This window comes from Pseudomonas sp. TWRC1-2 (assembly GCF_049896685.1).
GTDB lineage: Bacteria > Pseudomonadota > Gammaproteobacteria > Pseudomonadales > Pseudomonadaceae > Aquipseudomonas.
Map to the genome: position 1 here is coordinate 782,381 of NZ_JAFCUU010000002.1, position 111,518 is coordinate 893,898.

111 protein-coding genes, 4 tRNA genes, 1 pseudogene and 1 riboswitch (2 of these 117 running past the window's edge) are annotated in these 111,518 nt (G+C 60.4%); of the genes and pseudogenes, 55 read left to right on the forward strand and 61 right to left on the reverse strand.

What is annotated here, in order from left to right; all coding sequences use genetic code 11:
• A protein-coding gene (locus ACP7B3_RS08075; protein WP_242196171.1) for a chemotaxis protein CheV crosses the window boundary here: on the reverse strand, positions 1-62 show its 5' end (the start). It extends 871 nt beyond the left edge of the window; 62 of the gene's 933 nt are visible here — the first part of the coding sequence; it begins with the start codon at positions 60-62; its stop codon lies off the left edge, out of view.
• Positions 63-143: 81 nt separating this feature from the next.
• Here ACP7B3_RS08075 and flgA point away from each other — a divergent pair, with 81 nt between their 5' ends.
• The 4 genes from flgA (at position 144) to ACP7B3_RS08095 (ending at position 2,733) form a co-directional block, all read left to right on the forward strand.
• Positions 144-902, forward strand: a complete 759-nt coding sequence (gene flgA / locus ACP7B3_RS08080; RefSeq protein WP_262208539.1) for a flagellar basal body P-ring formation chaperone FlgA — start codon at positions 144-146, stop codon at positions 900-902.
• Positions 903-1,044: 142 nt separating this feature from the next.
• A complete protein-coding gene (gene flgM, locus ACP7B3_RS08085; RefSeq protein ID WP_145159357.1) occupies positions 1,045-1,368 on the forward strand; it encodes a flagellar biosynthesis anti-sigma factor FlgM in 324 nt (107 codons plus the stop codon).
• A gap of 48 nt (positions 1,369-1,416) precedes the next feature.
• Positions 1,417-1,887, forward strand: coding sequence for a flagella synthesis protein FlgN (locus tag ACP7B3_RS08090; RefSeq protein WP_145159358.1), 471 nt, complete (start codon positions 1,417-1,419; stop codon positions 1,885-1,887).
• Positions 1,888-1,983: 96 nt separating this feature from the next.
• Positions 1,984-2,733, forward strand: a complete 750-nt coding sequence (locus ACP7B3_RS08095; protein ID WP_369301454.1) for a flagellar brake protein — start codon at positions 1,984-1,986, stop codon at positions 2,731-2,733.
• Positions 2,734-2,793: 60 nt separating this feature from the next.
• Here the strand turns inward: ACP7B3_RS08095 and ACP7B3_RS08100 are convergent, their stop codons facing one another.
• Both ACP7B3_RS08100 and ACP7B3_RS08105 read right to left on the reverse strand, forming a co-directional pair.
• Positions 2,794-4,179: an MFS transporter gene (locus ACP7B3_RS08100; protein ID WP_242196175.1), complete on the reverse strand. Its 1,386-nt coding sequence runs from the start codon at positions 4,177-4,179 to the stop codon at positions 2,794-2,796.
• A 280-nt stretch (positions 4,180-4,459) separates the two neighbouring features.
• A tRNA-Arg gene (locus ACP7B3_RS08105) sits at positions 4,460-4,536 on the reverse strand.
• A 328-nt stretch (positions 4,537-4,864) separates the two neighbouring features.
• Between ACP7B3_RS08105 and ACP7B3_RS08110 the strand changes: the two genes are divergently transcribed.
• From ACP7B3_RS08110 to ACP7B3_RS08120, 3 genes are all read left to right on the forward strand, one after another.
• Positions 4,865-5,092, forward strand: a complete 228-nt coding sequence (locus tag ACP7B3_RS08110) for a hypothetical protein (protein ID WP_145159360.1) — start codon at positions 4,865-4,867, stop codon at positions 5,090-5,092.
• Between the two features lie 10 nt (positions 5,093-5,102).
• Positions 5,103-5,282, forward strand: a complete 180-nt coding sequence (locus tag ACP7B3_RS08115; RefSeq protein ID WP_369301477.1) for a PA3371 family protein — start codon at positions 5,103-5,105, stop codon at positions 5,280-5,282.
• A 392-nt stretch (positions 5,283-5,674) separates the two neighbouring features.
• Complete coding sequence (locus ACP7B3_RS08120; RefSeq protein ID WP_003193592.1) at positions 5,675-6,001, forward strand: Arc family DNA-binding protein; 327 nt, start codon at positions 5,675-5,677, stop codon at positions 5,999-6,001.
• 116 nt (positions 6,002-6,117) lie between these two features.
• Here ACP7B3_RS08120 and mgtE read toward each other — a convergent pair whose 3' ends face one another.
• From mgtE to ltaE, 8 genes are all read right to left on the reverse strand, one after another.
• Complete coding sequence (mgtE, locus tag ACP7B3_RS08125; protein ID WP_145159361.1) at positions 6,118-7,560, reverse strand: magnesium transporter; 1,443 nt, start codon at positions 7,558-7,560, stop codon at positions 6,118-6,120.
• 339 nt (positions 7,561-7,899) lie between these two features.
• Positions 7,900-7,976 (reverse strand) — tRNA-Arg (locus ACP7B3_RS08130).
• A 72-nt stretch (positions 7,977-8,048) separates the two neighbouring features.
• A tRNA-Arg gene (locus tag ACP7B3_RS08135) sits at positions 8,049-8,125 on the reverse strand.
• 108 nt (positions 8,126-8,233) lie between these two features.
• Positions 8,234-8,324: transfer RNA gene (locus tag ACP7B3_RS08140), tRNA-Ser, on the reverse strand.
• 62 nt (positions 8,325-8,386) lie between these two features.
• On the reverse strand, positions 8,387-8,575 hold the full coding sequence (gene csrA / locus ACP7B3_RS08145) for a carbon storage regulator CsrA (RefSeq protein WP_003175645.1): 189 nt from the start codon (positions 8,573-8,575) through the stop codon (positions 8,387-8,389).
• A gap of 175 nt (positions 8,576-8,750) precedes the next feature.
• Entirely contained in the window at positions 8,751-9,992 is a 1,242-nt protein-coding gene (locus ACP7B3_RS08150) for an aspartate kinase (protein ID WP_056861669.1), read from the reverse strand.
• Positions 9,993-10,089: 97 nt separating this feature from the next.
• On the reverse strand, positions 10,090-12,708 hold the full coding sequence (alaS, locus tag ACP7B3_RS08155) for an alanine--tRNA ligase (protein WP_426178597.1): 2,619 nt from the start codon (positions 12,706-12,708) through the stop codon (positions 10,090-10,092).
• A gap of 146 nt (positions 12,709-12,854) precedes the next feature.
• Complete coding sequence (gene ltaE, locus ACP7B3_RS08160; RefSeq protein ID WP_426178598.1) at positions 12,855-13,859, reverse strand: low-specificity L-threonine aldolase; 1,005 nt, start codon at positions 13,857-13,859, stop codon at positions 12,855-12,857.
• 192 nt (positions 13,860-14,051) lie between these two features.
• Positions 14,052-14,221: riboswitch (FMN riboswitch) on the forward strand.
• Between the two features lie 113 nt (positions 14,222-14,334).
• Between ltaE and ACP7B3_RS08165 the strand changes: the two genes are divergently transcribed.
• Both ACP7B3_RS08165 and ACP7B3_RS08170 read left to right on the forward strand, forming a co-directional pair.
• Complete coding sequence (locus ACP7B3_RS08165; RefSeq protein WP_145159367.1) at positions 14,335-14,841, forward strand: 6,7-dimethyl-8-ribityllumazine synthase; 507 nt, start codon at positions 14,335-14,337, stop codon at positions 14,839-14,841.
• A gap of 147 nt (positions 14,842-14,988) precedes the next feature.
• Entirely contained in the window at positions 14,989-16,512 is a 1,524-nt protein-coding gene (locus ACP7B3_RS08170; RefSeq protein WP_426178599.1) for a M91 family zinc metallopeptidase, read from the forward strand.
• On the opposite strand, the gene astE is transcribed toward ACP7B3_RS08170, so the two are convergent.
• From astE to ACP7B3_RS08205, 7 genes are all read right to left on the reverse strand, one after another.
• On the reverse strand, positions 16,509-17,513 hold the full coding sequence (gene astE / locus ACP7B3_RS08175) for a succinylglutamate desuccinylase (protein WP_369301482.1): 1,005 nt from the start codon (positions 17,511-17,513) through the stop codon (positions 16,509-16,511). The genes ACP7B3_RS08170 and astE overlap by 4 nt on opposite strands.
• Positions 17,514-17,524: 11 nt before the next feature.
• A complete protein-coding gene (locus ACP7B3_RS08180) occupies positions 17,525-17,815 on the reverse strand; it encodes a hypothetical protein (RefSeq protein ID WP_003214319.1) in 291 nt (96 codons plus the stop codon).
• A gap of 37 nt (positions 17,816-17,852) precedes the next feature.
• Complete coding sequence (astB, locus tag ACP7B3_RS08185) at positions 17,853-19,199, reverse strand: N-succinylarginine dihydrolase (protein ID WP_145159371.1); 1,347 nt, start codon at positions 19,197-19,199, stop codon at positions 17,853-17,855.
• Between the two features lie 191 nt (positions 19,200-19,390).
• On the reverse strand, positions 19,391-20,860 hold the full coding sequence (astD, locus tag ACP7B3_RS08190) for a succinylglutamate-semialdehyde dehydrogenase (protein ID WP_426178650.1): 1,470 nt from the start codon (positions 20,858-20,860) through the stop codon (positions 19,391-19,393).
• The gene (gene astA / locus ACP7B3_RS08195) at positions 20,857-21,882 is read right to left on the reverse strand and encodes an arginine N-succinyltransferase (protein ID WP_003193612.1); all 1,026 of its coding nucleotides are present in this window, start codon (positions 21,880-21,882) and stop codon (positions 20,857-20,859) included. Before astA ends, astD begins: the two co-directional genes overlap by 4 nt.
• A 51-nt stretch (positions 21,883-21,933) precedes the next feature.
• Complete coding sequence (gene aruF, locus ACP7B3_RS08200; RefSeq protein ID WP_106576116.1) at positions 21,934-22,953, reverse strand: arginine/ornithine succinyltransferase subunit alpha; 1,020 nt, start codon at positions 22,951-22,953, stop codon at positions 21,934-21,936.
• 202 nt (positions 22,954-23,155) lie between these two features.
• Positions 23,156-24,376: an aspartate aminotransferase family protein gene (locus tag ACP7B3_RS08205; RefSeq protein WP_145159375.1), complete on the reverse strand. Its 1,221-nt coding sequence runs from the start codon at positions 24,374-24,376 to the stop codon at positions 23,156-23,158.
• 286 nt (positions 24,377-24,662) lie between these two features.
• On the opposite strand from ACP7B3_RS08205, the gene ACP7B3_RS08210 reads away from it, so the two are divergent.
• Positions 24,663-30,587: a dermonecrotic toxin domain-containing protein gene (locus ACP7B3_RS08210; protein WP_426178600.1), complete on the forward strand. Its 5,925-nt coding sequence runs from the start codon at positions 24,663-24,665 to the stop codon at positions 30,585-30,587.
• Positions 30,588-30,593: 6 nt separating this feature from the next.
• Here ACP7B3_RS08210 and argR read toward each other — a convergent pair whose 3' ends face one another.
• The 7 genes from argR to acs all read right to left on the reverse strand — a co-directional run bounded on the left by argR (position 30,594) and on the right by acs (position 38,637).
• Positions 30,594-31,574, reverse strand: coding sequence for a transcriptional regulator ArgR (argR, locus tag ACP7B3_RS08215; protein WP_106576113.1), 981 nt, complete (start codon positions 31,572-31,574; stop codon positions 30,594-30,596).
• 244 nt (positions 31,575-31,818) lie between these two features.
• The gene (locus tag ACP7B3_RS08220; protein WP_003214336.1) at positions 31,819-32,583 is read right to left on the reverse strand and encodes an ABC transporter ATP-binding protein; all 765 of its coding nucleotides are present in this window, start codon (positions 32,581-32,583) and stop codon (positions 31,819-31,821) included.
• A gap of 27 nt (positions 32,584-32,610) precedes the next feature.
• Entirely contained in the window at positions 32,611-33,723 is a 1,113-nt protein-coding gene (locus ACP7B3_RS08225) for a succinylglutamate desuccinylase/aspartoacylase family protein (protein ID WP_369301486.1), read from the reverse strand.
• Position 33,724: 1 nt separating this feature from the next.
• Positions 33,725-34,423, reverse strand: a complete 699-nt coding sequence (locus ACP7B3_RS08230; RefSeq protein WP_106576111.1) for an ABC transporter permease — start codon at positions 34,421-34,423, stop codon at positions 33,725-33,727.
• Entirely contained in the window at positions 34,420-35,109 is a 690-nt protein-coding gene (locus tag ACP7B3_RS08235; protein ID WP_032886746.1) for an ABC transporter permease, read from the reverse strand. Before ACP7B3_RS08235 ends, ACP7B3_RS08230 begins: the two co-directional genes overlap by 4 nt.
• Before the next feature lie 91 nt (positions 35,110-35,200).
• Positions 35,201-35,986: an ABC transporter substrate-binding protein gene (locus tag ACP7B3_RS08240; RefSeq protein ID WP_106576110.1), complete on the reverse strand. Its 786-nt coding sequence runs from the start codon at positions 35,984-35,986 to the stop codon at positions 35,201-35,203.
• Positions 35,987-36,681: 695 nt separating this feature from the next.
• Positions 36,682-38,637, reverse strand: coding sequence for an acetate--CoA ligase (gene acs / locus ACP7B3_RS08245; protein ID WP_056861684.1), 1,956 nt, complete (start codon positions 38,635-38,637; stop codon positions 36,682-36,684).
• 397 nt (positions 38,638-39,034) lie between these two features.
• Between acs and ACP7B3_RS08250 the strand changes: the two genes are divergently transcribed.
• The 4 genes from ACP7B3_RS08250 to ACP7B3_RS08265 all read left to right on the forward strand — a co-directional run bounded on the left by ACP7B3_RS08250 (position 39,035) and on the right by ACP7B3_RS08265 (position 42,737).
• On the forward strand, positions 39,035-39,304 hold the full coding sequence (locus ACP7B3_RS08250) for a DUF2790 domain-containing protein (RefSeq protein WP_145159385.1): 270 nt from the start codon (positions 39,035-39,037) through the stop codon (positions 39,302-39,304).
• A 577-nt stretch (positions 39,305-39,881) separates the two neighbouring features.
• Positions 39,882-41,132, forward strand: a complete 1,251-nt coding sequence (locus tag ACP7B3_RS08255) for a ribonucleotide-diphosphate reductase subunit beta (protein WP_032879817.1) — start codon at positions 39,882-39,884, stop codon at positions 41,130-41,132.
• Between the two features lie 174 nt (positions 41,133-41,306).
• Complete coding sequence (locus ACP7B3_RS08260; RefSeq protein WP_426178601.1) at positions 41,307-42,020, forward strand: HNH endonuclease; 714 nt, start codon at positions 41,307-41,309, stop codon at positions 42,018-42,020.
• Positions 42,021-42,092: 72 nt separating this feature from the next.
• Positions 42,093-42,737: an HAD-IB family hydrolase gene (locus ACP7B3_RS08265; protein WP_426178651.1), complete on the forward strand. Its 645-nt coding sequence runs from the start codon at positions 42,093-42,095 to the stop codon at positions 42,735-42,737.
• Positions 42,738-42,975: 238 nt separating this feature from the next.
• On the opposite strand, the gene ACP7B3_RS08270 is transcribed toward ACP7B3_RS08265, so the two are convergent.
• Positions 42,976-43,935 (reverse strand): LysR family transcriptional regulator, encoded by a 960-nt coding sequence (locus ACP7B3_RS08270; RefSeq protein ID WP_426178602.1) that lies wholly within the window; start codon positions 43,933-43,935, stop codon positions 42,976-42,978.
• A gap of 228 nt (positions 43,936-44,163) precedes the next feature.
• Here ACP7B3_RS08270 and argH point away from each other — a divergent pair, with 228 nt between their 5' ends.
• The 7 genes from argH to ACP7B3_RS08305 all read left to right on the forward strand — a co-directional run bounded on the left by argH (position 44,164) and on the right by ACP7B3_RS08305 (position 51,132).
• Positions 44,164-45,591 carry an argininosuccinate lyase gene (gene argH / locus ACP7B3_RS08275; protein ID WP_426178603.1) on the forward strand — a complete coding sequence of 476 codons (1,428 nt, stop codon included), beginning with the start codon at positions 44,164-44,166 and terminating at the stop codon, positions 45,589-45,591.
• Between the two features lie 106 nt (positions 45,592-45,697).
• Complete coding sequence (locus ACP7B3_RS08280) at positions 45,698-46,576, forward strand: amino acid ABC transporter permease (protein ID WP_426178604.1); 879 nt, start codon at positions 45,698-45,700, stop codon at positions 46,574-46,576.
• 24 nt (positions 46,577-46,600) lie between these two features.
• A complete protein-coding gene (locus tag ACP7B3_RS08285) occupies positions 46,601-47,365 on the forward strand; it encodes an amino acid ABC transporter ATP-binding protein (protein ID WP_119741579.1) in 765 nt (254 codons plus the stop codon).
• A 25-nt stretch (positions 47,366-47,390) separates the two neighbouring features.
• Complete coding sequence (locus ACP7B3_RS08290; protein ID WP_145159393.1) at positions 47,391-48,212, forward strand: ABC transporter substrate-binding protein; 822 nt, start codon at positions 47,391-47,393, stop codon at positions 48,210-48,212.
• Positions 48,213-48,362: 150 nt separating this feature from the next.
• Positions 48,363-49,538, forward strand: a complete 1,176-nt coding sequence (locus tag ACP7B3_RS08295) for an MFS transporter (RefSeq protein WP_119741577.1) — start codon at positions 48,363-48,365, stop codon at positions 49,536-49,538.
• Between the two features lie 158 nt (positions 49,539-49,696).
• Positions 49,697-50,644, forward strand: a complete 948-nt coding sequence (locus tag ACP7B3_RS08300) for a hypothetical protein (RefSeq protein WP_426178605.1) — start codon at positions 49,697-49,699, stop codon at positions 50,642-50,644.
• Positions 50,645-50,751: 107 nt separating this feature from the next.
• Complete coding sequence (locus ACP7B3_RS08305) at positions 50,752-51,132, forward strand: helix-turn-helix domain-containing protein (protein WP_262208557.1); 381 nt, start codon at positions 50,752-50,754, stop codon at positions 51,130-51,132.
• Here the strand turns inward: ACP7B3_RS08305 and ACP7B3_RS08310 are convergent.
• Both ACP7B3_RS08310 and ACP7B3_RS08315 read right to left on the reverse strand, forming a co-directional pair.
• Complete coding sequence (locus ACP7B3_RS08310) at positions 51,062-51,619, reverse strand: AAA family ATPase (RefSeq protein WP_426178606.1); 558 nt, start codon at positions 51,617-51,619, stop codon at positions 51,062-51,064. The genes ACP7B3_RS08305 and ACP7B3_RS08310 overlap by 71 nt on opposite strands.
• A gap of 39 nt (positions 51,620-51,658) precedes the next feature.
• A complete protein-coding gene (locus tag ACP7B3_RS08315; protein ID WP_426178607.1) occupies positions 51,659-52,591 on the reverse strand; it encodes a GlxA family transcriptional regulator in 933 nt (310 codons plus the stop codon).
• 114 nt (positions 52,592-52,705) lie between these two features.
• Between ACP7B3_RS08315 and ACP7B3_RS08320 the strand changes: the two genes are divergently transcribed.
• Positions 52,706-53,497, forward strand: coding sequence for an SDR family NAD(P)-dependent oxidoreductase (locus tag ACP7B3_RS08320; protein ID WP_426178608.1), 792 nt, complete (start codon positions 52,706-52,708; stop codon positions 53,495-53,497).
• A gap of 24 nt (positions 53,498-53,521) precedes the next feature.
• Here ACP7B3_RS08320 and ACP7B3_RS08325 read toward each other — a convergent pair whose 3' ends face one another.
• Both ACP7B3_RS08325 and ACP7B3_RS08330 read right to left on the reverse strand, forming a co-directional pair.
• Positions 53,522-54,196: a hypothetical protein gene (locus tag ACP7B3_RS08325; RefSeq protein WP_426178609.1), complete on the reverse strand. Its 675-nt coding sequence runs from the start codon at positions 54,194-54,196 to the stop codon at positions 53,522-53,524.
• Positions 54,197-54,363: 167 nt separating this feature from the next.
• The gene (locus tag ACP7B3_RS08330; protein WP_370003753.1) at positions 54,364-55,422 is read right to left on the reverse strand and encodes an MBL fold metallo-hydrolase; all 1,059 of its coding nucleotides are present in this window, start codon (positions 55,420-55,422) and stop codon (positions 54,364-54,366) included.
• Positions 55,423-55,544: 122 nt separating this feature from the next.
• On the opposite strand from ACP7B3_RS08330, the gene ACP7B3_RS08335 reads away from it, so the two are divergent.
• The 4 genes from ACP7B3_RS08335 (at position 55,545) to ACP7B3_RS08350 (ending at position 59,599) form a co-directional block, all read left to right on the forward strand.
• The gene (locus ACP7B3_RS08335; protein WP_145159411.1) at positions 55,545-56,171 is read left to right on the forward strand and encodes a TetR/AcrR family transcriptional regulator; all 627 of its coding nucleotides are present in this window, start codon (positions 55,545-55,547) and stop codon (positions 56,169-56,171) included.
• 190 nt (positions 56,172-56,361) lie between these two features.
• Positions 56,362-57,420 carry a diguanylate cyclase gene (locus ACP7B3_RS08340; protein WP_426178610.1) on the forward strand — a complete coding sequence of 353 codons (1,059 nt, stop codon included), beginning with the start codon at positions 56,362-56,364 and terminating at the stop codon, positions 57,418-57,420.
• A gap of 264 nt (positions 57,421-57,684) precedes the next feature.
• The gene (locus ACP7B3_RS08345; protein ID WP_426178652.1) at positions 57,685-59,004 is read left to right on the forward strand and encodes a methyl-accepting chemotaxis protein; all 1,320 of its coding nucleotides are present in this window, start codon (positions 57,685-57,687) and stop codon (positions 59,002-59,004) included.
• Positions 59,005-59,080: 76 nt separating this feature from the next.
• The gene (locus ACP7B3_RS08350) at positions 59,081-59,599 is read left to right on the forward strand and encodes a DUF1003 domain-containing protein (RefSeq protein WP_119741558.1); all 519 of its coding nucleotides are present in this window, start codon (positions 59,081-59,083) and stop codon (positions 59,597-59,599) included.
• Between the two features lie 257 nt (positions 59,600-59,856).
• Here ACP7B3_RS08350 and ACP7B3_RS08355 read toward each other — a convergent pair whose 3' ends face one another.
• Positions 59,857-60,735, reverse strand: a complete 879-nt coding sequence (locus tag ACP7B3_RS08355) for a LysR family transcriptional regulator (protein ID WP_145159415.1) — start codon at positions 60,733-60,735, stop codon at positions 59,857-59,859.
• A gap of 80 nt (positions 60,736-60,815) precedes the next feature.
• Here ACP7B3_RS08355 and ACP7B3_RS08360 point away from each other — a divergent pair, with 80 nt between their 5' ends.
• The gene (locus tag ACP7B3_RS08360; RefSeq protein ID WP_145159417.1) at positions 60,816-61,523 is read left to right on the forward strand and encodes a CTP synthase C-terminal region-related (seleno)protein; all 708 of its coding nucleotides are present in this window, start codon (positions 60,816-60,818) and stop codon (positions 61,521-61,523) included.
• Positions 61,520-61,840 (forward strand): antibiotic biosynthesis monooxygenase family protein, encoded by a 321-nt coding sequence (locus ACP7B3_RS08365; RefSeq protein WP_426178611.1) that lies wholly within the window; start codon positions 61,520-61,522, stop codon positions 61,838-61,840. The genes ACP7B3_RS08360 and ACP7B3_RS08365 overlap by 4 nt, the downstream gene beginning before the upstream one ends.
• Before the next feature lie 132 nt (positions 61,841-61,972).
• On the opposite strand, the gene ACP7B3_RS08370 is transcribed toward ACP7B3_RS08365, so the two are convergent.
• On the reverse strand, positions 61,973-62,296 hold the full coding sequence (locus ACP7B3_RS08370) for a DUF2025 family protein (RefSeq protein ID WP_426178612.1): 324 nt from the start codon (positions 62,294-62,296) through the stop codon (positions 61,973-61,975).
• Positions 62,297-62,528: 232 nt separating this feature from the next.
• Between ACP7B3_RS08370 and ACP7B3_RS08375 the strand changes: the two genes are divergently transcribed.
• The 5 genes from ACP7B3_RS08375 to ACP7B3_RS08395 all read left to right on the forward strand — a co-directional run bounded on the left by ACP7B3_RS08375 (position 62,529) and on the right by ACP7B3_RS08395 (position 68,406).
• On the forward strand, positions 62,529-63,656 hold the full coding sequence (locus tag ACP7B3_RS08375; RefSeq protein ID WP_106576086.1) for a glycerophosphodiester phosphodiesterase: 1,128 nt from the start codon (positions 62,529-62,531) through the stop codon (positions 63,654-63,656).
• 99 nt (positions 63,657-63,755) lie between these two features.
• Positions 63,756-64,061: a PepSY domain-containing protein gene (locus tag ACP7B3_RS08380; RefSeq protein WP_145159425.1), complete on the forward strand. Its 306-nt coding sequence runs from the start codon at positions 63,756-63,758 to the stop codon at positions 64,059-64,061.
• 185 nt (positions 64,062-64,246) lie between these two features.
• Entirely contained in the window at positions 64,247-65,419 is a 1,173-nt protein-coding gene (locus tag ACP7B3_RS08385; protein ID WP_242196243.1) for a GAF domain-containing sensor histidine kinase, read from the forward strand.
• A gap of 100 nt (positions 65,420-65,519) precedes the next feature.
• Positions 65,520-66,542 (forward strand): transporter, encoded by a 1,023-nt coding sequence (locus ACP7B3_RS08390; protein WP_145159429.1) that lies wholly within the window; start codon positions 65,520-65,522, stop codon positions 66,540-66,542.
• Positions 66,543-66,789: 247 nt separating this feature from the next.
• On the forward strand, positions 66,790-68,406 hold the full coding sequence (locus ACP7B3_RS08395) for an inorganic phosphate transporter (RefSeq protein ID WP_145159431.1): 1,617 nt from the start codon (positions 66,790-66,792) through the stop codon (positions 68,404-68,406).
• Positions 68,407-68,529: 123 nt separating this feature from the next.
• Here the strand turns inward: ACP7B3_RS08395 and ACP7B3_RS08400 are convergent, their stop codons facing one another.
• From ACP7B3_RS08400 to ACP7B3_RS08410, 3 genes are all read right to left on the reverse strand, one after another.
• On the reverse strand, positions 68,530-69,504 hold the full coding sequence (locus tag ACP7B3_RS08400; protein ID WP_416362722.1) for a biotin-dependent carboxyltransferase family protein: 975 nt from the start codon (positions 69,502-69,504) through the stop codon (positions 68,530-68,532).
• Positions 69,501-70,379: a 5-oxoprolinase subunit B family protein gene (locus ACP7B3_RS08405; RefSeq protein ID WP_145159435.1), complete on the reverse strand. Its 879-nt coding sequence runs from the start codon at positions 70,377-70,379 to the stop codon at positions 69,501-69,503. Before ACP7B3_RS08405 ends, ACP7B3_RS08400 begins: the two co-directional genes overlap by 4 nt.
• Positions 70,380-70,729: 350 nt before the next feature.
• Positions 70,730-71,533 (reverse strand): 5-oxoprolinase subunit PxpA, encoded by an 804-nt coding sequence (locus ACP7B3_RS08410; RefSeq protein WP_426178613.1) that lies wholly within the window; start codon positions 71,531-71,533, stop codon positions 70,730-70,732.
• Between the two features lie 104 nt (positions 71,534-71,637).
• Between ACP7B3_RS08410 and ACP7B3_RS08415 the strand changes: the two genes are divergently transcribed.
• Positions 71,638-72,555: a LysR family transcriptional regulator gene (locus ACP7B3_RS08415; RefSeq protein ID WP_145159439.1), complete on the forward strand. Its 918-nt coding sequence runs from the start codon at positions 71,638-71,640 to the stop codon at positions 72,553-72,555.
• Here the strand turns inward: ACP7B3_RS08415 and ACP7B3_RS08420 are convergent.
• Entirely contained in the window at positions 72,552-73,448 is an 897-nt protein-coding gene (locus ACP7B3_RS08420) for a LysR family transcriptional regulator (protein WP_426178614.1), read from the reverse strand. The two genes, ACP7B3_RS08415 and ACP7B3_RS08420, sit on opposite strands and share 4 nt — an antisense overlap.
• Before the next feature lie 106 nt (positions 73,449-73,554).
• On the opposite strand from ACP7B3_RS08420, the gene ACP7B3_RS08425 reads away from it, so the two are divergent.
• Positions 73,555-74,313, forward strand: a complete 759-nt coding sequence (locus tag ACP7B3_RS08425) for an SDR family NAD(P)-dependent oxidoreductase (protein WP_426178615.1) — start codon at positions 73,555-73,557, stop codon at positions 74,311-74,313.
• Positions 74,314-74,363: 50 nt separating this feature from the next.
• Positions 74,364-75,269 carry a LysR family transcriptional regulator gene (locus tag ACP7B3_RS08430; RefSeq protein ID WP_145159444.1) on the forward strand — a complete coding sequence of 302 codons (906 nt, stop codon included), beginning with the start codon at positions 74,364-74,366 and terminating at the stop codon, positions 75,267-75,269.
• Here the strand turns inward: ACP7B3_RS08430 and ACP7B3_RS08435 are convergent.
• Positions 75,256-75,696, reverse strand: coding sequence for a multidrug/biocide efflux PACE transporter (locus ACP7B3_RS08435; protein ID WP_370003788.1), 441 nt, complete (start codon positions 75,694-75,696; stop codon positions 75,256-75,258). The genes ACP7B3_RS08430 and ACP7B3_RS08435 overlap by 14 nt on opposite strands.
• An 88-nt stretch (positions 75,697-75,784) precedes the next feature.
• Here ACP7B3_RS08435 and ACP7B3_RS08440 point away from each other — a divergent pair, with 88 nt between their 5' ends.
• Positions 75,785-76,639, forward strand: a complete 855-nt coding sequence (locus ACP7B3_RS08440; protein ID WP_145159448.1) for a LysR family transcriptional regulator — start codon at positions 75,785-75,787, stop codon at positions 76,637-76,639.
• 124 nt (positions 76,640-76,763) lie between these two features.
• Here ACP7B3_RS08440 and ACP7B3_RS08445 read toward each other — a convergent pair whose 3' ends face one another.
• The 4 genes from ACP7B3_RS08445 to ACP7B3_RS08460 are packed head-to-tail and all read right to left on the reverse strand — an operon-like array spanning position 76,764 to position 79,294.
• Entirely contained in the window at positions 76,764-77,987 is a 1,224-nt protein-coding gene (locus ACP7B3_RS08445) for an RNA polymerase sigma factor (protein ID WP_426178616.1), read from the reverse strand.
• Positions 77,984-78,460, reverse strand: coding sequence for an SRPBCC family protein (locus tag ACP7B3_RS08450; RefSeq protein ID WP_426178617.1), 477 nt, complete (start codon positions 78,458-78,460; stop codon positions 77,984-77,986). Before ACP7B3_RS08450 ends, ACP7B3_RS08445 begins: the two co-directional genes overlap by 4 nt.
• Before the next feature lie 27 nt (positions 78,461-78,487).
• Positions 78,488-78,832 (reverse strand): YciI family protein, encoded by a 345-nt coding sequence (locus tag ACP7B3_RS08455; RefSeq protein WP_242196266.1) that lies wholly within the window; start codon positions 78,830-78,832, stop codon positions 78,488-78,490.
• 42 nt (positions 78,833-78,874) lie between these two features.
• Positions 78,875-79,294, reverse strand: coding sequence for a YybH family protein (locus tag ACP7B3_RS08460; RefSeq protein ID WP_426178618.1), 420 nt, complete (start codon positions 79,292-79,294; stop codon positions 78,875-78,877).
• Positions 79,295-79,442: 148 nt separating this feature from the next.
• Here ACP7B3_RS08460 and ACP7B3_RS08465 point away from each other — a divergent pair, with 148 nt between their 5' ends.
• Both ACP7B3_RS08465 and ACP7B3_RS08470 read left to right on the forward strand, forming a co-directional pair.
• Positions 79,443-79,931 carry a GNAT family N-acetyltransferase gene (locus tag ACP7B3_RS08465; protein ID WP_426178619.1) on the forward strand — a complete coding sequence of 163 codons (489 nt, stop codon included), beginning with the start codon at positions 79,443-79,445 and terminating at the stop codon, positions 79,929-79,931.
• Between the two features lie 22 nt (positions 79,932-79,953).
• Positions 79,954-80,559, forward strand: a complete 606-nt coding sequence (locus tag ACP7B3_RS08470) for a pyridoxamine 5'-phosphate oxidase family protein (protein ID WP_404484498.1) — start codon at positions 79,954-79,956, stop codon at positions 80,557-80,559.
• Between the two features lie 81 nt (positions 80,560-80,640).
• On the opposite strand, the gene ACP7B3_RS08475 is transcribed toward ACP7B3_RS08470, so the two are convergent.
• Positions 80,641-81,123 carry a GyrI-like domain-containing protein gene (locus ACP7B3_RS08475; protein WP_242196277.1) on the reverse strand — a complete coding sequence of 161 codons (483 nt, stop codon included), beginning with the start codon at positions 81,121-81,123 and terminating at the stop codon, positions 80,641-80,643.
• A gap of 197 nt (positions 81,124-81,320) precedes the next feature.
• Here ACP7B3_RS08475 and alaC point away from each other — a divergent pair, with 197 nt between their 5' ends.
• On the forward strand, positions 81,321-82,538 hold the full coding sequence (alaC, locus tag ACP7B3_RS08480; protein ID WP_242196280.1) for an alanine transaminase: 1,218 nt from the start codon (positions 81,321-81,323) through the stop codon (positions 82,536-82,538).
• A gap of 122 nt (positions 82,539-82,660) precedes the next feature.
• On the opposite strand, the gene ACP7B3_RS08485 is transcribed toward alaC, so the two are convergent.
• Both ACP7B3_RS08485 and ACP7B3_RS08490 read right to left on the reverse strand, forming a co-directional pair.
• Positions 82,661-84,013 (reverse strand): GntP family permease, encoded by a 1,353-nt coding sequence (locus ACP7B3_RS08485; protein ID WP_106578477.1) that lies wholly within the window; start codon positions 84,011-84,013, stop codon positions 82,661-82,663.
• A gap of 84 nt (positions 84,014-84,097) precedes the next feature.
• On the reverse strand, positions 84,098-84,631 hold the full coding sequence (locus tag ACP7B3_RS08490; protein ID WP_017139216.1) for a gluconokinase: 534 nt from the start codon (positions 84,629-84,631) through the stop codon (positions 84,098-84,100).
• 212 nt (positions 84,632-84,843) lie between these two features.
• Here ACP7B3_RS08490 and ACP7B3_RS08495 point away from each other — a divergent pair, with 212 nt between their 5' ends.
• Together ACP7B3_RS08495 and ACP7B3_RS08500 are read left to right on the forward strand one after the other, a co-directional pair.
• Complete coding sequence (locus ACP7B3_RS08495; protein ID WP_242196409.1) at positions 84,844-85,875, forward strand: LacI family DNA-binding transcriptional regulator; 1,032 nt, start codon at positions 84,844-84,846, stop codon at positions 85,873-85,875.
• 456 nt (positions 85,876-86,331) lie between these two features.
• Positions 86,332-86,565: a DUF6124 family protein gene (locus ACP7B3_RS08500; RefSeq protein ID WP_145159469.1), complete on the forward strand. Its 234-nt coding sequence runs from the start codon at positions 86,332-86,334 to the stop codon at positions 86,563-86,565.
• A 134-nt stretch (positions 86,566-86,699) separates the two neighbouring features.
• Here the strand turns inward: ACP7B3_RS08500 and ACP7B3_RS08505 are convergent, their stop codons facing one another.
• Entirely contained in the window at positions 86,700-87,575 is an 876-nt protein-coding gene (locus ACP7B3_RS08505; RefSeq protein WP_242196286.1) for a LysR family transcriptional regulator, read from the reverse strand.
• Positions 87,576-87,684: 109 nt separating this feature from the next.
• Here ACP7B3_RS08505 and ACP7B3_RS08510 point away from each other — a divergent pair, with 109 nt between their 5' ends.
• The 5 genes from ACP7B3_RS08510 (at position 87,685) to ACP7B3_RS08530 (ending at position 91,789) form a co-directional block, all read left to right on the forward strand.
• A complete protein-coding gene (locus tag ACP7B3_RS08510) occupies positions 87,685-88,119 on the forward strand; it encodes a PACE efflux transporter (protein ID WP_145159473.1) in 435 nt (144 codons plus the stop codon).
• Between the two features lie 59 nt (positions 88,120-88,178).
• A complete protein-coding gene (locus ACP7B3_RS08515) occupies positions 88,179-88,811 on the forward strand; it encodes a glutathione S-transferase family protein (protein WP_262210169.1) in 633 nt (210 codons plus the stop codon).
• Between the two features lie 15 nt (positions 88,812-88,826).
• Positions 88,827-89,564, forward strand: a complete 738-nt coding sequence (locus ACP7B3_RS08520; RefSeq protein WP_426178620.1) for an NAD-dependent epimerase/dehydratase family protein — start codon at positions 88,827-88,829, stop codon at positions 89,562-89,564.
• 139 nt (positions 89,565-89,703) lie between these two features.
• Positions 89,704-91,119: an MFS transporter gene (locus ACP7B3_RS08525; protein ID WP_426178621.1), complete on the forward strand. Its 1,416-nt coding sequence runs from the start codon at positions 89,704-89,706 to the stop codon at positions 91,117-91,119.
• Positions 91,120-91,252: 133 nt separating this feature from the next.
• The gene (locus ACP7B3_RS08530; RefSeq protein ID WP_145159481.1) at positions 91,253-91,789 is read left to right on the forward strand and encodes a hypothetical protein; all 537 of its coding nucleotides are present in this window, start codon (positions 91,253-91,255) and stop codon (positions 91,787-91,789) included.
• Between the two features lie 116 nt (positions 91,790-91,905).
• On the opposite strand, the gene ACP7B3_RS08535 is transcribed toward ACP7B3_RS08530, so the two are convergent.
• The 3 genes and pseudogenes from ACP7B3_RS08535 to ACP7B3_RS08545 all read right to left on the reverse strand — a co-directional run bounded on the left by ACP7B3_RS08535 (position 91,906) and on the right by ACP7B3_RS08545 (position 94,263).
• Positions 91,906-92,475: a methyl-accepting chemotaxis protein gene (locus ACP7B3_RS08535; RefSeq protein WP_370004803.1), complete on the reverse strand. Its 570-nt coding sequence runs from the start codon at positions 92,473-92,475 to the stop codon at positions 91,906-91,908.
• Positions 92,449-93,225: pseudogene (locus ACP7B3_RS08540) on the reverse strand (PAS domain-containing protein); the annotation flags it as partial. The pseudogene ACP7B3_RS08540 and the gene ACP7B3_RS08535, both read right to left, overlap by 27 nt.
• Positions 93,226-93,393: 168 nt before the next feature.
• Positions 93,394-94,263: a LysR family transcriptional regulator gene (locus tag ACP7B3_RS08545; protein WP_426178622.1), complete on the reverse strand. Its 870-nt coding sequence runs from the start codon at positions 94,261-94,263 to the stop codon at positions 93,394-93,396.
• Positions 94,264-94,359: 96 nt separating this feature from the next.
• On the opposite strand from ACP7B3_RS08545, the gene gstA reads away from it, so the two are divergent.
• Positions 94,360-94,962 (forward strand): glutathione transferase GstA, encoded by a 603-nt coding sequence (gene gstA, locus ACP7B3_RS08550; protein WP_426178623.1) that lies wholly within the window; start codon positions 94,360-94,362, stop codon positions 94,960-94,962.
• 125 nt (positions 94,963-95,087) lie between these two features.
• On the opposite strand, the gene ACP7B3_RS08555 is transcribed toward gstA, so the two are convergent.
• The 7 genes from ACP7B3_RS08555 to ACP7B3_RS08585 all read right to left on the reverse strand — a co-directional run bounded on the left by ACP7B3_RS08555 (position 95,088) and on the right by ACP7B3_RS08585 (position 100,391).
• A complete protein-coding gene (locus tag ACP7B3_RS08555) occupies positions 95,088-95,225 on the reverse strand; it encodes a hypothetical protein (RefSeq protein ID WP_426178624.1) in 138 nt (45 codons plus the stop codon).
• Positions 95,226-95,245: 20 nt separating this feature from the next.
• Positions 95,246-95,515 (reverse strand): hypothetical protein, encoded by a 270-nt coding sequence (locus tag ACP7B3_RS08560; RefSeq protein WP_370003821.1) that lies wholly within the window; start codon positions 95,513-95,515, stop codon positions 95,246-95,248.
• A 228-nt stretch (positions 95,516-95,743) separates the two neighbouring features.
• Entirely contained in the window at positions 95,744-96,670 is a 927-nt protein-coding gene (locus ACP7B3_RS08565) for an aliphatic sulfonate ABC transporter substrate-binding protein (protein ID WP_426178625.1), read from the reverse strand.
• Positions 96,670-97,683, reverse strand: a complete 1,014-nt coding sequence (locus ACP7B3_RS08570; RefSeq protein ID WP_426178626.1) for an ABC transporter substrate-binding protein — start codon at positions 97,681-97,683, stop codon at positions 96,670-96,672. The genes ACP7B3_RS08565 and ACP7B3_RS08570 overlap by 1 nt, the downstream gene beginning before the upstream one ends.
• Before the next feature lie 65 nt (positions 97,684-97,748).
• On the reverse strand, positions 97,749-98,552 hold the full coding sequence (locus ACP7B3_RS08575) for a sigma-70 family RNA polymerase sigma factor (protein WP_145159492.1): 804 nt from the start codon (positions 98,550-98,552) through the stop codon (positions 97,749-97,751).
• 108 nt (positions 98,553-98,660) lie between these two features.
• Entirely contained in the window at positions 98,661-99,452 is a 792-nt protein-coding gene (locus ACP7B3_RS08580) for a phosphate/phosphite/phosphonate ABC transporter substrate-binding protein (protein ID WP_426178627.1), read from the reverse strand.
• Between the two features lie 9 nt (positions 99,453-99,461).
• The gene (locus ACP7B3_RS08585) at positions 99,462-100,391 is read right to left on the reverse strand and encodes a fatty acid desaturase (RefSeq protein WP_426178628.1); all 930 of its coding nucleotides are present in this window, start codon (positions 100,389-100,391) and stop codon (positions 99,462-99,464) included.
• A gap of 301 nt (positions 100,392-100,692) precedes the next feature.
• Here ACP7B3_RS08585 and ACP7B3_RS08590 point away from each other — a divergent pair, with 301 nt between their 5' ends.
• Entirely contained in the window at positions 100,693-101,124 is a 432-nt protein-coding gene (locus tag ACP7B3_RS08590; protein WP_145159499.1) for a GNAT family N-acetyltransferase, read from the forward strand.
• Positions 101,125-101,190: 66 nt separating this feature from the next.
• Positions 101,191-102,018: a class I SAM-dependent methyltransferase gene (locus ACP7B3_RS08595; RefSeq protein ID WP_426178629.1), complete on the forward strand. Its 828-nt coding sequence runs from the start codon at positions 101,191-101,193 to the stop codon at positions 102,016-102,018.
• 126 nt (positions 102,019-102,144) lie between these two features.
• Here ACP7B3_RS08595 and def read toward each other — a convergent pair whose 3' ends face one another.
• From def to ACP7B3_RS08610, 3 genes are all read right to left on the reverse strand, one after another.
• Positions 102,145-102,684 (reverse strand): peptide deformylase, encoded by a 540-nt coding sequence (gene def / locus ACP7B3_RS08600; RefSeq protein WP_145159503.1) that lies wholly within the window; start codon positions 102,682-102,684, stop codon positions 102,145-102,147.
• Positions 102,681-103,649 carry a YihY/virulence factor BrkB family protein gene (locus tag ACP7B3_RS08605; protein ID WP_262210425.1) on the reverse strand — a complete coding sequence of 323 codons (969 nt, stop codon included), beginning with the start codon at positions 103,647-103,649 and terminating at the stop codon, positions 102,681-102,683. The genes def and ACP7B3_RS08605 overlap by 4 nt, the downstream gene beginning before the upstream one ends.
• A gap of 181 nt (positions 103,650-103,830) precedes the next feature.
• On the reverse strand, positions 103,831-104,016 hold the full coding sequence (locus ACP7B3_RS08610) for a CsbD family protein (protein WP_076015848.1): 186 nt from the start codon (positions 104,014-104,016) through the stop codon (positions 103,831-103,833).
• A gap of 198 nt (positions 104,017-104,214) precedes the next feature.
• On the opposite strand from ACP7B3_RS08610, the gene ACP7B3_RS08615 reads away from it, so the two are divergent.
• Positions 104,215-104,592: a hypothetical protein gene (locus tag ACP7B3_RS08615; RefSeq protein ID WP_262210422.1), complete on the forward strand. Its 378-nt coding sequence runs from the start codon at positions 104,215-104,217 to the stop codon at positions 104,590-104,592.
• Positions 104,593-104,758: 166 nt separating this feature from the next.
• Here ACP7B3_RS08615 and fadD1 read toward each other — a convergent pair whose 3' ends face one another.
• Positions 104,759-106,450 (reverse strand): long-chain-fatty-acid--CoA ligase FadD1, encoded by a 1,692-nt coding sequence (fadD1, locus tag ACP7B3_RS08620; RefSeq protein WP_145159507.1) that lies wholly within the window; start codon positions 106,448-106,450, stop codon positions 104,759-104,761.
• Between the two features lie 390 nt (positions 106,451-106,840).
• The gene (gene fadD2 / locus ACP7B3_RS08625) at positions 106,841-108,529 is read right to left on the reverse strand and encodes a long-chain-fatty-acid--CoA ligase FadD2 (RefSeq protein ID WP_262210420.1); all 1,689 of its coding nucleotides are present in this window, start codon (positions 108,527-108,529) and stop codon (positions 106,841-106,843) included.
• Positions 108,530-108,751: 222 nt separating this feature from the next.
• On the opposite strand from fadD2, the gene ACP7B3_RS08630 reads away from it, so the two are divergent.
• Positions 108,752-109,696, forward strand: a complete 945-nt coding sequence (locus ACP7B3_RS08630; protein ID WP_370003845.1) for an alpha/beta hydrolase — start codon at positions 108,752-108,754, stop codon at positions 109,694-109,696.
• A 71-nt stretch (positions 109,697-109,767) separates the two neighbouring features.
• Positions 109,768-110,238: a MaoC family dehydratase gene (locus ACP7B3_RS08635; RefSeq protein WP_003175719.1), complete on the forward strand. Its 471-nt coding sequence runs from the start codon at positions 109,768-109,770 to the stop codon at positions 110,236-110,238.
• Between the two features lie 68 nt (positions 110,239-110,306).
• Here ACP7B3_RS08635 and ACP7B3_RS08640 read toward each other — a convergent pair whose 3' ends face one another.
• Positions 110,307-110,774 carry a ferritin-like domain-containing protein gene (locus tag ACP7B3_RS08640; protein WP_145159513.1) on the reverse strand — a complete coding sequence of 156 codons (468 nt, stop codon included), beginning with the start codon at positions 110,772-110,774 and terminating at the stop codon, positions 110,307-110,309.
• Between the two features lie 205 nt (positions 110,775-110,979).
• Between ACP7B3_RS08640 and ACP7B3_RS08645 the strand changes: the two genes are divergently transcribed.
• Both ACP7B3_RS08645 and ACP7B3_RS08650 read left to right on the forward strand, forming a co-directional pair.
• Positions 110,980-111,216 (forward strand): DUF3820 family protein, encoded by a 237-nt coding sequence (locus tag ACP7B3_RS08645; RefSeq protein ID WP_017139191.1) that lies wholly within the window; start codon positions 110,980-110,982, stop codon positions 111,214-111,216.
• A gap of 10 nt (positions 111,217-111,226) precedes the next feature.
• Positions 111,227-111,518, forward strand: the beginning of a protein-coding gene (locus ACP7B3_RS08650) for an aminotransferase class V-fold PLP-dependent enzyme (protein ID WP_426178630.1). Its footprint extends 884 nt past the window's final position; only the first 292 of its 1,176 coding nucleotides appear in the window; its start codon is at positions 111,227-111,229; its stop codon lies beyond the right edge, outside the window.

Sequence of the window (111,518 nt, forward strand, 5' to 3'; positions counted from 1 at the left end):
TCCAGGCGATTCTGCCCTACCAGCTGTGTGCGCTGGTTTACTGAATCCATTACTCCTGCCATGCCCAGACTCCTACGCAAAAACCTTAGGGGTACGACGCGTACCCAACACTAAACGGCACGAGCTTTGCTATTTATTGATTTATGAACCTTAAAACGACAGTTTCCCGACGCATCCCACGCTACCGCAGAGTTGTCTGCGTCTGGCTGGCGTTGCTTGCCTTGGGCACGGGCACCATGGCCCGTGCAGATAATGTCACCCTGCCTGATCTCCTTATCGGCGTCACTCAAGGCTTTCTTGAATTCACTGTAGAAGATTATCTGGCGACCACGCAGACGCCGGGACGTTATGAAATTCAGGTGAACCAGTTGGACCCGCGCCTGCGCATGCCCATGTGCGACAAGGAATTGACAGCCACCCTGGAAAGCCCCGCCCAGCCCATCGGCCGCGTGACGGTCAAAGTACGCTGCGACGGCGCCTCGCCCTGGACTGTGTTCGTCCCGGCGCAGGTCAAACTGTTTCGTGATGTAGTGGTTGTCACACGCCCGCTCAAACGGACGGGCATCATCGGGTTTGAAGACGTTGCCTTGCGTGAGCGGGATATCAGCTCGATCAGCCAGGGTTATCTCACCTCTGTGGACCAAGCCGTCGGGCAAAAACTTACCCGACCAATGGTCACCGACCAGGTGATTACGCTGGTGCATCTGGAACAGGCTGAAGTGATTCGCAAGGGCGACCAGGTGGTGATTTCCGCCAGCAGCGGCGGGCTGACGGTAAAGATGCCCGGCGAGGCGCTGTCCAATGGCGGCATGAGCGAACAGATCCGGGTCAAGAACCTCAATTCCAATCGCGTGATCAAGGCACAGGTGATGGCGCCAGGCCAAGTCGAGGTCGCTTTATAGATCACTGGTATCAAACGCCAGCTTTTCCTACACTGTGCTCTGGATGTCGACCTGTACAGGTTTATTGTCAATCGAGCCTAAAGTTTGTCCGGGTATGGCCGAAAACATGGCAAGCGTCCAAATACCCAGAGGTTTTTTTATCATGGTCATCGATTTCAGTCGTTTGAATAACACCCCGGCATTGCCCGGCAATACGCGCACCAGCGGTGCCAAGGACAGCGTAGAAGCCAAGGCCCAGCCAGCGCCCGCCAAGACCGAACAGGCCAGCGCCAGCCAAAGCGGGGAATCGGTTCACCTGAGCAATGAGGCTCAACAGTTGCAAAAGGTCACTGACTCGCTGCGCGACCAGCCGGTTGTCAATAAAGCCCGTGTGGCCGAATTGAAACAGGCCGTCGCCGATGGCAGCTATAAAGTCGACAGCAGCCGTGTAGCCAGCAAGCTGCTTAACTTCGAAGCCGAGCGCTAGGCAAAGGCCTGCGCAGGGCTTTTGGACGCTTAAAACCCAAGGCCAGCCATGCACCACGACGAACATTTGCTTCAACTGATCATTGATGATCTGGCGCCGACGCAACATTTGCTCGAGCTGCTAAAGGAAGAGTCCCTGGCCCTGTACGGCCGGGACATGCGCTTGCTGGAAGAAATTCTGGCGCGCAAGCAGTCGCTGATTGTGCTGCTTGAACAGCACGGCAAAAAGCGCAGCGAAATTCTTCTCAGCCTGGGCCTCCCGGCTGATCACGACGGCCTCGCACAATTGGCCAGCCACTCTTCGGTTGGCGATCAGTTGCTGGCGCAGAGCACCGCACTTAATCAATTACTTGCCCAGTGCCAGGAAGCCAACCTGCTCAACGGTCAGTCGATCCAGCTGCAGCAAGCGACGACGGCCAACCAGTTGCGCATCCTTCACGGCGGAGAACCCCCGGCGCTGTATAACGCCCAGGGTTCCACCTCGCGTCTGGTCAAGCCAAGCACCCGCAGCCAAGCCTGACAGTGGTTTACAGCGCGCCCTATCCAAGGCGCGCAACATGCTGGCAAAATGCCGGTTCTTGCGTGTAGTCGTATTTTGTCTGGAGATGGAAGAACCGTGTTCAACGCCCTTAATGCGGAAGATGCTCCGCAGCCACCCAAGGTGCTCACCACGCCTCTGGAAATCGCCAGCACATTACGGATGCTGCAAGAAAGCCATGATCCACTGATCATCACTTTCCATGAACGCAGCCAGCGCTTTCAAAGCTACCTGGTAGACGTTGACCGGGACAGCAAGGCGCTGATCCTGGACGAAATGATTCCGCGTGACGGTGAACGCTACCTCGAGAATGGCGAACCCTTTCGTATCGAAGGTTTCCACGATGGCGTACGCGTCGCCTGGGAAAGCAACGGCACACTGACCATCAGTGAAAAAGACGGCCACCGCATCTACACCGGCAGCATGCCCGACGAGGTGGTTTACCACCAACGCCGCAATGCCTTTCGCGCGGCGTTGAAGCTGGCGCAACTGGTCAGCATCGAACTGGGCGGCGAGAAGCTCAAGGCACCGATCAGCGGCAAGCTTCTGGACATCTCCGCCACCGGCTGCAAATTGCGCTTTGAAGGCGACATTTCCGAGCGCCTGCAACTGGGCCAGGTCTATGACCGCTTTATTGCCGCCCTGCCCTTTGGCAGCATGACCACCTCTGTCGAGCTGCGTTACTTGCACTTCGAAGACAAGATCAACACCACCTTCGCCGGCGTGCGCTTTCACAACATGAGCGGGCTGGTGCAGCGCCAGGTGGAGCGGTTTGTATATCAGCTGCAGCGCGAGGCGCGACGCTTTGACAAAGACGACGATCTTTAAGCGTTAAGGATCGCGACAAAAAAACGGGCAGACCCTGATGGGATCTGCCCGTTTTTGCATTCAGGGGCGCGCCCTGCTCAAGTCGTGAGGATGCTCCTCCGGCCCCAGAGGTTCCGGCGGCCCTTCGAAGGCTGGCTCGTCTGCCGGCGGCTGTGGATCAGTGTCAGGCTCAGGATCCGGCACGGTAGTCTGCATCTGCTCCTGCACCACCGCCTCATCCACCCGAGGGTCCAGGCATGCCACCAGCGGCGAGCTGGACATGCTGTCAGGCATTGCCACGTGGTGCAGCGGCGCATCGTCCACTTGGTGCAGGTTGGTGACCGCCTTCGGCCGGATACGCCACACCAGAATCAACGCACACAGGCTGAAAAACGCATACAGCATATGACTGCCGAACAGCTTCATGACCACGCCCGCCAGCAATGGCCCGACACTGGCGCCGATGCCGTAGGTGACCAGCAACATCGCGGTCAGCGACACCCGCCGATCACCCTCGACGTGGTCATTGGAAAACGCCACCGCCAACGGATACAGGCAGAACTGCACCAGGGAACACAAGAACCCGGCCACGAACAGCACTTCCAGAGGCACCTTGGTCAGCAGCGCCAATGGCAACGCTGCCACCGCCAGGCATAAGGCAAAACACCGAATCAGCAAGGCGCGATCATAGCGGTCTGAGAGCCAGCCCAAAGGCCACTGCACCACTAGCCCGGCGAAAATGCAGCTACCCATGAACAGACCCACTTGCTCGGTGGTCAGGCCTTGCTGCGAAGCATAGAGCGGTGCCAGACCATAGAACGAACCTACGATCAGCCCTGCGCCCAGCACAGTACTAAGCGACTGAGGCACGCGCTTTATAAAGAAGCGCGGCTCCATCGGCGCAGGATGCAAAGGCGCCGGGTGAATGCGCCGGGTCATGGCGACCGGCACCAGGCAAAGGGCGAAGCACAGCGCGACCAACATCAGCAGCTCGAGGCCGAGCTCCGGATGCATCACCAGGATCAGTTGACCCAGCACCAGCCCGAGGTAGGAGGCAATCATATAACCGCTGAATACCACGCCACGCTGCTTGGCGTCCGCCTGCTCATTGAGCCAGCTCTCGATGACCATGTACTGGCACATCATCCCCAGGCCCACGATCATCCGCAGTACGATCCAGGCGGGCAGCCAGTTGATCAGGCCATGGCCCAAAACGGCTGCCCCGACAATCCCGGCACACGTGGCATAGGCGCGAATATGCCCGACACGGGCGATCAGGCGGTGCCCGATCTTGCCGCCCAACACCAGGCCAAAGTAGTTAGCCGCCATCAGCGCACCCACCCACAGGCTGTCGACGTGGTCGGCTGCCAGGCGCAAGGCAAGGTAGGTGCTGAGCAGGCCGGACCCGATCAACATCATCAAGGAGGCGAAATAAAGGGCTCGAAAAGATTTCCAGATCTGGCGCATCGGCGTTCCGAGCGGCTCCTTGCAGTGAGAGTCAGGGCTATCGGCATGATAGTCCGGGGTTGCCGGGTCCGGACAGGCGATATCGGCTGTATCCGGGGAATATTTTGCATATGGCTCAGACGCTGCCTGGCCATGTGCAAGGTACACAGTTTGCGATAAATACACCGCGCACCTGCTGTGAACCCTCAACGGCTGCAAGGTTCGACCGGTGTTCACCAAGCGCGCACAAAAAAGCCCCGCCAGAGCGCTCTGGACGGGGCTTTTTCACAGGTGCTGAATCTGGTGTCCCAGGGCCGGTTCGAACGGCCAACCTTCCCCTTAGGAGGGGGATGCTCTATCCAATTGAGCTACTGGGACAAAATGACAGCCACCGGACAAGAGGCGCGGCGACGGACGGCGTGCATGTTAACGGCCGAGGTAGGTTTTGTCATGTCGTCCGTTGGCTTTTTGAGCGTAGGCCTGTCCTTGTTCTGCAGAGCGCGGTTTGAACCCGTAAAACCGGGAGATCCATCACCGTCGTGCAAAATGCACTCCCCCAAAATGCCAGCATTGCAAATTGCAACCTTACGGGCCGTTAAAGTAGACTTAAACCACTGATTTTATTGAAATAATAGTTTGGCACGAGACCTGCAATACTTCTCCTACAAAACCTAACCAGCCACGGCGTTAAGCGGAGAACATGACCATGAACAGTGCCCTTCTGTTAGCCCTCAACACCGTAGCCCTTGCTGCATTGGTGACTTTCCATTTTCAATCGACTGGCAGCAATGATCCCGCACAGATCAGCCAGGCGGTGCCGCACCATTTGCAACAACGCCCGCAATTGGCGGTGATGACGCCCAACGCACAATCGCCGGTACGCCTGACCCAGGGCAGTCAGGCCGCGCCAGCATCTGAACACTGGGTTTTCTGAGGGATCGCGAATGACTAAATCTGCCTGGCTGTTTTTGTGCCTGACCGTTGCAACCGGCATCGCAGGCCTTGGCGCCGATGCCCAAGATACGCAAACCACCGCTTTTGTTGCTGCCGGTGTATGTGCAAGCCTTCTGCTGCTGACGCTCATCGTGGGCCGCAGAATCAAATTCGACCCCGTCTTACGCTGATCCCTCCCTCCTGCTTGTCCCCCTACCTTATGTCGCCTCGTGCTAGTAAATCGGCAAATTGCCACTAGTCTTAAACGCGAGGGCAAAAGGCCATATTGCTATAGGATGTGCGGCCTCAAACCCCGCCGTGGCCTGGACTTGCGAGAAGTTCCTTTGCGGAATCACTCGTTGAAAAGTTTTCAAACCAGTCCGCAAAAATGCAAATGAGTGCTGGCATAAAGCCTTTAGGCAGTTCAATATTTGTCACAGAATTGACGCCAAGGAACTGTCAAATCTGAGGCATGATGCGGCCTCTTTGTAATTCGGGTTGAACTTTGGTCGTGAGCCTTGTCTTAACACTCATCTTGCGGCCAATTCCAAAAACCGCTCCCCTGAACTAACCGGTTAAATATATGCGCCCATTGAAACAGGCAATTTATTCCAGCCGTACGGCTGACAAGTTCGTCGTACGTCTGCCAGACGGAATGCGGGAACGCATTGCCGAGGTGGCTCGCAATCATCACCGCAGCATGAACTCCGAAATCATCGCGCGCCTGGAACAGAGCCTTATTCAGGAAGGTGCGCTGGGCGAAGAGTTGAGCATGCGCCTGGACAGCCCTGAGCTGTCACTGCACGAACGCGAACTGCTGCAGCGTTTTCGTCAGCTCTCCCACCGCCAGCAAAATGCTCTCGTCTCGCTTATTGCGCACGACGTTGAGGCGGCCGCAGAAGCCAATTGATCTGCAGTTGAAAGCCGAAGCCAGCCATGTGCTGGCTTTTTTTTGCCTGCGATTTGATAAAGGAGTGCCGGGAACAGACGGCAAAGCGGGAGCAGATGCGCTCCCGCTGAGGGGGATCAGAGCAGAAAGATCGTCGCCAGACCCAGGAAGATGAAGAAGCCGCCGCTGTCGGTCATGGCAGTGATCATCACACTGGCCCCCATCGCCGGATCACGCCCAAGGCGCGCCAGGGTCATGGGGATCAAAACCCCCATCAACGCCGCCAGTAGCAGGTTGAGGGTCATGGCGGCGGTCATCACGACGCCAAGCGACCAACTGCCATACAGCAAGTAAGCCACCACGCCGATCACGCCACCCCACACCAGGCCATTGATCAGGCCCACGGCCAGCTCTTTGCGCAGCAGGCGTGAGGAATTGGCCGTACTCACCTGATCCAGCGCCATCGCACGCACGATCATGGTGATCGTCTGGTTACCGGAGTTGCCGCCGATACCCGCCACAATCGGCATCAGCGCCGCCAAGGCCACCAGCTTCTCGATCGAACCTTCAAACAGCCCGATCACGCGCGAGGCGATAAAGGCTGTGATCAGGTTGATCGCCAGCCAGGCCCAACGGTTATGCAGAGAGCGCCAGACCGACGCAAAAATGTCTTCCTCTTCACGCAAACCGGCCATGTTGAGGACTTCGGTTTCACTTTCTTCACGAATCAGGTCGACCATTTCGTCGATGGTCAAACGGCCAATCAGCTTGCCGTTCTTGTCGACCACCGGCGCCGAGATCAAGTCGTAACGCTCAAACGCCTGCGCCGCCTCGTAGGCGTCCTCATCCGGGTGAAAGCTCACGGTGTCGCTGGCCATCAAATCCGCAACTTTCTTATCCGGATCATTTACCAGCAGACGCTTGATTGGCAGCACGCCCTTGAGAATGCCTTCGTAGTCGACCACAAACAATTTGTCGGTGTGACCAGGCAACTCTTTCAGGCGACGCAGATAACGCAGTACCACTTCCAGGCTGACGTCTTCGCGGATGGTGACCATCTCGAAGTCCATCAATGCGCCGACCTGATCCTCGTCGTAGGACAGCGCGGAGCGCACTCGCTCACGCTGCTGGCTGTCGAGCGCTTCCATCAGCTCATGGACAACATCACGGGGCAGCTCGGGGGCCAGGTCGGCCAGTTCGTCGGCGTCCATCTCCCTGGCTGCTGCCAGGAGCTCATGATCGTCCATGTCGGCGATCAGGGTTTCACGGACCGAGTCGGATACCTCGAGGAGAATATCGCCGTCGCGGTCGGCCTTCACCAACTGCCACAGGGTCAGTCGATCATCCAGCGGCAAGGCTTCGAGGATATAGGCAACGTCGGCGGAGTGCAGGTCATCGAGCTTGCGTTGCAGCTCGACGAGGTTCTGCCGGTGCACCAGGTTTTCGACGCGGTCGTGATGCGGACCTTCCTGGCGGTGCGTGAGGTCTTCGACCACGCGCTGGCGCTGCAGCAGCTCGATGACTTGAGCCAGGCGATCCTGCAGGCTGTCTTGCGTTTTCTTTACTTCTACTTCGGTCATAGGCGAACTCCACTCCCAGCAGCGGGGCACGCCGGAAGGATCAATCAGTCAATTCATGATTGGTAAAACGGGGTACTAAGTAACTACTGGGTAAGTCCATGGAGGTATTCCACAAGCCCCGGCGGGGCTGACGGGCGCAATGATACACCTTGCGTCGGTTTTAAACGTTAAAAAACTGGAAAGAACAAGCGCTTGCGAGCCAAAGCTGAGCTTTGGCTGCATCTATGAACTGCGACGACGCAGCGGATAAGGAAAACACATGGCGCGGGAGAAAAAGATAAAATCCCACACAAACCCCAGACGGCAAAAAGCCCGCACTAGGCGGGCTTTTTGTTTGTATGGTGCACTCGACAGGATTCGAACCTGTGACCGCTCGGTTCGTAGCCGAGTACTCTATCCAGCTGAGCTACGAGTGCAGATTGTGTTTTTAGACCAGATCACAACTGGTTGAAGCCGAGTCACCTGCATCGCTGCAACTGACTCTTAAATGGTGCACTCGACAGGATTCGAACCTGTGACCGCTCGGTTCGTAGCCGAGTACTCTATCCAGCTGAGCTACGAGTGCATTTGTTGCCGCGCATTATAGGCCGTTCAATCTCTATGTAAAGCTATTTTTTCGAGTAATTTCAACAACTTACCGAAAAAACCAGATTGCAACGTACTAAGCAAATAATGGCGGAGAACGGGGGATTCGAACCCCCGACACCCTTTTGAGGTGTACTCCCTTAGCAGGGGAGCGCCTTCGGCCACTCGGCCAGCTCTCCGCAACACGGGGCGTATATTAACCACGTTCATCCCCGTTTGCAAACATAAAAAACGATAAAAATTAAAGGCTTGGTTCTTCGTCCTTCTCTTTCTTGATCCGCAGGTAAATTTCCTCGCGGTGGACCGCTACCTCTTTCGGAGCGTTAACCCCGATACGTACTTGATTGCCTTTGACGCCGAGCACGGTCACGGTGATTTCGCCATCACCGATAATCAGGCTTTCTGCGCACCGACGAGTCAGAATCAGCATACCTTTCTCCTCACGCATTTCAGTTCAGGAACAACAGTCTGCAAAAAAAAGGCGTTCGACCTACGACATGAAAGCCGTAGCCCTAACGGCCTAAGTATTGTCGAGCACACGCAAAAGACCATGCGCCCCACAAAAAAATGAAAGGCGCGGTAAACCGCGCCTTCCTGGCATCGCATCACTCGCCCTGTCGGGCCGGAGCGTCCAGCTCAAAAGCGGTATGCAGCGCGCGCACAGCCAGTTCCAGGTACTTCTCTTCGATCACCACCGAGACTTTGATTTCCGAGGTGGAGATCATCTGGATGTTGATGCTTTCCTTGGCCAGCGCCTCAAACATGCGGCTGGCAACGCCGGCATGGGAACGCATGCCCACGCCCACGATCGACACCTTGGCAATCTTGGTATCGCCGACCACTTCACGGGCGCCAATCTCGCTCGCGGTGTTCTGCAGGATTCGCTCCGCCGCATCGTACTCGTTACGGTGCACGGTGAAGGTGAAATCGGTGGTGTTATCGTGCGAAACGTTCTGCACGATCATGTCGACTTCAATGTTCGCGCCACTGATAGGACCGAGGATCTTGAAGGCCACGCCCGGAGTATCCGGCACGCCACGGATCGTCAGCTTGGCTTCATCGCGGTTGAAAGCGATGCCGGAAATGATCGGCTGTTCCATGGATTCCTCTTCATCAATAGTAATGAGGGTGCCCGGACCCTCTTTGAAGCTGTGCAATACGCGCAGCGGAACGTTGTACTTGCCGGCGAACTCCACCGCGCGGATCTGCAGCACCTTGGAACCGAGACTGGCCATTTCCAGCATCTCTTCAAAGGTGATCTTGTCCAGGCGCTGGGCCACGGACACCACACGCGGGTCGGTGGTGTAGACGCCGTCCACATCGGTATAGATCTGGCATTCGTCAGCCTTGAGGGCCGCTGCCAGCGCTACGCCGGTGGTGTCTGAACCGCCACGCCCCAGGGTCGTGATGTTGCCCTGCTCGTCCACACCCTGGAAACCGGCTACAACTACCACGCGCCCGGCTTTGAGATCTGTGCGGATTTTCTGATCATCAATCTGCAGGATGCGCGCCTTGGTATGTGCGCTGTCGGTCAGGATGCGCACCTGGCTGCCAGTGTAGGACACCGCCGGCACACCACGCTTGTTCAGCGCCATGGCCAACAGGGCAATAGTGACCTGTTCACCGGTGGACACGATCACATCCAGCTCACGCGGCAGCGGCTGTTGATCACCGCTGATCGCCTTGGCCAGATCGATCAGGCGATTGGTCTCGCCGCTCATGGCCGACAGCACCACTACCAGGTCGTCGCCGGCGTCGCGGAATTTCTTAACCTTGTCGGCGACCTGCTCGATTCTTTCGACAGAACCGACCGAGGTGCCTCCGAATTTCTGTACGATCAAAGCCATTTCTAAGCCGCCTCAGCCCGTAAAGGGGCGCCCAATAAACAAATCTTCCAGCAGCTGAGCAAGCCCATGACTAGACCATGGGCTCATTAACAGTGCCTTAAATACCGGCCTCGACAAACGGCACGGTCAGGTCCAGGGCCGCGTCCAGGGCACCAGCGTCTACACCACCGCCTTGCGCCATGTCCGGACGACCACCGCCCTTCCCGCCCACTGCCGCGGCGGCTTGCTTCATCAAATCACCAGCCTTGAGTTGGCCAGTCAGGTCTTTGGTTACACCGGCAACCAGAACGACCTTATCCTCATGGACACTGCCGAGCAGGATCACTGCGCGGCCGAGCTTGTTCTTCAACTGATCGACCAAGGCCAACAGCGCCTTGCCGTCCTGACCATCCAGGCGCACGGCCAGGACCTTCACGCCCTTGACGTCCAGGGCAGAGGCCGACAGATCGTCGCCCGCTGCGCTGGCCGCCTTGGCCTGCAACTGCTCCAGCTGTTTTTCCAGCTGGCGGTTGCGCTCCAGCACACCAGAGAGCTTGTCGATCAGGTTGTCGCGGCTGCCCTTGACCAGGCTGGCCGCTTCCTTGAGTTGTTCTTCAGCCGCATTGAGGTAGGCCAGGGCCGCAGCACCGGTGACCGCTTCAATACGGCGTACACCCGAGGCCACACCGCCCTCACTGATGATTTTCAGCAGACCGATGTCGCCGGTACGGTTGGCGTGGATACCGCCACACAGCTCCACCGAGAAGCTGCCGCCCATGCTCAGTACGCGTACTTCGTCGCCATACTTCTCGCCAAACAGCGCCATGGCGCCTTTGTTCCTGGCGGTTTCGATGTCGGTTTCTTCGGTTTCCACCGGGGTATTCTTGCGAATTTCGGCGTTGACGATGTCTTCCAGCGCCTTGATCTGCTCAGGCTTGATCGCTTCAAAGTGGCTGAAGTCGAAACGCAGGCGCTGGCTATCAACCAACGACCCCTTCTGCTGCACGTGCTCACCCAACACCTGACGCAACGCGGCGTGCAGCAAGTGAGTGGCGGAGTGATTCAAAGCAGTTGCATGCCGCACGTCGGCATCCACTTGAGTGTCTACCGGCGCGCCGACGGTCAAGTTGCCCAACACCAACACACCGTGGTGCAGGAATGCGCCGCCGGTCTTGGTGGTATCGCGCACCTCAAAACGACCGGACGTCGAGCTCAGGTAGCCGCAATCGCCCACCTGGCCACCGGATTCGGCGTAGAACGGCGTCTGGTCCAGGACCACAACAGCCTCTTCGCCTTCATTGAGCACGTCGACCGATTTGCCGTCTTTATAAATGGCCACGATCTTCGCCGCGCCAACGGTCGCCTTGTAGCCGATGAACTCGGTAGGCACGTCAACCTTGACCAGCGTGTTGTAGTCCAGACCAAAGGAGCTGGCAGAGCGAGCGCGCACGCGCTGGGCTTCCATCTCACGCTCAAAACCCGCTTCATCGACGGTCAGCTCGCGCTCGCGGGCGATGTCGGCAGTCAGGTCCATAGGGAAACCGTAGGTGTCGTACAGCTTGAACACCACGTCGCCCGGCACCACGGTGCCTTTGAGCTCGGCCAGGTCCTGCTCCAGAATCTTCAGGCCGTGTTCCAGGGTCTTGGAGAACTGCTCTTCTTCAGCCTTGAGCACGCGCTCGATGTTGGCCTGCTGTTGCTTGAGTTCCGGGAAGGCATCGCCCATCTCGGCCACCAGCGCTGCAACGATCTTGTAGAAGAAGCTGCCGCTGGCGCCCAGCTTGTTACCGTGACGGCAGGCGCGACGGATGATCCGGCGCAGCACATAGCCGCGGCCTTCGTTCGATGGCAGTACGCCGTCGGCGATCAGGAAGCTGCAGGAACGGATGTGGTCAGACACCACCTTGAGCGAAGACTGGCCTTCGTTGGCGCAGCCGATGGCGGCGGCCGAAGCGCTCAGCAGGTTGGTGAACAGGTCGATCTCGTAGTTGGAGTGAACGTGCTGCATCACCGCACTGATCCGCTCCAGGCCCATGCCGGTGTCGACCGACGGGGCTGGCAGCGGATGCAACACGCCATCGGCGGTGCGGTTGAACTGCATGAACACGTTGTTCCAGATCTCGATGTAACGGTCGCCATCTTCTTCCGGCGAGCCCGGTGGGCCGCCCCAGATGTCGGCGCCGTGATCGTAGAAAATCTCGGTGCACGGGCCGCATGGGCCGGTATCGCCCATGGTCCAGAAGTTATCGGAGGCGTAAGGCGCGCCCTTGTTGTCGCCGATGCGAATCATGCGCTCGACCGGCACGCCGACTTCTTTGGTCCAGATGTCATACGCCTCGTCGTCCGTGGCGTAGACGGTGACCCAGAGTTTTTCCTTGGGCAGCTTCAACACGCCGGTCAGGAAGGTCCAGGCGAAGGTAATCGCATCTTTCTTGAAATAGTCGCCGAAGCTGAAGTTACCCAGCATCTCGAAAAAAGTGTGGTGACGAGCGGTGTAACCGACGTTTTCCAGGTCGCTGTTCTTGCCGCCGGCGCGCACGCACTTCTGGCTGCTGGTCGCGCGGGTATAGGCGCGCTTTTCCTGGCCCAGGAAGCAGTCCTTGAACTGGTTCATCCCCGCGTTAGTGAACAGCAGGGTGGGGTCATTGCCTGGGATCAAGGAGCTGGAGGCTACACGGGTGTGGCCTTGCTCTTCGAAGAAGCGAAGGAAGGCTTCACGGATTTCTGCGCTTTTCATTAGGTTCTTCCACGGAGTCTGCGGCCAAAGGCCAGTGCGCAACATCATCAGACGGAGCGACGGCAAAGGGCCGCATTATATCGGCCCTTTGCCGGTGGTACAGCGTGTTTATGTGATAGAAACAGTCAATTAGACGGTCTGCACCGTCATTTGCGTGAAAACTCGGCAAATGTCTGCACGACTTGCTCGATCTGTGCCCGGCTGACATCCAGGTGAGTGACCATACGCAGACGCGGCGCGGCGCTCAACTTGATGCCGCGCTCGGCAGCAAAGGCTTTCAACGCGTCGGCGCGGTCACCGATCTGCACGTAGACCATGTTGGTCTGCACCGGCTCCACCGCATAACCGGCCTTGCGCAGTTCATCGCCCAGCCACTGGGCATTGGCGTGGTCATCGGCCAGGCGCTGTACCTGGTGATCCAGGGCATACAGCCCGGCCGCCGCCAGAGAGCCGGCCTGGCGCATACCGCCGCCGACCATTTTGCGCAGACGACGCGCCTTGGCGATCAACGCGTGCGAGCCGCACAACACCGAGCCAATCGGTGCACCCAGGCCCTTGGACAGGCACACCGACACCGAATCGAAGTGCTGAGCAATTTCCCGCGCGTCTACCCCAAGCTTGACCGCGGCGTTGTAGATCCGCGCGCCATCCAGGTGCAGCGACAGCCCATGTTCACGGGTAAACGCCCGCGCTTTCGCCAGGTAGTCCAGCGCCAGTACCTTGCCTTGCATGGTGTTTTCCAGCGCCAGCAGGCGGGTGCGGGCAAAGTGGAAGTCATCCGGTTTGATCGCCGCCAGCACGTGGGCCAGGTCCAGTGAGCCGTCCGCCTGCACTTCCAGCGGCTGCGGCTGGATCGAACCGAGTACCGCCGCGCCACCGCCTTCGTATTTGTAGGTGTGGGCCTGCTGGCCGACGATGTATTCCTCGCCACGCTCACAGTGCGCCATCAACGCCAGCAGGTTGCTCATGGTGCCGGTGGGCACGAACAGCGCCGCTTCGAACCCCAGACGCTTGGCCAGCTCGGCCTCCAGCAGATTGACGCTGGGGTCTTCGCCGTAGACGTCATCACCGCTGACGGCGCTGGCCATCGCGTCGAGCATGCCGGGGCTGGGTTGGGTCACGGTGTCGCTACGCAGGTCGATCACAGACATGAAGCAGGCCTCTAACGGGGTGATGTGATGTGCTCTTGTGGGTGATTACTGCGGGCAAAGCCACGGAATATCAAGCCCCAATTGGCTTCAATCGAATACCAACCAAACAAACCGATATAGGTTATCGATACAGCGCTCGTGCAGTTTTTGAAAAACCATGTTAAAAACTCTCCGCCGCCAGGGTTCTGGCGGCAACGTTCTCAGGGCGGGGTGTAATTCCCCACCGGCGGTAATTGCACGCAATGTGCATAGCCCGCGAGCGCTTGGCGCCTCGAACTGCTCACGCAGGACGGCGACAAGGTCAGCAGACCCGGTGTGATCCCGGGGCCGACGGTCATAGTCCGGATGAAGAGAGAACGGGATTGGCACCTAAGGGCCGCGCGCTGGGTTCATGCTTGCATGAGGCAGTGGTTCGTACCCTTAAATCCCATTCGATTCATAACGCCCTGTTTTTTTCTTAAACAGGAGTCAGAACATGCAACCCACCGCAATCGACAGCAAAATCAAGAACCATCACGGCGAGCGCGTCGCGTTTATCCAGGCCTGCTGGCACAAGGATATTGTCGACCAATCGCGTAAAGGCTTCCTTGCCGAAATGATCGCCCAGGGCTACCAGGAATCGGACATCGATTTCTTCGAAGTCGGCGGCGCCTTTGAACTGCCCCTGCACGCCAAGCTGCTGGCCAAGACCGGCCGCTACGCCGGCATCGTCGCGGCCGCACTGGTGGTGGACGGCGGCATCTACCGTCACGAATTCGTCGCCCAGTCGGTAGTCAGTGGCCTGATGCAAGTGCAGCTGGAAACCGAAGTGCCGGTGTTCTCGGTGTCCCTGACTCCGCACCACTTCCACGCGGGCAGCGAACACCACACCTTCTTCTACGAGCACTTCGTACACAAGGGCCAGGAAGCCGCGCGCACCTGCGCCGACACCTTGCACAAAGTGCGTGCAATCCGTCGCAGCGAGCAGAAACTGGCGGTATAAATCGCCCCTGAAAACGCCCCGCCCACCCTGGTGAGCGGGGCGTTTTTCGTTCAAGCATCTACCACCGCGCCATGACGTATCTGCGGTCTAGTGAGCCACACGCCGGGCCACCGCCGGCCTTGTCACCTGACCCGGAGCCATCACGCCATGCACCGTCCTCTGTTTGTACCCGACACCCCCAGCGCCATTCACACCGTGCACGGGGGAAGCCTTTCGCCCACCGACGCAGAAAAAACCGCCAACCTGGGCGGTGCCCCGTTGCGTGCGCAGGTCTATCGGGACACGGCCGTTCGGGTCGAACGATTCAGGCTGCAGACCCGCCAGGATAAGGCGCCGCGCAGGGATACCCTGAGGTTTGCATTCACCGCCGATCAAAGCGAACTCTGGCTCGGCGCAGCGGGCGATCACCTGCACCTGTACGTAGGCACGGCGCTCTATCAGATAACGCCGTCTTCGCCGAGGCAAATCATCGAGCTGGTCACCGGCCATGGCGCCGACTGCATCCATGTCGATGACAGCCTCCAGAACCCCGTCAGCATTAACGCAGGCGCTGGCGACGACTACCTGCGCGTCGGCGGCCGTCACTCAACAATCCTGTCCGGCGAGGGCGATGACACGCTACGGATCAGCGCCGAGGACTGCACCGTCGACAGCGGCCCCGGCAACGACAGCACGCAGGTCATCGGCGCCGGCACCGCGCGTATCTATGCGGGTGACGGCGCCGACAGCATTCACGGCGGCGCCGGGCTCAACTTTATCGATGGCGGGCCGGGCGACGACGTGATTGTTGGAGGCAGCGGCCATCACCTGCTCAGCGGCGGCGACGGCAATGACACGATCAAGGCTGGCAGCGCCACTAACGTCATCTATCCGGGTAAAGGCCATGACCATGTCAGCAAGCTCAAGGCGACAGACCGGGTATACAGCCTGCCCGGCGACACCCTGGTCGCCATGACCAACGACGAACGCTACGCGTGGTTGCTTGAAAAACTCGCCAGCCTGCCAACCGCGTCGCTCGAACAGGTCATGGCGGTGCTGTTCCCCACCGACAGCGACACGCTCCACCAGACGCTCGTGGCGTCCGGCGAGGCCGGTAAAACGGGTCTGTCGATTGGGGGAAACAGACAGTTTGCTGCGCGCGTCGAATCCGACCTCAGCGTGCTGCGCGTTTCGCCCAACGGGCAAAAACTGCTCCACGCACTGGATATTGCGGCGCAACACAGTGGGCAACCCGTCAGCATTGAACCGGGTGACGAAAACAACGCCAGGTTCACGCCCTCCACCGACAGCGACACGCTGATGATCCGCGACGGCCAGCCCGGCACGCCGGCCTACGGCGGGCGGATCGAGTACAACCCCTTTTTCAGCCCACCGGGCTCGCTGCCGATCATCGGGCTCTATCACGAGCTGTGTCACGCCTATAACGCCGTCACCGGTACCGTGGCGCCCGGCACCACCGATGAAACTGACGGAGGCAAAACCGTTGCGATCAAAAACGTGGAGCGGCAAGCCGTGGGCCTGCCCATCGATCTGGCGCCTTTTGACTTCGATCTGAACCCCGACACCCCGCCCACGCGGATCAACCCCGAGGCTTTTACGGAAAATGCGCTGCGCAAGGAGTTCGGATTGCCGACACGCGATGCGTACCTAGCGAAGCCTCAAGGGGACTAAACCAGCGCTGCGTCCGAGGTGGGCACAATCAGAATGCCGGCGCGCAAACCATTCTTCACTTTCGGGTTCGGGAAGATGATGCGTGCGCCCTCCTCCTCGATCACCCAGCGGGTCTTGGCCACGTCTTCGGCCAGCAGATAGCCCTTGGCCAACGGCGAGAAGTTTTCCACGTCCGCCGGCAAATGCAGCAGGAAGGCATCACTGTGCTTGATCACTTCACGCGATACCGCAAACAGTTGCAGGCCATCCAGGCTGTCGGTGGCCGGTTCGCTGCCTTCGATGATCTGCGTCAGGCGCCTCTCCAGGCGGGAAACATCCACGCCCTGGTTCTGGCCGAACGGCCGCGCCTTGCCCAGCTCCAGAGTAAACGCCTCGGCGTTCAGTTGCTCATAGGTGAACGCGGTGAAGGTGATCGACGTCTTGTTCTGCAGCAGCACCGCTTGCATGCCGGCAGCACACAGGCGCGCCAGCTCGTGCCGCGAATGCTGGCGACCTTCCTTCCACGGGTACAGCGCGAACTGCTCGATCTTCGAACCGCGAATGGCCGTGTGCAGGTCGTAATGCAGGCGCGAGCGCTCAGGCAGGCTGAAGAACGTGCGGGCCAGTTGCTCAAGCTCAGCGGCGCGCATGGCCTCAGGGCCAATGTTTTGTTCGTGGCGGCCATTGAACAGCCGGTTGACGTCCAGCTCGAGGTAACGCTCGCCGCGGCGCATGGCCTCGGGGTTACCGAACAGGAACAGAATACGGGTGCGGGGTTTGATTTCCCCACGGGCAATGCCATGCAACAGGCGGTCGAGCAGTTCGATCGGCGCGGTTTCGTTGCCATGGATGCCAGACGACAGCAGCAGGTCGCTACCGTTGTCCAGCGCTTGCGGCGGGCGCACTTCGAGCGCGCCCTCGCTGAGCCAGCGCATCTGCACGCCGTCGACAGTCAGTTGAATTTTTTGCGCCGGTTCGCGACCGGCGAGGGTCAGTTCAAGCAATTTGCCGAGGGCGAGCATAAGCAGCTTCCTTAGTGGTTGCAGCCAGGGCCGTGAACGTGATCGTCGTCATCACCTTCAACGTCGGCCGGTTCCATTTCCAGTTGCAGGCTCATCAGGTTGGTGGCCAATGGGCGCATCAGCAGGTTGGCGTACTCAGCGTCGCCTTCTTCCACGTCCACACCAATCAGCAGCTGGCCACGGCCGTCGTGCTGGATCCAGATTTCCTTGCCCTGCCAGACCACGGCGACGCGGGTGCAGGAGGTTTCCAGCTGGGTGCCGTCGGTGTCTTCAAGAATCAGTTTCAGGGTGTCGGTGGTCATAAAGAGTTCTCAGCCATAGGGTGTAAAAAAAGTGGCGCTAGTTGATCTGGAAAGGATAAACCGAGCCCAGTTTAAGGATTTGCGTCAGTTCATCCAGTGCCGTCCGGCACTCAAGCAGCAATTGCGGATCAGCCAGGTCGGTTTCACGCAGGCTGTCGCGGTAGTGCTTGTCGACCCACTGGGTCAGCGTGTCGTACAACGGCGCGGTCATGATAACCCCTGGGTTCACCGCCGCCAGCTCAGTTTCATTCAACGCCACGCGCAAGCGCAGGCACGCCGGGCCACCGCCGTTCTGCATGCTTTGCTTGAGGTCAAACACCTTCACTTCACGGATCAGCCCGCCGGAGGCCGTCAGGCCTTGCAGGTATTGCCAGACGCGTTCGTTGGCGCGGCATTCTTCCGGCACGATCAGCAGCATCGAACCGTCGGCGCGGGTCAGCAACTGGCTGTTGAACAAGTAGGACCGTACGGCGTCCTCGACGCTGACCAGGGCGCGCGGCACGCACACGGACTGGAAGTTGCCGCCCAGTTTGCCCAACTTGCCTTGCAGCTCGGCGAGCATCTGTTCGGTATTGAGGAACGCGTCCTCGTGGTAGAACAGCACCTCGCCGTTGCCCACCGCGATCACGTCGTTGTGGAACACGCCGGCATCGATCACAGACGGGTTCTGCTGAGCGTAGACCACGCCGTCATCCTTCAAGCCGTGCAGGCGCGCGACGGCCTGGGAGGCTTCGAGGGTCTGGCGCGCCGGGTATTTCTGCGGCGCGGGGTAACGGGTATCGAACGCGCTGCGGCCAAACACGAAGAACTCGACGCCGGCCTCGCCATAGTCACGGCAGAAGCGCGTGTGGTTGGCCGCGCCTTCGTCGCCGAACTGCGCCACCGCCGGCAACGCGGCGTGGTGGGCAAAGTGCTTTTGGTCGGCGAACATCGCACCCAGCACGCGGCTGGTGGTCGGGTGTTCGATGCTGCGATGGTATTTGCAGTTGAGGTTGGCGGCCGTGAAATGCACGCGGCCGTCCGCCGTGTCGGCGCTCGGGCTGACAGTGGCGGCGTTGGCCACCCACATGCTGGAGGCCGAGCAACTGGCAACCAGCAGCGGCATGGCGTGCTTGGCCGCCTGCTGAATCACCTGAGCGTCGGTGCCGCTGAAACCAAGGTTGCGCAACGCGGCCACGTCAGGACGTTCCTGCGGCGCCAGCACGCCTTGCACAAAGCCCATGTCCATCAAGGCTTTCATTTTCTGCAGCCCCTGCAACGCCGCAACCTTGGGGTTCGAAGACTGCTGGCTGTTGCTCTGGGACGCGACGTTGCCGTAGGACAAACCGCCGTAGTTATGGGTCGGCCCCACGAGACCGTCAAAATTGACTTCACAGGATTTCATCGGCGAGGCTCCACGAACATCTGTTTTTATAGGCATCAATAGCAGTCTTCACACCACCGCTACTCTCTATCTGTAAACCCGATCAACTGTGGGAGCTGGCTTGCCTGCGATGGCAGCGGCGCGGTTTGACTAAAGGACCGAGTTGCCCGCATCGCAGGCAAGCCAGCTCCCCCACAAGCCCGCTCCCACCTTTAGATCAGCGTAATACCTGGGGTCAACGTTGCCGGGACCACCAGGCTCGGCGTTTCCAAAGACGCCACCGGGTACGCGCAATAATCCGCCGCGTAATAGGCGCTGGCGCGATGGTTGCCCGACGCCCCTACCCCACCGAACGGCGCGGTGCTGGCAGCGCCGGTCAACTGCTTGTTCCAGTTGACGATGCCGGCGCGGCTTTCCAGCCAGAACTGTTGGTAGCGTGACTCGGAGTCCGACAACAAGCCTGCGGCCAAACCGTACTGGGTGTTGTTGGCCTCAGTGATCGCCGCGGCAAAATCAGCGTAGCGGATCACCTGCAGCAGCGGGCCGAACAGCTCTTCATCTTCGCGCTCGGTCACGCCGGTCACGTCGATAATGCCAGGCGTCAGCAACGCGGCCTGATCCTGCGGCTGGGTCATTTCCAACAGCGCCACGGCGCCATTGGCCAGCATCAACGCCTGGGCGTCCATCAAGGCTTTGGCCGCGCCGAGAGAAATCACCGAGCCCATGAACGGCGCTGGCTGCTGATCAAACGCACCCACTTCAATCGTCGCGCTGACCGCCACCAGGCGCGCCAGCAACGCATCGCCCCAGGCACCTTCGGGCACCAGCAAGCGGCGCGCGCAGGTGCAACGCTGACCGGCCGAGATAAACGCCGACTGAATAATGGTGTAGACCGCCGCATCCACGTCGGCCACTTCGTCGACCACCAGCGGGTTGTTGCCGCCCATTTCCAGGGCGAGGATCTTGTCCGGGCGCCCGGAAAACTGCTCGTGCAGATGATTGCCGGTGCGGCTGGAACCGGTGAAGAACAACCCGTCGATACCGGGGTTGGCCGCCAACGCGATACCGGTTTCCCGCGCGCCTTGCAGCAGGTTCAACACGCCCGCCGGCAAGCCGGCGTCGATCCAGCATTGCACGGTCAGCTCGGCGACTTTGGGGGTCAGCTCGCTCGGTTTGAACAGCACGGTATTGCCCGCCAGCAACGCCGGGACGATATGCCCGTTCGGCAAATGGCCAGGGAAATTGTAAGGGCCGAACACCGCCACCACGCCGTGCGGCTTGTGGCGCAACACGGCCGTGGCGTCGCCCAGTGGGCCGCTCTTCTCGCCGGTACGTTCACGGTAACTTTGCACCGAGATGGCAATCTTGTTGGCCATGCTGGTGACTTCGGTGGCCGATTCCCACAACGGTTTGCCGGTTTCTTCGCCGATGCAACGGGCGATTTCATCGGCGCGGCTTTTCAGCGTGGCGGCAAAGGTTTCCAGCACGCTGATGCGTTCTTCCAGCGGGCACCGGGCCCAGCCTGGAAACGCCTGACGCGCGGCCTGCACGGCGGATTCGACCTGTTCGACGCTGGCGCCATTGCCGGCCCACAGCACCTGCTGCGTCACCGGGTTGCGCGACTCGAACAGTTCACCCTGGCCCGCCAACCAGCTACCTGCGATATACAGCGAATTCATTATTTCGACTCCCGAGCAGCAGACAACGCAACAGCGCGCACTTGATCACCCACCACCAGTTGCAGGCGTTTGGCGGTCTGTGGATCGACCACCAGCGTGCCTGCCGCCAAACGGGCCGGAGCGGCCGTGATGCGGCACTCCTCGCGCTTGCGGTTATGAATCAGGAACGGCGTGGCGTCGTCCCCTGGGGTGCCGATGGCCAACACCAGTGACTGGCTGTCGCGCACCGCACGGATTTTGCTGGTCTCACACTCCACCGCCGGGCCGGCGTCGAAGATATCGACATAGCCCTGGTAGCTGAAGCCTTCGCTCTTGAGCATGCTCAGCGCCGGTTCGGTGTCCGGGTGAACCTTGCCGATGACATTGCGCGCGTCTTCGGAGAGGAAGCAGCTGTACAGCGGAAATTTCGGCATCAGCTCGGCGATAAACGCCTTGTTGCCCACGCCGGTCAGGTAATCGGCCTGGCTGAATTCCATCTTGAAAAAGTGCCGGCCCAGGCTTTCCCAGAACGGCGAGCGCCCGGCGTCGTTGGACACGCCGCGCATCTCGGCAATGATCTTGTTGCCAAACAGCTGCGGGAATTCAGCGATAAACAGCATGCGCGCCTTGGCCAGCATGCGGCCGTTGAGGCCGTTGCGGTAATCAGCGTGCAGGAACAACGAGCACAATTCGGAATTGCCGGTGAGGTCGTTGGCCAAAAACAGCGTCGGAATCTCGCGGTAGATGTTCAGTTCCTGGGAGGCGCTGACGGTCAGGCCGACCCGGAAGTTGTACCACGGCTCACGCAGGCCGACGGCGCCGGCAATGGCGGAAATACCCACCACGCGGCCTTCGTCGTTTTCCAGCACAAACAGGTAGTCGGCATCGCCGCGCCCGGCTTCGCCGCGAAAGGTTTTTTCCGCCCAGCCAACCCGATGAGTCAGGCGCTCTTCGTTGGCCGGCAAGGTGGTAAGGCCGGTGCCGGTGCTGCGCGCCAGATCAATCAGGGCCGGTAAATCGCTGCTGCGTACGGGACGAACGATCATGCTATCTCCTCAGACGGGCCGCCTGCTCCAGGCCACCCGCAAAACTCTGCTTTAAACAGCGACCAGGCGCACGCTGGCACCTTCGCCGACACCCAGGGCTTCGGCCGCGGCCAGGTCCAGGGTCACCGGTTTGCCGGGCGCGTAGTCCAGCTCCAGCATCACCGCACGGTAATCCTGCAACTGCGCGTTGCTCACCAAGTATTGGCGGCCGGCCCCCTTGACCATTTCGCCGATCTTCACCGGCACCACGCGGCTCTGGGCAATCGAGCGAATGCCCGAAACCCGCGCGTGCAGCGTCGGGCCACCGTCGAAGATGTCGATGTAATGATCGGTCTCGAAGCCTTCACGCATCAGGATGTCGAAGGTGATCTGCGCACGCGGGTGCACCTGGCCCATGGCTTCCTGAGCTTCGTCGGGCAGCAGCGGCACGTAGATCGGGTAATGCGGCATCAGCTCGGCGAGGAAGGTGCGGCTTTTGAGCCCGCACAGGCGCTCGGCGGCGGCGTAGTTGAGGTCGAAGAAGTTGCGACCAATGGCGTCCCAGAACGGCGAATCACCGTTCTCGTCGCTGTAGCCGACAATCTCGGTCACCACCGAGTCGGCAAAGCGCTCGGGGTGGCTGGCGACGAACAACAGCCGGCCACGGGAATTGAGTTCCGACCACGGCGAACCGACCAACGCAGGCTTCACGTAGAAACTGGTGAGCAGGCTGTTGCCGGTCAGGTCGTGGCACTGGGAAAGCACGTGGATCTTGTTGTGGATCTTCAGCTCGCGGGACGCGTGCACGAAGGTTTCGTTACGGAAGCTGTAGAACGGCTCCGAGTAACCGGCCGACGCTACGATGGCCGAACAGCCGGCCAGCTCGCCGGTCTCGGTGTCTTCAAGCACGAAAAAATAGCTTTCTTCGCCGTTGAAACTGACCTCGGCCGCGAAGGACGCTTCGCTGGCGGCGATCTTGTCGCTCAGGCGTTCCACATCATCCGGCAAGGAGGTGACACCAATCGGGCTGTCCGCAGCCAGACGCTGTACCTCGCCCAGATCAGCCATTTGCGCGGGGCGCATCACCAGCATGGTGTCACTCCTTAACTCGAAAAACTCATAGAGGGAAAAATGCCGGACACGGGATCTGAGTTCACACAGATCCAATGTGGGAGGGGGCTTGCCCCCCGATAGCAGTCTGTCAGTTGATAAATCCAGTGACTGATCCACCGCTATCGGGGGCAAGCCCCCTCCCACATTTTTGACCCAGTCCAGCCAGCAAAATGTGTCGCTATCAGGCTTGCGTCAGCGTCTTCACGGCGCGTTCAAAACGGTCCAGACCTTCCTGGATGTCCGCATCTTCCACCACCAGGCTCGGGGCGAAACGCACCACGTCGGGACCGGCTTGCAGGATCATCAGGTTTTCTTTTTCAGCCGCGTTGAACACGTCCTTGGCCTTGCCCTTGAACGCGTCGCTGAGCACGCAACCAATCAGCAGGCCCATGCCGCGCACTTCGGTGAAGATGCCGTATTTCTCGCCGATCTGTTGCAGGCGCGCCTTGAACAGCTCGTGCTTGGCATTCACGCCAGCCAGCACTTGCGGGGTGTTGATCACGTCGATGACCGCTTCCGCCACCGCGCACGCCAGCGGGTTGCCGCCGTACGTGGTGCCGTGGGTGCCGACCACCAGGTGCTTGGCCAGGTCTTCGCGGGTGAGCATGGCTGCAATCGGGAAACCGCCGCCCAGGCTCTTGGCGCTGGTGAGGATGTCCGGCGTCACGCCGTAATGCTGGTAGGCGAACAGGTGGCCGCTGCGGCCCATGCCGGTTTGCACTTCGTCGAACACCAGCAGCGCGTTGTTCGCATCGCACAGCTCGCGGGCGCCTTGCAGGTACGCCAGCTCAGCCGGCAATACGCCGCCTTCGCCCTGGACCGGTTCGAGCACCACGGCGCAGGTCTTGTCCGACACGGCGGCTTTCAGCGCTTCCAGGTCGTTGTAAGGCACGTGGGTGATGCCGGTGATTTTAGGCCCGAAGCCGTCGGAGTACTTCGACTGGCCACCGACGTTGACGGTGAACAGGGTACGGCCGTGGAAGCTGTTCAGCGCGGCGATGATCTCGTACTTCTCGGTACCGAAACGGTCGAACGCCACACGGCGGGCCAGCTTGAACGCGGCCTCGTTGGCTTCGGCGCCGGAGTTGCAGAAGAACACGCGCTCGGCAAAGGTGGCATCGATCAGCTTATGCGCCAGGCGCAGGGCCGGCTCATTGGTGAAGACGTTGGAAACGTGCCACAGCTTGTTGGCTTGTTCGGTCAGTGCACCGACCAGTGCCGGGTGGGCGTGGCCCAATACGTTAACCGCGATGCCGCCGGCAAAGTCGATCAGCTCGCGACCGGCCTGGTCCCAGACGCGCGAACCCGCGCCACGCACAGGGATAAATGCGGCAGGTGCGTAGTTGGGAACCATGACCTGGTCGAAATCGGCACGTTGCACCGGGGCTTGCTCAACGGACATCGGAGTCTCCTGAAGAGGAACGCCTGCCTGGAACTGGCGGGCGATGCAGGGATTGTAAGGACAGTTTTCAGTGCGGCCTTGCCGCCAAGCGACAACTTCTTATAGCGCCAACCCGCGTTTTCAGCGGGTTTACGCCAATGCGACAAATAGCATCGCAATGGCGCAGTTTAAACCGTGGGCTCGCCCAACGGCACCGATTTACGGCTCGCGCTTAATTATCTAACACGGATCGGCGACGGCGAACTGTTCTGCTGAGGGCATCATTTTATCCTCAGGAAGCTTTGCAATGAGCCAGCAACCCAGCGTGCCCGCCTTCGACCGGCTGATTCCGGCGCGCGACGTTCATCATGAAACGCTCAAAAACGCGATCCCCGACTGGCTGGGCAACGCGTCGGCCGCGCGTCGCAACGCCCTTAAAACCAGCGCCCCGGCGTGGTACGCCCAGCCCTCAGCCAAGCAGGACGCGGTGCTCAAAGGCCTGATCCGTGAGGCCTGGATCAGCCAGAACCGGCTCGACAAGGCCATGGACGCACTCAAGTCACCCGCCGACTTCGCCGCGCCCGTGCTGCAACAGGCGCTCAAGCAGCGTTTCGGTGTGGAGTGCGATGTGCGCAGCACCTACCTGCGCCTATCTGTACCGGCGACCATCCCCTGGTTCCCGGTGCGCTCCGGCGCAGCGCGGATCAGGACCGTGTCGCTGCTGGACGCCGCCCTGCATAACTTTGAAGCTGGCGAAACCACTGTCGACGCCTACGAGCCACCGTCCGGCTTTATCACCCGGCCCACCGCCACCGGGCATTTCGAAACCCTGCCCGACATAGACACCCGTATCAGCGTGCCGGCCTTTACACGCCTGTGTCGCGAACTGGACCTTGGCGGCCAATACAGCGCCTACCTCGAGCACTTCCTGGACCTCAACAACCCCGTCGCCGCTGCCTACCTGCAACACCGCTTCGACGCCAGCCAGATTGCCAACCTGAGACTCGCCCTGCACGTGGCGCGCCTGCAGGGCGATCTGTCGCAAGCCAGCTCGCAGCGCCTGCAACAATTGCTGAGCAACCCGGCGGACTGCAACGCACTGCGCTGTCACGCCCTGAGCATCCTGTCCAGCCCGCTGACAGGCATTGTGCTGTTTACCTCCGCGAACCTTGAGCGGGCCAATCACGTGGTGCCCGTCATTGCCTATATTCCGCACGACCCGCAACACCCGCTCAAGGAGTTCCCCTCCAGCGTGCAGTTCATGCAGGCCCTGACCGCCGACCTGCGCCAGCCTGCGTACCAGCAATTTTTCAGCCGTTTCGTGAACCACGACGAGCGCGGGCATTTTTTCGCCGACCTCGGCCAGCGCCTGTCCCGCGTCACCTGGCATGCGCACACCCGCGGCGACCCGCGCCCTGCCTGGCGTGATACGCCGGTGGACAAGCCTGAGCTGCAGTTTGCCGTCACACCGATCAGCGGCTCGGTGCTCGAACACCTTTACCAGACCACTCTGAGCAAGCTGCTCAATGACGCGCGCGCTCAAGCCGTGTCCACCGCCAGCGCCGACCAGAAAACCCGCTGGGAGCGCTGGAGCCTGTTCGAAAAAATCGGCTCGGCCCTGCTGCAGATTGCCGCGCTGGTCGCCGCGCCGTTTGTACCGCCGGTGGGTTTACTGATGCTGGGTTACACCGCGTATCAGCTGCTGGATGACACGTTCGAGGGCATCGTCGACTGGGCCGAAGGCCTCAAGACCCAGGCGTTCGGGCACCTGATGTCAGTGCTGGAGCAGATGGTCCAACTGGGCATGTTCGCCCTCGGCCCGCCGCTTGCCGAAGGGTTGTTGCGCCAGCACTTGCCCGCAGAACTCTGGCAGTTTTTCGATCGCCTCAAACCCGTCACCTTGCCCGATGGCCAGCACCGGCTATGGCAACCGGACCTTGCGCCTTACGCCCAGGCGGTGACGCTGCCCGAAGGCTCGCGCGCCAACCCGCTCGGCCTGCACACGCATGGCGAGCAAGACATCCTGCCCCTGTCCGGTGCGCATTACGCGCTGGGGCTCGACCCCAGCACCCAGACGCATTACTTCAAGCATCCCACCCGCACCAATGCCTACCGCCCAACGGCATACAGCAATGGCCAAGGCACCTGGGTGAGTGAGCTGGACCGGCCGCTGAGTTGGGACAGCGCCCAGTTGATGCGCCGTCTGGGCCATCAGGCGCAAAGCTTCAGCGACCTGCAACTGGCACAGATTCGCCACGTCAGCGGTGTCGAAGACGCGGCGCTGCGCAAACTCTACATGACCCGCGAACCCCTGCCACCGCTGCTGGCCGACACCTTTGAGCGCTTCAAAATCGACCAGGACCTGCAAACCTTCATCGACCAAATGAACAGTGATGACCCCCGTGTCCAGGCGTTGGCCGATGCCCAGACCCAACTGCTGCTCTTGACCAACTACGGGCTGTGGCCCACCACCAGAACCCTGCGCCTGATCGACAGCCGGGGACGCACGCACTGGGAAATCCCAGGCGCGCCAGACGCCAGCGTCACCCAGATTCATGAGCGCCAACTGAACAATGGCGACCTGCTTCAGACCCTTATCGAAGCGCTGGACGAACCGCAGAGAAGGACGTTGCTTGGGGAAGCGTTCGGCGATCCCACAACCTCGCTACAAGCACGTACGCATGTTCTCAGGAAAAAACTTGCCCACCTGGCAAGGGAAAAACGCTGGGCGCTGTTCGAGTCAGCGTATCGCGCCCTGCAGCGTACCGACGATGCGCAGTTGAGCGCGCTTGTCGACGCGTCGCCGGGCTTGCCGGTGAGCGCCGCTGAAGCCCTGCGTGCCATCGCCAGCCCTGAGGAGCTGCGCGCCCTCGATCAAGGCCGGGTACCACGGCGCCTGATCGAGTTGGCGCATGAAGCCCAGCGAGAAATACGCGCCTGCCGCGCCTACGAAGGGCTGTACCTGGACAGCATCGACAACCAGGACACTGACCGCCTGGCCCTGCACTCCCTGCCCGATTTGCCGAACTGGCCCGCGGGGCTGCGCATTAGCGTCAGAAACGACACCGCTGATGGCCCGTTGCGCGATGTGATCGGTGATGAACGCGCCAGCGTTCAGCGCACGCTGGTTTACACCGCCAACGGCGACTACGTGCCCACCGACAGCAGCGGCCCGCTGTTTGGCGAAACCGACTTCTACACCGCCCTGCTCCAGGCGCTGCCCGACCCGGCGCGCGCTGCGTTGGGCATTCATATCGGCCAGGGCCCGGCCCTGCGCCAGGCGCTTGCTCGTCATGCCCTGCACCACTGGCATCTGCGCGAGTTGCTCGCGGACGCCCCCGTCGGCAAACCCGCCTACGACCCAAACACCATGCGCCTGCGCGGTGGTATGCCGGGCTATCGGCCGACGACCATGCCCGGCGCGCAGCACGCGCTGACCGCGCATGAACACGCCCGGCAACTGTTCCCGGCGTTGCCACGCACGCAAATCGACAACATTGTGCGCAGCCTGGAACAAGCGCCCGGCGGGGTCACGACGGCGCTGAGCACGCTGCGCAACGAATACCAGCAACTTGAGCGCGACTTGCAGGCCTGGATCACTGCCACGCCGCGCCTGAGCGCTGACGCCGAGGTGCGCATCAGTCGTCAGGAACTCGCCTATGCCAGGCGCAACCGCACGGCCTGGGCCGATGAACTGCGCCGGGCCTGGCGCCTGGAAACCCCGCTCGATGCGTACTACGAGCCGCCTGCCCCCAATGGCTATCAACTGCACTTGAACTGGCCGATTGCCGGCAATCCTCCCGTGCTGCCCGGGCGTTTCGGTCATATCTCCAGCCTGTCGCTGGAGGGCGAGCAAGGGCCACTGGAGATCGACACGTTCCTGTCGATGTTTCCGTTCCTGCGCCGCCTGACCGTGCGCAACTTCAACCTCGACAGACTGCCCGATGGCGTCCCCGCGATACCCAGCCTCAATGAACTGGTCCTCAGCGATTGCAACATCACCTTGACTGCCCAGACCCGCACCGCGCTTGAAAACATGACCCGGCTCAAAACCCTCGACCTCTTCAACAACCCGCTGGGGCTCATACCCAGTGTCGAGAACATGCCTGGCCTGCACTTTCTCGATCTGAGCAACACCGGTATCACGCAATTGCCTGCCGGGATTTTGCAGCGCCCCCAGCTGGAGACCGCGCTGTTTCGGGACAACCGCATTGCTGAATTGCCCGACGCGCTTTTCGAGCTTCCCGTGGCAACCAGTCATTCGTTCGACTTTTCCGGCAACCCGCTGTCTGGCCAGACCCTTGAGCAGGTCAAAACCTACTTCCAGCGCACCGGCAGTTATTGGGAGGCCAATTCGGCCCCGGTGGACATTGCCAGCGCGAAGATGCTTTACCCAACCTGGAGCAGTGACGAAATCAACCGCCTGATTTTCGGCCTGCCGGGCAACCTGGAAATGGGCAAGATCGAACTGGCGCGGCGGGACCTTGACTACAAGCAGCTGAACCACGAGCTGGACGCCTGGGTGAACAGCCCCGACCTCGGCGAAACCGCCCCTTACCAGCGCGAGGCGTTCAAACAGGCGCTGCTCGCCGGATGGCGTCGGCAACTGAAGCAGGACGACCACAGCAACGACATTTATCCCACCTACGCGCTGGACATCTCTGCCCCCATAAGCGGCAAATTGCCGACACTCAGCAGCCGGTTCACCCACGTGTCGACCCTCAGGCTCCGTGGCGATGCTCAGCCGTTGGACGTGGGAAACTGGCTGGCGAGCTTTTCGGACGTGCAGCACCTGATCATTGAAGACTATGTGCTGGAGGATATTCCCGAGCCGGTTTTCCAACTGCCACAGCTCACGACCCTCAGCCTCGAACGCTGCAACCTGCGACTGTCAGCAAAAACCGTCCAGGCCCTGGAGGCAAAGAGCAACCTGGAACGGCTGAACCTGAGCGATAACCCTCTGGGGCAACTCCCGGACTTTACTTCGATGACCTCACTGGACAGCCTGGGGCTGCGCAACACCGGCCTCACAGAGATTCCGCCGAGCCTGCTCACGCCCCGCGAACGCAACCTCGTAGACCTGAGCCACAACCTGATCACGCAGATCCCCGAACCGCTGCTGCAAAGGCCGGCCCCAGTTACCAGCGCGTTTGATTTATCTGCCAACCCGCTGTCACGAGCGACCCTGGAACGGCTCAAGCGCTATTGCCAAACCCGCGGCGAGCACCTCCAGGTCGATGCGCCCGGCGCCTATAAAGCCCGCATCGCAGCCCTGTATCCGACGTTCACCGCCGCGGAGGTGAATGTGTTCATCTTCAGCTTGCCCGGCGATCTGGATGCGATTGACGGCGCCATCCGTCGTCTGGAAAGCGAATACGAGCGCCTCAGTGCAGACCTCACCCTCTGGGCACTGACCGTACCCGAACGGCACCCCATTCTTGATGTGGCACTGGACGAACAGACGGCGGCCGAGGAGCAAATACAGCGCCTTGCCATCAAGACAACGCTGGAGGAAGGCTGGCGCCGCGAGAGCGAAATCGACGATTTCAATGGCGGGTATGGAGTGACCCATAAGCTGACGTGCCATACGTCGATCTTTGGCGAGCTGCCCACCTTGAGCGCACGGTTCGAACATGTTTCGCATCTGGAGCTCATCGGCGAAGGCACCACCACCAACGTTGAAGGCCTGGTGCGTGCATTCCCTAACCTGAGCACGCTGGCGCTGGACCAATACGCACTGGGCGATATTCCCGACCTGATCTTCAACCTGCCAAGGCTGACCAGCCTGACGTTGACGCAAAGTCGCCTTCGCCTCAGTCCGCGGGCCCGCGCCAAGTTGCGCGACTTGCGTAACCTGGAGTACCTGGACTTGAGTGACAACCCGCTGGGCGGGGCGCCTGAGCTGGACAATATGCCCAGGCTGGAATGCCTCTACCTGCAAAACTGCGGGCTCAGCGAGGTACCGTTCGGGCTGTTTGACCGCCCTTATTTGCGCACCGTGGACCTGAGCGACAACCTGATCACCCAGGTCCCGGACGACATTCTAAGCATGCGCCAGCCGTGGGACGACGAGTCCGACCTCAGCGGCAACCCGCTGTCGGAGGGCAGCCTGGACCACCTTCGGCAGTATTTTCGCCAGACGGGCAATGATCTGCAGGTGGACGCAGCCGGCCTGAACGCCCAGGGCGCGCCCCTGACGCCACCGTCTACACCTGAACCGATGGAGGAATAACAGAGGTCAGCCGCGCTCGGACGGCACCGACGACAACTCGAACGGGCTGCTGCTGCGGCGTTGGTTGCGGTCTTCACGCGGGGTAGCGCCGAAGAAGTTGCGGTAGGCGCTGGAGAAGTGCGGGCCCGAGGAGAAGCCGCACGACAGGCCGATCTGGATGATCGACTTGCTGGTTTGCATGAGCATCTGGCGCGCCTTGTTCAGGCGCAATTCCAGGTAGTACTGGCTGGGAACGCGATTGAGGTATTGCTTGAAGATGCGTTCAAGCTGTCGTCGCGACACGCATACGTGCTGGGCGATTTCGTCGGTGGTCAGCGGCTCTTCGATGTTGGCTTCCATCAGCAACACGGCCTGGGTCAACTTCGGATGGCTGGAGCCCAGGCGGTTCTGCAAAGGAATGCGCTGGCGCTCGCCGCCTTCGCGAATGCGTTCGACCACCAGTTCTTCGGAGACGGCGCCGGCCAGTTCGGCGCCATGGTCACGGGCCAGCACGGCCAGCAACAGGTCGAGTACCGACATGCCGCCGCAGGCGGTCAGGCGATCACGGTCCCAATCGAACAGATGGCTGGTGGCGATGACCTTGGGGAAACGCTCGGCAAAATCGTCCTGCCAGCGCCAGTGCACGGCGGCGCGGTAGCCGTCGAGCAGCCCCAGTTGCGCCAGCGGATACACACCCGCCGACAAGCCACCGATCACGCAACCCGCCCGCACAAGCTGCTTGAGCGCCGCGCTCAGTTGCGAGGCGATGACGGTCGGCGGCTCGTCCGCCAGCAGGAACAGTTTCTGGAAACCCTCGAGCTTGCCGGCCCACGGCTCACCCGGCAATTGCCAGGCGCCTTCGGTGGCAGGCTCGGCGAGCAGGAACGACAACTCGTAGACCACGTCCGGATGCACCCGCTGAGCAACGCGCAAGGCCTCCTCAGCCAGCGCAAGCGTCAGGGCTTTTGTGCTGGGCCAAATCAGGAAACCAATTTTGTGGGCGGTCATGGAGTGCTATCCGAAACGAAGAACGGTAATGAAGACAAGGGCCAATGCTAGCCCGGAAACCAACACAAATCTCAAAACATATGGAGATCCAATGTGGGAGCGGGCTTGCTCGCGAATGCGGTGGGCCAGCTACTCATCTGCTGACTGATCCACCGCTTTCGCGAGCAAGCCCGCTCCCACAGGGGATTGAGCCGATCTCAAGACTGTGAAGCATGCACTAACTCGGTGCACAAAGCAGTCTTGATTATTTCAGGCTGCCGGACAGGAACTGCTGCAACCGCTCAGACTGCGGGTTCACCAGCACTTCACGCGGGTTGCCACGCTCTTCAACGATGCCTTTGTGCAAGAACACCAGCTGGTTCGACACTTCACGGGCAAAGCCCATTTCGTGGGTCACCACCACCATGGTGCGGCCTTCCTGGGCCAGGTCCTGCATGACCTTGAGTACTTCGCCGACCAGTTCCGGGTCGAGCGCCGAGGTCGGTTCGTCGAACAGCATCACCTCAGGCTCCATCGCCAGGGCGCGGGCAATTGCCACACGCTGCTGTTCGCCGCCGGACATGTGGCCTGGGAACGCATCCTTACGATGGCCCACACCGACTTTGGCCAGGTAATGCTCGGCTTTTTCACGCGCGTCTTTTTTCGACATGCCCAGCACGTGCACCGGGGCTTCCATCACGTTTTCAAGCGCGGTCATGTGCGACCACAGGTTGAAATGCTGAAACACCATCGACAGGCGCGAACGCATGCGTTGCAGTTGCTTCGGGTCGGCAGCCTTCATGGCGCCGTCCTTGTTGGCCACCAGTTTCAGCTCTTCGTTGTTGAGCAGAATCTTGCCGGCGTGAGGTTGCTCGAGCAGGTTGATGCAGCGCAAAAAGGTACTTTTGCCTGAACCACTGGAACCGATGATGCTGATCACATCACCGGCCGCGGCGGCCAGGGATACGCCTTTGAGCACTTCATGACTGCCATAGCGTTTATGCAGGTCTTGGACTTCAAGTTTGTACATGCGGTCGGTTCTCACAAAAACAGGTGGTCAGTCGTTGAGCAAGCGCCCGTGACGCAGCGCTTCGCGCCCCGCCACCTTGGCCAGCCAGAAACCCGCTTGGGCATAACGCAGCCGTTCAACGGCAAACAACACCCCGGACGTGCCCGCACACACAATGCTGACGCGGTCGGTCAAGGGATCAATCACTTCAAAAATCGGCTCGCCGGTCTCCACCCGGTCACCGGCTTTACGCAGGTAACTGATTACGCCGGCATGGGGCGCGAACAACAGCTCGGTCCCCTCAAATGGCAGGCCTTCGCACGGCTCATGCTGCGGCGCGGGCCATTCGCCCTTGATCAGGCCTTGTTCGGCCAGGAACGCGAGGATGCCTTCAGCGTGGAAGATCGCCTCGTCGCGGCCGGTGTCGGCCTGGCCGCCCAGCTCCAGCGTCGTCGCCAGGCACGCCAGCGGAATCTGCGCCTCGGGGAACGCCCGGGACAGACGCAACCACGGCAGCGAACAGGCTTCATCGAACGAGCTGCCGCCGGAGTCTTCCGCCAGCAGGCCGACTTTCACATTCAAGTGCGCCGACAGCGAACGCCACTGTGGCCAGTGTTGCGGCAGCGCGTACATATGCAACGCGGCTTCGGCATCGCAATGCAGGTCGAGGACGATATCGGCGGTGCAGGCGTGGCTGAGCAAAACGCGCTGCATGCCTTGCAGCTGGCTGCTCGGCTCGGGCAACGCGCTAAGCGCATCGCTCATTGCCTGGCGGATCATGCGCACATTGGCGTGCGGGTCATCGCCCAGCTTGCCTTGGAGCAACGCGGCGACCGGCTCGCTCAATTCGACGAAATCACGGTTGAAGTTCTTGCCGCTGCCGACTTCGAAACGCCCCTGGTGGCTGCCTTGCAACAGCTGGCCCAGGCCCATCGGGTTGGCCACTGGCACCAGCTCGATCACGCCATTGAGCGCACCTTGCTGTTCCAGTTCGGTGAGGCGTTTTTTCAGTTCCCAGGCGGCGCGCATGCCGGGCAATTCGTCGGCGTGCAGGCTGGCCTGGAGGTAGGCCTTGCGCTCGCCGCTGCCGAAACGAAACACGCTCAGCTGGCGCTCGCAGCCCAGGTGGCCCCAGGGCAACAGGTGATCGATACGTTCCATATCAGTGCTTCCGTGGCGCCAGGTAGCTGAGCCAGCGGCGCTCGGCCAGCTTGAACAGGCGTACCAGGATAAAGGTCAGACACAGGTAGAACACGCCGGCCGTGATATAGGCTTCGAACGGCAAGTAGAACTGGGCGTTCACTGTGCGCGCGGCGCCGGTGATGTCGATCAGGGTGACGATGGACGCCAGGCTCGTGGTCTGCAGCATCATGATCACTTCGTTGCTGTACTGCGGCAGCGCACGGCGCAGGGCCGATGGCAGCAGGATGCGGCGGTACAGCTTGTAACGCGACATGCCCATGGCCTTGGCCGCTTCGATCTCACCGTTCGGCGTGGCCTTGAGGCTACCGGCGATGATCTCGGCGGTGTACGCGCTGGTGTTGATCGCAAAGGCCAGGCACGCGCAGAACGTGGCGCTGGACAGCAGCGGCCACAGGAAGCTTTCGCGCACGGCTTCAAATTGGGCCAGACCGTAGTAGATCAAAAACAGCTGCACCAGCATCGGCGTGCCGCGAATCACGTAGGTGTAGAGCCAAGCCGCACCATTGACGATCGGCTGCTTGGACACGCGCATCAAGCCCAGGGGCAAGGCGGCGAGCAAGCCGAAGAACAGCGAGATGGCGAGCAATTTCAGGGTGGTCACCAAACCGCCGAGGTACAGCGGCATGGCGTCCCAGATGACGTTGTAGTCGAAGATCATAGATCAGCCGCCCTTACGCCTACCGAGTAGCGCTTCTCAAGATAGCGCAGGGCCAGCAACGACACGCTGGTGATCACCAGGTACATCGCCGCCACTGCGAGGAAGAAGGTAAAAGGCTCGCGGGTGGCGTCTGCCGCCTGCTTGGCCTTGAACATCATGTCTTGCAGGCCCACCACCGAAATCAGCGCGGTGGCCTTGGTGAGTACCAGCCAGTTGTTGGTGAAACCAGGGATCGCCAGCCGAATCATCTGCGGCACCATCACCCGGAAAAACACCTGGAAAGAGCTCATGCCATACGCAAGGCCGGCCTCGGCCTGGCCCTTGGGAATGGCCATGAAGGCACCACGGAAGGTTTCCGACAGGTAGGCGCCAAAGATGAAACCCAGGGTGCCGATACCGGCGGCCAAGGGGTTCAAGTCGATATAGTCGTCATAGCCGAGCATCGGCGCGACGCGGTTCAGCAAGTCCTGACCGCCGTAGAAAATCAGCAGGATCAGCACCAGGTCGGGGATCCCGCGGATCACCGTGGAGTACAAGTCACCCAGCCAGGCCAACCAGCGCACCGGCGACAGGCGTAACGCGACCCCGATCAGACCCAGAACAATGGCCAAGGCCATGGACGACAAGGCGAGCTGAAGCGTCAACCATGCGCCATCGAGGATGACGGCCCCGTAGCCTTTCAACATGATTCAGGTCCTCGAAAAGGGGGATGAAAAAATGGCGCAAACCGCAGGAATTCTGTTGCTTGCGCCATTCTGGACAGACAGCTAGGACGAGTTACTTAGGGTCAGCGCCGTAAATATCGAAGTCGAAGTATTTGTCCTGGATTTTCTTGTATTCGCCGTTGGCACGGATCGCTGCGATGGCCGCGTTGATCTTGTCCAGCTCGGCCTTGTCGCCTTTACGTACAGCGATGCCGATGCCGTCGCCGAAGTACTTGGCGTCGGTAAACTGTGGGCCCACGAACGCGTAGCCTTTACCGGCCGGGGTTTTCAGGAAGCCGTCTTGCAGCAGGGTGGCGTCAGCCACGGTGCCGTCGAGGCGACCGGCTTCCACGTCCAGGTAGATTTCGTTCTGCGAGCTGTAAGGCACAACCGTGGCGCCTTTAGGGGCCAGGACTTCCTTGGCGAAACGATCGTGGATCGAACCGCGCTGCACGCCGATTTTCTTGCCTTTCAATTCATCCAGGCTGTCGCTGACCGTGGTGCCTTCCTTCATCACCAGCTGAGCTGGGCTCAGGTAGTAACGGTTGGTGAAGTCCACGGACTTTTTGCGGTCTTCGGTGATGGACATGGACGACAGGATCGCGTCGATCTTGCGCACTTTGAGCGCAGGGATCAGGCCGTCGAATTCTTGCTCGACCCAGACGCACTTGACCTTCATCTCGGCGCACAGGGCATTGCCGATGTCGTAGTCGAAACCGACGATGCTGCCATCCGGCGCCTTCGAGGCAAACGGAGGGTAAGCCGCTTCGATACCAATCTTCAGGGGCTTTTCATCAGCGAAGGCCTGCATCGACAGCACGGACAGCGCCAGGGCGCCCAACAGCACAAGTTTCTTCATCTTGGGACTCCATCGGTAGGGCAAAAAGCAGAATGAGCCGTGGCCCACGATGCGACTTAAGTGAAACCGAATAGCGGTGCTGCGTCCTACCCCGGTTCAGCATGGGAGACGACGAGCGAGTGATCGGCATTCTAACGACAGGCCGGAAGCCGATATTTCCTCAATGCGACAACAATTTACAGAAGCACTGAGAAAGCGGTTCCAGCACATTGACAGCCTCTGAATTTTATGCAGAGACAAAAGATATTAAACCTGTTGATGCTGCAAATTGCGGGCCTATTATTCGCAAACCCTTCTAGCACGGCAAGTCTGGCGTTTAATCTTATTTCAGAGGGTGTCTAAAACGGGGCTTTTCGAGGCACGGGCGTAGCACTTTGCCTCAGGTTTGGGCGTGGGGTTACACATTTGCAGGCCTCGGTAACATTCAGAAACGTCCTACGGGGGAAGTCGATATTTATTGGCTTGGTGGTTATGTCGGTCTGTCAGACCGCCACTTCAGCCAGGTTGAAATACCCTCCAAATGTGGGAGCTGGCTTGCCTGCGATAGCGGTCTGCCTGTTAGCCCGCCTGTGCCTGCCCACCCTCATCGCAGGCAAGCCAGCTCCCACAATGATTCGGTTTCGTCAGTGATAGCCAGTCAACAAAAAAGCCCCACCCAGCTCACGCCGAATGGGGCTTCGTCCCACCAACCCGCCTTACGCGACGTTCATGGTCTTGTGCGTTTCAATCAAATGCGCCACCACACCCGGATCAGCCAAGGTCGAGATATCCCCCAACCCGTCATATTCAGCCGTGGCAATCTTGCGCAGAATCCGCCGCATGATTTTCCCCGAGCGCGTCTTCGGCAAGCCCGGTGCCCACTGGATCACATCCGGCGACGCAATCGGACCGATCTCTTTGCGCACCCAGTTTTTCAGTTCCAGGCGCAGCGCTTCGTTCGGCTCTTCGCCATTTTTGAGCGTGACATACACATAGATGCCCTGCCCCTTGATGTCATGCGGCACGCCCACCACCGCCGCTTCGGCGACTTTCGGGTGTGCAACCATCGCGCTTTCGATCTCGGCAGTGCCCATGCGGTGGCCGGACACGTTCAACACGTCATCCACACGGCCGGTGATCCACCAGTAACCATCCTCATCGCGACGCGCGCCGTCGCCGGTGAAGTACATGCCACGGAAGGTCTTGAAATAGGTGTCGACGAAGCGGTCATGGTCGCCGTACAGCGTACGCGCTTGGCCAGGCCACGAATCGAGGATCACCAGGTTGCCTTCGGCAGCGCCCTCGATGATGTTGCCCAGGTTGTCCACCAACGCCGGCACCACACCAAAGAATGGCCGCGCGGCCGAACCCGGCTTGAGTGCGTGCGCACCCGGCAGCGGGCTCATCAGGGTGGCGCCGGTTTCGGTCTGCCACCAGGTGTCGACGATCGGGCAACGGGACTGGCCGACGTTCTTGTAGTACCAATCCCACGCTTCCGGGTTAATCGGCTCACCGACTGAACCGAGCAGACGCAAGCTGCTGCCGTCCACGCCTTCGCAGGCGGCAGTGCCGGAAGCCATCATCGCGCGGATCGCAGTGGGCGCGGTGTAGAGGATATTGACCTTGTGTTTGTCGACGATCTTGCCGACACGGGTGATGTCCGGGTAGTTCGGCACGCCTTCGAACAGCAATGTGGTCGCGCCATTGGCCAGCGGGCCGTACACGATATAAGTGTGGCCGGTGACCCAGCCGACGTCGGCGGTGCACCAGTAGATTTCGCCCGGGCGGTAGTCAAACACGCGCTCGTGGGTCAGGGCCGCATACAGCAGGTAGCCGCCGGTGGTGTGCTGCACGCCTTTGGGTTTGCCGGTGGAGCCGGAGGTGTAGAGGATGAACAGCGCTTCTTCGGCGCCCATCTCTTTGGGCGCACACACGGTGCCCGCCACTTTCATCAGGTCTTCGTACCAGATGTCGCGATGCTGGTTCCACTTGATGTTGCCATTGGTGCGCTTGCACACGATGACTTTCTGGATGCTGCTGGTTTCCGGATTGGTCAGCGCGTCGTCGACGTTGGCCTTCAGCGGAATTTTCTTACCGGCGCGGATGCCTTCGTCGGCGGTGATGACCACCTTCGACTTACAGTCGATGATGCGACCAGCCAGCGCCTCCGGCGAAAAACCGCCAAACACCACGGAGTGAATCGCACCGATGCGGGTACAGGCCAACATGGCGACCACGGCTTCGGGGATCATCGGCATATAGATAGTCACCACGTCGCCGCGGTGCACATCCTGGCCGCGCAGGGCGTTGGCAAACTTGCAGACTTCTTCATGCAGCTCGCGGTAGGTGATGGTGCGGCTTTCGGAAGGGTCATCGCCTTCCCAGATGATCGCCGCCTGGTCGCCACGCTCGGCGAGGTGACGGTCCAGGCAGTTGTAGGAAACGTTCAGGGTGCCATCGGCGAACCATTTGATGTCGACATGGTGGTCGTCGAAAGAGGTCTGCTTGACCGCGGTGAAAGGCTTGACCCAGTCAAGGCGCTTGGCTTGCTCGCGCCAGAAGCCATCGGGGTTGACCACCGACTGCTGGTACATGGCCTTGTAGGTCGCCTCGTCGGTCAGCGTGTTGGCTGCTACTTCGGGGCGAACGGGGTACAGGGAAGCCGCACTCATCTTTCTTACCTCGGTGACAATAGTTGTTTTTGTATGCCCTGTTGTAGCCGGGGCGCCCCCATAGAACCATTCGACGATGGTAGTAACAAGCCCCTACAAATTGCCCCGCCGTGCCCATTTACGGCTCTGGCCCGCGCCCTGCGCGGCTTTCCGGGTGGATGAAAAAACCTTTATCAGGGGATTGTTACAAAAACCGCCAATAGTGTTTATCAAAAGCACGGGTATATGAATATAACTCGCGGGCCTAAAATCAACTCCGCCAACAAGGCAACGTGATTAACAACGTAACAGCCCCCACGAAGGCAACGTTAATCCGAACTTCCCAACTCTTAAGTTACACACGCGGCCTCATAAGGGCCCCGTGACCCCTTTCGCCCTGAAGAAGGTAAGTAAAGAAATGAAAGCTCTCGTAGTTATGGCCCTCAGCAGCTTGTGCGCCACCGCCGCCCTGGCCGATGAGGCCCCGACCGAGCTGGCCGGCCAGAACGCCCCGATCGTTGAGGATTACACCTACAGCACTCACCTGGATGTTGCCAAAGTATTGTCCATGAGCACTGTTCCGGAAGTATGCCAAGTGGTACCGGTACAAATGGAATATGAAGACTCACACGGTCAACGTCATATTCTTAATTACCAAGTTATGGGCAACGGTTGTTCTAACGGGTAACAGGTTATTGAGTCAGGTTTAAACCGGATCTTGGTCGCCGCAAGTAATCGTTCTTGCGGCCAAGAACCTATTTCGAACCCACCATGAAACAAATGTGGGAACTGGCTTGCCTGCGATGGCAATTTCAGCCTTACCCACCTCCCAAAGCCCGCCACCTACCCGCCTCTGCTGCCCCCACAAAAACTATCCCACCGCCCGTCAAAAAATTCCTATCCCGGCAAAGCCTTGCAAACACGCCTCTTGGCCGAAAACCAAGCTATTTTGGCGCTCAATCGTGACCATCCGCCGCAACACAAAGCCGAATTTTTCCCTATAATGCGCGGGTAAATCGGGCCTGCAATATCCCTTTACACTGGGATGAAGAGCCAGACCTTGAGCCTGCGCTGGAGCATGCACCTGTCGCTCCGCCCCTCAAGCCTCACGCAGAACACCCGTTACCCAATTCCGTTTAATGCCTGCGCGAGCTGTTGCAACAAACGATTCCTTAAGATCCACCGCGGCCTCTGGGCCGTGTGAACACCCAACCATCCGGTTTCACACGGGCACCTTTGAGCCCTCACGCAGGAGACGACACGTCATGCTGAGCTGGGACGAATTCGACAAAGAAGAAGAAGGCGAAGTAGCCGCTAAAGGCGCCAACGCCGGCCACGCCACCGAAGCCAACATGGACCGCCTCGACGGTGCCGGCGCTGCCGCCGCCATCGAAGCCCGCGCCGTCACCGCCAGTGACTCCGCCGCCATCGTGCGCGCCAAGGCCGCCCTGGACAAACTCGACGTCGCCGAAGGCCTCGCTGAGCTTGAAGGCTCCGCCGCCCGCGTCGCCGTTGACGAAAAGCGCATGATCAACTGCCGCGCCGACCTCAACCAACTCGTGCCCTTCAAGTACGACTGGGCCTGGCAAAAGTACCTCGACGGCTGCGCCAACCACTGGATGCCGCAAGAGGTCAACATGACCGCCGACATCGCCCTGTGGAAAAACCCCGAAGGCCTGACCGACGACGAACGCCGCATCGTCATGCGCAACCTCGGTTTCTTCTCCACCGCCGACTCCCTGGTTGCCAACAACCTCGTGCTGGCCGTGTACCGCCTGATCACCAACCCGGAGTGCCGCCAGTACATCCTGCGCCAGGCCTTCGAAGAAGCGATCCACACCCACGCCTACCAGTACTGCATCGAATCGCTGGCCATGGATGAAGGCGAGATCTTCAACATGTACCACGAGATTCCATCGGTCGCTAAAAAGGCCGCCTGGGGCTTGAAGTACACCCGCTCGATCTCCGATCCGAAGTTCGAAACCGGCACCGTCGAAACCGACAAAGAACTGCTGCGTAACCTGGTCGCTTACTACTGCGTCCTGGAAGGCATCTTCTTCTACTGCGGCTTCACCCAAATCCTGTCGATGGGCCGTCGCAACAAAATGACCGGCGTGGCCGAGCAGTTCCAGTACATCCTGCGCGACGAGTCGATGCACCTGAACTTCGGTATCGACGTGATCAACCAGATCAAAATCGAAAACCCACACTTGTGGGATGCCGAGATGAAGGAAGAAGCGACCCAGATGATTCTGCAAGGGACTCAGCTGGAGATTGAATATGCGCGCGACACCATGCCTCGCGGCGTGTTGGGCATGAATGCGGCGATGATGGAGGACTACCTCAAGTTCATCGCGAACCGTCGTCTGTCGCAGATTGGGTTGAAGGAAGAGTATCCAGGGACGACTAACCCGTTCCCGTGGATGAGCGAGATTATGGACTTGAAGAAAGAGAAGAATTTCTTCGAAACCCGCGTGATCGAGTACCAGACCGGCGGCGCGCTGAGCTGGGATTAATTCCTAAGTCGGCAACATCAAGAAGCCCTGACATGTTCAGGGCTTTTTTATGCTCCGTGATCTGAATATTTCCAAATTCAGAGACGGTCAAATCCCACCAGACTGTAGGAAATTTCGTAGACGCAATAATGGCTACTCAGTATCGTCCGAGGGTTTTCTACCCTCGGCGGCTGTATGGATATTACGAAAGAAAAAACGGACTGGAACGACGCCGAGCTGACAGCGGCGGTAGAGGCGTACTTGAAGATGTTGGCCTGGGAAAAGAGCGGCCAACCTTTCAACAAAGCACTCGAAAACCGCCTTCTGCGTGAAGGCCCGGTAGCGGGCCGTGCGAAGGGTTCTATTGAGTTTCGCATGCAAAATATCTCTACCGTGCTCGTCCGTATGGGCTGGGACCGCATCGAGGGCTATAAGCCCGCCAAAAATGTGGGCTCAGGCGTAGAGCAACGCATCCGCAATGCACTGGCCGCAAAGGGCGTGTTCGAATCAGAAGATGCTGCCCAAACGGCAGACGAACAAACGCTGATCCGCCGCGCATCCAAACTGCAGCAACAACCCTTCCATAAGCTACCCGACGGCATAGCCCAGCCACAGAAGGTATCGACCGTCAGCACCGCCTTTGTCCGCGACCCAAAGGTACGCGCCTGGGTACTAAAAGAAGCCAACGGCATCTGCGAAGGCTGCGGTTCAAACGCACCTTTCGAGGTCGACGGCCAGCCATTTCTTGAAGTACATCACGTCAAGCACCTCGCCCAGAAGGGTTCGGATCGCACGACCAATGCTGTAGCCTTGTGCCCCAATTGCCATCAGCGTTGCCACCGGTCGAGTGACCGGGATGCTTTCACCGAGTCGCTGTACGCCAAGATCGGAAGATTGGCACGGGAGTAAACTCCTGCTGTCACACCTGATGCACGCTTAATAAACACTAGATAGGACCGAGGCCAACCCGTGAACCCAGACATGCTCGAAGCCGGCCCAATGGACGCCAAAGTACTTTCCGTCTTTGACTTCGACGGCACCCTGACCCATCACGACAGTTTCGTACCCTTCCTCAAGTTTGCCTTTGGCACCGGTGAGTTCTACGGCCGTATGGTGAAGCTGGCGGTGCCGGGGCTGCGCTTTTTGCTGCGCCAGATCAGTCGGGATGAGTTGAAGGCGCAGTTGATTCGTACCTTTATGACCGGGGTTGAGAAGGCGTGGGTTCAGCAGCAGGCTGAGGCGTATTGCCAGCGTACGTGGAGCAAGCTGATGCGCCCGACTGGGTTGCAGTCGGTGGCGGATGAGGTGAAGTCCGGGGCGGAGGTGACGTTGTGTTCGGCGTCGCCGGCGTTGGTGTTGCAGCCGTTTGCGAATCGGTTGGGGATCAAGTTGATTGGCACTGAGCTTGAGGTGGTCGACGGGGTGTTGACGGGCAAGCTCACGGGGAATAATTGCCGCTGTGAGAATAAGGTGCTGCGGCTTGAGGCGGTGTATGGGGATTTGGGCGATTATCGGCTCAGGGCCTGGGGCGATACCCGTGGGGATCGGGAGTTGTTGGCGGCGGCGCAGGATGCGCATTTTCGGCATTTTCATTCGAAGAAGAAGCCGGGCAAGTTGCAGCGGTGATGCGGGTGGATGGGGTCGGCGGGTGGACCGAGGTGATCCCATCGCTGCCTCGCTGGGGCTCGAGAGCTCCCACATTTTGATCGGTGCAGGCCAGACAGCGCACTAGTATGGGGTGCTGGGGGTCGATACAAATAGCGGGGTCGGCAGCGGACCGAGTCGATCCCATCGCTGCCTCGCTGGGGCTCGAGAGCTCCCACATTTGGGCTTTGTTGGCCTGTTGATCGGTGCTCGGCAAGGGTTATGTTGCGGCTTTGAGGTCTACGCCCAGGGCTGTGGCGAAGGCTTTTACCATTGGGCTGCGCGGGGCGTTGTGGCGCAGGATCAGGTTGAAGGCGGTGCTTAGGTGAACCTGCTTCGGGCACAGTGCGCGCAGGCGCCCTTCCCTGACCAGTGGCGCGGCGTAGTGTTCGGGCAGAAAGCCTAAGAAGCGGCCGGTGAGGATCAGGATGGCGACGGCTTCAACCTGTGAGGCCGAGGCGGACTGGCTGTCGTAGGTGACGAAGTTGGCTTTGTCGCGATGGATTGCATACCGGTGGTTGACCACTTCGTATTGGCGCAGCACTTCTGGCGTGATGTCGCTCGCGTTGAACAGTGGGTGTCCTACGGCGCAATAGGCGTGGGCTTTTTCTTCGTACAACGGGAAGTAGTCGAATTCTTCGCGGCGTTGGTAAACCGGCACGATGCCGACGATCAGCCGCCCTTCCACTACGCCGCGCTCAACTTCGTCGAGTTGCGAGGCATGTAGGCGCAATCTAATTTTTGGCGATTCGCTGTGTAGTTTCCCTAACGCGGTAATTAGCGGCGAATTAACGTCGGAGACGGTGTTATCAATAACGCCCACACTAAGGTCACCAATAAGCTCGTTTTGCGCCGAACTAAGCTTGTCGCGAAAACTGTCCACCGAGGTAAATAACTCGATGGAAGCCTGATACACCAACTTGCCTTCTTCGGTCAGGCCAAAGCCTTCCCGGCCCCTTGTACACAGGCGCATGCCGATGCGAATTTCAAGGTCGGAGATCTGCTTGCTGATGGCCGCCAGGCCCACGTTCAGCTCGTTTTGCGCGGCGCTGAAGCCGCCGGCTTCGACCACCGCCATGAACACGCGCAGTAATTTGAAGTCCAGCCCGCTCAGTTGCAGGGGCGGTCGTGTGCCGGGTTTTGGCGGCATGTTTCCAGAAGTGGAAAGTGGGGTTTCCATAATACGCGTTGACCTCAAGTGCCATATTCAACAGGCTTCAACCCAATCCTTGAACATAGCCAGGCGGCGATAATGGCCGTAAACATCCGCCCTTGGCAACCTTGAATATAGCGGGTTGAACAGCACACAGAGGCTGATTTAGCACCCGTAAAAACCTGACACTACGATCAGGTCTTTTTAGTTTTTTACTGCCTCCGACTCTTCTAAAAACAAGCGTGAGGAATACCGATGTCCCAGCCCACCGACCGCCTTTGGGGTGCTCGTTTCAAGACCGGCCCGTCTGCTGCATTGGCCGCGTTGTCGCGTTGCCCTGAGCGCTATTTTCGCCTGACGCCCTACGACCTGGCCGGCTCCCGTGCCCATGCCCGCGAGTTGCAACGCGCCGGTTTGCTGGATGAGTCCGAAACCCTGCGCACCCTTGAAGCCCTGGACCGCATTGGTGAGGACTTCGCCGCCGGGCGCCTGCATCCAACCCTGGATGACGAGGACGTGCACACCTTCATCGAACGCGTATTGACCGAGCGCCTGGGCGCCTTGGGTGGCAAGTTGCGCGCCGGGCGTTCGCGTAACGATCAGACCGCCAATGATCTGCGCCTTTTCCTACGCGACCATGCGCGCATCATCACCACTGAGGTGCTGGGTTTGCAGCAGGCGTTGGTGGAGCAGGCTGAGCAGCATGTCGAAAGCATCTGCCCGGGCTTCACGCACTTGCAGCAGGCGCAACCGATTGTGTTTGCCCATCACTTGTTGGCGCACGCGCAGTCGATGTTGCGCGATGTGCAGCGCCTGGTGGATTGGGATGCGCGCACCGCGTTGTCACCGTTGGGTGCTGCGGCCATGGCAGGCTCGGCGATTGCGCGCCAGCCAGAGCATTCGGCCAAGGAAATGGGCTACACCGGGCCGTGCGAAAACTCGATCGACGCCGTCGCCAGCCGTGACCATGTGGCGGAGTTCCTGTTTGTGGCGGGCATGCTCGGGGTGAATATTTCGCGGCTGTCGGAGGAGTTTTGCCTGTGGTCGTCGCGCCAGTTTCGCTGGGTGGTGCTGGACGATGCCTACGCCACCGGCAGCTCGATCATGCCGCAGAAAAAGAACCCGGACATTGCCGAACTGGCGCGGGGCAAGGCCGGGCGCTTGATTGGCAACCTGACCGGGTTGATGTCGACGCTCAAGTCGTTGCCGCTGTCATACAACCGCGATTTGAGTGAAGACAAGCACAGCGTGTTGGACAGTGTGGACACCTTGTTGCTGGTGCTGCCAGCGATGGCCGGGATGGTCGCGACGATGAAGGTGCAAGTTGAAGAGCTGCGGCGTCAGGCGCCGATGGGCTTCACCTTGGCGACTGAGGTGGCGGACTGGTTGGCCACGCGCGGCGTGCCGTTCAAGGAGGCGCATGAGATTACCGGCGCCTTGGTGCAAGCCTGTGAGAAACACGAGATTGAGTTGTGGGAAGCCTCACCGGCGATGTTGGCGCAGGTGGATGCCCGGCTGCTGCCGGAGGTGCGGGACTGCTTGACCCTGGAAGCGGCGATTGCGGCGCGCAGTGGTTGGGGTGGGACGGCGCCGGAGCGGGTTCGGGAGCAGATTAGGCGGTTGAAGACTGCCTTGGCTGAGCAGCAGAGATGGGCTGAGAGTTATCAGGGGTTTCGGATTTAAACCTGGGCCTTTGTGGTGAGTTTGCTGGCGCTTTCGCAGGCAAGCCAGCTCCCACATTTGAACCATGTTTTAACAGTTGGATCGAGTACAGCAGTGGAGTAGCACCATGAACCAAACCCCGGCGGAGCGCTTGGAAGCTGAGCGCAAGTTGTCCGAGAACCAGTTCGATATCACGCAGTACGAGCACGTATCGCGTCGTTATTACGGGCGGATGTTTTTTGCCACGTTGATCGTGATCGCATTGGCCGCGTTGTTGCGCGCCTTTGCCAATGGCCAGATCGAATGGTCCTACATCGGGCAGTTCCTCACGTCTGAGGCCATTCTGTGGGGCCTGGTGAACACCATCGTCATGTCGATTCTGGCAATGGCGCTGGGCGTGGTCATCGGCGTGATCACGGCGATCATGCGCATGTCGGCCAACCCGATCCTGCGCTACGTGGCCATCACTTACACCTGGCTGTTCCGCGGTACGCCGCTGATTCTGCAGCTGTTGCTGTGGTTCAACCTGGCGCTGATTTTCCCGGTGATCGCCATACCCGGCCTGTTCAGCATCGACACCGTCGACCTGATGACGCCATTCGTGGCCGCGCTGCTCGGCCTCAGCATCAACCAGGGCGCCTACACCGCCGAAGTGGTGCGCGCCGGCTTGCTGTCGGTCGACACTGGCCAGTACGAAGCCGCCAAGTCCATCGGCATGCCAAGCCTGCAAGCGCTGCGTAGGGTAATTCTGCCGCAGGCGATGCGAGTGATCATTCCGCCGGTAGGCAACGAGTTCATCAGCATGGTGAAAATGACCAGCCTGGCCAGCGTGATCCAGTATTCGGAGCTGCTGCACAACGCGCAAAACATCTACTACGCCAACGCCCGCGTCATGGAGCTGCTGATTGTGGCCGGCATCTGGTACCTGGCGGTGGTGACTGTTCTTTCATTTGGTCAAAGCCGCCTCGAGCGTCGTTTTGCCCGCGGCGCCGGCAAGCGTTCGTAAGTCTGGGTTGAGGAGATTTGCCCCATGAGAAGCATCGTCAAGGCCGTCAACCTGAACAAGTATTACGACGAGTATCACGCGCTGCGCGACATCAATATCGAGGTCGAGCAAGGCGAAGTCATGTGCATCATCGGCCCGTCCGGCTCGGGTAAAAGCACGTTGCTGCGCTGCGTCAACCAGCTGGAAAAGATCGACAAGGGCGGCCTGTGGGTCGACGGCGAACTGGTCGGTTACCGCGTCGTCGGCAACAAGCTGCACGAGATGAATGAATCGCAGATTGCCCGCCAGCGCCTGGCGACCGGCATGGTGTTCCAGCGCTTCAATTTGTTCCCGCACATGACCGTGTTGCAAAACATCATCGAAGGCCCGGTGCAGGTGCTCAAGCGCTCGCCCAAGGAAGCCATCGAAGACGCGCTGGAGTTGCTGGCCCGCGTCGGCCTGGCGGACAAGCGCAATGCCTACCCGGTGGAATTGTCCGGCGGCCAGCAACAGCGTGTGGCCATTGCCCGCGCGCTGGCGATGCGCCCCAAGTTGATGTTGTTTGACGAGCCCACGTCAGCCCTCGACCCGGAGCTTGTAGGCGAAGTGCTGTCGGTGATGCGCGATTTGGCCACCACCGGCATGACCATGATCGTGGTCACCCATGAGTTGGGCTTCGCCCGCGAAGTCTCCAACCGCATGGTGTTTATGGACGCCGGCCAGATTGTGGAAGCCGGCAGCCCTGAAGAAATTCTAATAAGCCCACAAAACCCGCGTACCCAAAGCTTTATTTCTGCCGTTCGCACTTAACTAAAAAACTAACGAGAACGCCCCCATGAAAAAATTGTTTATCCCAACGTTGCTCGCAGGCCTGATGGCCTCCTCGTGTGTATTCGCGGCATTGCCGGCGGCAATCAAGGACAAGGGTGAGATCAGCGCGGCCATCGTGCCGAACTACCCGCCGATGGATTTCAAGGACACCGCCACCAACAAACTCACCGGCCTTGACTTCGACCTGGGCAACGCCCTGGCCGAGCGCCTGGGCGTGAAGATCAAGTGGCAGGAGACCGGCTTCGAGCAGATGCTCAGCGGCCTGACCACCAAGCGCGTCGACATCGTACTGTCAGGCATGAGTGACACCGCCGAGCGCCAGAAGGCCGTGACCTTCATCGACTACTTCACCAGCGGCCCGCAGCTGTACACCCTGGCCAAGCGTGAAGACCTCAAGGAATTGACTGACCTGTGCGGTAAAAAAGTCGGCACCAGCCGACGTACCACCTGGCCGTCGGAAATTGCCGCGTGGAGCAAGGAAAACTGCGAAGCGGCGGGTAAGCCAGCGGTCGTGGTGATCGGCACTGAAGGCTCTGCGGATGCGCGTGCGCAGTTGCAGCAGAACCGTTTGGACGCGGCGATGCAGGGCAGCGAGACGATTCCTTATTTGATGTCGTTGGACAAGGGCAAGTACAAGCCAGTGGGCCTGGCGATTTCCAAGCAGTTCACGGGGCTGGGGATTGAGAAAAGCAACACCGAATTGGTCACGGCGATCAGTGAGGCGTTGCAGGGCATGATTGATGATGGCACGTACGGCAAGATCCTGAAGAAGTGGGATCTGGAACAGGGTGCGGTGGAGAAAATCAGCATCAATGCCGGGCAGTAAACACTGCAAAAACCTGTGGGAGCGGGCTTGCCTGCGATAGCGGTGGGTCAGCTTGCATCTGCATGCCTGACTCACCGCCATCGCGGGCAAGCCCGCTCCCACATTTGAATTGTGTTGTATTGGAAAATTAATAAGGACATCCGCCCCACCGTGGCCACCTACTCCCTGGTAATCCGCCGCCTGATGATCTGCTCGGTGACCATCGTCGTCAGCCGCGCCATGACCAGTCCGCTGCTGGCCCTTTGGCTGAGCACGCGCCTGGGCCTCAACCAGCAGGACATCGGCTTGCTGATGGGCATCGCCGTGTTCATCGCCACGTTGCTCGGCCTCTATGGCGGCTACGTCATTGACCGCCTGGAAAAGCGCAAGCTGCTGATCCTGGCCATGCTTTCCAGCGCCATCGGATTTTTGTTGCTGACCTTTGCCAGCAACCTCTACCTCACCACCCTGACCCTGGTGATTACTGAAGCCGCGTCGGCACTGTTCCTGATCGGCTCCAAGGCCATCATCAGCGAAAATCTGCCGGTGGGCGACCGCGCCAAAGTGTTTTCCCTGCGCTACACCCTGACCAATGTCGGCTATGCCACCGGTCCGATGGTGGGTGTGGTGATCGCCGGGCAGATCCCCTGGGCGCCGTTCCTGATCGCCAGCGCCATCGCCCTGGGCAGTGTGTTCCTGATGATCGGCATTGCGCCGACCCAGCGCGACAACAGCAACAAACCCCTGAGTTTTCTCACGACCCTGCGCACGCTACGCAGCGACCGCACGCTGATCCTGTTCACCAGCGGCAGCCTGTTGAGCACCATTGTCCACGGGCGCTATACGCTTTATCTGTCACAGTTTCTGCTGGTGGCCTACAAGCCCGCCGAGGCGCTGAAGATTCTGTCGGCGGTGCTGGCCTGCAACGCCATCACCGTGATTTTGATGCAGTACCAGATCGGCCGTTTTCTCAAACGTGAACAGCTGCGTTACTGGATTGTGCTGGGCACGTTGTTGTTCATTGTCGGGCTGATCGGTTTCAGTCTGGCGGACAGCCTGGTGACCTGGTGCCTGGCGATGTTCGTGTTCACCTTGGGCGAGATGATCATTTACCCCTCGGAATTCCTGTTCATCGACACCATCGCCCCGGATGCGCTGCGCGGCAGTTATTACGGTGCGCAAAACCTGGCGGCGTTTGGCGGGGCGATGAGCCCGGTCATTTGCGGTTACCTGCTGATCAATGCGGCGCCGGTCAGCATGTTCTATGCCCTCGGCGCATTGACCGCGGTAGGCGGCACCTTGTGTTTCCTGAGTGGGCGGCGTGTGGCCGGTACACCGCCTATCTAATGTGGGAGCTGGCTTGCCTGCGAAAGCGGTGTGTCAGGTTACGGATAGGCAAGCTGGCCCACCGTTATCGCAGGCAAGCCAGCTCCCACATTTTTTGCTCTGCGTAGCGGCTTCTATTTGCGTAATATCCAGCCACTCATCTCACGGACCCGAGCCCCATGAAATTCGACACGGCCTACAGCCTGAGTCTCGATGACAAACTGTCGATCTACGACGTACGAGACCTGAATTTCGACGAAACCAGCCCTTTCGACTCCGACAAGGACAGCTTCCTGTGCCCCAACGATGAATGCCGCGCGGCGTTCGATACGGGCAATGCGCTCAGCACCTTCAACGCAAAAAACGTCAACTATCAGCGCACACCGCACTTCAAGAACAAGGCCAGTACCCAGCACATTGACGGCTGCCGCTACGCCAGCACGCACAAGACTGCGACCGGCGAAACCGATGACGAGCGCGAGGATAATTTCCCATCGGAATGGGTACTGACGCGACGCCAGTACGAGCGCAAGCCTGCCGTGACCGGCTCCGAAGCCGGCATCCCACACGATCCGACGAAGGTTGCGTCTACTCGGGCCAGTTCGTCCCACAGCGCCAGCGACTCTACCCCGGACAAAACCAGCGTGTTCGCCCACCCGGTGGAATGCTATGTGTCGAATATCGACGACAAAGACAAGCTCAAGAGCATGCCGCTGAAGATCGGCGATCACACGGCAACCTACTGGACGTTTTTCAAGAAGATCGAGTACCTGCAAGACAACAACGGCCTGATCTACTGGGGCAAAATCAAGCAGATCAAGGACTACACCGCCAGCTTTCGCATCGATTTCGAAAAGAAAGTGTGGCTCGACAAGAAGCCCTATTCGGTCAACGTCTACCTGAGTAAAAAACTCATCGAAAACTATCGCAAGCGCACGGCGTTCCTGGAACAGATCAAGGCGGCGGCAGACAGTAAAAAGGCGCTGTACTGCTTCTTTTATGGGGTCACGCCGCAATTGAAACAGGTGCCAAGCAAGAAGAACCCCGAGCAGACATTCGGGGTTTTCAGCGCGAATATCGAGAACCTGGATCACTTGATCATTCGAGAAGCGCCGGGCGTGGAATAAAGCGCGACTGAAACGCCATTAAAAAAATCCAGTTGATGAGCGGTCAAAACAACTGTACAAAAACACAGTATAGTTTGCCTTCCCCCGTCGAACCTGGAGAAACCCCCATGTCCTCTCTGGCAATGAGCTCTTTCGTAGAACAGCAGATCGTCCTGCACCAATTCACCGCCAAGCACAGTGTGCAGGCCCGCGCGATGCTTGGTTGGAGCCGAGAAGAACTGGCCCGACAAACCGGGCTGGCGGTCGAAACGGTGCAACGCTTTGAAAGCCAGGGCGATGTAGATGATGAAACCCGCCTGGTATTGGCCTTTCGGCTGGAAGCCGAGGGGCTGGTGTTTTTCCCGGGGTTTGCGCCGGGTTGGGGCATGAGTGCGCGCAAGTTCGACAAGGCCCCGGCCGAGCCCGCTGCACAGGGCATCATTTCGCGCTTGATGGGCTCAACAGCGGCATCAATTGATTCACCAGCGCCTCAACCGAATGGTGCGTAGCGTCCAGCCGGATCACCGGGCAGGTCAGTGGCTTCAGCCAGCTTTCATGCCGACGCAGGCTGCGTAGGCTGTGGTTACCATCATCGTAACGAGCAGCCCAGGCGAGAAACGCGACGCTGTTTTCATGGCGGCTGCCGCCCTCCAGAATCCGGTCACCATAGCGCTGCTCTTCGCGCAGCCGCAGGCGGTGCAGGCGAACTGGCGGGTCTACACGCAGGAACACCACATGGGTGAACTGCGGGATCATGGCATCGCCCCATCCGCACACTGAGCCGGACAGCACCCAGCCTTCGAGGCCGGCACTTTGTTCCTGTAACAGACGCGTGCGTTCATCCCGTAGCCGAGCGACGGTGAACGGTTCCGGAGTTTGCTGCCAGAAGAAGTCGTCGGAGTCGAAATAAACCACATTCAAGCGTTCGGCCAAGGCTTTGCCCAAGGTCGTAGTGCCTGCGCCTGCAGCGCCGAGAATGTGAATTTTATAGCGCATGGCTTGCTCCCCTTAACTTGAGTGTAAGCCGTTGGGGCATCAGGCCTGCAATTGCAGCGCGCGGCGCATCATTTGTGGCGGCTGGCCGAAGGCACGCAGGAAGGCGCGACGCATACGCTCCGGGTCACCGAAGCCGGTGTCGCGGGCAATGATGTCGATGGGATGGTCGCCGGATTCAAGCATCAGCCGCGCTGCTTCAATGCGCAGGCGTTCGATCGCCTTGGCCGGGGTGTGGCCGGTTTCGCTGCGAAACAGACGGCTGAACTGGCGCGGACTAAGGTGCGCGACGTCGGCCAGCCGTTCAACCGAAAGCTCTTCCTGCAAATGCTGGCGGGCGAAGACCAGGGCGGTTTGCACACGGTCGGACTTGGGGTCGATGTCCAGCAGCGCGGAAAATTGCGACTGGCCACCCGCACGGCGATGGTAGATCACCAACTTGCGCGCGACCTCGCGGGCCACCTCTACACCCAGGTCGTTTTCGACAAGTGCCAGGGCCAGGTCGAGGCAGGCGGTCATGCCGGCAGAAGTCCAGAGTGGGCCGTCGACAGTGAAGATGCGGTCTTCTTCAAGCCTCACAGTGGGATACGCCTGACGAAAGGCCCGGGCGTGGTACCAGTGAGTGGTTGCCTTGCGGCCTTCCAGCAGCCCGGCTGCCGCCAGGTGGAAAGAGCCGGTGCAAGCAGAAGTCACACGACGCGACGTCACCACTGCGTGCTGCAAGTAGCTGAGCAGGCCAGGCGTGGCGTCGAGCACTTCGTTATCGCCCACTACCAACACCGTGTCGTACGGACCAAAGGGCACCGTATCAATGGCAAAACCCATGGAGCTTTTGACCGGCCCGCCCTCCTCGGATACCAGGTCTACCCGATAGAACGGCTGTTCCACTTCCAGATTGGCGAATTCAAACACCGTACTGGTGCTCAGGCTGAGCATCTGAAAACCCGGAAACAGCAAAATACCGACAGACACCATGGCCAAACCTCATGTCTCTAAAGGAGGGATATACGACATTGCAGCCATGACATTACACCCATAATCTTGGTTGCAACAAGGCCCTCCTTCCTTGGCCCTCCTGGAGCAACTGCAATGACTCAATCCAAAGGTTATGCGCTGATCACCGGCGCTTCTTCGGGCATTGGCGCCACCTACGCCGATCGTCTGGCTCGCCAGGGTTACGATCTGATCTTGGTGGCGCGTAACCAGCACCGACTGGAGCGGCTGGCGACTCAGCTCAACGCCGATACCCAACGGGATATCCAAGTGGTGGTGGCCGACCTGAACCTGCCGGCCGATCTGGCCCGTATCGAACAGATCCTGCACGACGACAGCCGCATCAGCCTGTTGGTGAACAACGCCGGCATCGGTGCCACCGCGCCCTTGCTCGACAGCGATGCGGACAAGATGGAGGCAATGATCCTGCTCAATGTGCTGGCCCTGACCCGCCTGGCCAAAGCCGCAGCAACCAACTTTGTCGCCCAGGGTCGCGGCACCCTGATCAACATCGGCTCGATCGTGGCGGTCGCACCCAAGTTGCTGAATGGTGTTTACGGGGGCACCAAAGCGTTTGTGCAGGCGTTTTCCGAATCACTCGAGCATGAGCTGAGCGACAAGGGTGTACGGGTTCAAGTGGTGTTGCCCGGTGCCACCGCCACCGAGTTTTGGGACGTTGCCGGCCTGCCGGTGAGCAACCTGCCCGAGACAATGGTCATGACCGCGCAAAACCTGGTGGACGCCGCATTGGCAGGGCTCGCACAAGGTGAGAAGGTCACCATCCCGTCACTGCCTGACAGCCTGGATTGGGACGCTTACGAAACCGCGCGCCTGGCCTTGGGGCCAAACCTGTCACACCGCAGTCCGGCCCCACGTTACGGCGTGTAATCAGCGAATAGACTGAAGCCCAGGTCAGTGGCCGCCTGGGCCGCCGGCGCTGATCTGTCGATAGGCGCGCAGCAACGCGTGCAATGCATCGCGAGACCCTCGAGCGCCATAAAACCAAAGCTTCGTGTCCTCTGCCAACGGCTCGCAAACGGCGGGATAACCGCTTATGCACGCACTATGAAACGCCGCACATTGATCGTCAGACACCAAGGCATCAAGACGATGCCTGGTCACCAGATCGTCGACTTCACGCGTCTGCAAAGAGAATTGAAGGCTGTGGTCTGCACGTCGTGCATCTACCGGTACCAATTGCGCACCGGCCTGTTGCAGGATATCGAACGCTCGGCGCAAGGCTGCGCTGTGTTCAATGGCTTCGTAATGCGCCCCGTGCACATACCGGTCAGCGAACCCGATGCGCCACCCTGCGAGCACCTTGGAAGCGGTAAAGGTGCTGTTATTGCGTACCAGAGGCACTTCAACCATCACAGGCCCTGTGGGCTCGATACCACTCAAGGCGACGAGTAACAGCGCAGGGTCTCGCTCGGGTTTTAGCAGCGGGGCCACGGCGTTGTAACCGGGAATGAGTGCGAAGCCCTTTGGAGGGTCAGCGCCGAAGACGATACCGCCCAGGCTGGCTTTATCGGTGTTGGCCTGGGCCGGCGCAGCGTTCGCGCCGCCCGCTTCACCCGCTTCAGGCAAGGAAGGCCCAAGTCGACAAGGCAAGCCCAACCGCCAATGCTCCCTACAGTTTTTTTCCATCAGAACCTGCACCCCGACAATGACCGTGCGGGATCATCGCACTCTCATCGAAGGGTTGTCGCAGGGCTGAAATACCCTGAAAACTCATTTTCCTACGGCCCCAAACTTCAGCCCGTAGCGTGCTCTTTCGCACCTTGAGTTTCCACGTCCAACCACCACGCATGCCCACGCTCAGGCTGGTTCAGATTGAACGCCTGCCCCATCGCCGGCGTGGTAATCGAAACGTTGCGCTCCCAGGCCAGGGCCATGATGCGGTCGAACGGCTCGTGCCAGGCATGGAACGCCAGGTCGAACGTGCCGTTGTGAATCGGCAGCAACCAACGGCCTTTAAGGTCGATATGCGCCTGTAAGGTTTGCTCCGGCTGCATGTGCACATGGGGCCAGTCGACGTTGTAAGCACCTGTTTCCATCAGCGTGAGATCAAACGGGCCGTATTGTTCGCCGATGCGTTTGAAACCGTCGAAATAACCGGTGTCGCCACTGAAAAACACCCGCCGCGCACCGTCGATCATCACCCAGGAACACCACAGGGTCTGGTTGCCGTCAAACAGACCGCGCCCGGAAAAGTGCTGGGCCGGCGTGGCGATAAAGCGAATGCCATCGACCTCGGTGCCTTGCCACCAATCCAGTTGCCTGACTTTGCTGGCGTCCACACCCCATTTCACCAGGGTGTCGCCCACACCCAGCGGGGCGAGAAAGTAGCGGGTTTTGTCGGCCAGCTGGACCACGGCCTTATGGTCCAGATGGTCATAGTGATTGTGCGAAAGAATCACCGCTTCCAGCGGCGGCAAGTCTTCAAGGCTAATGGGCGGCTGATGGAAGCGCTTGGGCCCAGCCCAACTGAACGGTGAGGCACGCTCGGCAAACACCGGGTCGGTAAGCCAGAACTTACCGCGCATTTTCAGCAACACGGTGGAATGCCCCAGACGGAACACGCTGTGATCGGGAGCGGCCAACAGCTGCTCGCGTGTCAGCGGTTGCACCGGAATCTTGCCCACGGGGCGCGTGCTGCGCGGCTTGTTGAAAAGCATGTTCCAGAAAATCCGCAACGTCTTGCCAAAGCCGCCGTGCTGCACTGGGGCATCGTTGGTGAAATGCCCTTGCTCCTGCTCGGCAGGTTTGAGTGCTTCAGGCGAAGGGTCGAGACGGCTTGAAATCGTGGCCATTACAGAGTGACTCCTGGGGTCCGCTCATAAATTACACTGCACAGTGTAGTTTCTAGATTGCAACAAAACCCGGAGCAAGTAAACTACCGAGTGTAATTTCATCCAAGAGCCGAACGCATTCCATGACTGCTCCCCAACGCCTCACCGACCGCAAGCGCGAAGCCATCGTGGCAGCGGCCATCACCGAGTTTCGGGCTAACGGGTTCGAGGTCACCAGCATGGACAAAATCGCCGCCACCGCCGGTGTCTCCAAGCGCACGGTCTACAACCACTTTCCCAGCAAAGAAGAGTTGTTTGCAGAAATCCTGCACCAGTTGTGGGCCAGCAGCGTCGCCCAGCTGGACGCCAGCTACGCCAGTGACCGCCCCCTGCGCGAGCAATTGCGCGGTTTGCTGCAGGCGAAGATGCAGATGATGTCGGACGCCAACTTCCTCGACCTGGCCCGCGTCGCGATCGCCGCCACCATTCATTCGCCCGAACGCGCGCAAGACATGGTCAACCGCTTGAGCAAGCGCGAGGAAGGCTTCACCCAGTGGGTACGCGCGGCCCAGGAAGATGGCCGCCTGGCCTGCACCGACCCGGCCTTTGCGGCTCATCAGATCCAGAGCCTGCTCAAGGCGTTCGCCTTCTGGCCGCAAATTACCCTGGGCCAACCTACCCTCGACGCTGCCAGCCAGGCCAGCGTTATCGAATCGGCCATCGACCTGTTCCTGGCCGGCTACGAAGTCAGCCCTGCCCGTTCGCAATAAAGCCTGTTGCATGAGCGACATTCCAAGTCGTTTTTAGCGCATTCACCCGGTGTGCTACGCAAATGGCTTGGAAGGACACTGATTATTCCCACGCGAATAACTGACAATATTCACACCTATTATCCGATCAACGGTTCCCGCCGCTGACGCACGCTGTCGCATCTGCAAAAAAGAGCTGACCCGGAACACTATGGAAAACAGACGAGGCAAAGGGCTGTCATTTGCCAGGCGTATCTACAAGCCAAGGATCATCGGCCTGGGTATCGGCTGTATCAGCGTCATCGGCGCCCTTTACCCATTGGCGATGCCGGGCTGGGTATGGGCCTTGCTGATATTCAACGGTTATGCCTGGGCCCATGTGGCGTACCAGGTCTCCACGCGCTCGCAATTTCCCTACCAGGCCGAACAACGCAACTTGCTCTATGACTCGCTGCTCGGCGGTTTCTGGGCGGCGGCCACGCAATTCACACCGCTGACGACCGTGACCATCCTGTCGATGATGACCATGAACAACGTCGCGGCCGGGGGCAAGCGCCTGTTTCTGCGCGGGCTGGTGGCACAGGCGGGCGGTATCGGCGTGGCGTGGGCGCTGTTGGGGATCAAGTTCAATCCCAACGTCAGCCTTGCCCAGGTGTATACCTGCCTGCCGATGCTGACGCTTTATCCGATGGCGATCGGCATGGTCTGCTATCAGTTGGCAATCAAACTCTCGGAACACAAACGCGCCCTCAGCGCCCTCAGCCGTGTCGACAGCCTCACCGGCCTGCTCAATCATGGCTCATGGAAAGACCTGCTCAATCTCAAGTTCCACAAATGCCAGCAGCAACAGAGCCACGCCACCATTGCCTTGATCGATATCGACCATTTCAAACAGATCAACGACACCTACGGCCATATCGTCGGTGATCAGGTGTTGCGCCAGTTGAGTCAGGAGTTGCGTCAACACTTGAGGGAAAATGACTTAGCCGGCCGTTACGGCGGCGATGAGTTCTGTGTGATTCTTCCGCAAATGTCACTGGAAGAAGCCGCGCTGGTCATGGAACACATGCGAGAAACTTTTAGTAACTATCGCAATTCGCAGATCCCGGAGTTGCGCGTGAGCCTGAGCATTGGTCTGGCAGACTTCCAACCCGTCTTCAGCGATGCGGCAATGTGGCTCAACGCCGCGGATCGCGCGCTCTATGTCGCCAAGGACTCCGGTCGCAACCGGGTGAATGTCAGCCACTACGTCGTCGCCCACTCCGCTTAAGTCGTCCTACGACACCTCGTCTGAATTCTCTTCAGACACACTGCTGCAGAAGCATAATGCCACCATTGGTCGCCTACTCAATGACGTTCCCGCCCTGAAGGCGAACTTCTTGGCCGGCCGATCACTCTGAACCCGTTGTTCAACCCCCCTCTGTCGGCACAAGGAAGCTGACAATGAGCAAGTCAACCGTAAGGCCTGGTGCCCTACGGGGGCAGGCGCATATTCATGGATACCTCTGACGCGTGCTTCCCCGAGCTCTCGAACATGCTATTCAACGCCCACAAAAAAACTATCAGCACCCTGCAACACACCAACGCTCAACAAGCCAGCTTGCTGGATGCCATCGAGCGCTCCATGGCGGTGATCGAATTCGATCTGCAAGGCACCGTCCTGCGGGCCAATGAGAATTTCCTCAAGACCATGAGCTACCGCGCCGAACAGATCGAGGGCCAGCCCCACCGAATGTTCTGCACCCCCGCGTTCACGCGCAGTGCCGAGTACAACCAGTTGTGGACGCAGCTGCGTAATGGCCAATTTCAGTCGGGCACCTTTGAACGCGTCGGCGGCGACGGCCAATCGGTATGGCTGGAAGCCAGCTACAACCCGGTGCGCGATCACACGGGCCAGGTCATCAAAGTGGTGAAATACGCCATGGACGTCACCCCGCGCCTGCAGGCCGAAAGCGAAGCCAACGCCAAGTTGGGTGCCATCGACCGGGCCATGGCGGTGATCGAATTCAACCTCGACGGCACCATCATTACCGCCAATGCAAATTTCCTGCAGCGCATGGGCTACAGCCTGGCGCAGATCCAGGGCAAGCATCACCGCCTGTTCTGCAAGCCGGACCTGGCCAACAGCTCGACGTACAGTGAGTTCTGGAAGCGCTTGAACCAGGGCGAACTGTTCAACGGCCAGTTTGAACGCATCGACAAAAACGGCCAGACGGTGTGGCTGGAGGCCAACTACAACCCGGTGTACGACGCCAGCGGGCGCCTGTGCAAAGTGGTGAAGTTCGCCTCCGACATCACCGCCAGAGTGCAACAGCATGCCGCCGACGCTGCCAGCGCTGCCCAGGCTTATCACATCTCGCTGAGCACTCGGGATATCGCCGAAAAGGGCGCTGATGTGATCCAGCAAACCGCCAGCGGCATGCGCGAAATTGCTGCCGACATCGATGGCTCCTCGCAACTGATCGCCAAACTGGGCGAGCGTTCGCAGCAGATCACGGCCATCGTCAACACCATCCGCGGCATCGCCGACCAGACCAACCTGCTGGCCCTCAACGCCGCCATCGAAGCGGCGCGCGCTGGCGAACAAGGCCGTGGTTTTGCCGTGGTGGCCGACGAAGTGCGGCAACTGGCGGCACGCACCAGCGGCTCCACGGCGGAAATTTCCAGCATGATCGCGATGATCCAAGAGGAAACCCGCCAAGCCATCGACAGCATGGAAGGGACACGCGACCGCGCCGCTCAAGGTGTGGAGTTGGCCAACCAGGCCGGCACGGTGATCCTGCAGATTCGCGAAGGCACGGGCGAGGCTGTGCAGGCGGTGAGCGCGTTTGCCAATGAGCGGGGCAACAACTGACCTGATCTTCATGTGTCTGGCCGGGGGCTGGGTCTATAGTGCTGACTAGTCTTTACGCCAAGGATTCGAGCCCGCCATGACCCCAGACAAGCCAGAAGCTGCCCCCGTCGATCACCTGCGCTTCCACCGAGGCCACGCCCACCTGGCGCCGACCTTCGGCAACGACACCTTTGCGCTCAAGGCCGAAGCGTTCGCGCGCTTCTTTGGTACGCCCACCTTTCTCGGCGCGCAAACCGCGATCGTGATCTTGTGGGTGGTGCTGAACATGACCGGCATCACCCACTTTGATGTGTACCCGTTCATCCTGCTTAACCTGGCCTTCAGCCTGCAATCGGCCTATGCCGCGCCGCTGATCCTGCTGGCCCAGACACGCCAGGCCGCCCGCGACAAAGCCCAGTCCGACGCCGATGCCCAGCACCGCGAAGCGCTGGCCATTGCCAACACCGAGCGCCAGGCCCAAGCCGAACAAACCACCAAGCAGTTGCTGGAACTGCTGGAGCAGAACACCCGCCTGACGGAAATGACCAAGCAACTGACCGAGCGTATCGAGACCCTGACCTGCGAAATGCATGAGCAGTTCATGCGCAAACCCTGAGGGCGAAGCCGTTGGCTTAGTTATGGCGAGCGCGGCTTGTTGTGGCGAGCGGGCTTGTTGTGGTGAGCGGGCTTGCCCCGCGTTGGGCTGCGCAGCAGCCCCAAAACCTGACACTGCGGTTTACCTGAAGAATCGCGTTGGCCTGTCTGGGGCCGCTTCGCGCCCCAACGCGGGGCAAGCCCGCTCGCCACAGAAGCCCGCTTACCACAACAAGCCCCGCTCGCCACAACAGGCCCGCCAGTCACAAAAGGCGCCGTTCATGGCAATCGCACATGCCGCCCCAATTCATCAAACAACGTGACCACCGAACGCAACGCCCGGCAATCCGGACGCGTCAGCAGCCACAGTGCGGTGTTCCGCCCGGCCAACGCCGGCCCCAGTGGTTGCAAACCATCGCCCAAGAGAAAATCCGGCAGCGCCGCCACGCCCAAACCTGCGCGCACCAACTCGGTGACCGACAACATGCCGTTGCAGCGATAGCTGGGGCGCACGCCCGGCAAATGCTCGCGGCGCCAGGCGACGGTGGGGTGATCGGGCAGGAAGTCGTCCGGGGCGATCCACGGCAGCTCAGCCAACTCGCGGCCTGCGTGCTGGCGCGCAAAACCGGCACTGGCACACACTTGATAGGCCACCGTGCCCAGGCAGCGACCGACAAGGTGCTCCGGCGGCGTCTTGGTCAGGCGCAGGGCAATGTCCGCATCGCGGCGGCTGAGGTTGGCGAAATCATTCGATGTGCTCAACTCCAGGGTCAACGCCGGGTATTCGGGCATGAACCGCGCCAGCGCCGGCAGCAGCAAACCTTGCAGCACTGAGTCGGTACAGGTCAGGCGCACGGTGCCGCTGATCACTTCGCCGCCCTGCTCCACGCCAATGCGCGCCGCCTCCAACGCTTGTTCTGCGTGCTCGGCCTGCTGCGCCAGGTTGCTGGCCAGGCTGGTGGGCAGGTAACCGGCGCGGCTTTTTTCAAACAGGGTCTGGCCCAAGGCGGCCTCCAGCCGACGCACCGCACGGAACACCGTGGACACATCCACCCGTAACAGCGCCGCCGCCCGCGCCAGGGTGCCGCCGCGTACCAGGGCGAGGATCAGCGAGAGGTCGGGATAGTCGATTTGATAGTGCGTGGCTGCATTGAGCATGTGGACGAACGCCAATTTTGATTGCGTGAGCGCCAATCTATAGTGGGCACCAGGACACAACAAGCCATGGGACGTACACGATGAAAGCCAGCACCTTGCACCTTGCCCTGATCGGCGACTACAACCCCGACGTCACCGCGCACCAGGCCATCCCCGTGGCGCTGCAACAGGCGGCCGACGCCCTGAACCTGAACGTTCACGTGCAATGGCTCGACACGGACTCGATCACGCCCACCACTCAATTGCATATGTTCGACGGCTTCTGGTGTGTGCCCGCCAGCCCCTACCGCGACACCGACGGCGCACTGCGGGCGATCCGGTTTGCCCGCGAACACAAGCGCCCTTTTCTCGGCACGTGCGGCGGTTTTCAACATGCGGTGCTCGAATATGCCCGCAACGTGCTGGGTTGGGCGGATGCCGAACATGGCGAGCTGGCCCCGCACGCCAAGCGTGCGGTGATCACACCGCTCAGTTGCGCGCTGGTAGAGGCCACGGACACCGTGCGCCTGGCGCCCTACACCCGCATCGCCGAGGCCTACGGCACGCTGGATATCCACGAGGGTTATCGCTGCCGGTACGGCATCAACCCCGAGTTCGCCAACGCACTGTTGGAAAGCGACCTGATTCCCAGCGGCCACGACTCGGCTGGCGATCTGCGCGCCATCGAATTGCTCGACCATCCGTTTTTTGTCGCCACGCTGTTCCAACCGGAACGTGCTGCGCTCAAGGACGTCACGCCACCCTTGGCGATCGCTCTGCTCAAGGCCTGCCTGGCGTTGTCACGATGATCGCCAACACACCCGTCACGCCCTACTACGCAGTGATTTTCAGCTCATTGCGCAGCAAGGGCGATCAAGGCTACGGCCAGGCCGCCGCCCGCATGCTGGAACTGGCACGTGAACAACCGGGGTTTCTGGGGGTGGAGTCGGCGCGCGAGGACGGCTTGGGGATAACGGTGTCCTACTGGGAGAGCGAGGCGGCGATCCTGGCCTGGAAGCAGCAGGTTGAGCATCGTGAAGTGCGCGAGCAGGGGCGCGCCACCTGGTATTCGGCGTTTCAAACACGCGTGTGCAAGGTGGAGCGGGCCTACACCTTCCAGAAGTGAAATGCGTTCCCCTGTGGGAGCTGGCTTGCCTGCGATGGCACCCGCTCGGTTTTACTCAGAGACCGCGTCGTCTGCATCGCAGGCAAGCCAGCTCCCACCTCTGATCTTCATTGCCGGCAAAACAACAGGTGCTTAGCTGACCAAACTGCGCAACGCACTGATCTGCGGGATTTCTACCCGGCGCATGTACACGCGCAGCGGCTCGGTGATGTTGATGCGGACGTCGATGTTCTGGTCCAGCAGCAACTGCAGGCGTTCGCGCGACAGGGTCATGGCGTGGTCGGCGGCCGGCAGCCAGACAAATTCAGCAGTGGGAATGATGCCGTCATCGGCCACGTCCATGCCGAAGGCATCTTCGCTGAAACGCACGATGTACTGGCCGGTTTTGCGGTTCAGGCCGACAAAACCGTGGAGTTGGTCGGCGGCCTGGCAGATGAGTTCTGAAGTGATGCGCATGGTAAACCTCACTGAAAAGTCCCACTGGGACTGGAAAGATGGTTTACACGCGTGGCAGAAATTACGGCCCTCTGACGGGGCAGCTGCGGCCAAGAATACTGCAATACAGCACAAAAAAACCCAGAAAAATGGCGCCTGAGCACCTTAATGTCGGTTTGGTGATAGCGCCTTTCGCAATCAATTGTTAAAAAGGACGCCTTCTCAAAGTTACCTCCACGAAAGGACTTCGCATATGCCTGTCACGTTTACCAAGAGCGCCTTGCTGCTCGCTCTGATGCTCGGCCTTGGCCAGGCACAGGCTGCCGACCCGATCAGCCCGGCTGAATTGGCAACAAACGAAGGCATTCCTTACCCGGCCGTCATTGCGCACCGTGGCGCTTCCTACGACGCTCCCGAATCCACCGCGGCGTCCTACAAGCTTGCGCGCGACCTGGGCGCCGACTACCTGGAAATGGACCTGCAGCGCAGTAAAGATGGCGTGCTGTTCGCCCTGCACGACAACAACCTGCAGCGCACCACCGACGTGGCCACCAAGTTCCCCGAGCGCAAAGACGCCCCGGCCAACGAGTTCACCTGGGCCGAGCTGCGCACCCTGGACGCTGGCAGCTGGTTCAACGCCGCCTACCCGGATCGCGCGCGCCCTGCGTTCGTCGGCCTGAAAATCCAGAGCCTGGACGAAATCATCAAGATCGCCGAAGGCAACCCGCAGCACAAACCCGGCCTGTACATCGAAACCAAAGAGCCCAAGCAATTTCCGGGCATCGAAGCCGACCTGAAAAACAAGCTGCTGGACAAGGGCTGGTTGAGCTCCGCCGGCTCCAAGCTGGGCAAGAGCAACACGGGCGTCGGCCAGGGCAAGGGCCGCGTCGTGCTGCAAACGTTTGAAAAAGACAGCTTGAAAGAGCTGCAGAAAGAAATGCCCAACACCCCGAAAATCCTGTTGTTGTGGGTCGGCCCTGGCAGCATCGAGCCAAAATCCGCGCAAACATTTGCCGAATCCGGCGAGACCACCAAAGCGGCCTACTACGCCAAGCAAGAGCCCAAAGACGCTGCCGAATTTGAAAAATGGGTCGACGAAGCCAAGAGCCTCGGCGCTATCGGCACCGGCCCATCGGCCGAGCTGACCAACCATGGCGACCAGAGCTACACCGACCTGGTGAAGCCGCAAATGAACAAGCTGACCCACGACAAAGGCTTGCTGGTGCACGTCTATACCGTCGATGAGCCCGTGGACTTCGAGAAAGTGATGGCCGCCGGCGTCGATGGCATCTTCACCAACCGCGCCGCCGAACTGCTGAAGTTCTACAAGCGCTGGCCGTCCTCGAGTGTGCAGGACCTGCTCAAGGACAACGGGTACTAAGCGTCAGGCCGCAATAGGTGTCGGTTCGCCATTAAGGATGAATTAAGTTGCGCTGGTTAATCTGGCGCCACTTAAACAGCTCACCCAGAAGGACACACCATGAAAACCCTGACCGCCCTGTTTGCCGCTACCGCCATGACCCTGACTGCCGGCCTGGCCCAGGCGGATGTTCGCCCGGATCACATTGAAGGCCTGCTCAAATCCGGCGCAGTCATGCCGTTCGAGAAACTCAACGCCGCCGCCGTGGCCACTCACCCCGGCGCCAGCATCACCGACACCGAGCTGGACCACAAAAACGGTGTGCTGGTGTACGAAGTTGACGTGACCGACACCGCCGGCAAGCGCTTTGAAGTCAAGCTCGACGCCAAGACCGGCGCGGTGCTGGAAAACAAGCAAGACACTTGAGTCAACCGCCAAAAAAACCGCGCCACTTTTTAAGTGGCGCGGTTTTTTTATGCGTGCTGCAAAGCCAGAGGCAGGAAAAGTACCCACCTGGATAATGAAATTACACCTACAGCGCGCAAGGTCGCTAGAATCCCACTCATTAACCTGGGCACAACGCCCACCCTCCTCCATATCGAGACCGCTGCATGGGGCAGAAAGCCGCCGACATCGCCACTATTGGCCGTATCAGTGCCGTACCTGCGATGCTCAAAGTCATCAGCGACATGACCGGCCTGCGTTTTGCAGCCGTGGCGCGCGTGACCGAGGACACCTGGACCGCCTGCGCTGTGCTCGATCAATTGGAGTTCGGCCTCGGTGTGGGTGGCGAGCTGGACCTGTCCACGACGATCTGTCACGAAATCCGGGGTTCCCACGCCTCTGTGGTGATCGACAAGGCCAGCGAAGACCCGCGCTACCACGACCACCACACCCCGCGCATGTACCAGTTTGAAAGCTACATCTCGGTGCCGGTGTTCCGCACTGACGGGCGTTTTTTCGGCACCATTTGCGCGTTGGACCCCAACCCCGCGCAGCTGCGCAGCAGCACGATCCAATCGACCATGGAGTCGTTCGCCCGGGTGCTGTCCTTGCAGATCGAAGCCGAGGAGGCCTTGCAGAATACCCAGGCGCAATTGCAGGAAGAACGCGGCACCGCCGAGCTGCGCGAGCAATTCATCGCCGTGCTCGGCCATGACCTGCGCAACCCGCTGTTCGCCATCAACTTCGGTGCCGAGCGGCTGCTGCGCAAACACCCCAACGCGGCGACCGACCCGCTCGTACGGCACATCCTCGCCAGCGGCCGGCGCGCCTCGCAACTGGTCGAAGATGTACTGGATTTCGCTCGCGGGCGCATGGGCAGCGGCATACCGCTGCACCTCAATGATTGCCTGGATCTGCAGGACGCTTTTCGCCATGTGGTCTTCGAAGTGCAAAGCGTAAACCCGCAACGCTTGATCAAGGCCGATATCGGCGACCTGCGTGGCGTCTACGGCGACCGCGATCGGCTGGCGCAATTGCTCTCCAACCTGGTGGCCAACGCCATTCATCATGGTAGCCACGACGGCCCGGTGGAGGTCACGGCGCGGGTTGAACAGGGCCACTTCACGCTGACCGTGAAAAACCCCGGCCAGATCGACGAACTGGCTTTGCCTCGGCTCTTTCAGCCCTACTCGCGGCCGGTCAAGGACACGCCGCAAGCCGGCCTGGGCCTGGGTTTGTATATCGTCAAGCAGATTGCCGATGCCCACGGCGGGCAGCTTGAGGTGTCGTCCTGCGCAGAAAATGGCACGCGTTTCACCTTCACACTGAAAACTCGCTGAACTGGTTTTCAAACCGTCACAAAATCGTCATCCAGCCTTGCAATGATTCGCCCACGCGAACCTGTGAAACGTCCTACAGGCGCTTTCTCTGCGAGCCTCCATGAACCACAGCATCGACCACGGCCATCAGGATCCCGATCTGTTTGGCCTGCTTTACGGGTTTCGTTTTCGACCCGGCGAAAAAGGCGAACAGATTGATTCGGCCACGGCGCTCGCAGCCTTGCAGGCGCCGCACAACCCGGAAGAATTTCTCTGGCTGCACCTGAACCTGGCCCACGCCGCGTGCGAGCGCTGGATGCAGACGCATCTGGCGCTGCCGGAAGAGTTTTTCGAAGCCTTGCACGAAGGTTCGCGCTCTACGCGCATCGAACACGTTGACTCGGCCTTGCTGGCGGTGGTCAACGACGTGGTGTTCAACTTCAGCAGCATGGTCTCCTCGGATATTTCCACGCTGTGGGTGTGCGCCCGCAGCCACTTGCTGGTGAGTGCGCGCCTGCAACCGTTGCATTCGGTGGACAAATTGCGCTCGTCGGTCAAAGCCGGTGAACGCTTTCGCTCGCCGCTGGAGCTGCTGGTGCATTTGTTGCGCGACCAGGGCGAGGTGCTGACCCAGATCGTGCGCAAGACCAGCCTTAGCGTCGACCAGATCGAAGACCAGTTGCTGTCCTCGCGCCTGTCTACCAACCGCGCCGAACTGGGTGCTGCGCGCCGGGTGCTGGTGCGCCTGCAACGCCTGCTGGCGCTGGAACCGGGCTCGTTGCTGCGCCTGCTCAATCGCCCGCCGCAGTGGCTGCAAAAGGAGGACGTGAAGGAATTGCGCAAATCCACCGAGGAGTTTGCGCTGATCATCAACGACCTGATGGCCCTGGGCGAGCGGATCAAACTATTGCAGGAAGAGATCGCCGCCAACCTCAATGAACAAAGCAACCGCACGCTGTTCACCCTTACAGTGGTGACCGTGCTGGCGCTGCCGATCAACATCATTGCCGGCTTTTTCGGCATGAACGTGGGGGGCGTGCCGCTCTCTACCGACCCGGAAGGCTTCTGGATTCTGGTGGCATTGGTGGCCACGTTCACCTTGATTGCCGGCCGCTGGGCATTCCGCAAACGCAAAGATTACTGACCTGCAATACAGTCAAAATGTGGGAGCTGGCTTGCCTGCGATAGCATCACCCGGGTGTCTCTGAAGGACCGAGGTGCCTGCATCGCCGGCAAGCCAGCTCCCACATTGATTGCACTCTGACATTACTTTTGTGGCGGTTTGTAGACCAGTGGCACGCCCATTTCCCTAAGCACTGACTTACCGCAGCATCTCTGTAACATTCTGCAATGATCATCAACGACATCCTCCCCACACTGGATGCTCCGGCATGGCCACCCCTTCCCTGACTGCCTCCACCACCGCCTCACACGCAGATCCCAAACCCCGGCTGGACAAGAAACCCGGCCTGGTGACGGTGATCATCTTCTTCGCCGTGCTCGCCATGGGCCTGCTGTTTACCGCCTACAGCCTGATGCACGACATGCACGAACTGGGCACGGTAGTGACCACCTGGACGCCGTTCCTGCTGCTCGGCGTGGCGCTGTTGATCGCCCTGGGCTTTGAGTTCGTCAACGGCTTCCACGACACCGCCAACGCAGTGGCGACGGTGATCTACACTAACTCGCTGCCGCCGCACTTTGCGGTGGTGTGGTCGGGCTTTTTCAACTTCCTCGGCGTGCTGCTGTCCAGCGGCGCCGTGGCGTTCGGCATCATTGCCCTGCTGCCGGTCGAGCTGATTTTGCAGGTGGGCTCCTCAGCCGGTTTCGCGATGATCTTCGCCTTGCTGATCGCCGCGATCCTGTGGAACCTCGGCACCTGGTGGCTGGGCTTGCCGGCGTCGTCTTCGCACACCCTGATCGGCTCGATCATCGGCGTCGGCGTGGCGAACGCCTTGATGCACGGGCGTGACGGCACCAGCGGCGTCGATTGGAGCCAGGCGATCAAGATTGGTTATGCGCTGCTGCTGTCGCCGCTGATCGGCTTCGCGTTTGCCGCCTTGCTGTTGCTGGCCCTGCGCGCCTTTGTGAAAAACCGCTCGCTGTACAAGGCGCCCAAGGGCGACACCCCGCCGCCGTGGTGGATTCGCGGCATGCTGATCGCCACCTGCACCGGCGTGTCCTTCGCTCACGGTTCAAATGACGGCCAGAAAGGCATGGGCCTGATCATGCTGATCCTGGTCGGCACCCTGCCAATGGCCTACGCGCTGAACCGCACCATGCCGGCCGAGCAGTCGTTGCAGTTTGCGGCAGTGGCCGAGGTGACCCAGGTCGCCTTGATGAAAAGCGCACCGCAAGCCTTGCCGGGCGACCCACGGCCGATCCTGTCGACCTACGTGCGCACCAAGGAAGCCACCGCGGAACTGATACCCGCCCTCGCCGCCCTGGCAGGCCAGATTGGTGACGAAGTCAAAGGCTACGGCTCTCTGGCCAAAGTCCCTGCCGAAGCGGTAGGCAACGTGCGTAACGACATGTACTTGAGCAGCGAAACCATTCGCCTGATGGACAAGGACAAGGTCGGCAGCTTCGACGCCGACACCCAAGGCAAGCTGAAGCTGTTCAAGGAACAGATCGACAGTTCCACGCGCTTTATTCCGCTGTGGGTGAAGATCGCCGTGGCCATCGCGCTCGGCCTGGGCACCATGGTTGGCTGGAAGCGCATCGTGGTGACGGTGGGCGAGAAGATCGGCAAAACCCACCTGACCTATGCCCAAGGCGCCTCGGCCGAGACAGTGGCGATGCTGACGATTGGCGCAGCGGATATGTTCGGGTTACCGGTGTCGACCACCCATGTGCTGTCGTCCGGTGTGGCCGGGACCATGGTGGCCAACGGCGGAGGGTTGCAGATGAAGACCATCCGCAATTTGCTGATGGCCTGGGTGCTGACCTTGCCGGCGGCGATTCTGTTGTCGGGCAGTTTGTACTGGCTGTTCACCAAACTGTTCTGACCCAACGCAATTGGAAAGGTGGGAGCTGGCTTGCCTGCGATGGCGGTGTACCCGCCAACAGTAAGGTAAGCTGACCCGCCGCCATCGCAGGCAAGCCAGCTCCCACAGCAGTTTTAGGGTGTGTCAGGAAGTAAAGAGGCCAGCCATGGCCTTCAACCGCTTCTTGTACACCCGCCGCGCCTCCAAGGCCTCCTCCAGCGTCACCGCCACAAACCCCGCCCGCTGGTTCGGCTGCATCTGCCCGATCAAATCCAGATCCGCACTGATCACCGTGCCAATCATCGCGTAGCCACCGCCCGAGACCGCATCCCTGTGCAGCACAATCGGCTCCAACCCCGCCGGCACCTGGATCGAGCCAATGGGGTAGCAACTGTCGACGATATTCGACGGGTCCGAGCCCGCGCCAAATGGCTGCTCACGCGGCTGAAAACTCAACGCGCTGCCGCCCTTGAAGCGATAGCCGATGCGATCCGCCTCGGAGCCCACCGTCCACGGCTCGGCAAAAAAGCTGCTTTTCGCGCCGTCAGTCAGCCGGTCGTAATACAGCCCCGGCACCACACGCAAGGTCACATCGCCGCCGACTGAGCGACGCAGTGCCATCGGCAAACTGTTGCCCGCACGCCCCTGCCCACTGGCATCGCCGATCGGCAGTTCATCGCCCGCCTGCAAGCGCCGTCCCTGAAACCCACCGAGCGCGCCGAGGGTGTACGTCGAGCGGCTGCCGAGCACCAATGGCACATCAATGCCGCCCGCCACCGCCAGGTAGGTGCGCGCGCCCGCCTTGGGAAATTCAAAGCGCAACACCTGCCCGGCGCGCACCTGGAACGCGGTGTCCTGGTGCACCACGTCGCCGTCCAGGCGCGGCGCCATCAGCGCACCGCTGAGCGCCACCAACGCGTCCTGTTGGAACTGCAACTCCGGGCCAATCAACGTGCATTCCAGGCCCGCCGCACCCACCGGGTTGCCCACCAGGTGGTTGGCCGCGCTCAGCGCGTATTGGTCGAGCGCACCCGACGGCGGAATGCCCAAGTGGTAATAACCTTCACGACCAAGGTCCTGCACAGAGGTGGCGAGGCCGGGTTTGATGACTTTGATCATGCCAGCGCCTCCTGCAGGGTTTTCGGATAGCCAACGGGGTCGGCAAGAAAGGCGTCGAGGGAAAATTCCACCGGGCGGATGCGCAGGTCGAAACGCCCCGCGTCCACCTCGGCGACCGCCAGGTCATAGGCGTCGCGGTCCAGCGGTTTGAACTGCACGATGTCACCGGGGCGGAAGAACACCATGTGCTCCTTGAGGTACGCCAATTGCTGCGCCGGGTCGTAGATCGGCGCCGGGGTTACGCCAAACATCTGGTAACCACCGGCGCCGCGTACCGAGTAGATACAGCCAAAGCAGCCGCCATGCCCGAGGGTCAATTTGGGCGTGTCGGTGCGCGGGCGCAGGTACTTGGGCACCTGCAATTGCCGTTCGCGCTCAACCATCTGGAACATGAACGGCAGGCCTGCGACAAAGCCCACCATCGACACAAACCACGGCGCGCCGCTGTGGGCGGCGATAAACGCGTCCACATCGGCCAGGCCGTTGATGCGCGCGGCGTATTCCAGGTCCGTGCCCGTGGGGTCTTGGTGACGGTCGCGAAAACGCATCAGCGTTTCGTGGGTCCACGGGTCGTTGTAGAGCACCGGGATTTCAATGATGCGCGTGTGCAACGTGCGCTCGGCCACGGCCTGGGCTTCGGCGCTTTGCACGGCGTCGAGCAGCACGTGTGGCGCGATGCGGTCGGGGTCGAAGCGAATCTGAAACGACGCATTGGCCAGGCACACATCCAGCACGCCTTCCAGCGCCAGACGCTCCACGGCGCGGGTCACGGCCATGCCTTTGAAAAAGGCCTGCAGGGACATGCTGTCGCTGACCTCGGCAAACAGGTGTTCATCACCGCCGAAGCTGTAGCGGATGGGGGACGTTTCAGCCATGTCTGTTCCTCTTGGAATCATTGTAGAAAGGCAGGCAAAAAATAATGTGGGGGGCGCACGCTTTTTGTTGTGGTGAGCGCATGTCGTTGTGGCAAGCGGTCTTACTGTGATCAGTGGGCTTACTGTTGCCAGTGGGCCTACTGTGGTCAGTGGGCCTACTGTTGCCAGCGGGCTTACTGTGGCGAGCGGGCTTACTGTGGCGAGCGGGCTTGCCCCGCGTTGGGCTGCGCAGCAGCCCTTAAATCAGGCGACCGGGTGCTACCTGACACTACGCGGCGTTTATTGGGGCGGCTTCGCCGCCCAACGCGGGGCAAGCCCGCTCGCCACAGGCCACAGCAAGCCCGGTTGCCTCAGCAAGCCCGCTCGCCCTCAGAGAGTCCTCTCACCCCAACACGTCCATTCGCCGCAGTGACTACGATGCCCGCCTGGTCCAACGCTTCGCGAGTGGCCTCGACCAACTCCAGCGCGCCGGGCGTGTCGCTGTGCAGGCAGATGGAGTCGAATTCGATAGGCAGGTCTTCGCCCTCAACCGTTCGCACCAACCCCGTCTGACAAGCACGCAAGACCCGCGCCGCGACCGTTGCAGGGTCAAGCGCGCGCACATTGCGGGTAAACACGATGGAGCCGGTCAGGTCGTATTCACGGTCGGCATAAAACTCGCGCACCACAGGCTGCCCGAGTTCCTTGGCAACGCGCCAGATCACCGAGTTGGGCATGCAATACAGCAACAGTGTCGGTTCGATGAGTTGCAGGTTTTGCACCAGCAAGCGCGCGGCCTCTTCGTCGCGGGCCAGGTGCATGTAGAGCGCGCCGTGGGGCTTGATGTGTTGCAGGGGCACGCCTTGGGCGCGGGCGATTTCGCGCAGGGCGCCGAGCTGGTAGAGCATGTCGTCCACCAGTTCCTGCGCCGGTGCGTTGATGTGCCGACGGCCGAAACCCACTAGGTCGCGAAAGCCTGGATGCGCGCCGATCGCCACGCCCAGTTGCTTGGCGCGCGCGACGGTGCGGCGCATGGTACCGGGGTCGCCGGCGTGGAAGCCGGTGGCGATGTTGGCTGAGCTGATGTAAGCCATCAGTTCAGCATCCACGCCATCGCCGATGGTCCAGGGGCCGAAGCCTTCGCCCATGTCTGAATTGAAATCCACTGCCTGCATCGGTGTCGCTCCGCCAAAGGTGATGCCAGGAAAGTAGGCTGGCGCTTGACCCCTTGGGAAGATCTATTATCAGATGGCCCATCTTCTGAAAATCAGATAAAGCCATGTCCCTGACTTTGCGCCAAGTTCGCTACTTCGTCGCCACTGCCGAGATCGGCCAGATTTCCCAGGCGGCCATCCACTTGAACATCTCCCAGTCGGCGGTGACCACGGCGATCAAGGAACTGGAAGCCATGCTCGGCGTGCAGCTGTTTGTGCGTTCGGCCCAAGGCATGAACCTGACCGATGCCGGGCGGCACTTTCTCAACCGAGCCTATGTGATTGTGCGCAGCGTGGACGACGCGCTGAACAGCCCGCTGCCGGATTACCGCGCCAGCGGCGTGCTGCGCGTGGCGGCCAGTTACACGGTGCTCGGCTACTTCCTGCCGCATCACTTGCAGCGCATGGAACACTGGCACCCGGACGTGACCATCGAGGTGTTCGAGCAGGAGCGCCAGGCCATCGAACACGGCCTGCTCGACGGTCAATTCGACATGGCCGTGGTGCTCACCGCCAACCTCACTCACCCGGATATCGTCTCGGAGATCCTGTTCAATTCCGAACGCCGCCTGTGGCTGCCCAGCCACCACCCGTTGTGCGAACGCGGCGCCGTGAGCCTGGCCGATGTGGCGCAGCAACCCTACATCCTGCTCACCGTCGACGAGGCCGAACACAGCGCCATGCGCTACTGGGAACAGGCCGGGCAAACGCCCAAGGTGCGGCTGCGCACCAGTTCAGTGGAAGCGGTGCGCAGCATGGTTGCCAATGGCAGCGGCGTGGCGATCCTGTCGGACCTGGTGCACCGGCCCTGGTCCCTGGAAGGCAAGCGCATCGAAACGCTGACCGTGACCGACCCGGTCACGCCCATGAGCGTCGGCCTGGCCTGGCACCGCGAGCGCGCGTTCACGCCGGCGATGCAGGCGTTTCGGGATTACTTCCACGACGCCTTCCTGGCACCGCAGCAGTTGTCGGCGCGGCGTTAAATCCGGGCTTGCAAGGTGGCGGCCAGCCAATCCATGAACACCCGCACGCGCTGTGGCAAATGCCGTTGCCCGGCATAGAGCAGCGACACGTCCAACGCCGGCGCGGGGTAGTCAGGCAACACGGCCACCAGTTCACCGCACTCGAGTAAATCGCGAATCCCCAGGACCGGCACCTGAGTGATGCCAAAACCGCCCAGGCACGCCGACTTGTACGCATCGGTGCTGTTGACCGTGACGCGCCCGGCCATCGGCACGCGGTGCACTTTGTTGCCCTGCTGGTATTCGAACCCCGGCGAACGCGAACCCAATGGCCGCACGTAATGCACCAATTGGTGATGCGCCAGGTCGGCCAGGGTCTCGGGCTTGCCATGGCGCTGAACATACTCGGCGCTGACGCAATTGATCATCGGCATGCTGTACAACAGACGCGCGACCACCGACTGATCGGGCTGCGCGCCAACGCGCAACACGCAGTCGAAACCTTCGGCGAGCAAGTCTACCTGGCGGTCGGTGGTGCTGATTTCCAGCTCGATCAAGGGGTGGGCGTGCATGAATTCGGGCAGGCGCGGCAGGATCAGGTCCCGCGCCATGACGTTGGGCATGTCCACGCGAATGCGCCCGCTCAGTTGCGCTTCATCCTGACGAAACAGGCCTTCAAGTTCTTCCATGTGCGACAGCAAATCCTTGCTGCGCTCATACAGCACGCGCCCGTCCTGAGTGGCCTGCACCTTGCGCGTGGTGCGCTGCAACAGGCGCGCACCGAGCAATTCTTCGAGTGCCTGCACGTGCTCGGACACCGTGGAGCGCGGCAGGCCCAGGCTTTCGCCAGCCTGGGTGAAACTCGACAGTTCGGTGACCCGCACGAAGGTGCGCAACAGCTCAAGCTTGTTCATGGGATTGTTCGCCTTATCCGGCCAGTGACTCCGACAACGCCTTGTTTATCACGTTACGAGCGGACAAATACACTCAGTCCCACTGATCACACAAGAGGACTGCACCATGACCCGTAAAATCGCACTCATCACTGGCGCCAGCCGCGGCTTGGGCAAAAGCGCAGCGCTGCACCTGGCGGCACAGGGCGTCGACATCATCGGCACCTACCACAGCGCCGCAGCCGAAGCCCAAGCGGTGGTGGAACAGATTCAAGCGCTGGGTGGCCGTGCGGCCATGCTGCAACTGGATGTCAGCCAAAGCGGCACGTTCAATGACTTCGTCGGCGAGATCAGCACAGTACTCAAGGATGTTTTCGCACAGGATCACTTTAATTTTCTGATCAACAACGCCGGTATCGGCGCTCACGCCAGCTTCGCCGAAACCACCGAAGAACAGTTTGACCGCCTGGTGGCGATCCACCTCAAGGCGCCATTTTTCCTCACGCAAAAATTGCTCCCGCTGATCAGCGATGGCGGGCGCATCATCAATATCTCCAGCGGTCTGGCGCGGTTCAGCCTGCCAGGGTATTCGGCGTATGCCTCGATGAAAGGCGCGGTTGAAGTGCTGTCGCGCTACCAGGCCAAAGAGTTGGGCCCGCGCGGCATTACCGTCAACACCCTGGCACCGGGCGCCATCGCCACCGACTTCGGCGGCGGCGCGGTGCGCGACAACAAGGACCTCAACGCAATGGTCGCCAACAACACCGCGCTGGGCCGTGCCGGTTTGCCAGACGACATCGGCGGCGCGATCTCGACCTTGCTGGCCGATGGCAGCCACTGGATCACCGGGCAACGCATCGAAGCCTCGGGCGGCATGTTTCTGTAGGCATTGTGCGCTAGCATCAATGCCTTCAAGTCACAGACAGGCAATCACCGATGAGTTTCGATCCAGGTTTGGCCGGCGGCATGGGCGTATTGGCAGCCGTGGTCGACAGCGGCAGTTTTGCCCGCGCCGCCGACAGCCTGGACATGACGCCTTCGGGGGTCAGCCGAGCGATTTCGCGGCTGGAAAAGCGCCTGGGGATTCGCCTGTTCGACCGCACCACGCGCTCGGTGCAACTGACCGACGAAGGCCGACGTTTTTATCAGCAAATCGCGCCGTTGCTGGCCGGTCTCGAAGAGGCCGCCAGCTCCGCCGCCGACAGTGCATTGACCGTACGCGGGCGCTTGCGGGTGAATATCGACCCGTACTTTTCGCGCCTGGTATTGGGCCCGGTGCTGGGCGACTTCATGCGCCGCTACCCGCAATTGCAGTTGGACTTGCACACCCGCGACCAACTCGGCGATCTGGTCGCCGACGGTTTTGACGTGGCGATTCGCTTCGGCATCCCACAATCCTCCTCGCTGATCGCGCGCAAATTGATGCAAGTGCGCGTGCTCACCGTGGCCTCCCCCGCTTACCTTGAGCAATACGGCCGACCGGCCACGCCACAAGACTTGGAAACCGGGCATATGTGCCTGGATTTTCGCGACTCGCAGACCGGCCGCCCGTTTGCCTGGGAGTTCCACCGCAAGGGCGAGCAGGTGATCGTGCGCACTGACGGGCGCTTGGTGGTCAACGACGCCAGCACCTTGTACAGCGTGTGTGAACACGGGCACGCGGTGGCGCAAATGCTCGACCTGGGCCTGACGCCGGCGCTCAATGCCGGCAGCCTGGTGGAGTTGTTTCCCGACTGGCCGGACGAGCGTTTTCCGTTGTACGCCTACTACCCGTCGCGGCATTTGCCCGCCGCCAAGGTGCGGGCGTTTCTGGAGTTTGTCGCCTCGCTCAAGCTTGGCTGACCAGCCGGCGCTGTACGAATTTTTCCCGAAGCACGTCATAGCCCCAGTGATACACATAGGTGTACGGCAGGAAGAACAGCAGCACGCCGATGTCGAGAATAAACGCCTGCATCAGGCTGATGTTCAGCCACGCTGCGATCAACGGCACACACATCAGAATCAGGCCGCCCTCGAACATCAACGCGTGCAGCACACGCGTCCAGGCGTTATTGGCGAGTTTCCAGCGTGCCTTCAGGCGGTCGAACAGGCCGTTGAAGATCACGTTCCAGGTCAGCGCCATCAGGCTGATCGCCAGGGTGACCATGCCCATCTCCAGGGCGGGCTTGTCCATGATCCACGCCAGCAACGGGGTGCAGATCAACAACGCCAAACCTTCAAAACCAATGGCTTGGCAAACACGTTCAGTAATCGACTTGGTAGGGTTCATGGCCCGGCTCCGTGAGTGACGACGGTTGCCATGATTACCCTTTGAATCGATACTTCATAACTAATAACCATCGATCAAGGCGATAGTCATGGCCTCTCATGAAGTGCTGCAGGCCTTTGTCCAGGCGGCCACCCAAGGCTCTTTTTCCGCCGCGGCGCGCAAGTTGGGCAAGAGCCAGTCCACGGTCAGCGCGGCGGTCGCGAGTCTGGAGATTGACCTGGATGTGACGCTGTTTGATCGCAGCAGCCGCAAGCCAACGCTCACCCCGGCCGGCCACGTGTTGTTGCAACGCGCCGAGCAGGTGCTGGAGGCCAGCAGCCGTCTGGCGCTGGCGGCGAGCCAGTTGTCACAGGGCCTGGAGCCTAAGTTGACCATCGCCATGTCCGATACTTACCAGTCCGACCGCTTTGAAATCGCCCTCAAAGCGTTTGAACAGCGCTACCCGGACCTTGAGCTGGAATGCCTGATCGCCGAGTGCGAAGATTTGGTCGCTCTGGTGCAGAGCGGCCGAGCGCAGATTGCGTTTATCGAGCAACAGGACACCTACCCGCCCGACCTGACGGGCGCTCCCGTGGAAGAGCGCACCGAAATTGCGCTGTTCGTCGCGCCTTCACACCCGTTGGCCCACTTGAAAAACATCTGCGTGAACACCTTGCAGCAGCATCGCGAGCTGCGCCTGGCCAGCATCATCAACCCGAATGAAATCCGTGCCACTGGGCGCGTGTGGTCGGCCCCCAGTTACCTGATGTTGATGGAAATGGCGCAGCTGGGGTTCGGCTGGGCGCCGATACCGCGCTGGCTGGTGGAGCGTTTTGGCGGCGACCACCTGGTGGAGCTCAAGGCCCGTGGTTGGCCACGCTCGGTGGCAGTGGACGCGCTGTGGTCAAGGCATCATCCGCCAGGGCCGGCGGGGAGTTGGTTGCTCGGCAAAATGTTGGAGTGATTGCCCCTAGACAACGTGTTTGCATGTGGGAGCTGGCCTGCCTGCGATGGCGATGTGTCAGGCTGTCAATCTGTTGGCTGATACACCGCTATCGCCGGCAAGCCAGTTCCCACAGGGTTGATCCTTATTGTCTGGGGGATTTGAGTTCAGCCAGGCGCTGCTCTAAGAGGCGCTTTTCTGGGGTTTGCTGAGTGAGTGACAGGGCTTTTTCGTACGAAGCACGGGCTTGTTCGCTACGCCCCAACTGCCGACAAAACTCCCCACGCGCCGAATGTGCCCAGTGGTAATCCAGCAACTCGCCCCGCGCAAAAATCGCCTCCACTGCCTGCAGGCCTGCCAACGGCCCATCGCGCATGGCCAGCGCCACCGCGCGGTTCAACTCGATCACCGGCGACGGCACCGCCCTGAGCAACACGTCATAGAGCCCGACAATCTGCGGCCAGTCCGTCTCCCCCGCGCTCGACGCTTCGGCGTGCACCGCCGCAATGGCGGCTTGTAGGCAATACGGGCCAAAACGCCGTGTGCTCAACGCCTGCTCCACCAGTGCGCAGCCTTCAGCAATCAAGGACGCGTCCCACAACCCACGGTCCTGTTCATCCAGCAACACCAACTCGCCGTCGGCCGAGGTGCGCGCCGCTCGGCGTGATTCGTGCAACAGCATCAGCGCCAGCAGGCCGATGACTTCCGGCTCTGGCAGCAGTTCCACCAGCAGGCGCCCCAGCCTAATGGCTTCGCGGGTCAGGTCCTCCCGAGTAAGGTTCGCGCCCATCGACGCCGAATAGCCCTCGTTGAACACCAGGTAAACCACGCGTAACACGCTGTCCAGGCGCTCGGGCAATTCGTCGCGGCACGGCACCTGATAGGGAATCTTCGCTTCGCGAATCTTGCCCTTGGCGCGCACGATGCGCTGCGCGATGGTAGTGGGCGTGGCGAGAAAGGCGCGGGCGATTTCTTCGGTGGTGAGGGCGCAGATCTCACGCAAGGTCAGCGCCGCCTGGGCGTCAGGCGCCAGCGCCGGGTGGCAGCAGGTGAACATCAGGCGCAGGCGGTCGTCTTCCACGTCGTCCTCACTCCACTCGGCCGCTTCCAGCGCGTCGGCCTGCTCCTGCAACAAGGGGGTAAAACGGGCCTGGCGGCGCAGGCGGTCGATGGCTTTGAAACGGCCGGTCGAGACCAGCCAGGCGCGTGGATTGCTCGGCACACCGTCGTGCTGCCAGCGCTCGACCGCGACGAAGAACGCCTCGTGCAGGGCTTCTTCGGCGAGGTCGAAATCACCGAGCAAACGGATCAGCGTGGCGAGCACGCGGCGTGACTCGCTGCGGTAAATCGCCTCGATTTCAGGCGTCAATCGGGCATGCCCTGGGTCACCAGCGTCACCAGGCGGTCCAGGCTCTGGCCCCAGCCGTCATGAAACCCCATGGCTTCGTGCGCCTGTTTATCGGCTTCGCTCCAGTGCATGGCGCGAGCGGTGTAGAGGGTTTTGCCGTCGACCTCTTCGAAGGTCACTTCGGCGGTCATGAACGGCTTGCCCGACGGCACCCAGCCTGGCGAATAAGCGTCGGTAAACACCAGCCGGCGCGGCGCCTGGATCTCCAGAAACACGCCTTGGGTTGGGTACTCCGCGCCATCCGGTGCGAGCATCAGGGTACGAAACAGGCCACCGACCCACAGGTTCATTTCGCACTCTGGCGTGGTCATGCCGTGGGGTCCCCACCATTGTTGCAACAAGGCAGGTTCGGTCCAGGCGCGAAACACACGGTTGCGCGGGGCGTCGATCAAGCGGCTGATGGACAGTTCAAATTCGGCAATTGGCGTTGTCATGGGATAAACCTCTTGTGGTTGTTGTTTTCAGAGATTCAATTCACGCACGGGGCGTACTTCCACACTGCCGACCCTGGCCGCCGGTATGCCACCGGCCACCTGGATCGCTTCGTTCAAGTCCTTGGCCTCGATCAGATAAAACCCGGCGAGCTGCTCCTTGGTTTCGGCAAACGGCCCGTCGGTGATCGACAACTTGCCATTGCGCATGCGCACGGTGGTGGCGGTGCTCACCGACTCCAGTGGCTCGGCGGCGAGCATGCGCCCGCTGGCCTGGATGGCCTCGGCATAGGCAAAACACTCGGGGTCCGCAGGGCTGTCCGGCGAGGTGTGCAACACCTGCTCGTCGCTGTAGATCAGGCAGAGGTATTTCATGGGCGTCTCCGTTTTCGGACTACTGACTATAGTTCGTGGCGGTCAGGGTTTCAGGTCGAACAATGCGCTGCCGCTGTTCATGTCGAAGGGCGCTGACCAATGCTCATGCACCACGCGCCATTGACCCTCGATGCGCTGGTAACCGGCGGTCACCCGCATCCAGCAGGCCTTCACCACGCCATCCGGCCCGGCACCGCCGCAATGGGCCAGCCAATGGGCAAACGCACTCTCGGGTGCCCCGACGATATGCAGCTCATGGAACTCAAAAATGCCGGGGCCGGGGCAATGCTTCATGCAGTCTTCCCAATGCATGCGGTAGGCCGCCTTGCCCTTGAATTGCAACGCGGTGACGGCGTCGAACGAGACGATATCGTCGGCGTAAAAGCTGACAATTTTGTCGATATCACGGACCAGCACGGCCTGCTGCCATTCATCGATCAGACGGGTGATTGCAGTGCTCATGGCGATACTCCTGAGGGGTGGAAAATCACGTGGGACACCCTTAGTCGAACGCGCTGTGGGTAAATCGACAGCGCGCTGAAAAATAATTTCGCGACGCGCAAACCCGCTAGAATCCACGCCTCTTTGTAGGATTTGGGATGCGCCCTGGATGGAAACCCGCCTCGTGCCCTATGAGACGCTGAACATTGTGCAAAAACAGCAACTCGACACCCTGCAAGTGCATCCCGAGCAACTGGCGTATTCAGGCGATATCTACTGTGCGCTGAACAGCCTGCTGGTCAATCCCAGCCCCAACGCCATCAAGGGCTTTGCCCTGCTCGCCGATGACGTGCCCGTCGCGTTCCTGCTGCTTAAACGCCCGCCCTGCCTGCCTCATTGGGCCGATGAACACAGCGCCACGCTGCATGCGTTGCAGGTTGATCGGCATCAGCAGGGCCGTGGGTTCGGCAAAGCCTGTTTGCAGGCGCTGCCGGCGGCGGCCCTGCACGCGTGGCCGCAGATCAAAGCGTTGGAGTTGTCGGTGGACGCGCAGAATGTGGCGGCGATGAGCCTGTATCTGGCGGCGGGTTGGGTCGACAGCGGCGAGGCGTATAAGGGCCAGATTGGCCATGAGCGCCGGCTGGCGTTAGTGTTTTAAACACGATAAGGAAGTGGTGAACATGCTGACAACCCTGGAACAACTCGAAACCCTCTACGGCCTCCCCCACGAGCGGGCGGTGCGCAAGGAGATCCCGTTTCTCAACGAGGATTACCAGGCCATGGTGCGGGCGTCGCCACTGGTGGTGGTCAGTTCATCCGGGCCGGAAGGCATCGATGGCTCGCCGCGCGGCGATGTACCGGGGTTTGTGCGAATTGTGGATGAGCGCACCCTGGCGATCCCGGATCGGCCGGGCAATAACCGCCTCGATACCCTGCGCAACTTGGTCCAGGACCCACGCATTGCATTGCTGTTCATCATCCCGGGCATTGGCGAGACCTTGCGCGTGAATGGCCTGGCGCAGATTTGCATCGAGCCCGAGTTGCTGGAGAGTTTTGCGGTGAATGGCAAGCCTGCGCGCTCGGTGATTCTGGTGCAGGTGCAAGCCGCGTATTTCCACTGCTCGAAAGCGTTCGTGCGCTCGGACTGCTGGAACCCCGAGAAGCACCTGGATCGTTCGGCATTGCCGTCGGCCGGCGCGTTTCACAAGCGGCTCAATGACGGGCAGTTTGACGCCGAGGCCTATGACCGGGAAATGCCGGAGCGGGTCAAGGCCACGCTGTATTGAAGGACCTGTGGGGCCGGAGCGGGTCAAGGCCACGCTGTATTGAAGGACCTGTGGGGCCGGAGCGCCGGCCCCTGTGAGTCATCAGGCTTTCTTTTCGACCGGCATCCAGATCTCAACGGAACCTGTGCCTTTGCGTGCATCAAAATCCGCGCTGTAGCGCTCGAAATCCGCCCCGGCCACCTTGTAGCCCGAGTGCGGCAACCACTCGAACATGATGCGCTCGTAGGTCTGCTCAAGCGCCTGCACCGGGCCGTGGTGCGCGAATACCGCGTAATGGCGGGCAGGCAATTCAACCGACTGGAAATTGCTGGGTACATCGCTTTTGGCCGGTACTTCAACGCCGGCCAGATAGTCGAACTCGCCTTGCTTGGCGTTGTAGCACACGCCATACATCTGGCGGTCAACGCGCTTGCTGATGTCTTTGATGTTGCCGTCGAGCACTTCCCACAACTTGGGAATATCCCCCACGGTGGCTTTGTCGTAATGGCCCTTGAGCCCGGCAATCACCAGGGCTTTGCCCTCTTCCAGGCGTGGCTGCAAGGGTAGTTTTGTCTGCTGATCCATCTGAACAGTCTCCTTCTTGTGAGGGCACAAACCCGCATCGAGTATAGGGGCATATTGACGCCTCACCCCAATCAGAAATTTTTCCTGCGCCATCTGGACAACTGGCCATCATCGACCGTATTGTCTGCCCCGCAGGCCACCGCAGTGGCCGACGTCGCTCGGACGGTTCCGGGCGCTTACGTACTCTTGAGGCAACAATGGCAGACCAAGGTTCGCCGCGCCGCTTTGCGCGCATAGATCGACTCCCCCCTTACGTTTTCAATATCACGGCCGAGCTGAAGATGGCTGCGCGTCGGCGCGGCGAAGACATCATCGACTTGAGCATGGGTAACCCTGACGGCGCCACGCCTCCCCACATCGTGGAAAAAATGGTCACCGTCGCCCAGCGTGAAGACACCCACGGCTACTCCACCTCCAAAGGCATTCCGCGTCTGCGCCGGGCGATCTCGCGCTGGTACAAGGACCGCTATGAAGTGGACATCGACCCGGAAACGGAAGCCATCGTCACCATCGGCTCCAAAGAAGGCCTGGCGCACTTGATGCTCGCCACCCTCGACCAGGGCGACACCGTGCTGGTGCCCAACCCCAGCTACCCGATTCACATCTACGGTGCCGTGATTGCCGGCGCCCAAGTGCGCTCGGTGCCGCTGATTCCGGGGGTGGATTTTTTCGCTGAACTGGAACGCGCCATTCGTGGTTCGATCCCAAAGCCGAAAATGATGATCCTCGGCTTCCCGTCCAACCCCACCGCGCAGTGCGTGGAGCTGGACTTCTTCGAACGGGTGATCGCCCTGGCCAAACAGTACGACGTACTGGTGGTGCACGACCTGGCCTACGCCGACATCGTCTACGACGGCTGGAAAGCCCCGTCGATCATGCAGGTGCCGGGCGCCAAGGACATTGCGGTGGAGTTTTTCACCCTGTCCAAGAGCTACAACATGGCCGGCTGGCGCATTGGTTTCATGGTCGGCAACCCGGAACTGGTCAACGCGCTGGCGCGCATCAAGAGCTATCACGACTACGGCACCTTCACCCCGCTGCAGGTGGCGGCGATTGCGGCGCTCGAAGGCGATCAGCAGTGCGTCAAAGACATCGCCGAGCAGTACCGCCAGCGCCGCAATGTGCTGGTCAAGGGCCTGCATGAACTGGGCTGGATGGTGGAGAACCCGAAGGCGTCGATGTACGTCTGGGCCAAGATTCCCGACGCGTATGCCGCCATGGGCTCGCTGGAATTTGCCAAGAAACTGCTGCTGGAAGCCAAGGTGTGTGTGTCGCCGGGCATCGGCTTTGGTGAGTATGGGGACGATCATGTGCGCTTTGCGCTGATCGAAAACCAGGACCGCATTCGCCAGGCAGTGCGCGGGATTCGCGGGATGTTCCGCGCGGATGGGTTGGTACCCAAAACCGGGGCATAACTCGGTCAACAATGTGGGAGGGGGCTTGCCCCCGATAGCAGAGTGTCAGTCACTGCATCGGGTGACTGATCCACTGCCATCGGGGGCAAGCCCCCTCCCACATTTGTTTTGCGGTGAACCTGTTAGACCACCATCGACAGCAACATGATAAAGATCAGCGCCACCACCGACAGGATGGTCTCCATCGCTGTCCAGGTCTTGAACGTCTCGACCACGGTCATGTTGAAGTACTGCTTCACCAGCCAGAAACCCGCATCGTTGACGTGAGACAACACCAGCGAGCCTGCGCCCGTCGCCAACACCAGCAACTCACGGTTCACGCCTGGGATCATGCCCACCACCGGCACCACGATGCCTGCGCCGGTAATGGTTGCCACGGTTGCGGAACCAGTCGCTACGCGAATCACCGCCGCCACCAGCCACGCCAGCAAAATCGGGTTGATCTGCGCGTTCACCGCCATATGGCCGATCACGTCACCCACGCCGCTGGTCACCAGCATCTGCTTGAAACCGCCGCCGGCGCCGATGATCAAAATGATCGCCGCGGTCGGTGCCAGGCTGGCGTCGAGCAGCTTGAGGATTTGCTTGGAATGAATGCCCTGGCGATGGCCAAAGGTGTACAGCGACAGCAGCAACGCCAGCAGCAACGCGGTGATCGGGTGACCGATCATGTCCATCCAGTTACGAATGGCGTGGCCGTCCGGCAGCGCGACGTCAGCGAAGGTTTTGAGCAGCATCAGGAACACCGGCAGCAGCACGGTGATCAGGGTAATGCTGAAGCTCGGCAGGTCTTTGGATTCGGGCTCGCGGGCCAGTTGATCGACCAGTTCCTGGGACGGGTTGCCCGGAATGTACTTGGCGATAAACGTACCGAAAATCGGCCCGGCAATGATGGCGGTCGGCAGTGCGACGATCAGGCCGTACAGGATGGTCTTGCCAATGTCGGCGCCAAACACGCCGATGGCCAGCAGCGGGCCCGGGTGCGGTGGCACCAGGCCGTGCACCGCCGAAAGGCCGGCGAGCAGCGGGATGCCGATTTTGATCAGCGACACGCCAGTGCGGCGCGCAACGATAAACACCAGCGGGATCAGCAACACAAAACCGATCTCGAAGAACAGCGGGATGCCCACCAGGAACGCGGCGAACATCATCGCCCACTGGACTTTTTCTTTGCCGAAGGCGCGGATCAAAGTCTGGGCGATCTGATCGGCGCCGCCGGATTCGGCCATCATTTTGCCGAGCATCGTGCCCAGCGCGAGGATGATGCCGACAAAGCCGAGCACGCCGCCAAAGCCGTCCTGGAATGCCTTGATGATCTTGTCCACGGGCATGCCCGAGGTCAGACCGAGGAAGCCGGCCGCGATGATCAGTGCAATGAACGGGTGCACCTTGAACTTGGTGATCAAAAAGATCAGCCCGATGATAGTGACCACTGCATCTAGCAGCAGGTAAGACTCGTGGGACATGCCAAACATGGGGGGTCTCTCCTGTTTGTTGTTGTTATTAAAGCGGGTGTTGAATTTCCTGCCGGGGATAGCGCTATCTTTTCCGGCAAAAAATTAATGGGTTGGTTCAAAGCCGTGTTGCAGCCACCAGGCATTGGTTTGCTCGGCCAGGTCCTCGACGCTGTCTTCGCTGGCGTTGAGCGCCAGGGTCAGCGGCTCGCCCACAGGCGATTCAAGGGTGGCGAACTGGCTGTCGATCAGGCTGGCCGGCATGAAATGGCCGGGGCGATGGGACACGCGGTCGGCGGCCACGGCACGGGTCAGCTCCAGGAACACAAAGCCCAGGCCCGGCGCGGCTTCGCGCAGGTGGTCGCGGTATTTTTTCTTCAGCGCCGAACAGGTCAGCACCGGATGCTCGCCGGCTTTGAGCGAGCGACGCAGTTCATCGCACAGGATGTCGAGCCAGCCGGCGCGGTCGTCGTCGTTGAGGGGATGGCCGGCGCTCATCTTTTCGATGTTCGCGGCGGGGTGAAAGCTGTCGCCTTCGATGGCGGTGGCGCCGTTCAGGCGACACAGGGCTTCGCTGACGCTGGACTTGCCACAGCCAGAAACACCCATGATGACCAGGGCGGTAACAGGTTGACTCATGAAACACCTCAGGACGCAGATAGCGCTACCTTCGCACGCTGTAAGGCTAGTGCAAAAACAGGCTTTTCCCGCGCCGACTTGTCATTTTTATGGAGTGACGCGTGCATCCTCTCCGAAACCGTTGAACCGGATCAGGCAACCCTGAGTTCAAGCATTTGCAGCCTTTTGGAGACAGCGCTACCTTAGTGCCTCGATTTTTGTTTGGCAACCGCCTGATGACCTCCAAGAACGATAAAAATACCCGCACCACCGGTCGCCCGACCCTCAATGAAGTAGCCCGCCTGGCCGGCGTCAGCCCGATCACAGCCTCGCGTGCCCTGCGTGGCATCAGCACCGTGGCCACCGAGCTGGTGGAAAAAGTGCAATGGGCCGCCGCCGAACTCAACTACGTGGTCAACCCCGCCGCCCGCGCCCTGGCCTCGGCGCAAAGCCACTCGGTGGTGGTCATCGTGCCGTCGCTGTCCAACCTGCTGTTTATCGAAACCCTGGAAGCCATCCACCAAGTGCTGCGGCCCAAGGGCTTTGAAGTGCTGATCGGCAACTCCCACTATTCACGCGACGAAGAAGAAAACCTGTTGCGCAACTACATGGCCTACCAGCCACGCGGGTTGCTGCTGACCGGCTTTGACCGCACCGAAAGCGCGCGCCGGATGGTCGAGGCCAGCAATGTGCCGTGTGTGTACATGATGGACCTGGACCCGAATGCCGGCGTGAACTGTGTGGGGTTTTCGCAACTAAGTGCGGGTGAAACGGCGGCGGCGCACTTGATCTCGCGGGGGCGCAAGCGCCTGGCGTACATCGGCGCGCAGTTGGACCAGCGTACGTTGCTGCGCGGTGAAGGTTTCCGCCGCGCGCTGCAACACGCCGGTATGTATGACCCGGCGCTGGAATTGCTGACGCCGCGCCCCTCCTCCGTGGGTTTGGGTGGCGAGCTGTTTCTGCAGTTGCTGGCGGCGCATCCGGACGTGGATGCGATTTTCTTTGGTAACGATGACCTGGCCCAGGGCGCACTGCTCGAAGCCCTGCGCCACGGCATCAACGTGCCGGAGCGCGTGGCCGTGTTGGGTTTCAACGACTTGCCCGCCTCTTCTTTCATGGTGCCGCGCTTGAGCAGCATCAGCACACCGCGTGAAGCGATTGGCCGGCGTTCGGCAGAGCACCTGTTGACGATCATGGCCGGCAACAAGATCGCCAAGCCGGTGGTGGACATGGGCTTTGAGTTGCAAGTGCGCGAGAGCACCTGATTTTTGAAGGCCAAACACAACCACAGTGTGGGAGCTGGCTTGCCTGCGATAGCGGAGTGTCAGGCAATGATGTGTTGACTGATTCACCGCCATCGCAGGCAAGCCAGCTCCCACCTTTTTTACCGTGCCTGCTTGAGATATAGGACGCCTGTAGGACGCGGCTGACATTGCGGTGAGCGCCTTGCCCGGCTGCCTACGCTTACGTCAGAATCCGCCGGCTTGTGCGCTTGGGTGGTGGTCTTTAGGGTTTGCCGGTCGCTGAATTTCTCGGTGACCGGGTTTAGTAGCCCGAACCTCCCAACACAATATGCACAAGCCCATTATGGCGGCTGTGCGTAGGGCGCCTTCGGGCGCGCCGGGTTTGTGTGGGATTACCGGTCTACTAACCTGCGTACAGTTGCCACCCAACTTGTTTAGTAGCGATGCGGGTGTTGGCACAAACCAGGTACTTCAACCATGCAAAGCGTCAATCCCCCGAATACGCTCTTCACCATCATCCCCGATACACCCATCGAATCCCTGCTGATCAACAGCTACGAAACCGTGTGTTCCGTCAGCGCCTTGTTGCTCGACCTCTCCGATGACCTCACCGGCAAGCACCGCGACGTAGCCCTCGCCATTCATCAATTGAGCGAACTATCAGTGCTCATGGTAGGCAAAGCCATGGACCAGCAAACACCGCGCACCTGACGCCCTGCTCGGTTAAACATGTGGGAGCGGGCTTGCCTGCGATGGCGGCGGGTCAGCTACACATGGGCTGACTGACCCACCGCCTTCGCGGGCAAGCCCGCTCCCACCTTTACCGTGCCCACTTGAGGGCAGGGTTAATCCGCTGAAGCCAGCATTTTTACCAAGGCCGACGCTCCTCTGTGCAACGGCTGATTTTTCAACCACACCGCATTCACCACCATCGCCAGCCCGTTCTCGATGTTCTTGAAGTTCAAGCGCCGCAAGCGCCCCGCCGCCAGCAACGGCGCCACCACCGACTGCGGGAAGTTGCCCCAGCCCAGCCCGGCTTCCACCATCTCCAGCGCCATGCCCAGGGTGTCGGTCCGCCAATAGGATTGCCCCACCAGTGGCCGACGATCGCTGAGGGGCAAGTCGCGACCGGCCACCAGAATCTGTCGCACCCGCACCAAATCTTCCAAAAACGGCTCACCGCCCGCCTGGGGGTGTCGCGGGCTGATACAGGCCATCAGTTGCTCGCTGCCGACAAACTGAAACCGCTCCAGCACATTCACGCTCAACCCCGCATAGGCCAGGCACAGCTGCACACGGCCGCTGTGCAGCAGCTGCAAAACGTCATCTTGCGGGGCGGTCAGCACTTCGATGTCGAGCAACGGGAATTGCTCACTGAGCTCGCCAATGGCGGCCAGCAGGCGCCGCGTATTGATGTCGGCGCCCACGCCAATCGACAGCTTGCTCTCCAGACCCTGAGACAGTTGCAACGCATGCACCTGCAACTGTTTGAGTTGCTCGGCCATCAGCCGTGCATGGGGAATCAACGCCAGCGCCAAGTCGGTGGGCACCGGCTCGCGGTGGCTGCGATCGAACAACGGGTAACCCAGCTCGGCTTCAAGGTTGGCAATGCCCATGCTCACCGCTGAAGGCACCTTGCCCAATGCCCGCGCCGCCGCCGAAAACGAGCCGCGCTCCACCACCGCCAAGAACAACTGGACACTGTCGCTGGTAAAACTCATCGCGCCACCTATCAATAAAACTGAAACCTTCTGACTTTTAGTATCAGCCAAGCTGACGCCATCTTCTGCGCCCTCTGAGGTTCCTGTCACGTAGAAAAGAGGAAGTGGTATGCAAGGCGTGAAACGCAAACTGGTGTATGTGTCGCTCTACGAGCTGATCGGCATGACCTTCTCGGCGCTCGGGCTGGCGCTGCTGTCGGGCACTCACCCCTCCAGCACGGGGCCGTTGGCGGTCGTCATCACGACCATCGCGGTCACCTGGAACTTCATTTACACCTCAATGTTCGAGCGCTGGGAAAGCCGCCAGGCCGACCGCACGCGCACCGTCAAACGGCGGATTGCCCACGCGGTCGGGTTTCAACTGACGCTGATCGTCTTCCTGATTCCGCTGATCGCCTGGTGGATGAAGGTCAGCCTGGTGCAGGCGTTTATGCTGGACCTGGCGTTGATCCTGTTCATTCCCTGCTACACGTTTGCCTTCAACTGGCTGTTCGACCGCACCTTCGGTTTGCCCGCGTCGGCGCTGCCGGCCACAACCGCGTAGCGTCGAAGGTTTACCCCTGATAGATTCCCATGGGTCATCTCCATCGTCAGGGAAGTACCATGGGACACTCACTGAAAATCCTGGGTCGCACGTCCTCCATCAACGTGCGCAAAGTGCTCTGGACCTGCCAGGAACTGGGCATCGACTACGTGCGCGAAGACTGGGGCATCGGTTTCAAACCCACCCAGTCGGCCGAGTTCCTCGCCCTGAACCCCAACGCCCAGGTGCCGGTACTGATCGACGACCACGGCGTGCTGTGGGAATCCAACACCATCTGCCGCTACCTGATAGGCCTTTACCAACGCCACGACCTGTTGCCCGCCGAACCGGCGCCACGCGCTCGGGTCGAGCAGTGGATGGACTGGCAAGCCACCGAACTCAACCGCGCCTGGAGCGATGCGTTCACCGCCCTGGTGCGCAACAACCCGGACGGTCTCGACCCGGCGCAGATTGCCGCCGCCGTGCAGGTATGGAATGACAAGATGGGCCTGCTGGAGCAACAGCTGGCCAAGACCGGCGCCTACGTGGCTGGCGACGAATTCACCCTCGCCGATATCCTCATCGGCCTCTCGGTGCATCGCTGGCAGAACGCCCCGATGGAGCGCCCGCCCTACCCCGCAGTGGCCGCCTACTACCAGCGCCTCAGCCAACGCCCGGGCTTTCAGACCTTCGCCCTCGCCGGTCATAACTGAAACAAGGACACCCCCGTGAAAGGACTCAACGTATTGCTCACCGGCGCCTGCGGCAGAATCGGCAAGGTATTTTTCGAAGCCTCGAAAGACCGCTACCGCTTCACCCTTACTGACCGCATCGTCCCGGACTTTGACCTGGGCGAGCACCGTTACATCAACGCCGACCTCAGCGACAAAGCCAGCCTGGCCGGCCTGCTCAATGGCATCGACGTGATCGTCCACCTGTCCGGCATCCCCGACGCCAGCGCCGCGTTCGAGGAGCTGCTGCCCAACAACATCCTCGCCACCACCTACCTGTTCGAAGCCGCCGTGGCCGCGGGCGTAACACGCCTGGTGTACGCCAGCAGCGCGCAAGCCATCGAGGGCTACCCGGTTGACCGGCAGATCACGCCCGGCATGCAGGTCATGCCCGCCAACCTCTACGGCGTGAGCAAATGCTACGGCGAGGCGCTGTGCAGCTACTACGCGGCAAAAACCGCGCTGTCGACCATTGCCCTGCGCATCGGCGCCTTCGAATCGCGCCAAACCCCCGACCTGAACAACGCCCGCGACCTCAGCGCCTGGCTCAGCCCGCGTGACGCCGTGCAATTGCTGCAACGCTCGGTTGAAGTCCAAGGGGTCAAACACCTGATCGCCCACGGCATTTCCAATAACCGCTTCAAGCGCCTGGACCTGAGCGAAACCACACGGGTGCTGGGCTATCAGCCGGTGGACGATGCATTCCAGACCTTCGAGATGCCCATCACCTACTGACCCTTGCGCCATAAAACCTTCAAACCTCAAGGCTTGGCGCAATAAATCGGCAATTGCGTGCCGTGGCGCACGCAATTTCACAAGCGCCGGTTTACGTTAGCCCGCTAAGATTCCAGGTCACTGCCCCTGGAATCCGCCCATGTCGACACTCACCGCCTCAGCCACGGACGGCATTGACCCGATCCGTGCCGCCCACATCAGCGCGCGCATTGACCGCTTGCCCGCCGTCGCCACGCTCTGGCGCCTGGTGGCGTTGCTGTCGATCGGCGGTTTTTTCGAGCTGTATGACTTGTTCCAGACCGCCTATATCAGCCCCGGTCTGATCAGCGACGGGATTTTCCACACCGGCAGCGAGGGCGTATTCGGGTTCTCCGACCAGGCCGCTTTCGCCTCGGCAACCTTCCTCGGCCTGTTCCTCGGCGCCAGCCTGCTCAGTCCCATTGCCGACCGCTTCGGGCGTCGGGCGATCTTCACCTTCGCGTTGATCTGGTACACCGTCGCCACGGTGTTGATGGGCATCCAGACCTCCGCTCTGGGCATCATCTGCATGCGCTTTCTGGTGGGCATTGGCCTGGGCATCGAACTGGTGACCATCGACGCCTACCTCTCGGAACTGGTGCCCAAGCGCATGCGCAGCGCGGCCTTTGCCTTTGCGTTTTTCATCCAGTTTTTGTCAGTGCCGGCGGTGGCGTTGATGTCATGGTGGCTGGTGCCCCAGGCGCCGTTCGGGGTGTCCGGCTGGCGCTGGGTAGTGCTCAGCAGTGCAGTGTTTGCGCTGTTTATCTGGCAACTGCGCAAGCGTCTGCCGGAGTCACCGCGCTGGCTGGCGCAGAAAGGCCGTTTTGACCAAGCCGGGCAGATCATGGACAGCCTGGAAGCACGCTGCCAGAAAGACCACGGCAAAGCGCTGGATGAACCCGAACCCGAAGCCGTCAGCGTGCAGGGCAACGGCCGCTTTGCCGATATCTGGCAACCGCCTTACCGCCGCCGCGCGTTGATGCTGATCGTGTTTCACGTGTTCCAGGCCATCGGCTTTTTCGGCTTCGGCAATTGGTTGCCGGCGTTGCTCTCGGGCCAGGGCGTGAGCGTGACCCACAGCTTGCTGTACGCCTTTATCATCACCCTCGCCTACCCGCTGGGCCCGTTGCTGTTTGTGAAGGTGGCCAACCGCTTCGAAAACAAATGGCAGATCGTCGGCTCGGCCATGGGCGCGATGATCTTCGGCAGCCTGTTCGCCCTGCAAACCACGGCGGTGGGGCTGGTGATCTGCGGGGTGATGATCACCTTTTGCAACGCCTGGCTGAGCTTCAGTTATCACTCGTACCAAAGCGAACTGTTCCCCACCAATATCCGCGCGCGGGCGGTGGGCTTCTGCTATTCGTTCAGCCGTTTGTCCACGGTGTTCAGCAGCCTGTTGATCGGTTTTATCCTCGAACACCTGGGCACGCCGGGCGTGCTGGCGTTTATCGCCAGCAGCATGTTGATCGTGATGATCACCATCAGCTGGTTCGGGCCGCGCACGCGTAACCTGGCGCTGGAAAATATTGCGCACTGACGGCAAGCCTTGGCCGCCGACGGGACAAAGATTGCCGCGGCGGCGGTGTCATCCCCAATAAAAACGGGCACATCGCCCTCGGCATGCTATTTGCTCCACCTCAAACACCGAACACATCCTCAGGTGACCGATCATGCTGGTTAACAACAACGCCCAAGCGGTGTCGACCGTCCAACAGCTCAAGCGACCCGACATGGACCCCGCCAATGCCGCCGCCAGCACGCTGTACAGCGGCGCCCTGCAAGCGGCGCAGCAAAGCGTGACCGTACCGGCCGCGCAGAAGGACCTGGACAAGGCCAACGACCGTATCGACGAAGCCTTTGCCAAGACCCGTGTGCAGTTGCAAGCCAGCACGGCGGCAACGACCGCCACGACGGCATCCACCACGACGGCAACAAGCACTGATGTGCCTGCCGCCGGCTCGACCACCAGCAGCGCGCGCGCCGACTTCACCGACTACATGAACAAATCCCCGGCCGAACGCATTCGCGAACAGCTGCTCAAGGAGCAGGGTTTAACCGAAGAGCAGGTGCAAGCCATGCCGCAGGAAAAACAGGACGCGATTGCCAAGCAAGTGGCTGATCGTGTGAAGCAGCAGCAAGAACAGCAAGTAGCGGCGAAAGCCACGGACCCGGCGCAGTCGGTGAAAGAAACCCTGGCTGCGATTTAACCGACACGCCCAATCAAACTGTGGGAGCTGGCTTGCCTGCGATAGCATCACCTGGGTGTACTTGATACACCGGGGTGTCTGCATCGCAGGCAAGCCAGCTCCCACAGGGATCGTGCTTACTGCAGTTGCAGGGTCGAGTTGAACTGACTGATCGCATCCACCACATGCCGTGACCCTTCCTGAATCTCCAGAATCACCTGCCCCGCTTCATTCGCCAGCTCCACCCCAAGCCCGGTGCGGCTCAGGCTCGACTGCATGCTCGAAACCGCGCTCAGCGACAGGTCGTGGTTCTTGCGCACCACCTCCACAATCTCCACCGTCGCCTGGCTGGTACGCGCCGCAAGGCTGCGCACTTCATCGGCCACCACCGCAAACCCGCGCCCATGCTCGCCGGCCCGCGCAGCTTCAATGGCCGCGTTGAGCGCGAGCATATTGGTCTGCTCGGCGATGCTGCGAATGGTCTGCACGATGGAGCCGATGATGTCCGACTGCTTGCTCACCGCATCGATGCTCTGGGCCGCCTGGTTCAGGTCGTGGGAAATCTCTTCGATGATCTGCACGGTTTGCTGCACTACCTCCGAGCCCTTGCGTGCGCAGGCGTCGTTTTGTACTGAGGTGGCATGGGCCGAGTCGGCGGCGGTACGCAGGGTGGTGACCTGATCGGTGATGTCACTGGCGAACTTCACCACTTTGTACAGGCGCCCATTGGTATCGAAGATCGGGTTGTAGGAGGCCTCCAGAAACAGGGTTTTGCCGTACTTGTTTTTGCGTTCGAAGCGGTGGGAATGGTATTCGCCGCGGTTGAGCGAGGCCCAAAAGGCCTTGTACGCCGGGGCTTCCACTTCGCCGCGATGGCAAAACATGCTGTGGTGCTGGCCAATGATTTCTTCGCGGGAATACTGCACGGTGCGCAAAAAGTTGTCGTTGGCGTTGATGATCTGGCCTTGTGGGGTGAACTCGATCACGGCCATGGACCGGCTGATCGCGTCGATCAGGCTCTGGTTCTCGTGTTCATGGTGAACCCGCGCAGAAATGTCCGACGCCACTTTGATCACGCTCAGCACCTGATTGCTGCTGTCCAGCACCGGCATGTAGCTGGCCTCGAGCCACACTTGCTCACCGCGCTTGTTCAGGCGCATGAACGTGCCGCTGAGCGCTTCACCCCGCGCCAGGTCGCGCCACAACTTTGCGTAGGTCTCGGTGTGGGTGTACGCCTCTTCGCAAAAGATGCGGTGATGTTTGCCGCGAACCTCCTCCACGCTGTAGCCCATGGTTTTGCAGAAGTTGAGATTGGCGTCGAGGATCACGCCGTTGCGGTCGAACTCGATCATCGCCATGGAACGGCTGATGGCAGCCAGCTTGGCGTTGGCTTCGGTGAGGGCACAGGAAAAACGTTCGATTTCTTGCAGGTCGGATTTGTGATGGCGGTTGAACATGGTCAGATCACCCTAGATTCCCAGCGCCTGAGACGGCGCATTCCATTCTTCAGTTGGCTATTGCTGGCACACCGTCATGGGGAAAAAACCATCCGAATCGCTTTACATGCCAAGCGTCATCAACGGTTGTGGGTGAGCATAGACAGGGCATGGCGCTATGCAAGGCCACTAGTCAGCCAGCATTTTTAACAATGCACCGACCGCCGCCGAGGGTGGAAGGGTCGGTGAACCGACCAAGGCAAACTCACGGTACAACGGCACCGTCAGCGGCATCACGCGCAGGCCATTGTGCTGCGCCGGCAAGGCCATTTCCGGCACCAGCGTGACACCGACGCCCTCGCGCACCAGGCTGTAGGCGCTGCTCCATTCACGTACTTCCACGCGGATATCGCGCAGGCGCAAACCGGCGTCGGCCGCCAGGCTGCGGGCATTCGCGGTACAGCCGCCGGTGGCCAGTACGAAGGGTTGTTCGAGCAAGGCTTCGAGCGCCACGCTGGCATCCTCCGCGCGCTGCGCCAGTGCATGATGGGATGGCAGCACTGCCATCCACAGGTCGCGACCCAATACCGTGGCGTTGCGCTCGGGCTTGGGGTTGAGCACCACGCCCAAATCGATCAGGCCCGCGTCGAGCAAGGTGTGCACTTCGCTGTCGGTCACTTCCAGGGTGGTGACCTCGATACCCGGGTTCAACTGGCGGAAACGCTGCAGCAACGGCGTCAGAAAAGTCGCCAGCACCTTCGGAAAACTGGCGATGCGAATGTTCCCCCGCAGCAGCGGGCGCGCTTCATCCACCGTGGTGCGAATGGCCTGCAGCGCGCCCATCATCACCCGCGCCTGCGCGATCACGTTGAGCCCAAGCGCTGTGGGCAACGTCTTGCGCGGTTCACGGGTAAACAGTTGCGCGCCCAGCGTCGCCTCCATGGACGCCATGGCCTGGCTGGCGGCGGACTGCGTCATGCCCACCTGTTCGGCAGCCGCCGTGATGCTGCCGTGGTCGGCGACGGCCACCAGCAGGCGCCAGTGCATCAGGTTCATCATGGCAGTAGCTGTCCTTATGGATGGGGTCTGCAGGTTTAATTTTACGCACGGTGCCACGCCCGCGAGACTGGCGCAAACCCAACGGAGTCGCCTTTGATGAAACTGTATTTTTCCCCCAACGCCTGTTCGCTCGCCCCGCATATCGTGCTGCGCGAATTGGCGCTGCCGTTCGAGCTGGTGCAGGTGAACAACCAGGCTAAAACCTTCGGCGACGGCGAAGACTTCCTGCAGATCAACCCCAAGGGCTACGTGGCGGCGCTGCAACTGGACAACGGCGATGTGCTGACCGAAGCCAGTGCCATCCTGCAATACCTGGCCGACCTCGAACCCAGCGCCCTGCTCGCCCCGGCCAATGGCAGTTGGCAACGCGTGCGGTTGCAGGAATGGCTGAACTTTATCGCCAGCGAGATTCATGGCGGGTTGGCGATTTTCTTCAACCCGGCCATTCAAGGCGAAGTGCGGACGATGTTTGTGGCCACGCTGTTCAAGCGCTTTGCGATTCTGGTGCAGACACTGGAGCGTCAGGACTACCTGCTGGGCGAGCAGTATTCGGTGGCGGACGTGTATTTGTTTGTGGTGCTGCGTTGGGCGAGTGTCCACGCTATTGATTTGCAACAGTGGCCGGCGTTGGCGGCGTTTCAACACAGAGTGGGTGAGCGCCAGGCTGTGATCGAGGCCTTGGCTGCCGAAAATCCATGACCTGAAATGCAATCAACCCTGTGGGGGCGGGCTTGCTCGCGAATGCGGTGGGTCAGTCAGCGCATGCATCAGCTGATACACCGCCTTCGCGAGCAAGCCCGCTCCCACAGTTGATCTGCTTCGTTTCAAAGAAAGGGTTTCAAGCTGCCATCGGTGATGAACGCACTCAACGCCAGCACATCCACCGAGCCCGACCTGTCCTGATCCAGATGCGCCACTTGGCTGCGCACCGCGTCATGGATCCGCCGCGTGCCCTGCCCCAATCGCGATACACCACGCAGGTCTACCGGCGGGTCTTGTCGACCACCGCCAGCGCCTGCCCGGCGTAGTCTTCCACCCGATCGGCCACCGGCGTGTCCACCGCGGCACCGAGCCCGGTGAAGTGGCCGTTGATGCCGCCGCCAGAAATCAGGTGAGTGCGCGGCTCGATCACCGCCTCGCCACGGCCCTGAAGCGCCAGGCTGGCCTGGATGGCAGTGAGGATTTCCTCGTTGGACAGGTTGAGCGCGTCGATGTCCAGGCCGTTGAGAAAGTCGATGTAGATCGGTTGCATGGTCTGCTCACTGATGGGAGGTTTTAGAGCTGGCTGTGGCAAGTGGGCTTGCCCCGCGTTGGGCTGCGAAGCGGCCCCATTCCAGACCTGCGCGCGTCCCCTGATACACTGCGGTGAATGGTTTTGGGGCTGCTGCGCAGCCCAACGCGGGGCAAGCCCGCTCGCCACAACAAGCCCGCTCGCCACGGGAAGCCCAGTCGCTCACAGGAGGCTTGCTGGCCGCAGGATTCAGGGGCCCTTGAACACGATCTGCTGCACATCGACCTTCTTCGGGATCAGGCCATTGGCAAAAAACAGGTCGGCAGTGCGTTGCTGGTTGGCGATGTCGACGGCGTCCAGCGGACGAATCGGCGCGGGTGAGCGGTGTTCGAAGTAGCTTTTAACCACCGCCGGTGGCAGGCCCAGGGTCTTGGCCATCAGCGCAATGCTTTGCTCGGGGTGGTCCAGGGACAGGCGCTGGGCCTTGGCCAGGGTGTTGATAATCGTGCCGACCGCTTGCGGGTGCTGCTTGGCAAACGGGCTGCTGACCACAAAGAAACTGCCCGCCGGGTTGAGGCCTTGGCCATCGCCCAGCACGCGGGCGGAACCGTCGACCACGGCCGCGGAGTAGTACGGGTCCCACACTACCCAGGCGTCGACCTTGCCTTGTTCAAACGCGGCACGACCATCGGACGGCGACAGGTACACCACGTCTACATCCTTCCACTGCAAACCGGCGCGCAGCAGGCTCTTGAGGAACAGGTTGTGTGCGCTGGAACCCTTGAGCAGCGCCACGCGCTTGCCCTTGAGCTCGGCCACGCTCTGAATCGTGCTGGCCTTGGGCACCAACACCGCTTCGGTCTTGCCCTCGTTCGGCTCGACCGCGAAGTACTGCAAATCAATGCCGGCGGCCTGGGCGAAGATCGGCGGGATGTCGCCGATGTTGCCGATGTCCAGGCTGCCGCCGTTCAGTGCTTCAATCAGCGGCGGGCCGCCAAGGAATTCGATCCATTGCACCTGGGTGCCCGGCAGCGCTTCTTCAAACAACTTGTGCTCGCGGGCCAGCACCATGCTCACCGAGCTTTTCTGGTAGCCGATGCGCAACGTGGAAGGTTCGGCGGCGAGCACATGGCTGGCCATCAGCGAAAGAACCACAACAGCGAGGGCTTTGAGCATCAGAGGGCTCCCTTGAGCTTGGCCGTGACATCCGCCGGCACCCATTGCTGCCAGACGTTCGGCTGCTCTTTGAGGAACGCCAGCGCGACCTGGCGTGGCTGTTCACGTTTCTCGCTCATCTGCGCAAGGATGCCGTTGAGCAGGTCGATCGGCAGGTCGACTTTTTCAAAGAACGTGACCAGTTGCGGGTACTGCGCCTTGAACGGCGCCGACACGCCAATCGCCAGGTGCGCCGGCATGGAACGGGTGCCGATGGGGTGCGGGTTGTTGGCGTCGGCCAGGGTTTTCCAGGCCTCGGCGTTGAACGGCGGCTCTTCCAATTTGATCAGCTTGAAGCGGCCGAGCAGCGGGGTGGGCGACCAGTAGTAGAACAGCACCGGTTTGCCGCGGCGGATCGACGACGCCACTTCGGCATCCAGCGCCGCGCCGGAGCCGGTGCGGAAGTTGACGAAGGTGTCGGTCAGGCCATACGCCTTGAGCTTCTGGCTGTTGACGATTTCCGAGGTCCAGCCGGTGGGGCTGTTGAGAAAGCGGCCTTTGCTTGGGTCTTCGGGGTCGCGGAACACGTTCTTGTAACGCGACAGGTCGGCCACCGACTTGAGGTCCGGCGCCAGGGGTTTGATGCCGCGCTCGGCGTCGCCCTTGATCACGTATTCGGGCACCCACCAGCCTTCGGTGGCGCCTTTGACCGTGTCGCCCAGGCCGAACACTTTGCCTTCGCTTTCGGCCTTGACCCATGCCGGACTGCGCCCGGCCCACTCTTCGCCGATCACTTGAATGTCGTCCTTGGCCAGCGCGGCCTCCAGGCTCACGGTGCTGCCGGGCAAGGTGTCGGTGGGCAGGCCGTAGCCTTTTTCGACGATCAGGCGCAGCACTTCGGTGATCAGGCTGCCGCTTTCCCAGGTGATGTCGGCGAAGTGGATCGGTTTGACGGCGTCGGCGGCGTGGGCCGGCTGGGCCAGGACGGTCAGTGCCAGCAGCGAACCACCGAGCAGGTTTTTTAGTGTTTTCATGAGTAGCCTCTTGGAGATTCGATTCACAACGCATTCAAAGTGGGCAGGGTCACTGAGTGAAGCCTTCAGGCCGCATTGACGGTTACCCACAACCCGGTGCGGCGGGTGATGTGGATCGGCAAGGTGCGCGCCAGGGTGTCGAGGATTTGCTGCGGGTTGTCCAGCCGATAAAGGCCGCTGACGCGCAAGCCGGCGACTGACGGGTCCAGGCGCAACACGCCACGGTGATAGGGCCGCAACGCGTCGATGACTTCCGCCAACGGGCGGTCGCGCACTTGCAGCAAGCCGTCGATCCACGCCGTGGCGCCGGCCGAACTGACCCGCACCGGGCCGAAGCCGGCGCGGTCGAAATGCACTTCATGGCCGGCGGCGAGTGGCAGGCAACGGTTGAGCGCGCGGGCCATGTAGTCGCTGACCGAGCGTTGGGAAATCCCCAGTTCGGCGGCGATCTCGGGATACGTCAGGCCATTGAGTTGCGACAGCAGGAAGGTCGCCTTGACCTTGGCCGGCAAGCCGTCGAGCAACTGGTCGATGGCCTGCAAGGCTTCGAGCATGTGCGCCAGGTCTTCGGGAGACGGTGCGGTGCAGGCTTCGTCGTTGTCCAGGGCATCGAGATACGCGCGCTCCAGATCGCGCCGGCGCCACAGCTGGTACATCAGGCGCTGGGCGATGGTGGTGAGCAAGGCGCGGGGCTGGCGTATCGGCACCACGCCTGGCGAATTCAGCAGTTGGACGAAGGTGTCGGCGGCGATGTCTTCGGCGTGGGCACGCGAATCGAGATGGCGGTGCAAACGGCTGCACAGCCAGTCGTAATGACTGCGGAACAATCCGCCCACGTAATCGCTGTGAGAAGTGTCGGCGCCGGACATAGTGGCTCCATCTGAGTAGGTTGCGCGTTATGTCCGGTGTTCCGGTGGAGCGATCCTAGCAAGGCTGCTTATTCTTTAATAATATTTAAAAAGTATTTTTATATAACCTTATTGAAGCTTCGAATAGCCCGCGTTGACCGCCTGTCGCTGGTAATCCAACAGCACGCGGTAGTCGTCTTCGCGGGCGGGCAGCACTTGCTGGATACCCAGCGTGTCGACCACCTGCGGTAAGTCCTGCAACGCCAGGTTCATCGCCTCGCGGATCTGCGCCACGTGTTCATCGCTCAGCTTGAGCGGCCCGATGTAAGGCAAGGTCGGGCTCGGCGCGCTGCGGGTGACGATGCGCAGCCCCGCCACTTCCTGCGGGGCGAAACGCGCCAGGTAGTCGTAGGTGACGCTGTCGATGGCGGCGAGGTCGGCAAGGTTTTCGCGCAGCCAGCGCAGGCTTTCACGGTGGGCGCCGCTGATGCCGACGCTGGCAAAGAAACGGCCGCCGCGCTGCAACGGCGCGAGACGTTCGCGCAGCAGGTTCATGCCGCTGTTGGAGTCATGGCCGTTGATCACGCCACGGCTGTGGTAGAAGTCCGCCAGCGCGGTGCGCGGGTTGTCGTCGCGGGTCAGCAGCAGGCTGCAATGTGCGCCCTGGCTGCTGTGGGCCAACTCGTAGCGTGGGCGACCGATCACGCGCACCTGGCCGCGCAGTTGGGTCATCAGCGGATAGCCGCAGGTTTGCGTGACGAGCAGTTCGGGCGCCAGCCACAGGCCGTGCAGGTCGAGGTGGTCGGCGTTGCGGCGGCTCAGGTTCAGACGCTCGACTATCCGCGCCAACCACTGCTGGTTGGCGCGCTGCACCGCTTCGGGGGCGACGTACATCAGCAGTTCGGCGTAGTGATCACGCATGGGCGTCTCTCAGGCAAAAGGGTGCCGGGGGCTGTCGATGGCCTTCAGGCCGTGGCGGCTGATCAACTGGTCATAGCCCTGCACCACAAACCCGCCGCTGCGCGCCACCCATTGTTCGCGGCGGGCGCGGTAGACGGTGGGCAGCAAGTACCAGGGCAGTTTCGGCAAGTCATGGTGCACCAGGTGCAGGTTGTTGTTGAGGAACAGCCAGGTCCAGGGCCAGGCCGCTTCGTTGAGGACGGTGCGCTGTTCCGGCTGCCGGTGTGGACGGTGCTCATAGTAGGAACGGATCGACGCCAGCGACAAGGCCGGCACGCTGACCAGCAGCAGGTAATGCCACACCGGCAGTGCGCTGCAGTGGGCAATGAAGCTCAGCATCAATAAAGTCACCACGCCGTGGGCCAGCCACATCGGCCACACGTGGGGCAAGCGTTGAAGCTCATGACGCGCCAGTCGGCCAATCGCCAACGGCGCCGCGAGCAGGAACCGACCGAGCACGGTTTTGGTCAACCAATGCACGCGGCGTTTGAGCAACGAGCTGTTGTCCCATTGCGATTGGTTGAGGTAGCGGCTTTCCGGGTCGATGCCCGGCAGCGTCAGGTCTTCATCGTTGTGGTGCAACAAATGGCTTTCGCGGTACAGCGTGTAGGGATACCACACGGCAAATGGCGCATAGCCGAGCAATTTGTTCACAAGAAGCGAGCGGGTGGGATGGCCGTGCAGTAATTCGTGTTGCACCGACAGCCACAGCGTCACCAACGGGATCAGCAGCAGGGTGCTCAGCCACAGGCCCAACCATTGACTGGCGAGCATCACGGCGAACCAGCCTGTGTACACGCCGATCAGCAACAGCCAGGTCGGCCATTCGGTTCGGGCGGTAAAACGGTGCACCAGGGCTTCGATTTCCCGGCGCTGGGTCAGATCAAGGTAGTTGGCCATCGGCAGCTCAGAGCAGGTGTTTCCTGCTCTGTGCATTGAGGCTCGAAAATCTTGCAGACCGTTTGGTTCTAAGCTTGTAACTCAGTGACCGAACAGACCTGTGTCGGACTTCTTGGCTTTTTTGTCGGCGCGTTTTTCATCGGCGGTTTTTGCCGGTTTCTTCTTCGCGGCTTTCTTTGAATCCATACCTTTGGCCATGATGCATGCTCAACTGAAGGGGATGTAACAGTGGGTATACCACCTATTGCCGGGCAGAAGGCGCTTATAATCCCCGGCCCTTGATATTGCTCGCTTGAAGACCATGCCCGAACTGCACCTCGAACCGCTGGCAGCGCCGCTGTGGCCGCTGCTCAACAAGTTTTACCGTAGCCATGATTCGTCGATGAAGGCCATCAAAGGTGGGCGTTTATGGGTGGCGCGCGACGGCGAAATCGTGGCCGGGTTGTGCCTGAGCCCGGTGGTGGGTGGGCAGTGGCTGACCGGGGTGTTTGTGGACCCCGCGTATCGCGGCAATGGGTTGGCGGCGCGGCTGATTCTGCAGGCTGTGGCCGAGGTGGAAGGCACAGTCTGGCTGCTGTGCCATCCGGATCTGGAAGGTGTGTACCAGCGCATGGGCTTCACTCAGGACACGGTGCTGCCACAATCGCTCAGCGAGCGGCTGGTGCGCTACAAACGCAATAAACCCATGATCGCCATGGGGCTTATAACCAAGGGTGAGGTGCACCTCGGATAATGTGTGATCGCCCGGCAGAGGGCCCATGCTAGCCTCGACGGCACAGTGGCCCCTTACAGGATGATCATGAAAACGACGCTTGCAGCTTTGTCCCTCACCGCCCTGCTCGTTCCAACGCTCAGCCAGGCAGCCGACGCACCGATTACCGCCAAGCAGTACGCCAGCGTGCTCGCCGGCAGCTGGCGCGACCCGGCCAACAGCGCGCGCGATGTTTACCGTCATCCGCAGCAAACGTTGGAATTCTTTGGCCTGGGCGCCCAGCAGACGGTGATCGAAATCACCCCGGGCGGCGGCTGGTACAGCGAGGTGCTGGCGCCGTTGCTCAAGGACCATGGGCATTACGTGGCCGCCGTGCAGGCTGCGAGCAGCAGTGCTTACGCCGCGACGTCCGAACAGAACCTGAAAAACAAATTCGCCGCCGACCCTGCGCGTTATGCCAAGGCCGAGGTTGTCGAGTTCGATCCCAAGGCGCCGGTGTTCGGTAAGCCTGCGTCGGCCGATGCCGTACTGACCTTTCGCAATGTGCATAACTGGGTTGACGCGGGCACCGCGCCGGCCACCTTCAGCGCGTTCTACACGGTGCTCAAGCCCGGTGGAGTGCTGGGGGTGGAAGATCATCGGGCCAAGGATGGGGCGGATCTGGAAGCGATCAAGGACAGTGGTTACCTGACCACCGCGCAGGTGGTGAAGCTGGCAACGGACGCCGGGTTCAAGCTGGCGGGGCAAAGCGAGGTGAATGCCAACCCGAAGGACACCAAGGATTACCCCGGTGGGGTGTGGACCTTGCCGCCGGCATTGAAGTTGGGTGACCAGGACAAGGCCAAGTATGTGGCGATTGGCGAGTCGGATCGGATGACGTTGCGGTTTGTGAAACCGGCGAATAACCCGCTTTGAAATGCAATGCAAATGTGGGAGCGGGCTTGCTCGCGAATGTGGAGTATCAGTCACAGGATATGTCACTGATACACCGCCTTCGCGAGCAAGCCCGCTCCCACATTTGGATCTCATTGGGCCTGAAAGCTACTCGTCAGCCTTCGGATCCATGTCCGGAAACATCACTTCGATAAACCCGAACTTGCTGAAGTCGGTAATCCGCGAGGGATACAACCGGCCGATCAGGTGATCGCATTCATGCTGCACCACGCGCGCATGGAAACCCTCGGCGATGCGTGTGATCGGCTCGCCTTTAGGGTCGAAACCCTCGTAGCGAATCTGCTGATACCGGTCTACCGCGCCACGCAGGCCGGGCACGGACAAGCAACCTTCATAGCCCTCTTCCACCACCGGGCTGAGCGGGGTGATCAACGGATTGATCAGGATGGTCTGCGGCACCGGTGGCGCATCCGGGTAACGCTCGCTGGCCTCGAAACCAAAGATCACCAGTTGCAGATCGACGCCGATCTGCGGTGCGGCCAGGCCAACGCCGCCGACGTGTTCCATGGTCTGGAACATGTCGTCAATCAACTGCCAAAGCTCGGGGCTGTCGAACATTTCCGGCGGAACCGGTGGTGCAATACGCAGCAGGCGCTCATCGCCCATTTTCAGGATTTCACGGATCATCGATCAGGCTCAATGGGTGTGGGCTTGGAGTGGTCCCGGCCTAGGCCTGAGACGTGCTGTTTTTCATCCGTGTCAGAAACGTGTTCAGCGGGTTCATCGAACTCTTTTTCTCCCGGGTCCTTGCCTTCAGTCGACATGTGTTCGATCACGGCATTCATCTCCGCGCCCAGCAGCAGCACCGCGGCGGAAATATAGAAGTACAGGAGCAGGACGATGATCGCACCGATACTGCCATACATGGCGTTGTAGTCGGCGAAGGTTTTAACGTAGTAGCCAAAGCCCAGGGAAGCAACGATCCACACCACCACGGCGAGCACCGAGCCTGGCGTGATGAAGCGGAATTTCTGCTCCACATCGGGCATCACGTAATACATGAGGGCCACGGCGAACATCAGCAAAATCACGATCAGCGGCCAGCGCAGGATGGTCCATAAGGTCACCACGAATTCCTGCATACCGATCTGCCCGGCGAGCCACTCCATCACCTGCGGGCCAAGCACCATCAACGCCGCGGCGGCGAGCAGCATGCCGGCGATGCCGACGGTGTAGAACACCGAGAGCGGGAAGCGCTTCCAGATCGGACGGCCTTCGACCACATCGTAGGCGGCGTTCATCGCGCTCATCATCAGCCGTACACCGGCGGAGGCGGTCCACAGGGCGATCACGATACCCACGGAGAGCAAGCCACCTTTGGACTGCTGCAACTGGTCGATCACCGGGTTGACCTGCTCCAGCGCCTGGGGCGGCAGCACCAGTTCCGATTGCATGCGCAGCCAGGTGAAGAAGTCCGGCAGGTGCAGGAAACCGATCAGGGCGATAAGGAACAGCAGGAAGGGAAACAACGAGAACAGCATCTGGTAGGCCAGTGCCGAGGCATAGGTGGGCATTTCGTCATCGACGAATTCCTTGACGGTGCGCACCAGCACCTTATGCAGGGGTAAACCTTGTAATACCGGAAAAATCATAGCGTCTCCTTTCGCCGCAAAAGGGTGAGGTCGTGGGCGACTCAGGGGCCGTTTTCTACATCAAAAGTAGCCTACTTGGCGACTTTGAAACAATTACCAGATTTTAGTTGCAGCATCTGACATAAAAACGGCCATCCGTGGATGGCCGTCGGGCTGCACGCATACAGCCAGCGATTCAGACTTACTTGGTGGCTTTTTTTACCGCATCTTTGGTGTCGCCCACCGCTTTCTGCACTTCGCCTTTCTTTTCTTGAACCACGCCTTCGGCGCGCAGCTTGTCGTTGCCAGTCACTTTGCCAACACCTTGCTTGACGTTGCCGACGGCTTCGTTAGCCAAACCTTTTGCCTTATCCGATGTGCTGCTCATGGTATTTCTCCTGGAACAATCGAGGTTTTTGGTCATTACGTAGAGATTGACCCGAGGCTGTTCGGCAGAGTTTCAATTATTTTTCGACCGGCATTTCATCGCCGCCTGCAGGTTTGGCTTTATGTTTTGCAGCCAACCCACGAGAATGCCCCGCACATTCAGGCTATAACGCTGAATAACAGATCCCGTAGGAAGGTTATGAAACTCAATAAAGCACAGGCTATCGCCCGCAGAAACCAGGAACTGGGCGGTGCCGTACTCGGCCTCAACAACTGCCACTTCACCGACCTGGACCGCAAACGCAACATCTGGTGGTTCGACCTGCCGGTGGGCCGTATTGCCGTGGGCCAGTACGAGTGGATTCACCTGTTGATGCACAACGCCGAGTCCGATCAGTTGCTGCACCTGAAGGTGCCGACAGCATTTTTGCGTGAAAAACTTGAAGGCCTGGTGGTGCGCAATGCAGGCAAGCGCAGCCCGGAGATCACTCTGGAGCTGAGCGCGGACAAGGACTCGTTCCTCACCGATGTGCGCCCGGCGGGTTCGGGTGTGAGCTTCGCGCAGTTTGCGGTGTAAAGACGCAGATCAACAATGTGGGAGCGGGCTTGCTCGCGAATGCGGTGTGTCAGTCGCCGGATGTGTTACTGACCCACCGCTTTCGCGAGCAAGCCCGCTCCCACATTTGGATTGCATTCCAATCCAGGCCAATAAAAAACCCCGCAATTGCGGGGTTTTTATTGGGTTACTTTTTCAGGCCGAGCTTCTTCAGCTCTTCATCACGCAACTCACGTCGCAGGATCTTGCCCACGTTGGTGGTCGGCAACGCATCACGGAACTCAACGGCCTTGGGCACCTTGTAGCCGGTGACATTGGCGCGCATGTGCTCCATCACCTGGTCTTTGGTCAGGGTGGCACCGGGCTTGACCACGATGAAGATCTTGATGTGCTCACCGGATTTTTCATCCGGCACGCCGATGGCCGCGCACTGCAGCACGCCCGGCAAGGTTGCCAGCACATCTTCCAGCTCGTTGGGATAGACGTTGAAGCCGGAGACCAGAATCATGTCTTTCTTGCGATCGACGATGCGCATGTAGCCGTCAGGCTGGATGATCGCGATGTCACCGGTCTTCAACCAGCCTTCGCTGTCGAGGATTTCGGCGGTAGCGTCTTCGCGCTGCCAGTAGCCCTTCATCACTTGCGGGCCTTTGACGCACAGTTCGCCGATTTCACCGAGGGCCAGCTCGACGCCGTCATCGGTGATAACTTTGCACACGGTCGATGGCACTGGAATGCCGATGGTGCCGATCTGGATGTTCTGGATCGGATTGACCGTCGCCACCGGGCTGGTTTCGGTCATGCCGTAGCCTTCGCAGATGTTGCATCCGGTCACGTCCTTCCAACGCTCGGCCGCAGCCAGTTGCAGGGCCATGCCGCCGGACAGGGTGACTTTCAGCGCAGAGAAGTCCAGCTTGCGAAAACCTTCGTTATTGCATAGCGCCACGAACAACGTGTTGAGGCCGACAAAGCCGCTGAACTTCCACTTCGACAGTTCCTTGACCATCGCCGGCAAGTCGCGCGGGTTGCTGATCAGGATGTTGTGGTTGCCGATCAGCATCATCGCCATGCAATGAAAGGTGAAGGCATAGATGTGGTACAGCGGCAGCGGCGTGATCAGGATTTCGCAACCTTCGTTGAGGTTGGAGCCCATCAGCGCCTTGCACTGCAACATGTTGGCGACCAGGTTGCGGTGGGTGAGCATCGCGCCCTTGGCCACGCCGGTGGTGCCGCCGGTGTATTGCAGCACGGCAACATCGCTGCTGGCCGGGCTGGCATCATTGACCGCCTGGCCGTGCCCCTTGGCCAGCACGTCGTTGAACTTGATCGCCTTGGGCAAGTGATAGGCCGGGACCATTTTCTTCACGTACTTGATGACGCTGTTGATCAGCAGGCGCTTGAACGGCGACAACAGGTCAGCGACTTCAGTGACGATCACGTGTTTGACGGCGGTCTTGGGCACGACTTTTTCAGCCAGGTGCGCCATGTTCGCCAGGCAGACCAGGGCCTTGGCCCCGGAATCATTGAATTGGTGTTCCATTTCCCGCGCGGTATACAGCGGGTTGGTGTTGACCACGATCAGGCCGGCACGGATGGCGCCGAACACCGCAACCGGGTATTGCAGGACGTTGGGCAGTTGCACGGCGATGCGATCGCCAGGCTTCAAGTCGGTATGTTGTTGCAGGTAAGCGGCGAAAGCACCGGACAATTCGTACAGTTCACCGTAGGTGATTGTTTTGCCCAGGTTGCTGAAAGCCGGCTTGTCGGCGAAGCGCTGGCAGGACTGTTTCAGTACCGCCTGAATATTTGGATACTCGTCTGGATTGATGTCTGCAGCAATCCCGGCGGGGTACTTATCCTTCCAAAAGTCTTCGTTCATGGAAGCCCACTCCTCAGCGACGCGAATTCATCATCGCATTTGATGCGATTATTATTGGTGTGTGTTTTTTTAAAGGTGAGTCTGGCGCTTTCAAGCAGGCCGAGAAGTCACAAAGCGCGCCGAGAGTAGCAGCTTTGCCAAGGGCCGCCTAGAGCCAAAAGGGGCCCCTACGGTCATAAACATGACTGTCCTACAATATTTGGTCACACTTTAAGCTGCGATGAAATATCCCAGCAAAAGGCTCTGGAATAGGGTTTTCAGGGCAATAAAGAATCTATGTGTAAGGGGGCTTGCCCCCGATAGCGGTGTTTCAGCCAACACATCTGCTGACTGATACACCGCCATCTAGGGCAAGCCCCCTCCCACATTTTGAGTGGATTTCAAGCAGGGTCACGCGATGTCGCGAAGCTCCCTGCGCAAAATCTTGCCTACCGGCGTCATCGGCAGCGAGTCGCGCAACACAATATGCTTGGGCACTTTGTACCCGGTGAAATTGGTCTTGCAGTACGCCTTCAGTTCTTCAAGGCTCACGCCTTGGGTACGCGCCACGACAAACAGCTTCACCGCCTCCCCGGTGCGGTCATCCGGCACGCCGATGACCGCGCAGTTGGCCACCGCCGGGTGGGCCATCACCACGTCTTCGATCTCGTTGGGATAAACGTTGAAGCCCGAAACGATGATCAGGTCTTTCTTGCGATCAACGATGCTGACGAAGCCATCGTTGTCGATCACCGCAATGTCACCCGTCTTGAACCAACCGTCGGCGTCCAGCGCCTCGGCGGTAGCGGCCGGCTGCTGCCAGTAACCCTTCATCACCTGCGGGCCCTTGATGCACAGCTCGCCGCGCTCACCCAGTGGCAGCTCGTGCCCGTCATCGTCGATCACTTTCATCGCTGTACCCGGCACTGGAATCCCCACCGTGCCCAGGCGCGATTGGCTGCCGTACGGGTTGGTGCTGGCCACGGGTGAGGTTTCTGTCAGGCCGTAGCCTTCGCCGATGGAACACCCGGTCACCGCCTTCCAGCGCTCGGCCGTGGCCTTGATCAGGGCGGTGCCGCCGGAGTTGGTGATCTTGAGGTGGGAGAAATCCAGGGTCTTGAAGTCGGGGTGGTCCAGCAGTGCCACAAACAGGGTGTTGAGCCCCAGCAGGCAGGAGAACCGCCACTTTTTCAGCTCTTTGATGAACCCGCCGATGTCGCGCGGGTTGGTGATCAGCACGTTGTGGTTGCCGGTCACCATCATGCACATGCAGTTCGCCGTGAAGGCATAGATGTGGTACAGCGGCAGTGGCGCGATCATCACCTCCTGCCCTTCCTTTACCAGCGGCTGGCCATCGTCGGTGACCTGGGACATGCACGCCCGGACCTGCTGCATATTCGCAACCAGGTTGCCGTGAGTGAGCATCGCGCCCTTGGCCAGGCCAGTGGTGCCGCCGGTGTATTGCAGCACGGCGATGTCATCCAGCGTGACCGGATGCCGGATCACCCCCTGCCCCGCGCCCATGCGCAACGCGCGTTTGAACGACACCGCCCGTGGCAGGTGGTAGGCCGGGACCATTTTCTTGACTTTGTCGACCACGGTGTTGATCAACCAGCCCTTGGCGGCCGGCATGAAGTCGCCCATTTTGGCTTCGATCAGGTAGTCGATCTCGGTGTCGGCGCACACCTCCTGCACCCTCGCACCGAACAGGTTGAGGTACACCAGCGCACGCACGCCGGCATCCTTGAACTGGTGACGCATCTCGCGCGGGGTGTACAACGGGTTGGTGTTGACCACGATCAGCCCGGCGCGCAGTGCGCCGAACACGGCAATCGGGTAATGCAGCACGTTGGGCAGCTGCACCGCGATACGCTCGCCCGGCTTGAGGTCGGTGTGTTGCTGCAGGTAACCGGCGAACGCAGCGCTCTGGCGCTCAAGCTCGGCGTAGGTCAGGGTGATGCCCATGTTGCTGAACGCCGGACGGTCGGCAAAGGCCTTGCAGGAACGTTCGAAGACTTCGATCACCGACTTGTACGTGGTGAGGTCGATGTCATTGGGAACGCCCGCGGCGCGTTTGTCATTCCAGAAATCAGGTTGCATTATTCTTGTCCTCTTACCTGAGTGTGTCCGACCGCTGCAGCGATAAAAAACGTGCTGCTATAAAAAGCGGAGCTTTGGGGACGTTAGCAGCTATGGCCAAACAGGCAAATACAGGAAAGAGCGTCATTAATTGCGTGAATCTTCCTACAAGGGCCTGCACTGATCAGACGCAAGCCCGAGGATGAGCTATACACTGCAACGACCCTGAGCAAAGGAAGCGCCATGAACCACAGCACCTTCTGGCTGACCGCGAATGACCGCAGCCGCCTGTACGTCAATCAATGGCTGCCGGAAGGCGAGACCCGGGCAATCATCATGCTGTCCCACGGCATGGCCGAGCACAGTGGTCGATATTCACGCCTGGCCCAAGCCCTGTGCGGTGCCGGTTACGGCCTGTATGCGCTGGACCAGCGCGGTCATGGCCGCACCGCCGATGAAGGCACGCTGGGGCTGTACGCCGAAAAGGACGGCTGGAACAAAGTGGTGGGCGACCTGGCCAGCCTCAACCAGCACATCGGCCAGCAGCAGCCAGGGCTGCCCATTATTCTGCTGGGCCACAGCATGGGCAGCTACATCGCCCAGGCCTACCTGCTGCACCACAGCGCCAGCCTGAATGGCGCGATTCTCAGCGGTTCGAATTTCCAGCCGATTGCGCTGTACCGCACGGCGGCGGTGATTGCTCGTATCGAACGGGCACGCCAGGGTTTGCGCGGGCGCAGTGCGCTGATCGAGTTCCTGTCGTTCGGCTCGTTCAATAAAGCCTTCAAGCCGAACCGAACGGCGTTTGATTGGCTCAGTCGCGACCCGGTCGAGGTCGACCAGTACATCACCGACCCGCTTTGCGGCTTTCGCTGCACCAACCAGTTGTGGATCGACCTGCTGGGCGGCTTGCAGCAAATCAGCAAAGCGTCCAATCTCGCGCAGATCGATCCGGGCCTGCCGATCCTGGTGATGGGCGGCGAATGTGATCCGGTGAGTGAAGGCAAGCGTCTCAAAAGCCTGGCCCATGCGTTGCGTGAGGCCGGCTGTCAGCACCTGCAATTGAATATCTACCCGCAGGCGCGTCATGAAGTGTTCAACGAAACCAACCGTGATGAAGTCACAGCGGATGTACTGGCGTGGTTGCAACAGGCTCTGACCTTGCGCAGGCCGACCCGCTGCGAATAATTTTTCGTTTAAAATCAAACGCTTAAAATCATACTGTTTAATTACCGATTAGCCACAGGATGCACCCCGAGATGACTCAGGTTACCAACACCCCGTACGAAGCCCTCGAAGTCGGTCAGACCGCCAGCTACAGCAAGACCGTCGAAGAGCGTGATATCCAGTTGTTTGCCGCGATGTCCGGCGACCACAACCCGGTGCACCTGGATGCCGAGTACGCCAAGGCGACCATGTTCAAGGAGCGTATCGCCCACGGCATGTTCAGCGGCGCCCTGATCAGCGCGGCCGTTGCCTGCGAGCTGCCTGGGCCGGGCACTATCTACATCGGCCAGCAAATGAGCTTCCAGAAGCCAGTGAAAATCGGCGACACCTTGACCGTGCGTCTGGAAATCCTCGAGAAGCTGCCCAAGTTTCGCGTGCGCATCGCCACTCGCGTGTTCAACCAGCGTGATGAGCTGGTAGTGGACGGTGAGGCGGAAATCCTCGCACCCCGCAAGCAGCAGGTGGTGACATTGACCGAACTGCCGCCGATCAGCATCGGCTGATACCCGGGTATAAAAATCGCCCATAAAAAAGCCCCGCATCAGCGGGGCTTTTTCTAATCAGGAGCGACTCAAGACTGAGCACGAGCCTGGTTACGCAGGGCTTTCACCTGGTCGTGGTTACGTTGGGCGCCGTGGAACTGACGCTCAACCAGGTCACGAATACCCAGCAGGTTGTGCTTGTTGATCTTCTCGATCGCTTCTTTGTAAGCCTTCAGTGCGTGGTCTTCACCGCGCTCGGCTTCGTTCAGCACGGCTTCTTCGTCTTTGCCGGTGACCATCGATTTCACGTCGACCCAACCACGGTGCAGTGCGCCGGCAACCGAACCGGAATTTTCCGGATCGCCACCCAGGGCTTTCACAGCGGTTTGCAGCTCAGCGGCAGCGCTGGCGCAATCGGCGGCACGTTTCTGGAAGAGCGCTTTGAGCTCTGGGTGCTTGATGTCTTCAGCACAAGTTGCGAAGCCTTTCTGGCCGTCTTTGCTGGTCTCGATCAGGTCGTTAAGTACAGAGATCGATTCTTTGTTGATGTCAGTCATTTTTCAATTCCTTGTGCGGGTTAAGAAACGTGTATTAATGATTGCAGCGCCCGTGCCAAGTTTTAAAAAACAACTTTTTCCTTATTTTTCAACAAGATAAAAATTATTGAACCATCTGTATGCGAGTTATTTGCATGATCTGTCATTTGGCCTTCATGCAGAATGCCTGTATTTTCCAAGGTCTCGACTCGAACGCTTGAAGCCCATGAACCCCGAAAAACTCGAATTGCTGATCACCCGCGAAATGCCCTTCGGCAAATACAAGGGCCGGATCATCGCCGACCTGCCCGGCCCCTACCTGAACTGGTTTGCCCGTGAGGGTTTCCCTCACGGCGAGTTGGGCGGCTTGCTGGCGTTGATGCAGGAAATCGACCACAACGGCCTGTCCGAACTATTGGAACCGCTGCGCGTAAAGCACGGCAAACCTGCCCCCCGCCACTGAGAGCCTCGCCATGCCAAGGAATGCAGATAACGAACGTCACTGGCAGGCCATTGCCCAGCGCTATGAGCTGGAACCTGGCCCGATCAATCTGGAAAACGGCTACTTCGGACGTATGAGCCACGCGGTACGGGCGCAGTACCTGGAGCACGTCGCGTTTATCAACCGCAGCAACTCGCTGTATGTGCGCCAGCGCTTTGAGCAGGATGAAAACGACGAGGTGCGCCGCCAACTGGCCGGACTGATCGACGCCGACCCGGAGTCGATTGCGTTCACCCGCAATGCCACAGAAGCTTTGCAGTCAC

Coding starts and splice junctions, on each gene's coding strand:
- flgM (WP_145159357.1), top strand. CDS start 1,045: ATGGTCATCGATTTCAGTCGTTTGAATAACACCCCGGCATTGCCCGGC.
- ACP7B3_RS08220 (WP_003214336.1), bottom strand. CDS start 32,583: ATGTACAAACTTGAAGTCCAAGACCTGCATAAACGCTATGGCAGTCAT.
- ACP7B3_RS08255 (WP_032879817.1), top strand. CDS start 39,882: ATGCTGAGCTGGGACGAATTCGACAAAGAAGAAGAAGGCGAAGTAGCC.
- ACP7B3_RS08435 (WP_370003788.1), bottom strand. CDS start 75,696: ATGAACCCTACCAAGTCGATTACTGAACGTGTTTGCCAAGCCATTGGT.
- ACP7B3_RS08595 (WP_426178629.1), top strand. CDS start 101,191: ATGAAAACGACGCTTGCAGCTTTGTCCCTCACCGCCCTGCTCGTTCCA.
- ACP7B3_RS08645 (WP_017139191.1), top strand. CDS start 110,980: ATGAACCCCGAAAAACTCGAATTGCTGATCACCCGCGAAATGCCCTTC.
- ACP7B3_RS08580 (WP_426178627.1), bottom strand. CDS start 99,452: ATGCGTGATCACTACGCCGAACTGCTGATGTACGTCGCCCCCGAAGCG.
- ACP7B3_RS08390 (WP_145159429.1), top strand. CDS start 65,520: ATGAACCACAGCATCGACCACGGCCATCAGGATCCCGATCTGTTTGGC.
- ACP7B3_RS08355 (WP_145159415.1), bottom strand. CDS start 60,735: ATGCTCAATGCAGCCACGCACTATCAAATCGACTATCCCGACCTCTCG.
- ACP7B3_RS08365 (WP_426178611.1), top strand. CDS start 61,520: ATGATCGCCAACACACCCGTCACGCCCTACTACGCAGTGATTTTCAGC.
- ACP7B3_RS08425 (WP_426178615.1), top strand. CDS start 73,555: ATGACCCGTAAAATCGCACTCATCACTGGCGCCAGCCGCGGCTTGGGC.
- ACP7B3_RS08530 (WP_145159481.1), top strand. CDS start 91,253: ATGCTGGTTAACAACAACGCCCAAGCGGTGTCGACCGTCCAACAGCTC.
- ACP7B3_RS08210 (WP_426178600.1), top strand. CDS start 24,663: ATGAGCCAGCAACCCAGCGTGCCCGCCTTCGACCGGCTGATTCCGGCG.
- ACP7B3_RS08110 (WP_145159360.1), top strand. CDS start 4,865: ATGAACAGTGCCCTTCTGTTAGCCCTCAACACCGTAGCCCTTGCTGCA.
- gstA (WP_426178623.1), top strand. CDS start 94,360: ATGAAACTGTATTTTTCCCCCAACGCCTGTTCGCTCGCCCCGCATATC.
- ACP7B3_RS08335 (WP_145159411.1), top strand. CDS start 55,545: ATGACTGCTCCCCAACGCCTCACCGACCGCAAGCGCGAAGCCATCGTG.
- ACP7B3_RS08345 (WP_426178652.1), top strand. CDS start 57,685: ATGCTATTCAACGCCCACAAAAAAACTATCAGCACCCTGCAACACACC.
- ACP7B3_RS08500 (WP_145159469.1), top strand. CDS start 86,332: ATGCAAAGCGTCAATCCCCCGAATACGCTCTTCACCATCATCCCCGAT.
- ACP7B3_RS08570 (WP_426178626.1), bottom strand. CDS start 97,683: ATGAAAACACTAAAAAACCTGCTCGGTGGTTCGCTGCTGGCACTGACC.
- ACP7B3_RS08285 (WP_119741579.1), top strand. CDS start 46,601: ATGAGAAGCATCGTCAAGGCCGTCAACCTGAACAAGTATTACGACGAG.
- ACP7B3_RS08640 (WP_145159513.1), bottom strand. CDS start 110,774: ATGACTGACATCAACAAAGAATCGATCTCTGTACTTAACGACCTGATC.
- ACP7B3_RS08615 (WP_262210422.1), top strand. CDS start 104,215: ATGAAACTCAATAAAGCACAGGCTATCGCCCGCAGAAACCAGGAACTG.
- ACP7B3_RS08350 (WP_119741558.1), top strand. CDS start 59,081: ATGACCCCAGACAAGCCAGAAGCTGCCCCCGTCGATCACCTGCGCTTC.
- ACP7B3_RS08525 (WP_426178621.1), top strand. CDS start 89,704: ATGTCGACACTCACCGCCTCAGCCACGGACGGCATTGACCCGATCCGT.
- acs (WP_056861684.1), bottom strand. CDS start 38,637: ATGAGTGCGGCTTCCCTGTACCCCGTTCGCCCCGAAGTAGCAGCCAAC.
- ACP7B3_RS08320 (WP_426178608.1), top strand. CDS start 52,706: ATGACTCAATCCAAAGGTTATGCGCTGATCACCGGCGCTTCTTCGGGC.
- ACP7B3_RS08585 (WP_426178628.1), bottom strand. CDS start 100,391: ATGGCCAACTACCTTGATCTGACCCAGCGCCGGGAAATCGAAGCCCTG.
- ACP7B3_RS08610 (WP_076015848.1), bottom strand. CDS start 104,016: ATGAGCAGCACATCGGATAAGGCAAAAGGTTTGGCTAACGAAGCCGTC.
- ACP7B3_RS08415 (WP_145159439.1), top strand. CDS start 71,638: ATGTCCCTGACTTTGCGCCAAGTTCGCTACTTCGTCGCCACTGCCGAG.
- ACP7B3_RS08090 (WP_145159358.1), top strand. CDS start 1,417: ATGCACCACGACGAACATTTGCTTCAACTGATCATTGATGATCTGGCG.
- csrA (WP_003175645.1), bottom strand. CDS start 8,575: ATGCTGATTCTGACTCGTCGGTGCGCAGAAAGCCTGATTATCGGTGAT.
- ACP7B3_RS08260 (WP_426178601.1), top strand. CDS start 41,307: ATGGATATTACGAAAGAAAAAACGGACTGGAACGACGCCGAGCTGACA.
- ACP7B3_RS08455 (WP_242196266.1), bottom strand. CDS start 78,832: ATGAAATACCTCTGCCTGATCTACAGCGACGAGCAGGTGTTGCACACC.
- mgtE (WP_145159361.1), bottom strand. CDS start 7,560: ATGACCGAAGTAGAAGTAAAGAAAACGCAAGACAGCCTGCAGGATCGC.
- fadD2 (WP_262210420.1), bottom strand. CDS start 108,529: ATGCAACCTGATTTCTGGAATGACAAACGCGCCGCGGGCGTTCCCAAT.
- ACP7B3_RS08290 (WP_145159393.1), top strand. CDS start 47,391: ATGAAAAAATTGTTTATCCCAACGTTGCTCGCAGGCCTGATGGCCTCC.
- astB (WP_145159371.1), bottom strand. CDS start 19,199: ATGAAATCCTGTGAAGTCAATTTTGACGGTCTCGTGGGGCCGACCCAT.
- ACP7B3_RS08575 (WP_145159492.1), bottom strand. CDS start 98,552: ATGTCCGGCGCCGACACTTCTCACAGCGATTACGTGGGCGGATTGTTC.
- argH (WP_426178603.1), top strand. CDS start 44,164: ATGTCCCAGCCCACCGACCGCCTTTGGGGTGCTCGTTTCAAGACCGGC.
- ACP7B3_RS08120 (WP_003193592.1), top strand. CDS start 5,675: ATGCGCCCATTGAAACAGGCAATTTATTCCAGCCGTACGGCTGACAAG.
- ACP7B3_RS08250 (WP_145159385.1), top strand. CDS start 39,035: ATGAAAGCTCTCGTAGTTATGGCCCTCAGCAGCTTGTGCGCCACCGCC.
- ACP7B3_RS08385 (WP_242196243.1), top strand. CDS start 64,247: ATGGGGCAGAAAGCCGCCGACATCGCCACTATTGGCCGTATCAGTGCC.
- ACP7B3_RS08605 (WP_262210425.1), bottom strand. CDS start 103,649: ATGATTTTTCCGGTATTACAAGGTTTACCCCTGCATAAGGTGCTGGTG.
- ACP7B3_RS08635 (WP_003175719.1), top strand. CDS start 109,768: ATGACTCAGGTTACCAACACCCCGTACGAAGCCCTCGAAGTCGGTCAG.
- ACP7B3_RS08115 (WP_369301477.1), top strand. CDS start 5,103: ATGACTAAATCTGCCTGGCTGTTTTTGTGCCTGACCGTTGCAACCGGC.
- ACP7B3_RS08490 (WP_017139216.1), bottom strand. CDS start 84,631: ATGAGTCAACCTGTTACCGCCCTGGTCATCATGGGTGTTTCTGGCTGT.
- ACP7B3_RS08590 (WP_145159499.1), top strand. CDS start 100,693: ATGCCCGAACTGCACCTCGAACCGCTGGCAGCGCCGCTGTGGCCGCTG.
- ACP7B3_RS08400 (WP_416362722.1), bottom strand. CDS start 69,504: ATGATCAAAGTCATCAAACCCGGCCTCGCCACCTCTGTGCAGGACCTT.
- fadD1 (WP_145159507.1), bottom strand. CDS start 106,450: ATGAACGAAGACTTTTGGAAGGATAAGTACCCCGCCGGGATTGCTGCA.
- ACP7B3_RS08150 (WP_056861669.1), bottom strand. CDS start 9,992: ATGGCTTTGATCGTACAGAAATTCGGAGGCACCTCGGTCGGTTCTGTC.
- ACP7B3_RS08225 (WP_369301486.1), bottom strand. CDS start 33,723: ATGGAACGTATCGATCACCTGTTGCCCTGGGGCCACCTGGGCTGCGAG.
- ACP7B3_RS08315 (WP_426178607.1), bottom strand. CDS start 52,591: ATGGTGTCTGTCGGTATTTTGCTGTTTCCGGGTTTTCAGATGCTCAGC.
- ACP7B3_RS08395 (WP_145159431.1), top strand. CDS start 66,790: ATGGCCACCCCTTCCCTGACTGCCTCCACCACCGCCTCACACGCAGAT.
- def (WP_145159503.1), bottom strand. CDS start 102,684: ATGATCCGTGAAATCCTGAAAATGGGCGATGAGCGCCTGCTGCGTATT.
- ACP7B3_RS08545 (WP_426178622.1), bottom strand. CDS start 94,263: ATGATGAACCTGATGCACTGGCGCCTGCTGGTGGCCGTCGCCGACCAC.
- alaS (WP_426178597.1), bottom strand. CDS start 12,708: ATGAAAAGCGCAGAAATCCGTGAAGCCTTCCTTCGCTTCTTCGAAGAG.
- ACP7B3_RS08270 (WP_426178602.1), bottom strand. CDS start 43,935: ATGGAAACCCCACTTTCCACTTCTGGAAACATGCCGCCAAAACCCGGC.
- ACP7B3_RS08630 (WP_370003845.1), top strand. CDS start 108,752: ATGAACCACAGCACCTTCTGGCTGACCGCGAATGACCGCAGCCGCCTG.
- ACP7B3_RS08235 (WP_032886746.1), bottom strand. CDS start 35,109: ATGTTGAAAGGCTACGGGGCCGTCATCCTCGATGGCGCATGGTTGACG.
- ACP7B3_RS08560 (WP_370003821.1), bottom strand. CDS start 95,515: ATGCAACCGATCTACATCGACTTTCTCAACGGCCTGGACATCGACGCG.
- ACP7B3_RS08100 (WP_242196175.1), bottom strand. CDS start 4,179: ATGCGCCAGATCTGGAAATCTTTTCGAGCCCTTTATTTCGCCTCCTTG.
- ACP7B3_RS08405 (WP_145159435.1), bottom strand. CDS start 70,379: ATGGCTGAAACGTCCCCCATCCGCTACAGCTTCGGCGGTGATGAACAC.
- ACP7B3_RS08380 (WP_145159425.1), top strand. CDS start 63,756: ATGAAAACCCTGACCGCCCTGTTTGCCGCTACCGCCATGACCCTGACT.
- ACP7B3_RS08460 (WP_426178618.1), bottom strand. CDS start 79,294: ATGAGCACTGCAATCACCCGTCTGATCGATGAATGGCAGCAGGCCGTG.
- ACP7B3_RS08450 (WP_426178617.1), bottom strand. CDS start 78,460: ATGACAACGCCAATTGCCGAATTTGAACTGTCCATCAGCCGCTTGATC.
- ACP7B3_RS08310 (WP_426178606.1), bottom strand. CDS start 51,619: ATGCGCTATAAAATTCACATTCTCGGCGCTGCAGGCGCAGGCACTACG.
- ACP7B3_RS08440 (WP_145159448.1), top strand. CDS start 75,785: ATGGCCTCTCATGAAGTGCTGCAGGCCTTTGTCCAGGCGGCCACCCAA.
- ACP7B3_RS08265 (WP_426178651.1), top strand. CDS start 42,093: ATGCTCGAAGCCGGCCCAATGGACGCCAAAGTACTTTCCGTCTTTGAC.
- ACP7B3_RS08340 (WP_426178610.1), top strand. CDS start 56,362: ATGGAAAACAGACGAGGCAAAGGGCTGTCATTTGCCAGGCGTATCTAC.
- astE (WP_369301482.1), bottom strand. CDS start 17,513: ATGCTCGCCCTCGGCAAATTGCTTGAACTGACCCTCGCCGGTCGCGAA.
- ACP7B3_RS08410 (WP_426178613.1), bottom strand. CDS start 71,533: ATGCAGGCAGTGGATTTCAATTCAGACATGGGCGAAGGCTTCGGCCCC.
- ACP7B3_RS08180 (WP_003214319.1), bottom strand. CDS start 17,815: ATGACCACCGACACCCTGAAACTGATTCTTGAAGACACCGACGGCACC.
- ACP7B3_RS08420 (WP_426178614.1), bottom strand. CDS start 73,448: ATGAACAAGCTTGAGCTGTTGCGCACCTTCGTGCGGGTCACCGAACTG.
- ACP7B3_RS08205 (WP_145159375.1), bottom strand. CDS start 24,376: ATGTCCGTTGAGCAAGCCCCGGTGCAACGTGCCGATTTCGACCAGGTC.
- ACP7B3_RS08475 (WP_242196277.1), bottom strand. CDS start 81,123: ATGGATCAGCAGACAAAACTACCCTTGCAGCCACGCCTGGAAGAGGGC.
- ACP7B3_RS08430 (WP_145159444.1), top strand. CDS start 74,364: ATGAGTTTCGATCCAGGTTTGGCCGGCGGCATGGGCGTATTGGCAGCC.
- ACP7B3_RS08565 (WP_426178625.1), bottom strand. CDS start 96,670: ATGCTCAAAGCCCTCGCTGTTGTGGTTCTTTCGCTGATGGCCAGCCAT.
- ACP7B3_RS08240 (WP_106576110.1), bottom strand. CDS start 35,986: ATGAAGAAACTTGTGCTGTTGGGCGCCCTGGCGCTGTCCGTGCTGTCG.
- ACP7B3_RS08305 (WP_262208557.1), top strand. CDS start 50,752: ATGTCCTCTCTGGCAATGAGCTCTTTCGTAGAACAGCAGATCGTCCTG.
- ACP7B3_RS08300 (WP_426178605.1), top strand. CDS start 49,697: ATGAAATTCGACACGGCCTACAGCCTGAGTCTCGATGACAAACTGTCG.
- ACP7B3_RS08465 (WP_426178619.1), top strand. CDS start 79,443: ATGGAAACCCGCCTCGTGCCCTATGAGACGCTGAACATTGTGCAAAAA.
- astA (WP_003193612.1), bottom strand. CDS start 21,882: ATGATCGTTCGTCCCGTACGCAGCAGCGATTTACCGGCCCTGATTGAT.
- ACP7B3_RS08165 (WP_145159367.1), top strand. CDS start 14,335: ATGCAACCCACCGCAATCGACAGCAAAATCAAGAACCATCACGGCGAG.
- ACP7B3_RS08470 (WP_404484498.1), top strand. CDS start 79,954: ATGCTGACAACCCTGGAACAACTCGAAACCCTCTACGGCCTCCCCCAC.
- ACP7B3_RS08505 (WP_242196286.1), bottom strand. CDS start 87,575: ATGAGTTTTACCAGCGACAGTGTCCAGTTGTTCTTGGCGGTGGTGGAG.
- ACP7B3_RS08330 (WP_370003753.1), bottom strand. CDS start 55,422: ATGGCCACGATTTCAAGCCGTCTCGACCCTTCGCCTGAAGCACTCAAA.
- ACP7B3_RS08360 (WP_145159417.1), top strand. CDS start 60,816: ATGAAAGCCAGCACCTTGCACCTTGCCCTGATCGGCGACTACAACCCC.
- ACP7B3_RS08170 (WP_426178599.1), top strand. CDS start 14,989: ATGCACCGTCCTCTGTTTGTACCCGACACCCCCAGCGCCATTCACACC.
- ACP7B3_RS08370 (WP_426178612.1), bottom strand. CDS start 62,296: ATGCGCATCACTTCAGAACTCATCTGCCAGGCCGCCGACCAACTCCAC.
- ltaE (WP_426178598.1), bottom strand. CDS start 13,859: ATGTCTGTGATCGACCTGCGTAGCGACACCGTGACCCAACCCAGCCCC.
- alaC (WP_242196280.1), top strand. CDS start 81,321: ATGGCAGACCAAGGTTCGCCGCGCCGCTTTGCGCGCATAGATCGACTC.
- ACP7B3_RS08510 (WP_145159473.1), top strand. CDS start 87,685: ATGCAAGGCGTGAAACGCAAACTGGTGTATGTGTCGCTCTACGAGCTG.
- ACP7B3_RS08230 (WP_106576111.1), bottom strand. CDS start 34,423: ATGATCTTCGACTACAACGTCATCTGGGACGCCATGCCGCTGTACCTC.
- ACP7B3_RS08485 (WP_106578477.1), bottom strand. CDS start 84,013: ATGTTTGGCATGTCCCACGAGTCTTACCTGCTGCTAGATGCAGTGGTC.
- argR (WP_106576113.1), bottom strand. CDS start 31,574: ATGACCGCCCACAAAATTGGTTTCCTGATTTGGCCCAGCACAAAAGCC.
- flgA (WP_262208539.1), top strand. CDS start 144: ATGAACCTTAAAACGACAGTTTCCCGACGCATCCCACGCTACCGCAGA.
- ACP7B3_RS08515 (WP_262210169.1), top strand. CDS start 88,179: ATGGGACACTCACTGAAAATCCTGGGTCGCACGTCCTCCATCAACGTG.
- ACP7B3_RS08280 (WP_426178604.1), top strand. CDS start 45,698: ATGAACCAAACCCCGGCGGAGCGCTTGGAAGCTGAGCGCAAGTTGTCC.
- ACP7B3_RS08375 (WP_106576086.1), top strand. CDS start 62,529: ATGCCTGTCACGTTTACCAAGAGCGCCTTGCTGCTCGCTCTGATGCTC.
- aruF (WP_106576116.1), bottom strand. CDS start 22,953: ATGCTGGTGATGCGCCCCGCGCAAATGGCTGATCTGGGCGAGGTACAG.